Origin of the sequence: Curtobacterium ammoniigenes NBRC 101786 (assembly GCF_001571045.1) — a bacterium.
In the GTDB taxonomy this organism is placed as follows: domain Bacteria; phylum Actinomycetota; class Actinomycetes; order Actinomycetales; family Microbacteriaceae; genus Curtobacterium; species Curtobacterium ammoniigenes.
Genome location: NZ_BCSV01000006.1, coordinates 1 through 115343, shown reverse-complemented (window position 1 = coordinate 115343; position 115343 = coordinate 1). Strand labels below are relative to the sequence as shown.

103 protein-coding genes, 2 tRNA genes and 2 pseudogenes (1 of these 107 running past the window's edge) are annotated in these 115343 nt (G+C 67.9%); 41 read left to right on the top strand and 66 right to left on the bottom strand.

The genetic code is table 11. The features are described 5' to 3' along the window. The 9 genes and pseudogenes from CAM01S_RS13040 to CAM01S_RS13000 all read right to left on the bottom strand — a co-directional run. Positions 1–1208, bottom strand: the 5' portion of a protein-coding gene (locus CAM01S_RS13040) for a transglutaminase TgpA family protein (protein ID WP_066522585.1). It extends 1132 nt beyond the left edge of the window; 1208 of the gene's 2340 nt are visible here — the first part of the coding sequence; it begins with the start codon at positions 1206–1208; its stop codon lies beyond the left edge, outside the window. Next, a complete protein-coding gene (locus tag CAM01S_RS13035) occupies positions 1205–2485 on the bottom strand; it encodes a DUF58 domain-containing protein (RefSeq protein WP_066522582.1) in 1281 nt (426 codons plus the stop codon). Before CAM01S_RS13035 ends, CAM01S_RS13040 begins: the two co-directional genes overlap by 4 nt. Positions 2486–2495: 10 nt before the next feature. Further along, entirely contained in the window at positions 2496–3560 is a 1065-nt protein-coding gene (locus CAM01S_RS13030; protein WP_373277711.1) for an AAA family ATPase, read from the bottom strand. 822 nt (positions 3561–4382) lie between these two features. Further along, positions 4383–5126, bottom strand: coding sequence for a hypothetical protein (locus tag CAM01S_RS13025; RefSeq protein WP_066522581.1), 744 nt, complete (start codon positions 5124–5126; stop codon positions 4383–4385). A gap of 310 nt (positions 5127–5436) precedes the next feature. Continuing rightward, positions 5437–5913: pseudogene (locus tag CAM01S_RS13020) on the bottom strand (transposase family protein); the annotation flags it as partial. 381 nt (positions 5914–6294) lie between these two features. Then, a tRNA-Ser gene (locus CAM01S_RS13015) sits at positions 6295–6383 on the bottom strand. Between the two features lie 121 nt (positions 6384–6504). Further along, entirely contained in the window at positions 6505–7371 is an 867-nt protein-coding gene (locus tag CAM01S_RS13010; protein ID WP_066522580.1) for a LysR substrate-binding domain-containing protein, read from the bottom strand. A gap of 48 nt (positions 7372–7419) precedes the next feature. Then, positions 7420–8112, bottom strand: a complete 693-nt coding sequence (locus CAM01S_RS13005; RefSeq protein WP_157071572.1) for a GntR family transcriptional regulator — start codon at positions 8110–8112, stop codon at positions 7420–7422. Positions 8113–8383: 271 nt separating this feature from the next. Beyond that, positions 8384–9850 (bottom strand): MFS transporter, encoded by a 1467-nt coding sequence (locus CAM01S_RS13000; protein WP_066522577.1) that lies wholly within the window; start codon positions 9848–9850, stop codon positions 8384–8386. A 194-nt stretch (positions 9851–10044) separates the two neighbouring features. Between CAM01S_RS13000 and CAM01S_RS12995 the strand changes: the two genes are divergently transcribed. Both CAM01S_RS12995 and CAM01S_RS12990 read left to right on the top strand, forming a co-directional pair. Continuing rightward, entirely contained in the window at positions 10045–11430 is a 1386-nt protein-coding gene (locus CAM01S_RS12995) for a magnesium chelatase ATPase subunit I (protein ID WP_245631645.1), read from the top strand. Between the two features lie 23 nt (positions 11431–11453). Further along, entirely contained in the window at positions 11454–13505 is a 2052-nt protein-coding gene (locus CAM01S_RS12990; RefSeq protein ID WP_066522659.1) for a vWA domain-containing protein, read from the top strand. Positions 13506–13583: 78 nt separating this feature from the next. On the opposite strand, the gene CAM01S_RS12985 is transcribed toward CAM01S_RS12990, so the two are convergent. The 3 genes from CAM01S_RS12985 to CAM01S_RS12975 are packed head-to-tail and all read right to left on the bottom strand — an operon-like array spanning position 13584 to position 15698. After that, positions 13584–14354, bottom strand: a complete 771-nt coding sequence (locus tag CAM01S_RS12985; protein WP_066522575.1) for an SCO1664 family protein — start codon at positions 14352–14354, stop codon at positions 13584–13586. After that, entirely contained in the window at positions 14351–14917 is a 567-nt protein-coding gene (locus CAM01S_RS12980; RefSeq protein WP_066522573.1) for a DUF3090 domain-containing protein, read from the bottom strand. The genes CAM01S_RS12985 and CAM01S_RS12980 overlap by 4 nt, the downstream gene beginning before the upstream one ends. A 10-nt stretch (positions 14918–14927) precedes the next feature. Then, on the bottom strand, positions 14928–15698 hold the full coding sequence (locus tag CAM01S_RS12975) for an MSMEG_4193 family putative phosphomutase (RefSeq protein WP_066522571.1): 771 nt from the start codon (positions 15696–15698) through the stop codon (positions 14928–14930). A gap of 140 nt (positions 15699–15838) precedes the next feature. Here CAM01S_RS12975 and CAM01S_RS12970 point away from each other — a divergent pair, with 140 nt between their 5' ends. From CAM01S_RS12970 to CAM01S_RS12955, 4 genes are all read left to right on the top strand, one after another. After that, complete coding sequence (locus CAM01S_RS12970) at positions 15839–16300, top strand: hypothetical protein (protein WP_157071571.1); 462 nt, start codon at positions 15839–15841, stop codon at positions 16298–16300. Between the two features lie 133 nt (positions 16301–16433). Then, positions 16434–17114, top strand: a complete 681-nt coding sequence (locus CAM01S_RS14875; protein ID WP_066522564.1) for an efflux RND transporter periplasmic adaptor subunit — start codon at positions 16434–16436, stop codon at positions 17112–17114. Continuing rightward, complete coding sequence (locus CAM01S_RS14870; protein WP_066522561.1) at positions 17107–17772, top strand: ABC transporter ATP-binding protein; 666 nt, start codon at positions 17107–17109, stop codon at positions 17770–17772. The genes CAM01S_RS14875 and CAM01S_RS14870 overlap by 8 nt, the downstream gene beginning before the upstream one ends. Before the next feature lie 62 nt (positions 17773–17834). Next, positions 17835–18956, top strand: coding sequence for an ABC transporter permease (locus CAM01S_RS12955; RefSeq protein ID WP_169795877.1), 1122 nt, complete (start codon positions 17835–17837; stop codon positions 18954–18956). Positions 18957–19325: 369 nt separating this feature from the next. Here the strand turns inward: CAM01S_RS12955 and CAM01S_RS12950 are convergent. The 4 genes and pseudogenes from CAM01S_RS12950 to CAM01S_RS12935 all read right to left on the bottom strand — a co-directional run bounded on the left by CAM01S_RS12950 (position 19326) and on the right by CAM01S_RS12935 (position 26238). Then, positions 19326–20176, bottom strand: a pseudogene (locus tag CAM01S_RS12950) (integrase core domain-containing protein). A gap of 417 nt (positions 20177–20593) precedes the next feature. Further along, the gene (locus CAM01S_RS12945) at positions 20594–21337 is read right to left on the bottom strand and encodes an RHS repeat-associated core domain-containing protein (protein ID WP_066522555.1); all 744 of its coding nucleotides are present in this window, start codon (positions 21335–21337) and stop codon (positions 20594–20596) included. 480 nt (positions 21338–21817) lie between these two features. Next, positions 21818–22015 carry a hypothetical protein gene (locus CAM01S_RS12940; protein ID WP_066522554.1) on the bottom strand — a complete coding sequence of 66 codons (198 nt, stop codon included), beginning with the start codon at positions 22013–22015 and terminating at the stop codon, positions 21818–21820. 23 nt (positions 22016–22038) lie between these two features. Next, positions 22039–26238 (bottom strand): beta strand repeat-containing protein, encoded by a 4200-nt coding sequence (locus tag CAM01S_RS12935; RefSeq protein ID WP_157071570.1) that lies wholly within the window; start codon positions 26236–26238, stop codon positions 22039–22041. A 483-nt stretch (positions 26239–26721) separates the two neighbouring features. Here CAM01S_RS12935 and CAM01S_RS12930 point away from each other — a divergent pair, with 483 nt between their 5' ends. Next, positions 26722–27426 (top strand): tyrosine-type recombinase/integrase, encoded by a 705-nt coding sequence (locus CAM01S_RS12930; RefSeq protein ID WP_066522542.1) that lies wholly within the window; start codon positions 26722–26724, stop codon positions 27424–27426. 47 nt (positions 27427–27473) lie between these two features. Here CAM01S_RS12930 and CAM01S_RS12925 read toward each other — a convergent pair. From CAM01S_RS12925 to serS, 3 genes are all read right to left on the bottom strand, one after another. Continuing rightward, positions 27474–27558 (bottom strand) — tRNA-Ser (locus CAM01S_RS12925). A 46-nt stretch (positions 27559–27604) separates the two neighbouring features. Beyond that, on the bottom strand, positions 27605–28543 hold the full coding sequence (locus CAM01S_RS12920; RefSeq protein WP_083528040.1) for an HAD family hydrolase: 939 nt from the start codon (positions 28541–28543) through the stop codon (positions 27605–27607). Beyond that, a complete protein-coding gene (gene serS, locus CAM01S_RS12915) occupies positions 28540–29805 on the bottom strand; it encodes a serine--tRNA ligase (protein ID WP_066522537.1) in 1266 nt (421 codons plus the stop codon). Before serS ends, CAM01S_RS12920 begins: the two co-directional genes overlap by 4 nt. A gap of 57 nt (positions 29806–29862) precedes the next feature. Between serS and CAM01S_RS12910 the strand changes: the two genes are divergently transcribed. Next, positions 29863–30867 carry a diacylglycerol/lipid kinase family protein gene (locus CAM01S_RS12910; RefSeq protein ID WP_066522536.1) on the top strand — a complete coding sequence of 335 codons (1005 nt, stop codon included), beginning with the start codon at positions 29863–29865 and terminating at the stop codon, positions 30865–30867. A 42-nt stretch (positions 30868–30909) separates the two neighbouring features. Here CAM01S_RS12910 and pheA read toward each other — a convergent pair whose 3' ends face one another. After that, entirely contained in the window at positions 30910–31878 is a 969-nt protein-coding gene (pheA, locus tag CAM01S_RS12905) for a prephenate dehydratase (RefSeq protein WP_066522535.1), read from the bottom strand. A gap of 10 nt (positions 31879–31888) precedes the next feature. Then, positions 31889–32428: a MarR family winged helix-turn-helix transcriptional regulator gene (locus CAM01S_RS12900; protein WP_066522531.1), complete on the bottom strand. Its 540-nt coding sequence runs from the start codon at positions 32426–32428 to the stop codon at positions 31889–31891. A gap of 98 nt (positions 32429–32526) precedes the next feature. On the opposite strand from CAM01S_RS12900, the gene pgm reads away from it, so the two are divergent. The 3 genes from pgm (at position 32527) to lplAB (ending at position 37866) form a co-directional block, all read left to right on the top strand. Then, positions 32527–34146, top strand: a complete 1620-nt coding sequence (gene pgm / locus CAM01S_RS12895) for a phosphoglucomutase (alpha-D-glucose-1,6-bisphosphate-dependent) (protein WP_066522529.1) — start codon at positions 32527–32529, stop codon at positions 34144–34146. A gap of 186 nt (positions 34147–34332) precedes the next feature. Continuing rightward, a complete protein-coding gene (locus CAM01S_RS12890; protein WP_066522525.1) occupies positions 34333–36807 on the top strand; it encodes an MDR family MFS transporter in 2475 nt (824 codons plus the stop codon). Positions 36808–36816: 9 nt separating this feature from the next. Beyond that, positions 36817–37866 carry a lipoate-protein ligase LplAB gene (gene lplAB / locus CAM01S_RS12885; RefSeq protein WP_066522520.1) on the top strand — a complete coding sequence of 350 codons (1050 nt, stop codon included), beginning with the start codon at positions 36817–36819 and terminating at the stop codon, positions 37864–37866. A gap of 72 nt (positions 37867–37938) precedes the next feature. Here lplAB and CAM01S_RS12880 read toward each other — a convergent pair whose 3' ends face one another. Continuing rightward, the gene (locus CAM01S_RS12880; RefSeq protein WP_066522519.1) at positions 37939–38223 is read right to left on the bottom strand and encodes a GNAT family N-acetyltransferase; all 285 of its coding nucleotides are present in this window, start codon (positions 38221–38223) and stop codon (positions 37939–37941) included. Positions 38224–38270: 47 nt separating this feature from the next. Continuing rightward, positions 38271–39137, bottom strand: coding sequence for an alpha/beta fold hydrolase (locus CAM01S_RS12875; RefSeq protein WP_245631643.1), 867 nt, complete (start codon positions 39135–39137; stop codon positions 38271–38273). 97 nt (positions 39138–39234) lie between these two features. Between CAM01S_RS12875 and CAM01S_RS12870 the strand changes: the two genes are divergently transcribed. From CAM01S_RS12870 to CAM01S_RS12855, 4 genes are all read left to right on the top strand, one after another. After that, the gene (locus CAM01S_RS12870; RefSeq protein ID WP_066522649.1) at positions 39235–39687 is read left to right on the top strand and encodes a MarR family winged helix-turn-helix transcriptional regulator; all 453 of its coding nucleotides are present in this window, start codon (positions 39235–39237) and stop codon (positions 39685–39687) included. Beyond that, positions 39684–41027, top strand: coding sequence for an MFS transporter (locus tag CAM01S_RS12865; RefSeq protein ID WP_066522515.1), 1344 nt, complete (start codon positions 39684–39686; stop codon positions 41025–41027). The genes CAM01S_RS12870 and CAM01S_RS12865 overlap by 4 nt, the downstream gene beginning before the upstream one ends. A 106-nt stretch (positions 41028–41133) precedes the next feature. Then, the gene (locus CAM01S_RS12860) at positions 41134–41727 is read left to right on the top strand and encodes a MarR family winged helix-turn-helix transcriptional regulator (RefSeq protein ID WP_066522513.1); all 594 of its coding nucleotides are present in this window, start codon (positions 41134–41136) and stop codon (positions 41725–41727) included. A gap of 173 nt (positions 41728–41900) precedes the next feature. Beyond that, positions 41901–42143, top strand: a complete 243-nt coding sequence (locus tag CAM01S_RS12855) for a hypothetical protein (RefSeq protein WP_066522509.1) — start codon at positions 41901–41903, stop codon at positions 42141–42143. A gap of 98 nt (positions 42144–42241) precedes the next feature. Here CAM01S_RS12855 and CAM01S_RS12850 read toward each other — a convergent pair whose 3' ends face one another. The 3 genes from CAM01S_RS12850 to CAM01S_RS12840 form a co-directional block, all read right to left on the bottom strand. Then, positions 42242–43108, bottom strand: coding sequence for an NAD(P)-dependent oxidoreductase (locus tag CAM01S_RS12850; protein ID WP_083528039.1), 867 nt, complete (start codon positions 43106–43108; stop codon positions 42242–42244). 115 nt (positions 43109–43223) lie between these two features. Then, on the bottom strand, positions 43224–45179 hold the full coding sequence (recQ, locus tag CAM01S_RS12845; protein WP_157071569.1) for a DNA helicase RecQ: 1956 nt from the start codon (positions 45177–45179) through the stop codon (positions 43224–43226). Continuing rightward, a complete protein-coding gene (locus CAM01S_RS12840) occupies positions 45115–46221 on the bottom strand; it encodes a CPBP family intramembrane glutamic endopeptidase (RefSeq protein WP_066522502.1) in 1107 nt (368 codons plus the stop codon). Before CAM01S_RS12840 ends, recQ begins: the two co-directional genes overlap by 65 nt. Before the next feature lie 66 nt (positions 46222–46287). Between CAM01S_RS12840 and CAM01S_RS12835 the strand changes: the two genes are divergently transcribed. After that, positions 46288–47196 carry a DMT family transporter gene (locus CAM01S_RS12835; RefSeq protein WP_066522500.1) on the top strand — a complete coding sequence of 303 codons (909 nt, stop codon included), beginning with the start codon at positions 46288–46290 and terminating at the stop codon, positions 47194–47196. A 24-nt stretch (positions 47197–47220) separates the two neighbouring features. On the opposite strand, the gene CAM01S_RS12830 is transcribed toward CAM01S_RS12835, so the two are convergent. Further along, a complete protein-coding gene (locus CAM01S_RS12830) occupies positions 47221–50289 on the bottom strand; it encodes an AAA family ATPase (protein WP_066522497.1) in 3069 nt (1022 codons plus the stop codon). Beyond that, a complete protein-coding gene (locus CAM01S_RS12825) occupies positions 50289–51440 on the bottom strand; it encodes a metallophosphoesterase family protein (protein WP_066522642.1) in 1152 nt (383 codons plus the stop codon). Before CAM01S_RS12825 ends, CAM01S_RS12830 begins: the two co-directional genes overlap by 1 nt. Positions 51441–51531: 91 nt before the next feature. On the opposite strand from CAM01S_RS12825, the gene CAM01S_RS12820 reads away from it, so the two are divergent. After that, entirely contained in the window at positions 51532–52038 is a 507-nt protein-coding gene (locus tag CAM01S_RS12820) for a mycothiol transferase (RefSeq protein ID WP_066522490.1), read from the top strand. 82 nt (positions 52039–52120) lie between these two features. On the opposite strand, the gene CAM01S_RS15350 is transcribed toward CAM01S_RS12820, so the two are convergent. After that, positions 52121–54229, bottom strand: coding sequence for a DEAD/DEAH box helicase (locus CAM01S_RS15350; RefSeq protein WP_066522639.1), 2109 nt, complete (start codon positions 54227–54229; stop codon positions 52121–52123). A 248-nt stretch (positions 54230–54477) separates the two neighbouring features. Between CAM01S_RS15350 and CAM01S_RS14740 the strand changes: the two genes are divergently transcribed. After that, the gene (locus CAM01S_RS14740) at positions 54478–54738 is read left to right on the top strand and encodes a hypothetical protein (protein WP_157071568.1); all 261 of its coding nucleotides are present in this window, start codon (positions 54478–54480) and stop codon (positions 54736–54738) included. Here the strand turns inward: CAM01S_RS14740 and CAM01S_RS12805 are convergent. Continuing rightward, entirely contained in the window at positions 54680–57844 is a 3165-nt protein-coding gene (locus CAM01S_RS12805; protein ID WP_066522481.1) for an efflux RND transporter permease subunit, read from the bottom strand. The genes CAM01S_RS14740 and CAM01S_RS12805 overlap by 59 nt on opposite strands. A gap of 129 nt (positions 57845–57973) precedes the next feature. Here CAM01S_RS12805 and CAM01S_RS12800 point away from each other — a divergent pair, with 129 nt between their 5' ends. The 3 genes from CAM01S_RS12800 (at position 57974) to CAM01S_RS12790 (ending at position 60286) form a co-directional block, all read left to right on the top strand. Continuing rightward, a complete protein-coding gene (locus CAM01S_RS12800) occupies positions 57974–58792 on the top strand; it encodes a DUF4097 family beta strand repeat-containing protein (RefSeq protein ID WP_066522480.1) in 819 nt (272 codons plus the stop codon). Further along, positions 58789–59379 (top strand): PadR family transcriptional regulator, encoded by a 591-nt coding sequence (locus CAM01S_RS12795; protein ID WP_066522472.1) that lies wholly within the window; start codon positions 58789–58791, stop codon positions 59377–59379. The genes CAM01S_RS12800 and CAM01S_RS12795 overlap by 4 nt, the downstream gene beginning before the upstream one ends. A gap of 118 nt (positions 59380–59497) precedes the next feature. Further along, positions 59498–60286, top strand: a complete 789-nt coding sequence (locus CAM01S_RS12790; protein WP_066522469.1) for a hypothetical protein — start codon at positions 59498–59500, stop codon at positions 60284–60286. A gap of 55 nt (positions 60287–60341) precedes the next feature. Here the strand turns inward: CAM01S_RS12790 and CAM01S_RS12785 are convergent, their stop codons facing one another. Beyond that, complete coding sequence (locus tag CAM01S_RS12785) at positions 60342–61598, bottom strand: FAD-dependent oxidoreductase (RefSeq protein WP_066522465.1); 1257 nt, start codon at positions 61596–61598, stop codon at positions 60342–60344. A 161-nt stretch (positions 61599–61759) separates the two neighbouring features. On the opposite strand from CAM01S_RS12785, the gene CAM01S_RS12780 reads away from it, so the two are divergent. Continuing rightward, on the top strand, positions 61760–61969 hold the full coding sequence (locus CAM01S_RS12780) for a DUF3073 domain-containing protein (RefSeq protein WP_066522463.1): 210 nt from the start codon (positions 61760–61762) through the stop codon (positions 61967–61969). Positions 61970–62208: 239 nt separating this feature from the next. On the opposite strand, the gene purM is transcribed toward CAM01S_RS12780, so the two are convergent. Further along, entirely contained in the window at positions 62209–63306 is a 1098-nt protein-coding gene (purM, locus tag CAM01S_RS12770; RefSeq protein ID WP_066522457.1) for a phosphoribosylformylglycinamidine cyclo-ligase, read from the bottom strand. 71 nt (positions 63307–63377) lie between these two features. Here purM and purF point away from each other — a divergent pair, with 71 nt between their 5' ends. Then, positions 63378–64838: an amidophosphoribosyltransferase gene (gene purF / locus CAM01S_RS12765; RefSeq protein WP_066522456.1), complete on the top strand. Its 1461-nt coding sequence runs from the start codon at positions 63378–63380 to the stop codon at positions 64836–64838. A gap of 27 nt (positions 64839–64865) precedes the next feature. Here the strand turns inward: purF and CAM01S_RS12760 are convergent, their stop codons facing one another. Further along, positions 64866–65258 (bottom strand): hypothetical protein, encoded by a 393-nt coding sequence (locus CAM01S_RS12760; protein ID WP_157071567.1) that lies wholly within the window; start codon positions 65256–65258, stop codon positions 64866–64868. Positions 65259–65394: 136 nt separating this feature from the next. Between CAM01S_RS12760 and CAM01S_RS12755 the strand changes: the two genes are divergently transcribed. Further along, the gene (locus CAM01S_RS12755) at positions 65395–67968 is read left to right on the top strand and encodes a helix-turn-helix transcriptional regulator (protein ID WP_169795876.1); all 2574 of its coding nucleotides are present in this window, start codon (positions 65395–65397) and stop codon (positions 67966–67968) included. 159 nt (positions 67969–68127) lie between these two features. Here CAM01S_RS12755 and CAM01S_RS12750 read toward each other — a convergent pair whose 3' ends face one another. Further along, the gene (locus tag CAM01S_RS12750) at positions 68128–68490 is read right to left on the bottom strand and encodes a sterol carrier family protein (protein WP_066522448.1); all 363 of its coding nucleotides are present in this window, start codon (positions 68488–68490) and stop codon (positions 68128–68130) included. 37 nt (positions 68491–68527) lie between these two features. Here CAM01S_RS12750 and purD point away from each other — a divergent pair, with 37 nt between their 5' ends. Next, positions 68528–69796, top strand: a complete 1269-nt coding sequence (gene purD / locus CAM01S_RS12745) for a phosphoribosylamine--glycine ligase (RefSeq protein WP_066522446.1) — start codon at positions 68528–68530, stop codon at positions 69794–69796. After that, a complete protein-coding gene (locus CAM01S_RS12740) occupies positions 69793–70683 on the top strand; it encodes a phosphoribosylaminoimidazolesuccinocarboxamide synthase (protein ID WP_066522443.1) in 891 nt (296 codons plus the stop codon). Before purD ends, CAM01S_RS12740 begins: the two co-directional genes overlap by 4 nt. Here CAM01S_RS12740 and CAM01S_RS12735 read toward each other — a convergent pair. The 3 genes from CAM01S_RS12735 to CAM01S_RS12725 all read right to left on the bottom strand — a co-directional run bounded on the left by CAM01S_RS12735 (position 70661) and on the right by CAM01S_RS12725 (position 73188). Further along, the gene (locus CAM01S_RS12735) at positions 70661–71341 is read right to left on the bottom strand and encodes a PIG-L deacetylase family protein (protein ID WP_066522440.1); all 681 of its coding nucleotides are present in this window, start codon (positions 71339–71341) and stop codon (positions 70661–70663) included. The genes CAM01S_RS12740 and CAM01S_RS12735 overlap by 23 nt on opposite strands. Beyond that, positions 71338–72561: a PP2C family protein-serine/threonine phosphatase gene (locus CAM01S_RS12730; protein ID WP_083528036.1), complete on the bottom strand. Its 1224-nt coding sequence runs from the start codon at positions 72559–72561 to the stop codon at positions 71338–71340. Before CAM01S_RS12730 ends, CAM01S_RS12735 begins: the two co-directional genes overlap by 4 nt. Before the next feature lie 129 nt (positions 72562–72690). Continuing rightward, on the bottom strand, positions 72691–73188 hold the full coding sequence (locus CAM01S_RS12725) for a GtrA family protein (protein WP_083528035.1): 498 nt from the start codon (positions 73186–73188) through the stop codon (positions 72691–72693). 123 nt (positions 73189–73311) lie between these two features. On the opposite strand from CAM01S_RS12725, the gene CAM01S_RS12720 reads away from it, so the two are divergent. Then, positions 73312–74337, top strand: coding sequence for a glycosyltransferase (locus tag CAM01S_RS12720; RefSeq protein WP_245631642.1), 1026 nt, complete (start codon positions 73312–73314; stop codon positions 74335–74337). Here the strand turns inward: CAM01S_RS12720 and lepB are convergent, their stop codons facing one another. Then, complete coding sequence (gene lepB / locus CAM01S_RS12715) at positions 74338–74955, bottom strand: signal peptidase I (RefSeq protein ID WP_066522431.1); 618 nt, start codon at positions 74953–74955, stop codon at positions 74338–74340. Positions 74956–75023: 68 nt separating this feature from the next. Between lepB and CAM01S_RS12710 the strand changes: the two genes are divergently transcribed. Further along, the gene (locus CAM01S_RS12710) at positions 75024–75608 is read left to right on the top strand and encodes a GNAT family N-acetyltransferase (RefSeq protein WP_169795875.1); all 585 of its coding nucleotides are present in this window, start codon (positions 75024–75026) and stop codon (positions 75606–75608) included. Positions 75609–75645: 37 nt separating this feature from the next. Here the strand turns inward: CAM01S_RS12710 and CAM01S_RS12705 are convergent, their stop codons facing one another. Together CAM01S_RS12705 and CAM01S_RS12700 are read right to left on the bottom strand one after the other, a co-directional pair. Continuing rightward, on the bottom strand, positions 75646–76374 hold the full coding sequence (locus CAM01S_RS12705) for a DsbA family protein (RefSeq protein WP_169795874.1): 729 nt from the start codon (positions 76372–76374) through the stop codon (positions 75646–75648). A gap of 235 nt (positions 76375–76609) precedes the next feature. Then, complete coding sequence (locus CAM01S_RS12700) at positions 76610–78136, bottom strand: catalase (protein ID WP_066522426.1); 1527 nt, start codon at positions 78134–78136, stop codon at positions 76610–76612. Between the two features lie 246 nt (positions 78137–78382). Here CAM01S_RS12700 and CAM01S_RS12695 point away from each other — a divergent pair, with 246 nt between their 5' ends. After that, entirely contained in the window at positions 78383–79207 is an 825-nt protein-coding gene (locus CAM01S_RS12695; protein ID WP_066522424.1) for a cytochrome c oxidase assembly protein, read from the top strand. 122 nt (positions 79208–79329) lie between these two features. On the opposite strand, the gene CAM01S_RS12690 is transcribed toward CAM01S_RS12695, so the two are convergent. Then, entirely contained in the window at positions 79330–81036 is a 1707-nt protein-coding gene (locus tag CAM01S_RS12690) for a DHA2 family efflux MFS transporter permease subunit (protein ID WP_083528032.1), read from the bottom strand. A 115-nt stretch (positions 81037–81151) separates the two neighbouring features. Between CAM01S_RS12690 and CAM01S_RS12685 the strand changes: the two genes are divergently transcribed. The 4 genes from CAM01S_RS12685 to CAM01S_RS12670 are packed head-to-tail and all read left to right on the top strand — an operon-like array spanning position 81152 to position 85477. Further along, positions 81152–81403, top strand: a complete 252-nt coding sequence (locus tag CAM01S_RS12685; protein ID WP_066522423.1) for a phosphoribosylformylglycinamidine synthase subunit PurS — start codon at positions 81152–81154, stop codon at positions 81401–81403. A 5-nt stretch (positions 81404–81408) separates the two neighbouring features. Next, a complete protein-coding gene (gene purQ, locus CAM01S_RS12680) occupies positions 81409–82104 on the top strand; it encodes a phosphoribosylformylglycinamidine synthase subunit PurQ (protein WP_066522636.1) in 696 nt (231 codons plus the stop codon). Then, the gene (gene purL / locus CAM01S_RS12675; RefSeq protein ID WP_083528031.1) at positions 82101–84533 is read left to right on the top strand and encodes a phosphoribosylformylglycinamidine synthase subunit PurL; all 2433 of its coding nucleotides are present in this window, start codon (positions 82101–82103) and stop codon (positions 84531–84533) included. The genes purQ and purL overlap by 4 nt, the downstream gene beginning before the upstream one ends. Continuing rightward, the gene (locus tag CAM01S_RS12670) at positions 84533–85477 is read left to right on the top strand and encodes a 2-hydroxyacid dehydrogenase (protein ID WP_066522420.1); all 945 of its coding nucleotides are present in this window, start codon (positions 84533–84535) and stop codon (positions 85475–85477) included. Before purL ends, CAM01S_RS12670 begins: the two co-directional genes overlap by 1 nt. Here the strand turns inward: CAM01S_RS12670 and CAM01S_RS12665 are convergent. The 3 genes from CAM01S_RS12665 to CAM01S_RS12655 form a co-directional block, all read right to left on the bottom strand. Beyond that, positions 85460–86584 carry a lactonase family protein gene (locus CAM01S_RS12665; RefSeq protein WP_083528030.1) on the bottom strand — a complete coding sequence of 375 codons (1125 nt, stop codon included), beginning with the start codon at positions 86582–86584 and terminating at the stop codon, positions 85460–85462. The two genes, CAM01S_RS12670 and CAM01S_RS12665, sit on opposite strands and share 18 nt — an antisense overlap. Then, on the bottom strand, positions 86581–86949 hold the full coding sequence (locus tag CAM01S_RS12660) for a chorismate mutase (protein ID WP_083528029.1): 369 nt from the start codon (positions 86947–86949) through the stop codon (positions 86581–86583). Before CAM01S_RS12660 ends, CAM01S_RS12665 begins: the two co-directional genes overlap by 4 nt. A gap of 75 nt (positions 86950–87024) precedes the next feature. Next, positions 87025–88020, bottom strand: coding sequence for an iron-siderophore ABC transporter substrate-binding protein (locus tag CAM01S_RS12655; protein ID WP_066522412.1), 996 nt, complete (start codon positions 88018–88020; stop codon positions 87025–87027). A gap of 86 nt (positions 88021–88106) precedes the next feature. Here CAM01S_RS12655 and CAM01S_RS12650 point away from each other — a divergent pair, with 86 nt between their 5' ends. Together CAM01S_RS12650 and CAM01S_RS12645 are read left to right on the top strand one after the other, a co-directional pair. After that, on the top strand, positions 88107–88994 hold the full coding sequence (locus CAM01S_RS12650) for a shikimate dehydrogenase family protein (protein ID WP_245631641.1): 888 nt from the start codon (positions 88107–88109) through the stop codon (positions 88992–88994). 4 nt (positions 88995–88998) lie between these two features. After that, positions 88999–89745 carry an SOS response-associated peptidase gene (locus CAM01S_RS12645; protein ID WP_066522409.1) on the top strand — a complete coding sequence of 249 codons (747 nt, stop codon included), beginning with the start codon at positions 88999–89001 and terminating at the stop codon, positions 89743–89745. 45 nt (positions 89746–89790) lie between these two features. On the opposite strand, the gene CAM01S_RS12640 is transcribed toward CAM01S_RS12645, so the two are convergent. The 4 genes from CAM01S_RS12640 to CAM01S_RS12630 all read right to left on the bottom strand — a co-directional run bounded on the left by CAM01S_RS12640 (position 89791) and on the right by CAM01S_RS12630 (position 92549). Further along, complete coding sequence (locus tag CAM01S_RS12640; protein ID WP_066522405.1) at positions 89791–90111, bottom strand: hypothetical protein; 321 nt, start codon at positions 90109–90111, stop codon at positions 89791–89793. A gap of 193 nt (positions 90112–90304) precedes the next feature. Next, positions 90305–91591 (bottom strand): adenylosuccinate synthase, encoded by a 1287-nt coding sequence (locus CAM01S_RS12635; RefSeq protein ID WP_066522398.1) that lies wholly within the window; start codon positions 91589–91591, stop codon positions 90305–90307. Positions 91592–91690: 99 nt separating this feature from the next. Further along, entirely contained in the window at positions 91691–91858 is a 168-nt protein-coding gene (locus tag CAM01S_RS14735; RefSeq protein ID WP_157071566.1) for a hypothetical protein, read from the bottom strand. A gap of 61 nt (positions 91859–91919) precedes the next feature. Beyond that, on the bottom strand, positions 91920–92549 hold the full coding sequence (locus tag CAM01S_RS12630; protein ID WP_066522626.1) for a TrmH family RNA methyltransferase: 630 nt from the start codon (positions 92547–92549) through the stop codon (positions 91920–91922). Positions 92550–92632: 83 nt separating this feature from the next. On the opposite strand from CAM01S_RS12630, the gene CAM01S_RS12625 reads away from it, so the two are divergent. Next, on the top strand, positions 92633–93433 hold the full coding sequence (locus CAM01S_RS12625) for an HAD-IIA family hydrolase (protein ID WP_373277707.1): 801 nt from the start codon (positions 92633–92635) through the stop codon (positions 93431–93433). On the opposite strand, the gene CAM01S_RS12620 is transcribed toward CAM01S_RS12625, so the two are convergent. Together CAM01S_RS12620 and pyrE are read right to left on the bottom strand one after the other, a co-directional pair. Continuing rightward, positions 93355–94797, bottom strand: a complete 1443-nt coding sequence (locus CAM01S_RS12620; protein WP_157071565.1) for a hypothetical protein — start codon at positions 94795–94797, stop codon at positions 93355–93357. The genes CAM01S_RS12625 and CAM01S_RS12620 overlap by 79 nt on opposite strands. A 290-nt stretch (positions 94798–95087) precedes the next feature. Further along, positions 95088–95639, bottom strand: a complete 552-nt coding sequence (gene pyrE / locus CAM01S_RS12615; RefSeq protein WP_066522392.1) for an orotate phosphoribosyltransferase — start codon at positions 95637–95639, stop codon at positions 95088–95090. A 72-nt stretch (positions 95640–95711) separates the two neighbouring features. Between pyrE and CAM01S_RS12610 the strand changes: the two genes are divergently transcribed. Both CAM01S_RS12610 and CAM01S_RS12605 read left to right on the top strand, forming a co-directional pair. Further along, the gene (locus tag CAM01S_RS12610; protein WP_157071564.1) at positions 95712–97388 is read left to right on the top strand and encodes a hypothetical protein; all 1677 of its coding nucleotides are present in this window, start codon (positions 95712–95714) and stop codon (positions 97386–97388) included. A 71-nt stretch (positions 97389–97459) separates the two neighbouring features. Then, a complete protein-coding gene (locus tag CAM01S_RS12605; RefSeq protein ID WP_157071563.1) occupies positions 97460–98785 on the top strand; it encodes a M23 family metallopeptidase in 1326 nt (441 codons plus the stop codon). Between the two features lie 58 nt (positions 98786–98843). On the opposite strand, the gene CAM01S_RS12600 is transcribed toward CAM01S_RS12605, so the two are convergent. The 5 genes from CAM01S_RS12600 to CAM01S_RS12580 are packed head-to-tail and all read right to left on the bottom strand — an operon-like array spanning position 98844 to position 101185. Beyond that, positions 98844–99455 carry an Asp23/Gls24 family envelope stress response protein gene (locus CAM01S_RS12600; RefSeq protein WP_066522378.1) on the bottom strand — a complete coding sequence of 204 codons (612 nt, stop codon included), beginning with the start codon at positions 99453–99455 and terminating at the stop codon, positions 98844–98846. Further along, a complete protein-coding gene (locus tag CAM01S_RS12595; RefSeq protein ID WP_066522376.1) occupies positions 99452–100117 on the bottom strand; it encodes a hypothetical protein in 666 nt (221 codons plus the stop codon). Before CAM01S_RS12595 ends, CAM01S_RS12600 begins: the two co-directional genes overlap by 4 nt. Next, positions 100114–100533 carry a hypothetical protein gene (locus tag CAM01S_RS12590; protein ID WP_066522369.1) on the bottom strand — a complete coding sequence of 140 codons (420 nt, stop codon included), beginning with the start codon at positions 100531–100533 and terminating at the stop codon, positions 100114–100116. The genes CAM01S_RS12595 and CAM01S_RS12590 overlap by 4 nt, the downstream gene beginning before the upstream one ends. Beyond that, entirely contained in the window at positions 100530–100721 is a 192-nt protein-coding gene (locus CAM01S_RS12585) for a DUF2273 domain-containing protein (RefSeq protein ID WP_066522367.1), read from the bottom strand. The genes CAM01S_RS12590 and CAM01S_RS12585 overlap by 4 nt, the downstream gene beginning before the upstream one ends. Next, positions 100718–101185: an Asp23/Gls24 family envelope stress response protein gene (locus CAM01S_RS12580; protein ID WP_083528028.1), complete on the bottom strand. Its 468-nt coding sequence runs from the start codon at positions 101183–101185 to the stop codon at positions 100718–100720. The genes CAM01S_RS12585 and CAM01S_RS12580 overlap by 4 nt, the downstream gene beginning before the upstream one ends. Before the next feature lie 193 nt (positions 101186–101378). On the opposite strand from CAM01S_RS12580, the gene CAM01S_RS12575 reads away from it, so the two are divergent. The 3 genes from CAM01S_RS12575 to CAM01S_RS12565 all read left to right on the top strand — a co-directional run bounded on the left by CAM01S_RS12575 (position 101379) and on the right by CAM01S_RS12565 (position 103700). Continuing rightward, entirely contained in the window at positions 101379–102215 is an 837-nt protein-coding gene (locus CAM01S_RS12575; RefSeq protein ID WP_066522365.1) for an exodeoxyribonuclease III, read from the top strand. A gap of 62 nt (positions 102216–102277) precedes the next feature. Further along, a complete protein-coding gene (locus tag CAM01S_RS12570; protein WP_066522364.1) occupies positions 102278–102865 on the top strand; it encodes a nitroreductase family protein in 588 nt (195 codons plus the stop codon). A 52-nt stretch (positions 102866–102917) separates the two neighbouring features. Next, positions 102918–103700, top strand: coding sequence for an HAD-IIB family hydrolase (locus tag CAM01S_RS12565; RefSeq protein ID WP_066522362.1), 783 nt, complete (start codon positions 102918–102920; stop codon positions 103698–103700). Here the strand turns inward: CAM01S_RS12565 and CAM01S_RS12560 are convergent. The 11 genes from CAM01S_RS12560 to CAM01S_RS12510 all read right to left on the bottom strand — a co-directional run bounded on the left by CAM01S_RS12560 (position 103669) and on the right by CAM01S_RS12510 (position 115118). Beyond that, positions 103669–104295: a phosphoribosylanthranilate isomerase gene (locus CAM01S_RS12560; protein WP_066522360.1), complete on the bottom strand. Its 627-nt coding sequence runs from the start codon at positions 104293–104295 to the stop codon at positions 103669–103671. The two genes, CAM01S_RS12565 and CAM01S_RS12560, sit on opposite strands and share 32 nt — an antisense overlap. Before the next feature lie 68 nt (positions 104296–104363). Next, on the bottom strand, positions 104364–105425 hold the full coding sequence (locus tag CAM01S_RS12555; RefSeq protein ID WP_066522358.1) for a serine/threonine-protein kinase: 1062 nt from the start codon (positions 105423–105425) through the stop codon (positions 104364–104366). A gap of 327 nt (positions 105426–105752) precedes the next feature. Continuing rightward, positions 105753–107891, bottom strand: a complete 2139-nt coding sequence (locus CAM01S_RS12550; protein ID WP_066522353.1) for a PTS fructose transporter subunit IIABC — start codon at positions 107889–107891, stop codon at positions 105753–105755. Between the two features lie 111 nt (positions 107892–108002). Beyond that, positions 108003–108986 (bottom strand): 1-phosphofructokinase family hexose kinase, encoded by a 984-nt coding sequence (locus CAM01S_RS12545; RefSeq protein ID WP_066522350.1) that lies wholly within the window; start codon positions 108984–108986, stop codon positions 108003–108005. Further along, positions 108983–109771 carry a DeoR/GlpR family DNA-binding transcription regulator gene (locus tag CAM01S_RS12540; protein ID WP_066522344.1) on the bottom strand — a complete coding sequence of 263 codons (789 nt, stop codon included), beginning with the start codon at positions 109769–109771 and terminating at the stop codon, positions 108983–108985. Before CAM01S_RS12540 ends, CAM01S_RS12545 begins: the two co-directional genes overlap by 4 nt. Before the next feature lie 87 nt (positions 109772–109858). Then, a complete protein-coding gene (locus CAM01S_RS12535) occupies positions 109859–111040 on the bottom strand; it encodes an ABC transporter permease (RefSeq protein ID WP_066522343.1) in 1182 nt (393 codons plus the stop codon). Continuing rightward, positions 111037–111747: an ABC transporter ATP-binding protein gene (locus CAM01S_RS12530; RefSeq protein ID WP_066522341.1), complete on the bottom strand. Its 711-nt coding sequence runs from the start codon at positions 111745–111747 to the stop codon at positions 111037–111039. The genes CAM01S_RS12535 and CAM01S_RS12530 overlap by 4 nt, the downstream gene beginning before the upstream one ends. Beyond that, on the bottom strand, positions 111744–112781 hold the full coding sequence (locus CAM01S_RS12525) for a peptidoglycan-binding protein (protein WP_066522339.1): 1038 nt from the start codon (positions 112779–112781) through the stop codon (positions 111744–111746). Before CAM01S_RS12525 ends, CAM01S_RS12530 begins: the two co-directional genes overlap by 4 nt. After that, positions 112781–113242 (bottom strand): hypothetical protein, encoded by a 462-nt coding sequence (locus tag CAM01S_RS12520; RefSeq protein WP_157071562.1) that lies wholly within the window; start codon positions 113240–113242, stop codon positions 112781–112783. The genes CAM01S_RS12525 and CAM01S_RS12520 overlap by 1 nt, the downstream gene beginning before the upstream one ends. Positions 113243–113289: 47 nt before the next feature. Further along, positions 113290–114456, bottom strand: coding sequence for a HAMP domain-containing sensor histidine kinase (locus tag CAM01S_RS12515; RefSeq protein ID WP_066522334.1), 1167 nt, complete (start codon positions 114454–114456; stop codon positions 113290–113292). Continuing rightward, on the bottom strand, positions 114453–115118 hold the full coding sequence (locus CAM01S_RS12510) for a response regulator transcription factor (RefSeq protein WP_066522330.1): 666 nt from the start codon (positions 115116–115118) through the stop codon (positions 114453–114455). Before CAM01S_RS12510 ends, CAM01S_RS12515 begins: the two co-directional genes overlap by 4 nt. Between the last annotated feature and the right edge of the window lie 225 nt (positions 115119–115343).

The window sequence follows — 115343 nt, the reverse complement described above, 5'->3', positions numbered from 1 at the left end:
TCGAGCGAATCGAGATACGGGCCCGCAAAGACCGATGACCCGCTGACCGCGTAGACATCACCGGGACGCGTGACCGGCCCGGTCGAGCGAATGGTGTTCGACCCGGCGAGCCACCGCCAGTTCTGCAGGTCGAGCGAGGTGCTCCGCGAGAGGATGCTCGACGCGCCCGCCGGCACGGGGAGGTACTGGCTCGACAGACCGGTGATGCGGATAACAGCGTCGCCCGTGGTGCCGAACGCCGGGTTCACACCGACGGGCACCTGATCGCTGTTCGCGGTCGGCGCTTGGCTCGCGTCCTGCACGCTCGGCGACCATTCGCCGTTGCTGAAATCATCGAGGTTCGCGAGCTTGAGGTACTCCGGCGAGCCGGATGTCGTGTGGTATTCGAAGACTTCGAGCGGCGACGGCTCCCGGAGATCCTGACCCAGTCGGATGAGGGTCCCGGGCCGACCTGGCTGCACCGGAGAGGGCACCGCTCCGGTGACGCCGGAGAGGAACGGGGAGTTCAGCGGGATGACGGTCGGCAGGACGACCGCAACTGTCAGGGCGAGGGCGCCGACAATCGCCGCCGGCACGGCGTTGCGAGTGGGCCTGGCGGACAGCCAGAGCAACGCCAGGAAGGCGATGCCGACCGTGACCATGATGATTGGACTCGGATTCGAGCCGATCACGAATGCGGGAACCGCGAGGAGGACGAGCGCCGGCGCAGCGGCGAGTGCCGGTGTCCCCGCGATTGCCGCGACGAACAGGGCCGCCCCACTCACCCAGACGATGCTGAGCGCCACGATGAGGCGAACGTCGGTCGTCTCGAGGAGCGGGGCCGGGTTCAAGTTGATCGCTTCGATCGCTCGACCGAGCGCGCCGGTCCGATCGAGCCAGGTGAATGGCTGCATGCCGCTGGCGAGCGACGTCGCGCACGAGACGGCGACGAGGGCGACGACGAGAACAACGAACCGGAGTCCCCGTCCGCTGCGACGCGCGGCGACCATGAGCCCCGTGGTGGCAGCTGTCGCGACGACGGCGATCCACCACCACGCGATCCCCTGCACCAGCGGTCGGAGGGCAAGCGCGGCGATGAGCACGGGGAGCACCGACGCGACCACAACCCAGGCCGACGGTGTGTCGGACTCCCGCCGCTCCTCCCAGTCATCGGCGCCCCGGAACGGCGGCCGGCGCGTATGCGATGGATTCGTGAGCGTGCCGGTCATGATGCACTCCGACGGTGTCCGCGATGACCGTGGGCGCCGGCAGGCACCGGCACGGTGATCACCCGCCACCCGGCGCGCTCGAAGATCCCGCGCACGACGCCGGATGGCGGAACGATCGAGACGAACAGGCCGCGTGCTCCTCGCTGTCCTTGGCCGACGAGCGCGAGCGCCTCGTGCTCGCTGCAATGGCCGGTGATCACTGCTGTCATTCCGCTGAGGCCCCGCGCGGCGGCCGCGGCGAGCATCGTCTCAGGCGGGCTGGAAGCTGTGTGCGGCTGGACGGTCGCCAACTCGACGAGCGCCTCCTGAAGTCCCGACCCGCCGCGCGGCCGCTCCGGACCTGCCGCAGCGTCGTCGGCCACGAGCGTGACGTGCGAGGCGCGGGCCGCGAGCTGCCGCGCCACACCGGCGGCGACGACGACCGCGTGCTCGAACGCCACGAGTCCGTCGATGTCCGCGAGCTCTGAGAGATCATCCCGGCCGAGGTCCTGGTAGACCGACGGCCGGAGATCCAGGGCCACCACGGCCTCCGGAGGCTGTGCTTGCGTGGTCTGGCGGACGTGCAGTTCGCCCCGGCGCGCGCTCTGCGCCCAGTGCACCCGACGGATCGGGTCGCCTGGGCGGTACGGACGGAGCTCGCTGTCATCCGCGGAACCACCCTGACCGACGCGCCCCTGATCCGCGGACACCGCGCCGGCGAGGGCGCCGGTGTCGATGGTGCCAACGTTCGCCCCGCGCGGAACGACGACAACCTCGGTCGGGCGGAGTGCGGAGCGGTCGACGCGCACGAGGCCGAAGGGATCGACTACGCGAACGCGCAACGGCCCCACGGATGCGATGCCGCGCTGCACAGCGAGCGCTTCGAATTCGAGTCGTGCGGGCGGCCGGTTCGGGCCGATCGTCACGGTCGCGGCAGCCTCAGCGAGTCCGGTCAGCTGCGGACTCATGCTTTCGTGGACGTGCACCGAGACGGTCGGTGCGAGGCGTGCGCGGAGGCCGACGAGCTCGATGCGCTCGCGGTGAATGTCGCCGACTTCGACAACCGCGCGGCTGATGCGCCGATCCGCTCGGAGCGGGGCGGCGACACTCAAGGCGACGACCACTCCTGCGACATCGAGGAACACGAGAAGCAGGCCCGCGGTGATGACGACACCCATCGTGACGATGAGTCCAGCCGCGACTAGGCCGACGCCGACACCGAGCAGCGCCCACCCGCGCGCGGTCGGACGCGGGACAGGGATGTCTCGCGTCCGACGTGATCCGGTGGGTCTGGACACGGTGAGTCGATCAGGACGCGGCTGCAGCCGGGGTGAACGGGACCGGAGTTTCCGCGACGATGCGAAGCACGATCTCACGGACCGCGTCGTCGGCGCTCGCGCCGAGCCCGTGCGAAATCGGAACCAGTCGGTGGGCGAGCACAACGGCGGCGAGCGCAGCCACATCGTCAGGGATCACGAAGTTGCGGCCCTCGAGCGCCGCGCGCGCCCGCGCTGCCGCGGCGATGTGGAGTGTGGCACGGGGACTCGCGCCGAGCAGGAGATCGGGATGATTGCGAGTGGCACGAACGAGTTCGACGATGTAGGCCTCGACGTCGGGCGCCAGGTGCACGGTTCGCACGGTTCTGATCATCGCGGTCAGCGTTGCGAGGTCGACGACCGGGCGCACCGCTTCGAGCGGATCGCCCCCGCCTCGACTGCGGAGCATCTCGCGCTCGGCATCCACGCTCGGATATCCCATCGCGATGCGCGCCATGAATCGGTCGCGCTGCGCCTCCGGCAGCGGATAGGTGCCTTCCATGTCGATCGGATTCTGGGTTGCGACGATCATGAACGGTGTCGGCAGCTCGCGCGTCACCCCGTCGACCGTTACCTGCGATTCCGCCATCGCCTCGAGCAGCGCGGACTGCGTCTTCGGGCTCGTGCGATTGATCTCGTCGCCGATGACCACGTTCGCGAACACCGGCCCCGGCGCGAATCGGAATGTCCCAGAGGACTGGTCGTACACGTTCACGCCGGTGACATCGGCGGGCAGCATGTCCGACGTGAATTGAACGCGATTCACGGTTCCGCCGACCGCAGCCGAGAGCGCCTTAGCGAGCACGGTCTTGCCAACGCCAGGCACATCTTCGACGAGGAGATGCCCTTCGGCGAGCATCACTGTAAGCGCCGTGCGAATCGCGTCCGGCTTGCCATCGATGACCCTGCCGACCACCGTGATGATCTCGCTGCCAAGGGCGCGAACGCGATCGAACGGCAACGCGCCGCGACCGGATCGTCCAGACTCGACGCTCGCCTCCGCCGGATCGCGATCGCGCAGCGAACGCTCGGTTGACGATCGAGCAGTGTCGGTCACGCCGGGACCTCCTCAACGCGGATGGACGTGTTCGCGCATGCTACCTCCGCCAGGTGACAGCGCTCCGGCGGGCGGCCGGGCTGATGGCGGCGACGGGCGGCTAGCGCGAGACCGACACCGCCGCGAAGCCGGCGTTAGCATTCAGCCCGTTCGAGCTGTACCGGTAGTTCCCGGGCCCGTGGATGAGTGGCCGCCCGAGCAAGATAAAAGCGCGGCGAACGCTTACCGCTTTTCGGCCGCCGCAATGGACTCGGCCGTCAAGGAACGCACCGGCTGGCGGGCCTCATCGGCGAGTAAGGACTCTCGACCCCTGCCGCTTATCGCTCCCGTGACCTCACTGTGAGCGCGCTTGCTTCGCAGACTCCCCCTGCAAACATGAACAGTGCGAAGAAGTAATGAGTGGGTGGAATCAGGACCGACAAGACGATCCCAGTGCACATGATCCCGAGACCGGTGAACCCGAGGATCCAACGCACGCGATTCTGTTTCATGGTCTCGACTTATCCATAGATCCGACAACGACCGGGCCCCCAGTGGCACCCGATATGCCTCGCGTGGGGGTTCCCGATACGCTAATACACGAATCCGCGAACTCCGGCCGTGCGGTGGGACGAGTCATGGCCCCTTCACCTCGGACCACATTACGGAGCCCCTTACTATTCCGCGGCGACCGTAAGGATGACCGTCCGGACTATGGCAGTCTGCCGCTACGGACGGCGAGCCGCAGCTCGTCGGCGCGGCCCGGCACGCGGGTGTGCTAGCGGTTGTAGCTCGCCGTCAGGCTCGTGGCCCCCCGATCGAGCGCTCTACCTCGAGCAGCTCCTAGACCCAGAGGATCCCAGCGATGTCCTCGATGTGGGCCTTCGCCTTCGCGACGGTTGGCCAGTACTTGTTGGGGTGACCGCACTGGTTCCGCAGATCGAGCGCCTGCCCAAGGACGATCTTCTGCGCCTTGTCGATCACGCCCAGATCCTGGGCGACATTGAGAATGTCAGACTCCTGGAACTTGAGCAGGTCATCGTACGTCCTCAACTGCGCCTTCGGGTTGTATTTTTGGAAGGCAGTTGTCGCGTAGGCAGCACCATGCTGCCAAATCCGTTCCTTTATGTCCGCGATAGCGCCGACCCATACGAACACTATCGCGGCTCGGAGAGCATCGACGCTCAAGCATTGGATCGCTTCCTGGATGAACTTCTTGGCGTCAAGGTTCGCAATCTTGGTGGCGACCTTCTCGAGTTCTCCAACTCCGTGCTCGAGCTCCGGCTCTGCCTCAGGCAGGTCGTGCGCGAGACGAACCGCCGCGCGGCCTGTCGCGGTCAGTTCCCAGCGCCTTGCCCCACCCGGCGTGTTGCCGGTGACATTGACATTGGCGCCCGCCTTAGCGAGGACGTCGGGGACGTTGGCTTTCGACGCTCCAGCCACCCTCGCCTGGACGAGGGCTGATTTGACCTTCGCTGCGGTCATACTCGGCTTCGAGCCGTACCGCTCATGCCAGTACAGAACTGAAAGCGCGAGCGTTTCGCGCTTTTGTCCTTTGACGACGCCGAGGAACTCGACCAGCGTCATACTCATGTGATTACTTGGCCGGGAGGTCGTTCAGAACCCGAGCAGACCCCATGGACGTCAGTTTGATGTCCTGCAGATCTTTCGAATCCAGATAGCCAGCGCGACTCGCCTGGGAGGTCTGGTTGCGAGGGTCGCTGGGAAGTGTCCACCTCGCCGCGATGAATAGGGTAACGATCTGGTTCACCGTCGCCTTCGGCAGTTCCGCCACGTCCAGAAGCCAGTGGACGCACACTGCGTACTTGTCGTTCATGTTCACGGGCTTCTTTTCCGCGACGAAGTCGGCCCAGGAGGTTTTCCCGGGCGGCGAGATGTCGAACCGGGCCGGCTGGTCGATCAGCATCCGGCGACCCTCGGCAAGGACCGCGGTGTTCGCGGTATGCCACGACACCCCGAGTCCGGCAGCGATCCGGGACACCGTGAGGTGATCGATCACGATCGACGCCAGCGCCCACCGCAGCCCGCCACGGGAGAGCTTCGCCCGGTCCGACGCGGCCCGCCGGGCGGCTTCTCGCCAGGTATGTCCGCAGTGATCGCACCGGTATCGCCGGAGCCGGACCAGCAGCGTCGTCGGGCGATGCCCGAACGGTTCGTGGGCCAGACGACGAGCAAGCGTTCCCCGCGACCTCGCTTGCGCACCGCAGCGATGACACCACGGATCCGGGTCCGTCAGCCGGCACTCGATCACCGCCCGGTCGGGCTCGAGTCGTTGCCCGACCACGGTCAGGCCGAGTTCGTCGAGACGGCAGAACGTCGTCAGGTCAGCAGGCGCGAAGGTAGCGTGGGACACGTCGAGGTCTTCCGGACGGTGAGTGTGAGAACTTCCATCCTGGAAGACCTCGACCCCGTTCACCCGGACCGACCCGCCCCACTCACACCACCACCGCTACCCCCTCAACTGCGAAGAGCCGCTAGAGGTTGCCCGCCGGGGTCACTTGCGGTGAGCCGCTCCCACCCCCTCGCTGCCCCAACGATGGAACAGCGGATCGGGCGCGCGCTCACGTCATCGCATCTAACGGCCGTGCCGCCACATCACGCAGCCCAAAAACTATCCCAGCCACGCCGCATAATCCGGCCATCGCCGCCAACCGCGCGGGCAGCAGATATCCCCAGACGGAGACCGCAATCGCCAGCGCGAGACTGAAAGGCAAGAGGACCGAACCCCTATGTGCGGAGACGGAGGGATTTGAACCCTCGGTCCCCGAAAGGGGACTCCACCTTAGCAGGGTGGTGCACTCGGCCTGACTATGCGACGTCTCCATGCGAACCCGCGTGCGGGCGCGCGTGGACCACTATACGGGAGGCGCGCGCCGGACTCGACCCGTGCCTCCAGACCGGCTCGCCCAGCTGTCCTGCACAGGGTCGGTGTGGCGGCTCCGCCTCAGACCCGACCGATGGATCGCCCGGCGATGATCCGCCCGGCGCCGACTCGAATCGCTCTCGTGAGTTCGGTCATCGCAACGCTCTCCGGCCCAGAGCGCGCGACGAGGGTGAACTCCGTGGGCCCGGGGTCCGGCAGTCCGGTCAGCGGCGCCAGGCCTTGCGGCAGGATCGAACCGGCGTGGACGGTCACGCCCAGCCCGGCGTAGACCGCGGCGCGAATGCCCTGCTGGCTCGCGGACACGCAGGTGATCCGATACCGGATGCCGGCCTGTTCGAGCGCGGCGATCGCGGCATCCCGCGTCACGCTGGTGCGCGGGTAGGTCACAAGATGGACCTCTTCGCGTGGGTCCACCTGTTCGCCTGCTCGGCCTGCCCACACGAGGTCGTCGCGGAAGATGAGCTCGCCGACATCCTCGGTCGGCCGACGTTTGACGAGCGCGAGATCGAGCCGATTACCGCGGACGTCCTCGCGTAGTTCCGTGGTGAGCCCGACGCGTAGGTCGAGATCGACGGCTGGATACGCGTTCCGGAAATCGAGCAGGATGTCCGGGAGGCCCGTGGCGACGATGTCTTCAGACGCCCCGAACCGCAGATTGCCCGTCAGCGCGGAGTCGGAGAAGTACGCCTCCGCCTGGCCTTGCGCCGCGAGGATCTCTCGGGCGAAACGAACCATCGCAATGCCGTCGGTCGTCAGTTCGGTGCTGGTCGCACCGCGGCGGAGCAGCTGACGGCCGGCCTGCTGCTCGAGCCGGGCGATATGGCCGCTGATGGTGGACTGCCCGAGCCCAAGGTCGGCAGCGGCCGCCGTGAAGCTGCCGCAGCGCTCCACAGCAAGGAAGCTCTCGAGGAGCGGGGTCTCGAACATCGGGCCTCCGGTGTGTCGCGAACACCGTACCGGCTGGGCCTGACCTGCTCAGGTCGACGTGCGGACCCGCGCGCGTTCTCGCGCAGGACCGAACGTGTCTTGGAGCGCCACGAGCTCGCCCGCGAAGTCGAGGAGATGACGGTGGGCGGCGAGAACCCCGCCCTCCTGCGCGGCGGTCACGGCATCCGTCAACCGTGCGTTTCGGCCGGCCCAGCCGACCGTCGTGTCGAGTCCGTGCGCGAGCGCGATGTCGGGACGGTAGAACACGTCGAGCACAACACGTTCAGACGCGACCCACTCGGCGCTGATGGAGCGGCCGTGCGCCTGCAGCACCCATTCGGCGAGGATTGCGAAGGCGCCGCCCTCTGATTCCGTCACTTCGATCAGCGTTGGGTCGAATGCCGATGCGCCCCGTGCGAGCGTGGTTCCCGCGGCGTCGCGAAGGAGCGCCGAGACAATCTCAATCCGCTCGGTCATGTCGAGCATCGACCACGGCGCAATGACGACCCCGAGGTACGGATGCACATGCACCATGCGGTGGCCCTCGAGTGCAACGAGCGCCTCGCGCACCGGTGTCCGCGAGACCTGCAGCTCAGCGGCGATGGTTTCGAGCCGCAGCCGCTGCCCCACCCGATATTCACCGCGGAGGATCGCAGTGAGGAGCCGGGTGAAGACGACGTCGCGCAGCAGGTTCCGCGGGATGAGTTCTGCGCGCGGAAGCTGGCGGTCGGGACGAGGCATCGCCATACCGTGCATCACGCGACGGCACCCATTCGCGAGACCGACGATGACCAGGCCCCAGGAATCTGATCGGTTGACTTGTGGAGGGCGCGAACGCGACGAGGACCGCCGGCCTCAGGCCCTTCGAGCTGGTGCAACAGGTCTCCCCTCGATCGCCCGCAGCCTGCTCTGCGGGTGAGGTCGAGAGAAGCACTCGTCCTGGCGAATCGCCAACGATATCCAATTCAACATTCAACCCTGAGAGGTCGCCGGGCCGGCCACCCGGTTCGCGTCACCGGCGTCGCGACTCGTCGCCACTGACGACCGAGAGCGGTTGGGTCACCGACTCGAGCCCCTTCCGGGCGGCATCCACGCCCCAGATCAGCGCGATGACGCCTCCGAGGATCATGACCGCCGCGCCGAGCAGATACCCCCAGAAGAGTGGATCGCGGCTGGAGCCGTTCCCGATCAGGACGCCGTAGATGAGCGGAGCGACCGCGCCGAAGATCTGCGCGAGAGCGAAGAAGTACGAGATCGCCTGGGACCGCAATTCGAGCGGGAATATCTCGCTGACGGTCAGATAGGCGCTCGAAGCCCCCGCGCTGGCGAAGAAGAACGACACGCACCAGAACAGCGTCTGCACCGTCGCCGACATCATGTCGGCCTTGAACAGGAACGCCGAGACGGCCAGCACGATCCCGGAGACCAGATATGTGAGGAAGATCATTTGCCGTCGACCCCACGTGTCGAAGAACCGACCGAGCAGGATCGGCCCGAGGAGATTCCCGATGGCGAACGGGAAGAAGTAGATCGAGGTCTGTGCGGTCTTCAGCCCGTAGAAGTTCGTCAGAACGAGCGCATAGCTGAAGAAGATCGCGTTGTAGAGGAAGGACTGCGTGATCATCATCGCCGCACCGACGAGTGTCCGCGTCGGGTACTGGCGGAACAGCACGCGCACGATCGTGCCGAATCGCACGCGGTCGACGGGGGTGACTTTCATGCCCTTCGACGCATCGACCGGTTCTAGCGCCTGCCCGCTCTGCTCCTCGACCCGACGTTCGATGCGCGAAACGGTGTCTTCGGCCTCCTGTTCGCGACCGTGCGTCATGAGCCAGCGCGGACTTTCCGGTATGTGCCGCCGCAGGAAGATGATGACGATACCGAGCAACGGTCCGAGGAAGAATCCGAGGCGCCATCCGAGCGTCACCGGGAAGATGTGCGGGTCGAGGAAGTAGATGTTGGCGAATGCGCCGAGCGCCGCGCCGCCCCAGTACGTGCCGTTGATGGCGATATCGACGTGTCCGCGGTACTTCGAGGGGATGAGCTCGTCGATCGCCGAGTTGATCGCCGCGTACTCGCCGCCGATGCCGAGCCCGGCGACGAACCGGAATGTCGCGAGGAACCAATACGCGGGAGCGAGACCGGCCACGCCCGATCCGACCAGATAGATGAGCAGCGTCAGCATGAAGAGCTTGCGGCGCCCGAGGCGGTCCGACAGACGACCGAAGACGAGCGCTCCGACCACCTCGCCGATCAGGTAGATCGTGCCGAGCCAGGAGACCTCGATATTCGACGGGTGCAGATCCGGCGTGAACCCCGCATTCGAGACGATCTGAATCTCGAGACCGTCGAGCACCCAGGAGATTCCGAGCCCCACCACGACGGACCAATGGAATCGCGTCCACGGGAGCCGGTCCATCCGCGCGGGGACGAGGCTCACCATCGGGCCTCGGCGCTGACCGACGTCGGTCGTGCTCATCGTTCCGCCTTCCCGCGCCAGTGCACGGGCGGCGCGGCGCACTTTCGGACCGTACGCCGTGACACACCATCACGTTCTCACAGGAGGCCCGTCGTGCGTCCGGCGTCCACACCCGACCCAGCCCGCCTCGTTCTCCACCAGCGGACATGGGTCGCTCGGAGATGTCGCTCCTGCGGCGTACCGTGGCGGAGGTGATGCGGCCAGAGATCAACACGGTCGGAGCGCTTCGCGCCTCCGGTCACGTGCAGAAGAGCATTCGATCCGAACTGCGCGACAACCTGGTCGCGGCGCTCCGCGCGGGCCGCGACCCATGGCCGGGAATGCACGGGTTCGCCACGACCGTGATCCCGCAGGTGGAGCGCGCCATCCTCGCCGGCCACGACATCGTGTTGCTCGGCGAGCGGGGCCAGGGCAAGACTCGTCTTCTGCGCACACTGCCCTCGCTGCTCGACGAGTGGAGCCCGGTCATCGCCGGGTCCGAGATCGGCGAGCATCCCTTCGAGCCGATCAGCGCCGAGAGCATTCGACGGGCCGCGGAGCTCGGGGACGACCTTCCCGTCGAGTGGCGGCACCGCGACGAGCGCTACGTCGAGAAGCTCGCAACGCCGGACACGAGCGTCGCCGACCTGATCGGCGATGTCGACCCGATGCGGGTCGCGGAAGGCCGGAGCCTCGGCGACCCGGAGACCATCCACTTCGGGCTAATCCCGCGGAGCCACCGGGGCATCGTCGCGATCAACGAACTCCCCGACCTGGCCGAGCGAATCCAGGTCGCGATGCTCAACGTGATGGAGGAGCGCGACATCCAGATCCGCGGATACGTGCTGCGCCTTCCGCTCGACGTGCTCGTCGTCGCCAGTGCGAATCCGGAGGACTACACCAATCGCGGCCGCATCATCACGCCGCTGAAAGACCGCTTCGGCGCCGAGATTCGCACCCACTACCCGACCGAGCTCGCGGACGAGATCGCGATCGTGCGGCAGGAGACCGACCTCGTCGCTGAGGTGCCCGACTCCCTCATCGAGATCCTGGCGCGATTTACCAGAGCACTGCGGGACTCGAGCTCGGTCGATCAACGAAGCGGCGTGAGCGCTCGATTCACCATCGCCGGCGCCGAAACCATTGCCGCCGCGGCGCTCCACCGCGCAACACGACAGGGCGAACCCGAGGCCGTCGCCCGCCCGATCGATCTCGAGACGGCGGTCGATGTTCTCGGCGGAAAGATCGAGTTCGAGTCCGGCGAGGACGACCGCGCCGAAGAGATCCTCACGCATCTACTCCGCACCGCGACGGCCGAGACGGTTCGAGCGCGGCTGCGCGGCATCGATTTCAGCGTCCTCGTCGACGCACTCGAGAACGGCGCCATGGTGACCACCGGTGAGCAGGTGACGGCGCGGGAATTCTTGGCGGGCCTCCCATCGCTCGGCGAGTCCGAGCTCTACGACGAGGTCTGCGCGCGGCTCGGTGCCGAGAACGACGGCGAGCGGGCAGGTGCGATCGAGCTCGCGCTCGAAGGGCTCTACCTTGCCCGACGGGTCAGCAAAGAAAGCGGCGGAGGTGAAGCCGCCTATGGCATGTGAGCGCGCTCGGAACGGATTCCACCGTGGCTAGAACAAATCGCCGTCTCGCTCGAGACTCTCGCTACCGGGCGTACAGCGGCGGCCCCGATCCGCTTGCGCCGCCCGTCGACTTGTCGGACGCGATCGATGCGATCGGCGAGCAGGTCATGGCCGGGACTTCTCCCGAGCGTGCGATGCGCGAGTACTTGCGTCGCGGCGGAGCCGATCGGCGCGGCCTCGACGATCTCGCGCGGCGCGTGGCTGAGCGTCGGCGGGACCTGACCCGCAAACACAACCTCGACGGAACCCTGCAGCAGATCAAGGAGCTCCTCGACCGCGCCGTGACGCAGGAGCGCGGACAGTTGGCCCGTGACGTCGACATCGACGATGCCGATCGCGCACTCGCGCAGATGCAACTCGACAGCCTCTCCCCATCGCCGGCTGCCGCGGTCAGCGAACTCAGCGACTACCAGTGGCAGAGCCGGCAGGCTGCGCAGACATACGAACAGATCAAAGACCTGCTGGGTCGCGAGATGCTCGACCAGCGATTCGCCGGAATGAAGCAGGCGCTCGAGAACGCCTCCGACAGCGATCGGGCCGCTGTCAAGCAGATGCTCGACGACCTGAACGCGCTGCTCGCAGCGCACGCTCGCGGCGAGGACACCTCGGTGCAATTCGACGACTTCATGGCGAAGCATGGGGAGTTCTTTCCGGACCGCCCAGAGAACGTCGATCAGCTGCTCGACTCGCTCGCCGCCCGGGCTGCCGCCGCGCAACGACTGCGCAATTCGATGACGCCTGAACAGCGGGCGGAACTCGATGCCCTCGCTCAACAGGCGTTCGGCTCACCTGACCTGATGGAGTCGCTCGCCGCGCTCGATGCGAACCTGCAGACCCTCCGTCCTGGAGAGGACTGGGGCGGGGCGGAGCGCATGGACGGCGAGCAGGGGCTTGGCCTCGGCGACGGGACCGGCGTCTTCCAGGACCTCGCCGACCTCGACGCGTTGGCTGAGCAGCTGGCGCAGTCGCAGGACGGCTCGCGACTCGACGACCTGGACCTCGACGCCCTCACCCGTCAGCTCGGTTCGGAGGCCGCCGTTGACGCGCGGACGCTCCAACGGCTTGAGCAGGCGCTGCGCGATTCCGGCGCGCTGCGGCGTGGCGCCGACGGGCAGTTGCGCCTCACCCCGAAGGCGATGCGCCAGCTCGGGCAGAGTCTGCTCCGCGATGTCGCCGAGAAGATGTCCGGCCGCGGTGGAGCTCGCGACCTCCGGCGCGCGGGGGCTGCTGGCGACCTCTCTGGCGCGACCCGTGCGTGGGAGTTCGGCGACACCGAGCCCTGGGACGTCACGCGGACGATCACGAACGCAATGACTCGCATGGCCGCCGACGGTGATCGTGGTCAGGTGCGGCTCCACATGGACGACGTCGAGGTGCAGGAGACCGAGGCGCGCACCCAGGCGTGCGTCGCGCTGCTCGTCGACACCTCGTTCTCGATGGCGATCGAAGACCGCTGGGTCCCGATGAAGCGCACCGCGTTGGCACTGCACACACTCATCTCGAGTCGGTTCCGTGGAGACGATCTGCAACTGATCGCCTTCGGCCGCCACGCCGAAGTGATGGACATCGAGCAGCTCGTCGGCCTCGACGCAATGTGGGACAAGGGCACGAACCTGCACCACGCGCTGTTGCTCGCCAACCGGCACTTCCGGAAGCATCCGACCGCACAGCCCGTGTTGCTCATCGTGACCGACGGCGAGCCGACCTCGCACCTCGAGCCCAACGGTGGCATAGCCTTCAGCTATCCGCCCGATGCGATCACGATCGCCACGACGATCCGCGAACTCGACAATGCCGGTCGACTGGGTGCGCACACGAGCTTCTTCCGACTCGGCGACGATCCAGGGCTCGCGCGGTTCATCGACGCGATGGCGAAGCGCGTCGACGGGACCGTTGTCGCCCCGGAGTCCGACGATCTCGGAGCCGCGGTTGTCGGCTCCTACCTGGGTTCCCGCCGCTGGGGAAGCGCCTTCGGCGGCGCGGGCGCCTGGGGAGATTTCGGCGATGGGCTCTTCGGTCGCGGCTGGGAAGGGTAGCGGCTGGGGAGGGTAGCGGCTGGGGAGGGTAGCCCCCAGGAAGGGCAGCGGTCGGGCCCTCCACGTCGAGAACAGCGTCTAGAACAGCGGCCAGGGAACGGCCGGCATCGATCCACGCGGCGCCGGGAACGACCCGCGGTCCAGGAGTCGCGCGCACCGCTGCTCGACGCGGCTCACCTCCGAAGCGGTCAACAGGTCCGCAAGCTGCGCGCCGAGCGAACCCCGGAGCGCAGCGGCGAGACGCTCGACGCCGGCGATCTCATCGGCGAGGAGCGCGTCGCCGACCCATCCCCAGAGCACGGTGCGCAACTTGTGTTCGACATGGAACGTGAGTCCGTGGTCGACCCCGAATCGGTGTCCGTCGGACATGGCGAGCACGTGTCCGCCCTTCCGGTCCGCGTTGTTCACCAGGACGTCAAAGACGGCCATGCGCCGAAGCTGCGGCGAATCCTCGTGGACCAGCGCAACCGGACGATCCGTCTCGTCAGTGGCGTGCAGGACCTCGAGCCAGCCATGCTCAGGAATGGACTCGATCGGCACCAGGTCCACAGCCTCCTGATCCGGGTCGATGTCCTGCCACCGCTGAAACATGCCGGAGCCGAACGGCCCGTCCGCGAGCCAGGTCGGCGGAACAATGCGCCATCCGAGCGCTTCGGACACGAGGAACGCGGCGTACTCACGGCTCGACAGATTGCCGTCGGGGAAATCCCACAGCGGTCGCTCCCCCGCGGTTGGCTTGTACACGACCTCGACATCGCCGATCCGCGCGAGAAATGTCGCGTTCGACGCGGTCTCGATCCGGCCGAGCAGCTCGACCTCACCGTGCACCGCCCCGTCGACAGCGGTCATATGTCGTCGCCGGGCATGATGCAGATGTGCCCCACCGGCTCGAGCGGTCGGCCGCAGAGCGGACAGCGAGGGCGACCCGCTCCGACGACGCTGAGGGTCCGCTTCGCGAACGCGCGAGCGGTCCCGACCGGGATTCGGACCTGCAGCATCTCCGACGGCTCATGCTCAGCGTCACCGAAGAGCTCCACGCTCTCGGGCTCGTCGTTGGCGTCATCGAGCGGGTACGCCTCGATCACCACCTGCGCGGTCGAGGGATCCCATCCGAGGCTCATCGTCCCTGCGCGGAATTCCGGCTCGACCGGCTGATCGAGTGGATCATCGTCGATGAGCTCACGGGGCGATTGCGCGGGCACGCTGTGCCGATTGCCTTCGACCTGCATCAACTCGTCGAGGAGCTCGTCGAGCTTCTCTGCGAGAACCTCGGACTGCTCTTTCTCGAGCGCGACGCTCGTCACACGGTTCCCAGCGCGCGCCTGCATGTAGAACGCCCGGGCGCCCGGTTCGCCGATCGTGCCGACGACAAACCGATCGGGCCAGTCGAAACCGTAGACGATCGTTGGCATACGTCGAATTCTAGGAGCCGCCCTGATCGCTCGCCCGGAAGTATCCGTCCGCAGGCTGCGGATCTGCATCGGGTCGGGCGGGCGTGGCCGGCCCACTGTGACCGGCGCCGCCGCCCACCTGGGTCTCCTGCGTCACCTCGGCCTGCTTCGCCAACCATCCGAGATCACCCGTCTCGGTGTTCATCGCGAGGACGTCGGGCTGCGTAGCCCCGTAGTGCACGATCGACGCGGAGGCTGGGCCCACCATGATCCGCTGAAACAGATCGAGGTGCATACCGAGCGCATCGGCGAGGATCGACTTGATGATGTCTCCGTGGCTCACCGCGACCCACACCGCGTGCGGACCAGCCTTGGCCTCGAACGCGGCATCGAGTCGCCGGATCGCGGAGACGGCCCGCAGTTGCATCGATGCCATGGACTCGCCGCCCGGAAAGGTCACCGCCGACGGCTGACGCTGAATGGTCGGCCAGAGCGGCTCCGAGGTGAGCTCGCGAAGCGGGCGACCCTGCCACGAGCCGTAGTCGCATTCAGTGAGCGCCCGATCGATGCTGACCGCCGCGGGCTCCCGTTGACTTCGTGCGATGCGGCGCGCGGTATCCCTGCAGCGTCCGAGCGGACTCGACACGATGCCCGCGAGCGGGATCGCCGCGATCCGCTCCGCAACACGGTCGGCCTGCTGAACGCCGACCTCATCCAGACGGACGCCTCCGGCCCGCCCGGCGAGGATGCCGCTGGCATTGGCGGAGGTGCGCCCGTGGCGGACGAGGATCACAGTTCCCATGCAGCCAGCCTAGGCAGGTCGGTTCGGGGGCAATGGCCGGAGGCACGAGCGTGCCGCTCACACCCTGTAGTGTGAAATATATGCTGCTCAGTTGCCGTCGGCTGGTCCTCGCACTTCTGCTGAGTGGCACCACTCTGTCGGTGACCGCTTGCGCCACGTCTCCGACCGACGACCGCTCCGCCTCCGTCGGTGATCCTGTTCTCACGGCGGATCAGTTGCGCGACGTCTACCGGAACGAAGCCGAGCACTTCGCTGAGCCACTCCCAGACGGGGTGACGCTTCCCCGTGACGCTCCGTCATCGCTCCGATCGGCCGGCCAGCGGGGCACTGCGCTCGGAGCGATCTACTTCTACTGGCTCTGCGCGTGGGAACGCGACTACCTGGAAGGAATCGATGCAGGTGACGAGCCAACGGCCGAACGCGCGCTCACAGAGCTCGCCCGTTGGCCGACCCTCCCGTTTACGCGGCAGTACGTGGACGACCCTGAACAGGGTTGGGAGCGCGATGTGCTCGCGCCGACGCGGCTCGGTGACCCGTCTGGTGTTCGTTCCGACTTCGCGGGGAGCTGTCCCTCGGTGCTCGGGAGCAACGGTGCGCCATAATCTGGCCCCGCTCGTGGCAAGCGCCATCGTGGTTGGGCTCTGCAGTGCCTGCATGTCGCCTCCGGCTCGGGATTTCTCGTCTCCGTCGGAGCGTGCACGCGCATCCGGAGATCGAGCGGAACGAGAAGCGGTCGTGAAGCGCGCCACGATCACTCCGGTGATCACCGTTGGAGCAATGGTGACCAGCAACACCTCGTACACCGTCACAGCCCCGCTGGCCGGAACACTGATCCGTCACGGCGACGGACGAGCACACATCACCTCGCCTGAGGGGTCCACCGTCTCGATCGAAACGCAGCCTGACGCGGCCATCAGCGAATGGGCGGTCCCATCGGGCACCACGGTGCCGCGGGGCCTTCCGATCGCGACGGCCGAATACGTCGGGTTCACGCTCCATGCGGCGCTGAGTCCGCAGCAGACACTCGCGGTGCGCGGCGGAGTCGATCATGCCCGCGCGGAGATCGATGGCGCGGGCAGCCCGTTCGAGTGCAGTCTGCTCGACCCGCGTCCGACGGTCGAGGACGGGGGCACTGCAGCCTTGTACTGCACGGTTCCGGCCGAGACCGAACCGATCAACGGCTTGGAAGGCCTCGTCGCATTGCACCTACCCCCAGCTCGCAACGTGCTCTCACTCCCTGTCGAGGCGGTCGCTGGCAGCGTTCGCAACGGCTCCGTCTTCCGAATGGGGAGCGGCTCCGCAACCGAGACTCCCGTCGAACTCGGCGTCTCCGACGGAGTCCGCGTCGAGATACGGTCGGAGCTTCGCGATGGCGACCGCGTGCGAATCCCAAGTCCGTCCCTCCGCCATGGCTGACGGCACCGCCATCCGCGTTCGCCGGGGTTCGAAGCAACTCGCTGGCCGGACGATACTTCGCGACGTCTCCTTCGATGTGGACCGAGGAAGCAGCTGCGCGATTCTCGGCCGCTCCGGATCCGGAAAGAGCACATTGCTGGCGATCCTCGGGCTGTTAGACCGGTTTGACAGCGGCGACCTCCAGATCGCCGACCACAATGTCGGCGAGCTTTCGCCAGCAGGACGGGACGAATACCGACGGCGCCACATCGGGTTCGTGTTCCAACGTGCTGCGTTAATCCGCCACCTGAACGTGTTCGAGAACGTGGCCGTCCCTCTTCGATACGCGAGCACGGTGGGTAGGCGGGAGCTGCGATTGCGAGTCGGATCGGCACTTGCTTCGGTCGCCCTCGAGGGGTTCGAGTCGCAACGGCCGACGGAGCTCTCGGGCGGTGAGCAGCAGCGGGTTGCCGTTGCTCGAGCGCTGGTGACACGGCCAACGGTGCTCCTCGCGGACGAACCCACGGGCGCGCTCGATGCGGCGACCGCTGATCACGTGATCAGTACGATGCTCTCGGCTTCGGAGCGCGACGGGACAAGCGTGGTCGTGGTCACCCACGACTCGGTCATCGCACGCCGGATGGAGCGATCGATCACCCTTGTCGACGGGCAGGCGTGATCAAGCGGTGGGAGGCGCTCAGGCGCAGGACGACATCGATCTTCCAAGACGCTTGGCAGGGAGTGCGTGGCTTCCCCGTGCGGAATGGTCTCACCGCTGCAAGCCTCGTGGTGGGCCTCGTCGGGCTCGTTTCCGTATCCGCCGCATCAACGACCGTGCAGGCCACGTCCGAACTTCGCGCGGTTCTCACGGGCGGCGCTGCCTCAACCTTCGTCGGAACCGGGCCGACCGGCTTCGTCGGCCAGCGGACGGCGGAGTTCGCTCGGCAAGCGCTCCTCCGATTCCCGGGCTACGACGCTGCTGCCGTCCGGATCGACGTCCCCGACTCGAGCATCCGTGTTAACGGCGCAGACGGGATCGCAACCGACCTGCACTTCGTGTCCAGCGACCTCATCGCCATTCGACGCTTTCCCGTCCTCGATGGCACATGGCTCTCCGACGACGTCAGCGAGACCGTCGCCGTCAACGCTGCCCTCGCAACAACCGCCAGCGCGAGCCTGGGCAGGTCGGTGGAGGCGCGTATTGCGGGGGAACCCGTTACATTTCGCGTCGGCGGTGTGATCGAGGACGGCAGCACCGCACCCGCGCTCTACGTATCGCTCCACCGCTCCGATCTCCTCGCCCAGTCACAAGCGGCATCGGTCTCGCTCGAGCTCACCGGTCCTGCACTCGACGCTCCCACGGTCAGGGGCGATCTCGCTCGGCTCAGCGCACTGGACGGGAGCGGCGCCCAATGGAACGTGGCGCGGCAAGACACCGTCGATACGGTCGCGGATGCCCTTCGCGTTACCCGCGTGAGCTTCACGGCGGTCGGGGTGCTGGGACTCCTCAGCGCCGTGATCGGCATCGTGAACGTCGGAGCGAGCGCCGTCAGGGAACGTGCGTCCGAGATGGCGCTCCGGCGCTCACTGGGGGCTCGACCGCGGTATCTTGCGCTGGCACTCGTCATCGAGTCGCAACTCATCGCAATCACCGCCAGCATGATCGCCGTGCCGATGTCGGTCGTTGGTCATCGGTTCATCGCCGCTGCTCTCGGCGCTCCGCCCGGAGTAACACCACCGCACTACCCCTGGAACAGCGCTTGGATCGCACTCGGCGTGAGTTGCTCCGCCGCGCTTATTGGGAGCGTGGTCCCCGCCGTGCGTGCGTCTCGAGTGAGCATGACCACGGTCATGCGTGAGTAGCGACAGGATCATCACTCGGCCGAGTGAGCTGCCGCCCCCAGAGGCTGACAGAGCGCGATCTATGCGGGTCATGCGCAGCGACGCCGATCACGTCGAGCACGAGGCGCCCACACTGGATCGAATGCGAAGAAATTCGCAAATCAGCCCAACTTCGTCGTGGACGACCCGTCCACCGTCCCGAGATCGACATGAGACCGGTGCCGTGGTAGCCGGTCGAGTCCACCTTCGGAGCACTGGGGAGCGGTGACTTGGACGCTTCCCGCTCGGATCTGCGCCCCTTTCCACTTTCGCCGATGGGGCCCGAGAGGGAATTACGGCGGAGGACTAAACCTGTTTCAGGTGTTCACGAGACGCCGGGAGCAGGGGCACCTAATTGTATGAGGCCATGACGTTGGTGACGCCGGTGCGGAGTTTGCTCGCGGGTGGCTGGTTGCCGGTGGCGGTGTGTGGCCGATGGTAGTTGTAGTGCACGTTCCAGACCTGCAGAGCGTCGGCGCGATGCTGTTCCGAGGTGAAGGTTCGGGCGTAGAGGAACTCCTCGGCGAGGATCCGGTTGTAGCGCTCGACCTTGCCGTTGTGGCGGGGCGTGTATGGCCTGGTCCGCTGATGCCGGGCCGCGTGCGCGAGGATCACGGCGTGGAACGCGTCGGCGCGGTAGTTGGAGCCGTTGTCGGTCACGACCCGGGTCAGCCGGACGATGCCGTGCGCTGTGAAGAACGCTCGTGCTCGGTGGAAGAACCCGATCGTGGTCGACCGTCGGGGATCCGGCCGACCTTCTTCACGTCCAGATGCACCATGTGCCCTGGATACCGGGCCACGATCTTCCGCGGAGCACGGTTCGAGTCGCCGTCGGGATCGATGTGACGACGGCGGTTCAACCCGAGCCGGTCCAACACGCGCGTGACCGTCCGCACCGAGATCGTGATCTCGCCCGCGGCGAGCTCGAGCACGATGCGGCGCGCGGATTGCTTGCCGTCACGGCGCAGCTGCTCGATCCGGTCCACGAGCGTTGGCGGTGTCGCGGCCGGCGAGGATCCCGGTGCGCTGGAACGATCCTCCAGGCCGAGGTCGCCGTGGGCTCGCCACCGGTTCACCCACTTCGACGCGCACGCCCGGCTGATGCCCATCTCCTGGGCGACATGGCTGATGGGGCGGGTGCGGCAGCGGTCAATCAGGCGTCGGCGGCCCTCGACGGACAGCGGAGCGTTACGGTGGGTCACGAAGCGGGTCCTTGCGGTCGGGATGGGTGGGTAGCACTCCCAATCCAACCGGCAACGGGCCCGCTTCCTCACACCCCGCCAGCGTCAACAACGTCATGACCCACAACAACGAGTTCCCACGTCGCTTCGACCTCGACATGCTCATCGACCGCGAACACTGCTCCGAGACATGCCTACTGCCGTCGGGGACTACGCCGCGCCCGTGTGCAACATCCGGCGCGGCGTGCACCAATGCAACGCACATAATCACAGCCGAGTGACTAATTACGACTCTTGCGCAAATATAGTATTCCTAAAAAACAACCGCATACGATAAGTCCGGCGCCGGCAATTTTTCCCCCAGGCGGCGAGATGATGAGCAGTATCAAGCCGATGAGTGCGAGTAGAAACCCAGCCGCGCTTCGCAATGCGCTCAACTCAGTCCCCTATCCCGTAGCAGTCGGCAAGCACCGCATAAGAAGCAAAGCCGTAAGCAATCAGGCTGGCTCCGAATCCTATCGGTCCTGCTGCAACTGCTCCGATCAGGAGTCCGGTTGTAAGAAGCAACCCCAAATAAGCGACGGTGCAGTTTAAAAATGATGCCAATCCTCGGGGGTCCGTGGCGTTGACCGGGTCCCCACCGGCGTATGCGTAACGGTCGGCGTTCGAGGGGTCGAGGGGTGCGTCGAGGGTGTCTTGCTGCGTCCAGTTTCCTGTTGCGGTGTTGTACCAGCGTTGTCCGAACTTCACCAACCCGCCCTGGCTGGTGCTGGTGCGGTCGCCGGCGCAGAAGCCGTACGGGTTCTGCGTCCAGAAACTGCTCGACCCGCCGCTGCTGACCCCGCCGGTCCCGTACGGGTCATAGGCGGCCTGGAAGGCGACGGTGCCGGTGTCGGTGAGCGCAGCGACCTGGTTGTTGGTGCCGTCGACCACGAACGCCGCCGTGTCCCCAGCCGAGTTCGTCAACCCGAGCACCTGCCCGTTCGCCGCGTCCGAGAGCACCCGCGAGGTTGCGCCAGCGCTGGTTTCCGTGTCGATCTCCGGCACCCCCTGACCGCTGTTCCGTCCGTAGGTGAAGGTGTACGCGGCGCCGCCGCTGATGCTCTCAGTGAGCAGCTGATCCTGCGACGCCCCCGCGTACGCATACGCGGTGGTCGTGCCGTTGACCGTGGAAGACACCATCTGCTCCGCACCGTTATACGCGTACGTCGCTCCCGGGCTCGCGGTCGGTACTATCCGCCAGTTCCGCGGGACTGCCTCTCGCGCCAGTTCTGAGCCCCCGCCGCCAAAGCATCGAGGACAGCTCTGCCGGTGTCAGCGAGAACATCAGGTGGCTTGGCGTGGCCCACGATTCCCCCGGTTGTCGAGACTACGGTCACAACTGTCGACTCGGGCCCGGACGAGCGGAAGCTGAATCGATTTGTTTCAGTACGCATCACAAAATTAGTCCTGCGACCAATCAGTGCGCCATATTCAGTCACCTCGATAAGCGTCGCTGAAGATACTGACGATACGGCCTCGTGTACCAGAGCGGGAAGTGCAGATCTGGGGACCGGCAAAGTGATAGCAGTCATATGCGTACTGCCGATCGAGTTCGCCCCTGTACACGCTTTGCCGATTTTTTAACAAATATAGTCGGTCGACCAAATCGGTTTCTTGCCATCAGCTTCTACTCCGGGTCAGCCGGTATATGACGCGGTAGATGTTCGCGAGGAGAGCGATCCCGGCTACGATGACCAGAAATATTCCGAAGCCGCGATCACCCCCGCCGCTATTAACTATCATCGTCACTCCGATGAAAATAGCCAGGACTTCGAATCCCAGCATGATCCAGGAAAGAGTCACTTGGAAAGCTTTCATCTGATTTTTCTCATCTCCCCGGGCTATCCGCACGTGCTCGCCGCATTCCCCAGGAACCCAACGCCAAGAGCAATAATCGCCGCCGACTCTGTCGCGAGAGCTGGCGCAAGAACTAGGTCAAAACCGTCTGAGAGCGGAATACCCACGATGAAGCTGGTAATCTCACCTATACCTCCGAGTACACCGATGAGACCTAGCGCAATTTTCTGACCACAGGTTAGCAACCCTGTCATGTCGAGTAGATTCATCGGGTCTCCACCGGCATAGGCGTAACGGTTGGCGTTCGAGGGGTCGAGGGGTGCGTCGAGGGTGTCTTGCTGCGTCCAGTTTCCGGTCGCGGTGTTGTACCAGCGTTGTCCGAACTTCACCAACCCGCCCTGGCTGGTGCTGGTGCGGTCGCCGGCGCAGAAGCCGTACGGGTTTTGCGTCCAGAACCTGCTCGACCCACCACTGGTGACCCCGCCGGTCCCGTACGGGTCATAGGCGGCCTGGAAGGCGACGGTGCCGGTGTCGGTGAGCGCAGCGACCTGGTTGTTGGTGCCGTCGACCACGAACGCCGCCGTGTCCCCAGCCGAGTTCGTCAACCCGAGCACCTGCCCGTTCGCCGCGTCCGAGAGCACCCGCGAGGTTGCGCCAGCGCTGGTTTCCGTGTCGATCTCCGGCACCCCCTGACCGCTGTTGCGTCCGTAGGTGAAGGTGTACGCGGCGCCGCCGCTGATGGTCTCAGTGAGCAGCTGATCCTGCGACGCCCCCGCGTACGCATACGCGGTCGTCGTGCTGTTGACCGTGGAAGACACCATCTGCTCCGCACCGTTATACGTGTACGTCGCTCCCGGGCTCGCGGTGAGGTTCCCCGCAGCGTCATAGCTGTACCCGGTCGTGGTGATCTGGTTTCCCGCGTTGTAGCTCAGCGACTGGGTCGAGGTCGCCGCACCGGACTCGTTCGCGGTCAGCCGGTTCCCGTCCGCGTCGTAGCTGTACGACCAGGTCACATCCGCGGTGCCGCCGGACTGCGCTGCTTGGGTGAGCCGGCCGGAGGTGTCGTAGCGGTAGGCGGTTGTCTTCCCGGTGAGGGTGTCGGTGGCGGACCAGATCTGGTTGGTCTGCGCGGACAGGGTGGGGCTGAGGTAGCTGTAGGTGGTGTCGAACACCTTCGTTGCGTCCTGCCCCGTGTACGCGGCGACGGCGGTGACGTGACTGGCCGTGTCGTAGCTGACCGCGATGTGCCCGGTATACGTGGCGGGTTTGCTGGTGGTGACAGCGTTCCCGGTGCCGGCGGGCCACGCGCCGGCGTTGAGGTAGCTGTCGGTGCGGCGGCCGTGGTCATCCACGGCGTACCGGTCGGTTTCCGTCCCAGAGCCGTGCGGATACGTCATCGACCAGAGAATATTCGCCGGGTCGTAGCCGTAGGTCACCGTGCCCGCAGCGTCCGTGCTGGTGGTTTCGTTGCCCGCCGCGTCGTAGCCGTAGCGGATGAGGCCCCCGCCGGCGCTGTTCCCGGTGCTGAGCAGCCGGTTGTCCTGGTCGAACGTGTTCGTGATGGTGCCGGTCGCGGACTGGCTGGTCAGTTCGTTGCCGTTGCCGTCGAACGTGTTCGACACCTGATGGGTGCCATCCGAGAACGATTCGGTCAGCTGCCGGTCGTCGTTGTCGTAGGTGAACGAGGTGGTGTGCCCGTTCCCGTCGGTTTCCGACGCGACCCGGCCGAACGCGTCATACGTGTACGTCTTCACCCCGAGCGTGGTCCCGGCGGGCGCGGTCACGGTGGAGAGCTGGTTATTGCCGTCGTACGCGTACGTCGTCTTCGCACCCGACGACGCGTTCAACGGAGCAGTCGCGGTCGCGACGGTGCCGTTGCCGTTGTACGTCAACGATGCCGGCACGGCGCCGGACGAGCCCTGGCTGGAGGTGGAGAGCTGATTCCCGGAGCCGTCGTAGCCGTAGGTCAGCGTGTTCCCGTTCCCGTCCGTCGTGGACGCCGGCTGGTACTCGGAGGAGGAGGTGTACGTCGCGGACGCGGACGGCCCGTTCGTCGTCGACGCGCCCGTGACGGACTGGCCACCGTTCGCGCCGTAGGTGTAGCTCGTGCTCGACGGGGTCGCCGAGCCGACACTCTCCTGCGTTGCTTCGGTGTTGTTCGCCGAGTTCGCGTACGTGGTGGAGCGGGTGATGTTATCCGGGTCCACCGCCTGCGTCACCAGGTAGGTGCTGTTGATCGTGTACGTCGTGTGCGGCACAGACGTAACCGCCTGACCGGGGTCAGTGTCCGGCCCAGCGACAGCAGTCTGCGTCGACGACACGTAATCGAACCGGGTCGTTACGGTGCCGGTGCCCGTCGAGGCTGGTTGCGTCACCGTGAGGACGCGAGCCGAGCTGTCATAGGTGAATGACGTCACCGCGCCATCGGGAGAGGTGATCGCGGTGAGAAGGCCTCCGGAGTATGTAAAGGAGGTCTTCTTCCCGTCGCCGTCCATATACGCGGTGATGTTCCCAGAGGTGTCTTTGGAGTACGAGATCGATCGCGTCGCGGTTCCCGCCTGGTTCGCCTCGGTCAACGTCGTCGTGCCGTTCGCATAGGTGACGCCGACAGCGCTGTGCGAGGACAGGGAGCTGGCCGGCCCGGCGTTCGACAGGACGCCGGACAGGAGGTAGCCGGAATAGCGGAACGCCACCCCGTTGCCGTTCTTGTCCACGACGCCGGTGGGCTGTCCGGACTGATTGAAGGTCGTGACGGTGCGAGTCGCCAGCATTGTCAGCACATATCCGGAGGATGTTGGCGTCAAAGCCGCGTTGAACCCCGACGGTGCCGCGAAGGTGTTCGCCGCGGTTTGGGTGAACTGATCAGTTGAACCATCAGCAGCGGTGAACACGACACCCTTCGCGTTCGCCGACAGGCTGCCTGCCGCGTCGAAGTTGTACGCCCACTTGTTCGCGTCGATGTTCGCTGAGTTCTCTGCTTCCCACCCTCGAGAGTTGTACGACGCGCCAAAGCTCGCGGACCCGGTGACTGTCGGGAGCGTCAGAGCGCGGTTGGAGACTTCGAGATTGCCCGTCCCGACATCAACCGATGCAGTCGTCTGATCGTCGATCGGGAACGGCAGTGTTGTTGCCGACGGTCGCGAGCCCGTCACATTCGTCGACGACGGGCCCGTCGGCAGCGAGTTGTACCAACCTTCCAGAACGATCTGGTAGTCCGTCTTCGAGGTAGTGAACAGGTCGATCTTTCCGTCGGACCCGACAGCGACGATCACTGAGTTCGAGCGGATATCGTCACCGTTGAAACTCAGCGACGTGGTTCCTGGCTGGGCCACACCATCGGCCCACAACTCAGCGTTACCGATGTTGTTGGGACCATTGATCGCCGTGAGCTGCACGGCCACCGCGGAGACGCCGGACCCTACGTTCGGCACCCCCGCCACACCGTCGACGGTGATCGGCGTCGTCGATTGCGCAGCCGGCGTCGTGTTCGGCGACGTACGAGAATCCCAGACGATACCGCCGGCATCCGGGGTGAACGAGCCGCCCGAGTTCACGGCAGTGAAATATCCCTGCACGTCAATAACCAAATTGATGGTGCCACCCGTGTTCGTGACGGTGAACTGTCCGGCCGCGCTCAACGCCACCTGCGCGGTATTCGACGTGGGCACGGTTCCGCCGACGTAATGCAGGGACTCCGCCGGAGGAGTGCTGCCCGTGGGATACGGCGTGACCCAACCGACCCACGGTGACGCGTTGACAACGAGGATGTTCGCCGAGACCGCGGATGCTCCTGCCGGAACCCCCGCATTGCCGGCGACCTGCACGGTCAACGAACCACCGGAAGGAATAGTCGCCTGCGCCGTACCAGTGCCGTTTCGGGTGTCGATAATGCGGGTCCCCGGGACCGGCACAAAGCCGCCGGGCGCCACACCTGCACCGCCGCCGGTCGTCGTGTAATAGCCCTGCACATCCAGATACAACGACGCGGACGTATCCGCCTCCACCTGGATCGTCCCCGCAGAGCTGATCGCGATCGTCGATGTGCCCGAGGAAGCCCCGAGCCCCGACCCGTCGTACGTCGTCACAAGCGCTGACGGGCTCGACGAGTCAGTCCGACTATTGAGCTGACCAAGCCCAGGCATGTTCACAACAGTCGCGTTGACCACCACTGCGCCCGCTGAACCGTCTGAAGGGATACCCGCCTGGCCGGCGACCTGCACCGTCATCCACGTGTGCGCACTCATGGACACCCCGTTGACGATCCCCGCTAGCCGATACGAACTGACCGCCCGTGCCCGGCGCTGCCGCCGCCCGCGCGGGCGGTGACACAAACACCAACCCCGCCATCACCAGCGCCACCGCTGCGATTACCGCAACGAAGACATGACGAATACCGTGCACGCTCGACCATCCGAACACCGGACGTCCCCTCTTCGCGCCCGCACCCCTGCGAGCGATGAACACGCCCGCGAACACGAGAATGCTTCGAACCCCTAACAAATCCGGACGCTACGCCCAAACGTGGACCGAACCGAAAACCCCCATTCGAGGGTCAGTCGACTTATCCGCGGAAACCCGCGAAGTTGACCGGACCCCGCTTCGCCGCATGGATAAGCGCGCGCGAACCGGCTACGGAGCTTCGTCCGACGAACCGGCGCCTCGCGGGGTCATCGAAGCCTGACACGGGACGAGTTCGAAACGTCGAAGCGGAACTCTTAGGTCCGGCGATGTCGACTGTGCTCGGATGCGAGATCGCGGAGTACGGCGTCGAGTCGGCGCCCCGCTCCCTGGACCAAACGCGGCGGTTCCTCGAATCCCTCGAGGACGAACGGCTCGGCGTCCTGTTCGAGTTCGCGATCTACACCGGCATGCGTCGCGGCGACATCGTCGGCCTCCGATGGGTCGACGTCGACCTCATCGCATCGCAAGCCACAGTCCGACAGCAGCGCGTCCTCGTCGGGAAGCGCGTCGAGACCGGCAGCATCAAGACCGCTGCAGGTCAGGACCGTCGCGTGCACCTCGGCGCGAACCTCGTCGGCTCACTCATGGCATGGCAGATCCGGCAGGCCGAGGAAGCCGCCACGCTCGGCAGCAGCTACAACCCGGAAGGGCTCGTCTTCACGAACCCGATCGGAGATCCGCTCCGCCCCGATTACGTGAGCAAGCGGCTCGCCACCCTCGTCGAACGCGCCGGCCTTCCACCGCTGCGACTCCACGGCCTCCGACACTTGCACGCGTCCCTCAGGCTCGCCTCCGGCGTCGACCTCGGCACAGTGTCGAAGCGGCTCGGACACTCGACCCTCGCCACCACCTCGGACTTCTACGGTCACCTGCTCGACGAGACAAACCGTCGCGCAGCGGAGGCGATGGACGACTTCATGCGCACGCCGAAAGGAGCAACTGCACACATCGCACACACAAAGCGACCCTGACGGGTCAGACTAGGCCGGGCAACCGCCCCGATCCCTTGATTTATAAGCGGAGGGTGTGGGATTCGAACCCACGGTGACTCTCGCCACACTTGTTTTCAAGACAAGCTCCATCGGCCGCTCGGACAACCCTCCCGAACCGGGTCGCTCGCGCGACCGGCGCAGTCGAGTCTAGTGGCCCCTACTGAGGCAGCGTGTGGAGCGCGGCGACGAGGCCGTCGTCGTCGACGGTCGCGGTGCGCTCGTTACCGGCCTCGACGACATCCTCGGGCGCCTGGCCCATGACCATTCCGCGACCGGACGTGGAGGCCCACTGCAGCATCCCGATGTCGTTGCGTCCGTCTCCGGCCACGAACACCCGGGAGCGCGGGATGTCCAGGTGTTCCCGAACCCGCTCCATCGCCGTCGCCTTCGTCACCCCGTCGGGCGCGATGTCGAGCCATGCCGTCCACCCCACCGTGTACGACACCTTGTGCAGCCCCATCCGGTCGACAACGCTCAGGAAGTCGTCCAGGTCATGGCCGGGTGAGATCACCACGACGCGGCATGCGACGGATCCGAGCAGATCCTCGAAGGAGACCCGCTCCGCGGGTGCGCTGATCGCACCGTCCGGGAACGGGCCCGCAATGCGGTACTTGCCGGTCTCATCCTCGACGCCGAACGCAGCACCGTCGAGCGCCCCGTGCACCGTCTGCAGCACGTCCGTCGGGTCGAAGGTCTCCACGTGCGCTCGGCGATAGCCCGTCGGCTCGGTGTCGTCGCGCTCGAGGGTGATTGCGCCGTTCGCGCACACCAGGAACCGCGGTCGGATGCCGAGGCGCTCCGCGACAGGAAGCGTTGACGCGGCGCTCCGGCCGGTGGCGAGCATGACTTCGTGGCCGGCGGTGGCGACACGGTTGACGGCGGCGACCACGGCCTCCGTGATGGTTCCGTCTTCGCGCATGACAGTGCCGTCGATGTCGAGCGCGACCAGCCACCGTTTCGTTCGCGTGCTCGCATGCTCGGAGCCGACGGCGCCGTGCGAGGGCGGCGCGGCGGAGTCTCCCCGGAGCGCGTTCTCGGCGCGAGCGACCGCTGCATCGGAGATGTCGCGGCCGGCGCGCGCGTCGAGCTCATTCATCGGGGCTCGATCACCTCGACACCGCCGAGATACGGCCGGAGAACCGGCGGAATCACGACCGAGCCATCCGCCTGCTGGTTCGTCTCGAGGATCGCGACGAGCCAGCGCGTCGTCGCAAGCGTGCCGTTGAGGGTCGCGACCGGAGCGGTCTTGCCGGACTCGGTCCGGTACCGGATGTCGAGGCGGCGCGCCTGGAACGTCGTGCAGTTCGACGTGGACGTCAGCTCGCGGTAGGTGCCCTGCGTCGGGACCCAAGCCTCGATGTCGAACTTGCGCGCAGCGCTCTGTCCGAGATCGCCCGCGGCGACATCGATGACGCGATAGTGCAGGCCGAGATCGGTCAGCATCGACTCCTGATAGCCGACGAGCTTCTCGTGCTCCGCTTCCGCGAGGTCGGGATGCACGTACGAGAACATTTCCAGCTTGTTGAACTGGTGCACCCGAAGGATGCCGCGGTTGTCCTTGCCCGCAGCGCCGGCCTCCCGGCGGTAGCAGGTCGACCAACCCGCGTAGCGGATCGCCCCGTCGTCGGGCAGGCTCAGGATCTCGTCCGAGTGGTACGCGGCGAGCGCGACCTCGCTCGTTCCGGTGAGATAGAGATCGTCCGCCGGCAGGTGGTAGATCTCGTCCGCATGCTTGCCGAGGAAACCGGTTCCGGCCATCGCCTCCGGTCGGACGAGGGTAGGCGTGATGAGGGGCTCGAACCCGTGGGCTACCGCTCGGTCGAGGCCGAGCGTCATGAGCGCGATCTCGAGGCGGGCACCCCACCCGCGGAGGAAGTAGAAGCGCGACCCCGAGACCTTCGTGCCACGCGGGATGTCGATGATGCCGAGCATCTCGCCGAGATCGGCGTGGTCGCGCGGCTCGAAGTCGAAGGTCGGTTTCGTGCCGACGGTCCGGAGGGTGACGAAGTTGTCCTCGCCGCCGGCGGGAACGCCATCGATGATCGGGTTCGAGATGGACCGCAGGGTGTGCTGGAAGGCCTCGTCGGCCTCCGTCGCGATTTGTTGAGCAGCCTTGACGCGGGCGGCGAGCGCCTGCGCCTGCGCCACCAGACCGGGCTTGTCTGCCTTCGGCGCCGCGGCGACGGTCTTACTGAAGGCGTTCTGCTCGGCGCGAAGCGCCTCGAACGCCGTGATCGCGCTGCGTCGAGCAGTGTCGGCCGCCACGGCGTCGTCGACGAGATCGACGGAGTCGCCGCGTGCCGCCTGCGAGGCCTTGATGGTGTCCGGGTGGTCGCGCAGCAGCTGGGGATCGATCACGCGTCGATCCTAACCGCGGGGCGCACACCGTCAGCGGTGCGTCAGTAGCGTTGGGGCATGCCCGAACAGACGGCCGCGGTTGTGTACAACCCCACGAAGGTCGACCTCCCTACCCTGCAGCGCACCGTGCGCCGATTCGAGCAGGAGGCGGGCTGGGCGGAGACCCGGTGGTACGAGACCTCCGTCGAGGACACCGGCAAGGGCGTTGCCACGCGCGCGATCGAGGAAGGCGCCACCGTCGTCGCAGCGGCCGGTGGCGACGGAACGGTGCGAGCCGTTGCCGAGGCGGTGCATGGCTCCGATGCCGCGCTGGCGCTGCTGCCGAGCGGAACCGGCAACCTGCTCGCGCGCAACATGCATCTGCCGCTCGACTCGCTCGACACGAGCGCACAGACGATCTTCTCCGGCGACGATCTCACCATCGACTTCGGCACCCTGCAGGTCGAACGCGAATCCGGGGAGCGCGAACCGTTCGGCTTCCTCGTCATGGCGGGCCTCGGGCTCGATGCCCGAATGCTCGCCAACACGAACGACGACCTCAAGCGTAAAGTCGGCTGGCTCGCATACGTCGACTCGTTGATCCGCAGTCTTCGCGACTCCAACGGCATCGAGTTCCGATTCCGGCTGGATGACGGACCCACCCGCGCGCTCCGAGCGCACACCGTGATCGTGGGCAACTGCGGCACGCTCCAAGCGAACGCGATGCTGCTGCCGGACGCGGTGATCGACGACGGCGTCTTCGACATCGTGGTGCTTCGGCCCCGGACCATTCTCGGCTGGCTCCGTATCGTGGCGCGGGTGTTCTGGGAGAACGCGATCCTCCGTTGGGTGAACCGGTCGCGTCTCGGGTCGAGCGCTGCGGGCCGCCGCATCGTGAACGGCGCGAAGAAGGAGCGCACGCTGCGCTACCTCCGTGGCACGAGCATGACCCTGCGCCTCGAACACGCGGACGAGTTCGAGATCGACGGCGACTCGATCGGGAAGGTCGCCGCGTTCCGCGCGGAGATCGATCCTGCGTCCCTCCGGGTTCGGGTTCCGAAAGGACATCGGATCCCGCACTGACGGCGTGCGGCCGCAGCGATCGCTGACGCAGCGGACGAAGCGCTATCGCGACTCGTCCACCGGCTCGCCGGCGCGGATGCGGTCGAGCCAGCCACGGGCCTCCTGGAATGCGGCGTCGGAGTATCGGTCCGCGATCTCGGTGCGCTTGCCGTCGGCACGCGGGTACGACCCGAGGAATGTGACGCGCGGACTGAACCGGCGGAGACCCAGCAGCGCGTCCGCGACGCGCTCGTCGTCGACATGACCATCAAGGTCGATGACGAAGCGGTAGCGACCGAACTCGTCCCCGATCGGACGCGATGACAGCAGCCCCATGTTGATGCCACGGGTGGCGAACTGTTCGAGCATGTCGACGAGCGCGCCCGGGTGGTCGTCCGGCAGCTCGACGATGACGCTCGTCTTGTCCGAGCCGGTGCGCGCGGGGATCGCGCGACTCCGGCTGACGAGCACGAACCGCGTCAACGCTCCTGGGTTGTCGCCGATCGACTCGGCGAGGACCTCGAGCGGGTAGTGGTCGGTGATTCCCGGAGGCGCGACCGCGGCATCCGCGCTCGGCCCACCCGCCTGCAAGAGCGACGCGGCAGCCGCGACATTCGACGAGGACGGGATGTGTCCGTGCCCGGGAACGTTCCGCTCGAGCCAGAGATGCGTCTGCGCGTAGGCGACGGGATGCGCGTTGATTGTGCGAACGCCTTCGAGCCGCGTCCCGGGGCGGGCGACGAGCACGAAGTCCACGGGCACGAGGTACTCCCCCGTGATCCGCACCCCGGGGATTCGGGCCAGCGCGTCTTGCGTGGCACTGACGCCGCCGTCGACGGAGTTCTCGATGGCGATGACGGCACCGACGCTGCGGCCGGAGACGACATCGTTCAGCGCCTCACCGACGTTGTTCACGCTCCGCCAGTGTTGTCCGGCCGCCGCCTGCACCTGCTTCAACGCGGCCTCGGTAAACGTTCCGGCAGGCCCGAGATAGCTGTAGGTGTCCGCGGCGGGGCGAGCAGGGTCGGTCATGCCGGGAAGCCTATCGGGAGGCTCCACTCGCCTCCGTCGCAGCGCCCTGCGGGTTCGAGAGCGCGGCGAGCCGGCAGTCCGGGTCGAGGCGTTGCAGCATGGCCCGCGCGATCGCGTCGAGCTGGGCGACTTGTTCGGCGCTCAACGCATCGATGACGTACTCCCGAGCCGCTGCGACGTGGCCCGGCGCCGCAGCGACGAGCAGGTCGAACCCTTCGTCGCTCAACTGCACCTCGGTTGCGCGACGATCGGACGAGCATTGGCTCCGGACGATCAGCCCGCGTCGCTCGAGGCGCGTGGCCACATGCGACAGACGCGGCAGCGAGCTGTTCGTCGCCGCAGCGAGCGCGGTCATCCGCATACGACGCCCCGCAGCGTCGGAGAGCATCGCGAGCACCATGTAGTCGAAGTGGGTGAGTTCCGAGTCGCGCTGCAGCTGGGAGTCGAGCGCCGCAGGCAGCAGTTCGATAACCGCCACGAGCTTCATCCAGGCGCGGAGTTCGTCGGGTCGGAGCCAGCGGACGGCGTCGTCGGGTGGCGTATCCGTCATGCAGAGCAGATTATCAATCAGTTGTCGCTGCAACCAGTGTTATCCACAGGGCATCGCCCGCTCGCGCATCGTTCTCTCGCCGGTGCCAGGATGGAGCGATGAACGACCGAGCAGGAACCCCAGCCACCGCTGAAGACCTCGTCGATCTGCAGGAGCTGACCGCGGCCTACTACGACCGCGTACCGGACGTCTCCGTGCCGGAGCAGCGGGTCGTCTTCGGAACCTCCGGTCACCGCGGGTCGTCGCTCGACACGGCCTTCAACGATGCGCACATTGCCGCCATCACGCAGGCGATCGTCGAATACCGAGCGTCGCAGGGCACGACCGGCCCCCTCTTCATTGGCCGTGACACCCACGCGCTTTCCGGTCCGGCCGAACGCACCGCACTCGAGGTGCTCGCTGCGAACGGTGTAACCGTCCTCGCAGACAGCGACAACGGCTATGTGCCGACCCCCGCGCTGTCCCACGCGATCATCACGTACAACCGCGCAGGGCACGACGACACCGCCGACGGCATCGTCATCACCCCGAGCCATAACCCCCCGCGCGACGGCGGCTTCAAGTACAACCCACCGCATGGCGGACCAGCGGATAGCGACGCGACGTCGTGGATCGCAAACCGCGCGAACGACTTGCTGGCGGGCGGGAATGCCGACGTTCGGCGGCAGGAACAGGCGACGCCGGGTCGATACGACTTCCTCCGCACCTACGTCCATGACCTGGAGAACGTCGTCGACATCGCCGCCATCAAACGGGCGGGCGTCCGCATCGGCGCTGACCCGCTCGGCGGCGCGAGCCTCCCGTATTGGAACCTCATCCGGGATCACTACGGGCTCGACATCACCGTGGTCAACCCCGACGTCGACCCGACATGGTCCTTCATGACGCTCGACTGGGACGGAAAGATCCGCATGGACCCGTCGAGCCCGTCGGCGATGGCGTCCGTCGTCGCCCACAAGGATGAGTACCAGGTCCTGACCGGAAACGACGCCGACGCGGACCGCCACGGCATCGTCACCCCCGACGGCGGCCTGATGAACCCGAACCACTACCTCGCGGTCGCGATCGAGTACCTCTACGCGCACCGTCCGAATTGGCGAGATGACGCCGCGATCGGGAAGACGCTCGTCTCATCGAGCGTGATCGACCGTGTCGCCGAATCGCTCGGGCGCCGACTTTGGGAGGTCCCGGTCGGCTTCAAATGGTTCGTGCCCGGCCTCATCGACGGGTCGGTCGCGTTCGGCGGAGAGGAATCCGCCGGCGCCTCATTCCTTCGCATGGACGGCACTGCGTGGACCACCGACAAGGACGGCATCATCCTCGCGCTGCTCGCCTCGGAGATCATCGCCGTCACGGGGAAGACACCGTCCCAGCTCTACGTCGAGCTCACCGAGCGCTTCGGCGACCCCGTGTACGAACGCGTCGACGCGGCAGCGTCGAAGTCCGAGAAGGCCGCGCTCGCGAAGCTCGACGGCGACGCGATCAGCGCGACGACGCTCGCCGGGGACCAGATCACGGCAAAACTGTCGAAGGCGCCGGGGAACGGCGCGGCAATCGGGGGCGTCAAGGTGGTCACCGACCGGGCATGGTTCGCCGCACGCCCTTCGGGTACCGAGGACGTCTACAAGATCTACGCCGAGTCGTTCGTGTCACGCGAGCATCTGCAGCAGGTCCAGCACGAAGCAAAGGACATCGTGGACGCAGCATTGCGCCCCTGACGTCGACGCCGCACGCACGACGCCGACAACGCGACAGCGTTCGCGGACAGCGAGCGGCGCAACCGGAGCATCCGAGATCGGATTCGAACCCGAAGGAATACCCTGGCCGTCTGTCGGCGCTGTCGTTCGTGCGCGCGCCGGATTGGCCTCACGTCGATCTCCCAGGACGAAACGAGAACAACCGCCATGACGCAGACCGCCACCGCTCCCGCCCCGGCGCCGACGACGGCATCCAGCGCGGTGATGTCCCACCGCCAGATCCTTCTCGTCATCTACGGGCTCATGGCCGGGATGTTCCTCGGCGCACTCGACCAGACGGTAGTCGGCACCGCGATCCGAACCATCGGCGACGACCTGCACGGACTGAACCAGCAGGCGTGGGTCACGACCGGTTACCTCATCGCGTCGACGATCATGACGCCCATCTACGGGAAGCTCTCGGACATCTTCGGTCGCCGACCGCTCTTCCTCACCGCAATCGGCATCTTCATCGTCGGGTCATTCGCGTCGTCGTTCTCGCAGACCATGCTGATGCTGGCGGCGTTCCGTGCCATTCAGGGCATCGGCGCCGGAGGTCTGATGTCGCTGCCGCTCGCAATCATGGGCGACATGCTCGCTCCCCGTGAGCGCGCGAAGTACCAGGGCTACTTCCTCGCCGTCTTCGGCATCTCGAGCGTGATCGGCCCCCTGGTCGGCGGAGTGTTCGCCGGCGCCAGTCAGATCTTTTTCATCAGCGGCTGGCGGTGGGTGTTCCTCATCAACGTGCCGATCGGGATCGTCGCGCTCTTCATGGTCCTCACCTTCTTGCACCTGCCGAAGGTTGGCGAACGGAGAGCGCCGCGAATCGACTGGTGGGGTGCCGCGCTCGTCATCGTCACCCTGGTCCCGTTGCTGCTGGTTGCGGAGCAAGGACGGACCTGGGGCTGGACAAGCCCCGGCTCATGGGCCTGCTATGTGACCGGCGCCGTCGGCTTCGTGCTCTTCGTCATCGTCGAACGCTTCATGGGCGACGACGCGATCATCCCCCTGAAGCTGTTCGGGTCCCATGTCTTCTCAATGGCGACGATCCTCAGCGTGCTCGTCGGATTCGGGATGTTCGGCGCGATGCTGACGATCCCGCTCTACCTGCAGATCGTCAAGGGCGTGACTCCGACGCAGTCCGGTTTCTCGATGCTTCCGATGGTCCTGGGCCTCATGATCGCGTCGATCGGCTCGGGCCAGATCGTCTCGCGCACTGGCCACTACCGGATCTTCCCGGTCACCGGAACAGCCAGCACGGCGATCGGCTTCGTGCTCCTCACGCGCATCACGGCGGACACGCCCCTCTGGTTCCTGATGCTCGGCATGTTCGGGATCGGCCTCGGACTCGGACAGCTCATGCAGACGTTGACGCTCGCTGCCCAGAACTCCGTCGCTCCGCGCGATATCGGTGTGGCGACGAGCGCCGCGACCTTCTTCCGACAGATCGGTGGAACGCTTGGGACCGCCGTGCTGCTCTCCGTTCTGTTCTCGCTGATGCCGACGAACATCACGAACGCCCTGTCGAACAAAGCGGACCTGACCAACGCCTTGGACGCCGCGCTGAACCCGGCGGTCGCCGGAGCTCCACGAAACCAAGGCGTCATGCATCAGATCTGGGACCCGATCGTGACGCCGCTGAAGAAGGGCATCGACGGATCGCTCAGCGCGGGTGAGGCGAAAGCGAAGGCCGCAGCAGACGCAGCAGTGACGCAGCAGGTGACGAAGGCGGTTCAGGGGCAGGTCGCCGCCGGAGCGGTTCCAGCATCGGCAGAGCAATCCGTCATCGACCAGCAGGTCGCCGCGGCGAAACCGAAAGCCGAGGCGAACGCGCTTGCAGCCGTTGCGAAGCAGGCGCACGCATCCGTGCAGAACGGCGCCCTCGTCGTCGACTGGTCGAACAGCGCGGATCGTCGGTACTACGTCGACAAGTCCGTGCCGACCATCCTCTCGAAGCTCCGCTCCGGCACGGGCGGTGGGAGCGCCTCCGACACGACCGACACGTCGTTCCTGAACGGTGCCGACCGTGCCCTCACCCGCCCGTTCCTCGTTGGGTTCAGCGACTCGGCCGTCACCGTCTACACCGTCGGTCTCGGCGTCATCCTCCTCGCGTTCGTCCTGACGTGGTTCTTCCGCGTCCCACCGTTGCGGAAGGTGTCCGGGCTCCAGGAACAGGCCGACGCGGCCCGAGCGTCAGCGGGCGCGAACCCAAGCGACTCGGACGACGGCGTGAATGCCGTGTCGCGCACCGCGACGAACGCCGACCAGGTGCCCGTGGAGGCGCAGGCCGCAGCAAATGCCGGCGTCGCGCTCGTCGCCCCGAACAGCGATGGCAGTGACTCCATCCCCGTGTCGCCCGACGTCTCCCCCGCGCCCGTTCGTGCCGACGCGGCCGCGCAGCGCGACACGCGTGCCCCGCTTCCCGACGCCCCTACCCACGGGGCGCACTCCGCGACGGGGTCCGTCGACGCGGAGCCGGCGCACACGAGCTCTCGTGGAACTCCCCGGCACGCAGCCGTCCTCGAAGCCGACCCCGTCGATGAGGGATCGAGCCGCGCGGACTCCGCCGTTGAATCCGACCCTGCGGTCAGTTCGAGCGAGCATGCCCACGGCCGCCACACGGGAGACTCGCCCGCGTCATAGGCTGATTGCGTGCACGGAGAATACAAAGTCCCGGGCGGCAAGCTCGTCGTCGTCGACCTCGATGTGGTCGACGGTCGGATACAGAACTTCCAGCTCGCCGGCGACTTCTTCCTCGAGCCGGACGACGCCCTCGGTGACATCAATGCCGCGGTGAACGGACTGCGAGCGGATTCCGACACGGCAGCGATTGCCGCTGCGGTGCGGGAGGCGCTTCCTTCGGGCGCCGTGCTGCTCGGATTCTCGCCGGAAGCGGTTGCGGTCGCGGTGCGGCGATCGATGGCCCGCGCAACGAGCTGGCGCGACTACGACTGGGAGATCATCCACGAAGGGCCGATCGCCCCGAATGAGCACCTCGCGCTCGACCAGGTGCTCACCGAAGAAGTGGGGGCCGGTCGTCGCGGTCCGACCCTGCGGATCTGGGAGTGGGACGAGTCCGCCGTCGTCATCGGGAGCTTCCAATCCCTCCGCAACGAGGTCGACCCCGACGGCGCTGCACGGCACGGTGTGCAGGTCGTCCGTCGCATCTCGGGTGGCGGCGCGATGCTCATGGAGGCCGGCGCAATCATCAGCTACTCGCTCTACGCGCCGACCGACCTCGTGCAAGGAATGAGCTTCGCCGACTCGTACGCGTATCTCGACGAGTGGGTGATCGAGGCGCTCCGCGGCATGGGGATCGACGCGTTCTACCAGCCGCTCAACGACATCAGTTCCGCCAAGGGCAAGATCGGGGGCGCGGCCCAGAAGCGGCTCGGGACCGGCGCACTCCTCCATCACGCGACCATGAGCTACGACATGGACGGCGAGAAGATGGTGCAGATCCTCCGCATCGGACGCGAGAAGATGAGCGACAAAGGGACCACGAGTGCGGCGAAGCGGGTGGATCCGCTCCGATCCCAGACGGGCCTCTCCCGCGCCGAGATCATCGACCGCCTCATCGCCGGATTCACGGCGCGCTTCAACGCGCACCCCGGTGCCGTGACGGACGATGAGCGAGCCCGGGCACAGCAGCTCGTCGACACGAAATTCGCGACCGACGCATGGCTTCGTCGCGTCCCCTGACGCGAGCTTGCTCAAACGGCGACGGCCTCCTCGAGGGGTCTTCGAACGACGCCGCCCCCTCGAGGAGCCGCGTCAGTCTTCCGCGACCAGCTCCTGGTAGTCCGGGTGACGGTCGATCCAGGCACGGACGTAGCTGCACTGCGGCACCACAGTCCGTCCACCGCTTGACCGGACGTCATCGAGCGCCTGCTCGACGAGCATGGAGGCATGTCCCCCGCCCCGATACTGCGGGTCCACCTCGGTGTGGACGAAGCGGATCACATCGTCGTCCAGCTCGTACGCCGCGAATCCGATGACCTCACCGTCCTCCACAAGCGAATACTGGTGTCGGTCCTCGTCGTTGTGAACGCGTGCCATCGCTCGACCCTACGCGCCGCAACTCGGCCGCGTCGGCGGCTGGCGCGTCAGGACACGATCCGGTTCAGCCAGGCGACGAGGTCCGCGATGACCTCGTCGCGATTGAGCTCGTTGTAGATCTCGTGCCGCGCGTCCTGATAGACCCGCACTGCAACGTCGGACAGCCCGGCACGCTCCCGATATGCGCGCGCAAGCCGCTCGATCGAGCGCGGGCCGCCCAGCGGGTCGTCGGATCCGACCTGCAGCAGCATCGGGACGTCGTGCTGCACGCCCCGACGCGGCACACCGAGAAGTCGAAGCGTGTCCGCGATCCCGAACAGTTCGACGACCTTCGCCTCGACCGCGAGCGGATCCACGGCCATTGCGTCGATGATCGAGCGGTCTCGTGTGAGCCATTCGAATCGCGTCGGTCCTAAGGCTGCGTGGCGCTTGTTGAGATCGCCGCTGTTCATCCACCCTGGCAGCCGATACGCCGATCCCGACAGCACGATTCCTGCATAGGCCCCGCTGTCCTCGTTCACGATCTTCTGCGCCATGAGCGAGCCCCACGAGTGGCCGAGGAGCACCACAGGGAGGCCCGGCTCCTCCTCCTGGGCGACGCGCGTCATCTGTCGGACCGCCGCGATCGCCGCTCGAAGACCGCCGGGCCCGAGACGACCGAGCTTCGATCGATCGCCATCCCACTGCGCCATGCCCGTGCGACCGTGACCCCGATGATCGTTCACGTAGACGGTGAAGCCCGCCTGAACGAGGTCCTGGGCGAGGGGCTCGTACCGGAGGCCGTGCTCACCAACGCCGTGCGCGATCTGAACCAGCCCGCGCGGCTTTCCGGCTCGCCAGGTCGAGTACATGATCTCGACCCCGAACGCATCGCGGAACGACGCATCACCCCGGGCGGCTGAGAACGTTGGCACAGCGCCATCTTGGCAGACGGATGCGCCAATCGGACACGATCCTGTGCGCGCATTGATTCGTTCACCGAACTAATTTGCTACGATCGCTGACGTGACCATGAGCCCGCCGATACCCTCGCCCCCGCGAGCCGCACCCCATGCGTCCCTCAGCACCGACCTCCGCGTGTCTGTCAACCGTCTCTCTCGACGACTGCGCAATGAGAAGGCCGACGCCTCGCTCCCGGACTCGCTCTTCTCAGCCCTCGCCCGCCTTGATCGCGAGGGCGCCAAGACGCTCGGAGAGCTGAGCCGTGTCGAAGGGGTGACCCCGCCCTCCATGACGAAGACTGTCGCTGCGCTCCTCGACCGTGGACTGATCTCCAAGTCGGTGGACGACGCGGACCGTCGACGCGTGCTTCTCGAGCCGACAGCGTCCGGCACCGCGCTCGTCGCCGAGACCCGGCGGCGCCGTGATGCGTGGCTGAGCCCCCGGCTCGCTCGACTCTCGCCCGACGAGCGGAAGACACTTGCCGCCGCGACCCTGATTCTGAGGAGGCTCGCGCAGCAGTGAGCTCCATGTTCCGATCGCTCAGCGGGCGAAACTACCGCATCTGGTTCTCGGGCGCCCTCGTGTCGAACGTCGGCACCTGGATGCAGCGCACCGCCCAAGACTGGATTGTGCTCACGCACCTGACGCACAACAGCGCCGTAGCTGTCGGTGTCACGATGGCCTGCCAGTTCGGCCCCCAGTTGCTCTTCATGCCGATCTCCGGTCTCATTGCGGATCGATTCGACCGGCGACGCACTTTGATGCTGACGCAGCTGCTGATGGGCGCACTCGGACTCGCGCTCGGCATCATGGTGCTGACGAACACCGCGACGCTCCTCAGCGTCTATGGGTTCGCGCTGGCCCTCGGCGTCGTCGCTGCCTTCGACGCCCCCGTTCGACAGGCATTCGTCTCTGACGTCGTACGCGGAGAGCATGTGCCGAACGCGGTCGCGCTGAACTCCGCGTCATTCAATGGCGCGCGACTGATCGGACCGGCCGTGGCCGGCCTCCTGATCACCGCGATCGGCTCTGGCTGGGTCTTCATCCTGAACGCGGCATCGTTCCTGGCGGTCCTCGGCGCACTGCGCTTCATCGACCCCGCACAGCTGACGAAGCGCTCGAAAGCGGGCCGTGGGCCGGGCCAGATCAAAGCGGGATTCGCATACGTCCGGACTCGACCGGACATCATGATCGTGCTGGCGATGGTGTTCGTCGTCGGCACATTCGGAGTCAACTTCCCGATCTTCACCTCGACGATGTCCGAGATCGTGTTCCACCGAGGCGCGGGAGAGTTCGGGCTCCTCAACTCGATCATGGCGATCGGGTCGGTGGGCGGCGCGCTTCTCGCCGCGCGCCGCGACCGCCCACGGATTCGGCTGCTCGTCGGGGCGGCCGCTGGGTTCGGTGTCGCCTGCGGGGTCGCGGCCCTGATGCCGACCTACTGGACGTTCGGCGCAGTGCTCGCGCTGCTCGGCCTGGTGTCGATGACATTCATGAACACGGCGAACTCGCTCGTGCAGACGACCACGGAGGCCGCTATGCGGGGCCGCGTTATGGCGCTTTACATGGCGATCTTCGCTGGTGGCACACCTCTCGGAGCCCCGGTCGTCGGCTGGGTCGCGGACGCCTTCGGACCACGATGGTCGCTCGGCGTCGGAGCGGCTTCCGGATTCGTCGCATTCGCGATCGCTGCGGTCTGGCTCACCCGATCACAGAACTTGCGCCTTCGATTCGACTCCCGCGCGCCGCTGCGCTTCGCCGTCGTGACGGCATCCGCGGCCACGGCGTCAGGAGCGGACGGACGACTGCGCCGCGCGTTGGAGCGGGACGAAGTCGTCGCAGACCGCTCGAGCGGGGTGTGACCGACAGGATCACGCTCTGACGACGAGCACGGTGGGACCCTGTCAAATAGCGCGGCAAAGCCCCCCGCTGCTAGACAAACTAGTTAGAGCGTCTAGCATTGATCACATGTCCTCCCAGCACCTTCCTGGTGCCTCGGGATTCTGGTATGGAGCAAGTCCCGAGGCATCGGCTATCGATGTCCTCAACGCCCTCCGCCGCTATCGCACCGCTGAAGCCGCGGCCGGGCGGCGCGCCCGAGAAGCGCTCGGCGTCGGCGAGAACGGACTCGCCGCGCTGCGGATCTTGATCAACGCCGAGCACGAGGGCCGGAAGGTCAACGCGAAGCTCTTGGCTGAACGCCTCGGCATCACAGCAGCATCGACATCAGCGCTGGTCGATCGGCTGGTCCGGTCGGGCTACGTCGAGCGGGAGGCCGATCCCGACGACCGCCGCGGCATCATCCTCACAGCGACTGGTAGCGCGATGCGTGAAGCGCTCGCAATCATTGAAGCGATGGACAACCGCACCGTTGCTGCGGCCAGCGACCTCCCCGCAGCTGCGACCGATGTCATCGTTCGATTCCTCAACACCATGACGAGCGCCGTCGACGTTCAGGACCAGACCGAGTCTCACGACGATTCACAATCGATCGACTCCCCGGGGGCAGACGCTCGAGGAGCGGCGATGCGGACACGCGATAGTGAGCCCGCTGATCGCTAGACCTTCTAGCGATATTGGTGCACAATGAATGGGTCGGCGCAGGTCGGGTACCTTGCCGGCCTCCCGTCGAGGTGCTCGCGGGAGCAGGCGGCAGCCCGGCGACCTGATCCGCCGGGCTGCTGTTCTTTTCCCACTGACTCGCACTCGGCCTCGGTGCGGCGCAGGATGATTCAGTGAGCGATCGAACTGTTCGAGGAGACCCGAAAGCCTCCCACGGGGAGGCGCACCCCAGTGCGCCGGAGGAGTCGATGCCGCTGCGCGAACTCGATTCGTACGCTCGAGCCGAGGTCGCACTCCACCGCATCCGGCGCGGCAGCGACCCGGCACTGGAGGCGTTCGACCTCGCGAACACGCTCAACGACGAGTGGACCCGTCGGGTCGCGGCGCGCATCCGGCGCTGGTTCCGGCGACGCTGACTGCGCGCGTCAGGGAGGCACGGCCAGCGCTCCGGGCGTCGGTATCCGGTTCGCCGCTGGCCTGGACGGCACTCACATCAGAACGGTAGCCGCTGGTCTCAGTTCGAGCGCTCCGGCCGGAACGCCGTCACCACGGCGGCGATGTCGTCCGCACCGTGACCGTCCCGACTCGCGGCCGCGTATGTGTCCCGGAGCGCTTCGAGCAGGGTCGTTCCGACGCCCGCCGGTGTCGCCGCGTCGAGCATGAGCCCGATGTCTTTCCGGAGCCCATCCAATGCGAATTGCGGCGCGAACTGGTCGTCGATCATGGCCGTTCCCTTGGCGTGCGCATAGGGAGAGTCGGATGCCGTGCCCTCGATGGCGGCGAGAAAGAGTCCCGGGTCGAGCCCGAGCGCACGCGTCAGCGTGAGCGACTGTGCGGTCGCGGCGGTGATCGACGCGATCCAGGCGTTCGCGGCGAGCTTCAGCGCAGAGCCGTTGCCAACGGTATGGCCCGCAACAACGGTCTTCGACCCCATCGCATCGAGGACCGGTCGTACTCGATCGATGAGGTGCTCGGGCCCGGCTGCAAGCATCGTCAGCTTGCCCTGCTCAGCCGGCGCCTTGGTGCCGAGCATCATCGCCTCGATCAGGGTGATGCCGTACTTGTCGGCGAGCGCGACGACGGTCTCCGTGCCTTCCAGCCCGATCGTGGAACTCTGCACCCAGATCGCGTCTGCCGGTGCATCGCCCGCCGCAGCGTCGAGCACGTCGACGACGGCGTCCGTGTCGAACAGGGTGAGCACCACGATTTCGGCGTTCGCGACAGCGTCTGCGGCGGACGACGCCACGTGCGCGCCGTCGTCGGCAAGGGGACGCGCGCGGTCCTCTGTTCGGTTCCAGACGGTCACGTCGTGGTGCTCTCGAATGAGTGAACGGGCGACGCCCGCTCCCATGGCACCGGTTCCTAGCACGGCGACGCGCATAGTCGATCCTCCTGTCGAAGACGATGAGCGGCCCTCCCCGGCCGCTCGACCGACGCTACGCCGCCGTGTGCGTGCGCTCTCAGCGCACCTACGCGTCGCCGGCGGGCGCGCGCCCTCAGCGCACCTGCGCGTCACTCTCGCGCGCGACGACTGCGAGGACAGCCTCGCCATAGGCGTCACGCTTCGCGGCGCCGATGCCGCTGATCTCCTGGAGCGCTTCGATCGACGTGGGTCGTGTCGCGGCGATTCCTCGAAGAGTCGCATCGCTGAACACGACATACGCCGGGACGCTCTGCGCCCGAGCCGTTTCCGCACGCCACGCACGGAGCGCTTCGAAGAGATCCAGCGCCTCCGCCGGGATGTCCGGCGGAGCAGTTCGACGAGTCCGAGCGCCCTTCGGCGCCCGGACAGGATCTCTGCGCAGCCGGACGGTCGTCGTACCCGACAGGACAGCGGCGCTTCCCGCCGCGAGCGTCAGAGTCCCGTAGCCATCGCCAGAAACGCCGACGAGCCCTTGGGCGAGCAACTGCCGCACGATCGCTCGCCAGTCCTGCTCGGCGATGTCCGAGCCGATCCCGAAGGTGGTGAGCGATTCGTGACCGAGTTCGGCGACGCGCGGCGAGCGTTTCCCGACGAGGATGTCGATGAGGTGCACTGCGCCAAACCGCTGATGCCGCTCCCGATCGAGTCGCACGATCGTAGAGAGCAGTTTCTGCGCCGGGATGGTGCCGTCCCATGCCTCCGGTGGGGCGATGCACGTGTCGCAGTTGCCGCATGGTTCGGACTGCTGCCCGAAGTACGCAAGCAGCTGGACGCGACGGCATTCGATGGTCTCGCAGAGCGCGAGCATCGCGTCGAGATGGGCGCTCAGCTGGCGACGACGCGCCGGGCCACCCTCGGACTGGTCGATCATCCGGCGCTGCTGGACCACATCGTTCAGTCCGTACGCGAGCCACGCGGTCGACGGGAGACCATCGCGGCCAGCGCGACCGGTCTCCTGGTAATAGCCCTCGATCGATTTCGGGAGATCCAGGTGGGCCACGAACCGGACGTCGGGCTTGTCGATGCCCATGCCGAAGGCGATGGTCGCGACCATGACGATTCCGTCTTCCCGAAGAAAGCGCGCCTGGTTTCGCGCTCGAACGTCCGCGTCGAGACCGGCGTGGTAGGGCAACGCTTCAATGCCGTGTTCGCGGAGCTGCGCAGCGGTGCGTTCGACAGAGTTCCGCGACAGGCAGTAGACGATCCCGGCGTCGCCGTCATGCTCGGTGCGGATGAACTTGAGCACCTGCTGCAACGGCGCGGTCTTCGGTTCGATCCGATATTGGATATTGGGCCGGTCGAAGTCGGAGACGAAGTGCGCCGCATCGACCAGGCCGAGGCGCTCGGCGATCTCTCGGTGCGTCTGCGGGGTCGCGGTGGCGGTGAGCGCAATGCGCGGCACGGTCGGCCAGCGCTCGTGCAGCACGCTCAGCTCGAGATAGTCGGGGCGGAAGTCGTGCCCCCACTGCGCAACGCAATGCGCTTCATCGATCGCGAAAAGCCCGATGGTGGCGCGGTCGAGGAGCGCGCGCGTCTGCTCTGACCGCAGACGCTCCGGCGCGAGGTAGAGCAGGTCGAGCTCACCGCTGAGCAGGTCTCGCTCGACAGCAGCCCGGTCAGCCGGCGACTGCGTCGAGTTCAGGAATGCGGCGCGCACGCCATGCGCCGCAAGTGCGTCCACCTGATCCTGCATCAGCGCAATCAGCGGCGAGACCACGACGCCCACGCCGTTACGGAGGAGCGTCGGCACCTGATAGCAGATCGATTTCCCGCCACCGGTCGGCATGAGCACCAGGGCGTCGCCGCCCGACACGACGCGGTCGACGATGTCCGCCTGCTCGCCCCGGAATGCGGGATACCCCCAGACACGCTGCAGTGTCTCGAGCGCGAGCTGACGCGATTCCGACGCGGCGCGCTGGGTCGGCGGCGCAGTGACTCCGGAGCTCACGGTCATGCGTGTCAGCCTAGAGAGCCCCGCCGACACCGCTCTGCTCGACCATGGAGCCTGTGGACAGCGGTCCGCCGGCATCGTTCTGCTGGATCTGTCCCCAATCGGCTGGATCGGCGCCGGCTGCGACCCACGAGGGTGCCCGATGCCGGAGGCGCGGCGCCTCACGTCCGGGTCGACGCCGGATCAGCCCGGCGCGGCGAGCGCTGATCTCGACGAGGAACGCGTAGACGAACAGGGTGACGACCGTGATCCCCAGTTGCAGCACCGACTCGTGACCATCATTCGGGTTGATCTTCGACCAGCCAGGCGCCTGTAGGACGAAGATGCCGACGTTGTTCAAGGCGTGGGCGAGGATTCCAGCCTCCAATCCCCCGGTCCTCCAGGTCAGGAGGGCCGCGACGAATCCGAACGAGGCGACGTCGAGAATTGCGATCGGGTCGTAGCCGTTGGGCACGTGCGCCGCGCCGAAGCAGACCGTCGACGCGACGAACGCGACGATCGGGTTCCGCACCCACGACCCCACGGTCTGCTGCACGAAGCCGCGGAACATGTACTCCTCGGCTGCCGCTTGGAGGGGAACGAGCACGATGACCATGACGATCGCGACGATCGTCGTCGTCGCGGACACGGTCGGGTGGCCGATCTCCGCCATGTTCGGAACGAACGCTCCATGGCGAACGACGAAGTATCCGGACATGACGCCCGGAATGCCGACCGCTTGCACCCCCACGGTGAGCACCGCGAGCGCTGCAAGCGGAAGGAGACAGCGGGCAAGCCACCGCCATCGGATCCGGAACGCGACGCTCGACAACTGCCCGATCGGGCCAAGACCCGCGAGGCGCACCGCGACCATCATCGCTGGCAGCAGAACGGCGAGTGAGACGAGCGTCAGAGCGAGCACCGCGGGATGCGACGGATCGAGCGGGTCCTTCGCGAGCCGCGTCGTGAAGGATCGCGCCGCATCCGCGCCGCCGATGCTGAACTCGATGAGGAGCAGCACCACCGCGATGACGATCTGTGTTGCCAACCAGAACCCGAGCATGATCGCAAGTGCGACAAGCGGGCGCCACCAGCGGTAGCGCGGGTGGACGCGAAACAGCCGGTGGTAGGCGACGCTCACGAGGGGAAGGGTATCGGCCGGAGTCATGCGCTCGCCGTGACCGAGCCGAGCGGGCAGGATTGACCGGTGATCACTGTCGTTCTCGGTCTCTGCGGCGCGATCATCTACGGCTTCGCCGATTTCCTCGGGGGTGTTGCTTCTCGTCAGCTTCGCCCCGTGGCTGTGACCGCCATGACGGCGACGATCGGGATCCTTCCGCTGATCGTCGGTCTGGCCCTGTTCGGCGGCCGATTCTCACCCGCGACCGTCGTGTTCGGCCTCATCGGCGGCGTATCGGGCGGCATTGGGATCCTGCTGCTGTACGCGGCGCTCGCGGTCGGTCCGATGAGCGTTCTCTCGCCGATCACCGCGGTCTTCTCGGCACTCGTCCCGGCCGTCGTCGGACTGGCACGCGGCAGCGCGCTGCCCCCGCTGTCGATCGGAGCACTCATCGCCGGGATCATCTCCGTCGTCCTCGTCGCCGCGGTTCCGGACCGGAGTGGCGCGCGTCTCACGGTCCGTGGGATCCTCGCCGCGGTGATCGCCGGGTGCGGCTTCGGCGGCCTGGTCTTGGCGTACGACGCAACCCCCGCGGATGCCGGTGTCGCTCCCCTCGTCGTCGCGCGCATCCTGGAGGCGGTGCTGCTGTCACTCGCGGCCGTCGCCTCCCTCAGTCGCACGGGTCGGCGCCAGCGACGTCGGCAACGGGCACCCTTCGTTGCGAGTGCAGCGCTCCGGTCGCGTCTCGGATGGCGGTTCTGGCTGGTGGTCGTCGCCTGCGGCGTGTGCGATGCCAGCGCGAACGTGTTCATCCAGTCGGCGCTCCACTCCAGCGGGGATCCGTCGACGCTGCCGGTCGTGAGCGTGCTCAATGCGCTCTATCCGATCGGCACGATCGCCCTGGCGTGCGTAGCGCTCCGGGAACGGCTGACGACGATCCAGGCTTCCGGCATTGCGCTCGCAGTGGCCTCGAGCGCGGTCTTGGCGCTGCACTGAGCGCCAACGGTCGCGCCACGCCATTCAGACCGTCGTCGTGACCGTCGAGCCTCCGGTCGCCGACCGCCTGACGGAGATGCGCTCCGGAATTCGCTGTTTCAGCTCCTCGACGTGACTGACGATGCCGACCTGGCGTCCGTCTGCGGTGAGTTGCGCGAGCTGCCCGAGGACATCGTCGAGCGTCTCCGGATCCAGTGTCCCGAATCCCTCGTCGACGAACAACGTTCCGAGTCGGGTGCCGCCGGCCTCTGCCTGCACGACATCGGCGAGACCGAGCGCGAGGCACAGCGAGACGGTGAACGTCTCGCCCCCGGACAGGCTTCGTGGGTCGCGGGTGCGGTCGGTGTGGTGGTCCCGGACGGCGAGCGCGAGTCCGGTACGTCGCGCTTTGCTGCCGCGTTCCCGTTCATCCGACGGCTCGAGTGCGAACCGGCCGCCGAAGAGGGTGACGAGCCGAGCGTTCGCCGCCGCGATCACGTCTGCAAAGCGGCGCATCAGCACGAAGGTGCCGAGTGTGATCCCGCTCGGATTGACACCTGGCTGACCGCTGACGAGATCCGCAAGGCGGACCACCGCGCGGGTCCGCACCGCGATCGCGTCACGTGCCTGGACCGCATCGGCGAGCGCGATCGCACATGCGGCGCTTTGTGTGCTTCGTTCCGCCGCGGTCGCCGCCTGCGCTGCGAGAGTCGCAACGAGTTGCTCGAGGTCGTTCGCGTTTGCGCGCACGATCTTGAGCTCGGCGTCGTCGATTGCATCGTGGGCCGCAGCGTCGATCGCCGGCTCGGCGAGCCCCGCGGCCACGATCGTCGCTTCACGTTCATGCGCTGCGACCGTGGCGCGAAGTGCGCTCGCTGCGGGCGGGTCGAGGGCACTCTGGCGCGCTGCCGCCGCGTCCAAGAAGTCCTCCGTGTCGAGTGCCCGAGCGACTTCGACGCCGCGCTCATCGAGATCGGTGCGTGCGCTGCGGAGTTGCGCCGCGCTCTGCACGAGCTGCTGCAGCGCCTCCGCGTCGGCGGCCAGCACGTCGCGCGCCGCATCGAGCTCCGCCTCCGGGTCGGCGCCGAGTGCGTGCAGCGTCTCGGCTGCGGAGGCCTGCAGCGATCGGTCTTCGTCGATCGCCGCATCGAGCGACTGCAGCCGCTCCACTGCCGCGGCGATCGCGCTGGCGCTGACCGAACGTCGGTCGGTGAGCTCTGCGGATTCCGCGTCGAAGACGTCGAGCGCGAACTGCGCGTCCCGGAGGCGCTGGGCAGCGTCGAGCGCCTGCGCGCGGCGGCGTTCGAGGTCGCGCGCCATGGTGTCGAGGACGTCGCGAGGTCGCGCAGCAAGCTGCTCGTGCAGCGCGTCGCGGCGCTCCCGGCACGCCGCGTGGGTGCCGACGACGTCACGGAGCGACATCTCTGCGTCGGCGCGAGCGGCCGCGGCTCGGTCGATGTCGTCGGGCGTCGGATGGTCGTCCGCCGGTCGTGCGAGGTTCGGGTGCTCGATCGACCCGCACACCGGGCAGGCCGTTCCGGCCACGAGCTCCGCCCCGAGCTCACCGGCGAGTCCGGCGATACGCCGCTCGCGCAGTTCCGCCTCATGGTGAACGGCCGCTTGCGCCGCGCTCGTCGCCGAGGACACGTCGATGGCAAGCGCCGCAAGCTCGCGCTCAGTCGCCGCAAGCGTCTCGTGCGCCGTGCGCTCGGCCTCGAGGATCTCGTGCTCGCGTCGAAGGTCATCCAGTTCGGCGGCGCCGATCGATGCTTCGCCAATCGCCTCGATCAACGCGGCGCGTTCGGCCGGCCGCGCCGCAATGCGGGCGTCGAGTGCCGCGAGCGATTCTCGTTCGGTCTGGAGGGCCGTGGCGGTCCGCGTCCGTTGCAGCCGTCGGTCAGTGAACACCGCCGCTCGACCGATCACCGTCGCCGCTTCCGCGACGGCCGTGCGGAGCGCGCGGATTCGGTCCTCAAGGAGCTCGACGTCGTCCGGAAGGCCAGCGGCGAACACCGCATCGTCGGAGCCGACGTCATCGCCGCGACGCCCCGGGGCCGCGGATACCTGGACGAACGAAGCGCGCTGCAGGGCTGCCGCTGCCGCCTCCAATGCCCGATCATGGTCGCGCTCACGAGAGCTGAACCGTTCTCGTGCGGCCTCGAGCCCGCCGATGACTCCGAGCACGCGCGAGGCCCGCTCGGCAGCGAGCAGCCGAGCGCGCGAGCTCGCGACGTCGGCAGCAGCGTTGTCGAGCGTCGCGGACCGCGCCAGCAACTCGGCGCGACGATGCACGGCGGCGAGCCGCTGTTCCGCCGCGTGTTCGACGCGGCGCCCTTCGGCGAGGCGGTCGCGCTCCGCCGCGAGGTGGCGAGCGGTGTTTGCGGCTGCTGCTGCGAGTTCGTCGACCACTCTGGGAACGGTGTCGATGTCCGCGTCTGCGACGCCGCTTGCCTGCTGAAAGCGGCTCAGTGCGTCAGTGACCGCGGCGTCCGCGGTCTGCACAGCTCCGGCGGCATCCCGTCGGCGCTGCACGAGTACCTCTGTCGTTGCCTCGTAGATGTCGGTCGCAAACAGGGACTGCAGCAGCCGGCGACGGTCTTCACCGGATGATCGGAGGAACCGCGCGAACTCGCCCTGCGGCAGGATCACGGTCTGCACGAACTGCGCGCGGTCCAATCCGATGATCCGAGGGATCTCGACGCCGATTTCCTGGGCACGGTCGGAGATGGGCTCCCCGACCTGATCGTCCGGGGCTGCCAGCCGCCACAGCTGCGCAGACTGGTGCTGGCGAACAGTTCCGCCTCCGCGCTTCGGGCGCGCGTATGCGGGGGTGCGCCGAACACGATGCACCCCTGCAGCGGTCTCGAAGACGAGGTCGACGAACGGCTCGACGCCCGGATCCGCATGCTGACTGTGCAGCCGGTCCACGCTCGATGATTCGCCGGCCAACGACCCGTAGAGCGCGAATGCGATGGCGTCGATGATCGTCGATTTCCCGGCGCCGGTCGGGCCGTCCAGGAGAAACACTCCAGATGCCCCCAGCGCGGCGAAGTCGATGTGCACGGTGCCGGGGAACGGGCCGATCGCGCGGAGATCCAGCGTGTGCAGATACATCAGCGCGCCACCTCCATGGCCCGTGCGGCCTCGTATGCCTCGCGGAGGAGGCCCCGCTCGTCGGTCGTCGCAGCAGCGCCGGTCGTGAATCGGACGAAGTCGGCGGCAACGTCGACCGGATCCGCACCCGGATGCACCACGACGGGTGTTTCCTTTCGGCGCACGGCTGGCTGGTGGACGACGGCGAGCGCGTGCGGGAGCCGCTCCCGCACGCGGGCCACCATCCGATCCGGATGAGCTGGATCGGTCACGAACACACGCGCCCATGCGTCCGCATGGCCGCCGTGCTCGCCGGATTCAAGCTCCGCCATCGTCGTCGTGATGTCCACGAGACGCCGCGGCACAGGTGCGGCGATCCGTTCGACCGTGACCGAGCCGGCCTGTCCGAGATCGACCAGTGCCACCGATTTCCGCTGGTGCCGCTCGCCGAAGGAGAAGGCCAGCGGCGAGCCGGCGTACTGGATCCGGCCGCTCTCGCCGACCTGCTGCGGACCGTGGAGGTGGCCGAGTGCCACGTACGAGAAGTCAGCGAACGTGGCGGCCGCGACGCGGTCCACGCCACCGACCCGGATGTCCTGCTCGCTCTCGCTGGGCGCGCCGCCAGCGACGAACGCATGCGCAATCACCACCGATCGGGCAACCCCGCGGGTGGCGAGATCGGATCGAATGCGGTCGACCGCAGCCCCGACGACCGCCTGGTGCGAGCGCGCGAGCGGGGTATCAGGGGTCGGTGCGAGCGTCTGCCGCACCATGTCCGGCGCGAGAAACGGGATCCCGTACACGGCGACGGGGCCGTGTTCGTCCGCGAGGAGGATCGGCTCGTGGAGCCGGTCGACCGAGGCAAGGATCCGGACGCGACCGGTCATCAGGTCCGCCCCGAAGCCGAGTCGCACCGCCGAGTCGTGGTTGCCCGGGACAACAACGACCTGGGCGCGGCGGGACAGCTCATGCAGCGCATGAGAGAGGAGACGTACCGCGGGCACTGGCGGGATGGCACGGTCGTAGACATCGCCGGCGACCACCACAAGATCGACGGCGCGCTCGTCGACGACATCGGTGAGGAACCGGAGGAACGCCGCCTGGTGCTCGAGCAGGTCCGTACCGAGGAGCGTGCGGCCGAGGTGCCAATCGCCAGTGTGCAGGATTCGCACCGCTTGTCCTTTCCGACCGAGCTCCGGCGGGGCCCGATCGGCAGCAACGCTAGCGGCGACCTCGGACACCGCCAGGCGTACCGTCGACCGTATGACGCCATCGGACCTGCTCGTTGAAGCATTCTCCCGTGTCCCGGAAACCGTCGAACGCGCCGTGCGCGGACTTTCCGAGGACCAGCTCGCATCTCGACCCGCCGCGGGAGCGAATACGCTTGCGTGGCTCGCCTGGCACATCGCGCGGGGCCAGGACGCCCAGATCGCGGCATTGCAGGGGTCGGAGCAGTTGTGGACTGCGGACGGCTGGTACGAGCGATTCGACCTTCCCTTCCCGGCGGATGCGCTCGGGTATGGGATGTCGTCGGACGAGGTGGGGCGGGTCCGTGCCTCGGCGGACCTCCTGCTCGACTACCTGCGCGCAGTGACCGCACGGACGGTCGAATACGTGCGTGGGCTGGAGCCCGACGAGTTCGACGAGGTCGTCGACGACTCCTGGGACCCGCCCGTCACGCGCGGCGTGCGCATCATCAGCATCCTCGATGACGACGTACAGCACGCCGGTCAAGCGGGCTACGTCCGCGGGTTGCTGTTCTTCGCGTAGCCCGGAACGCACGGACGACGATGGGCGCCTCCCGAAGGAGACGCCCATCGTCAGCGCAGTGCAGAGTCAGCGCAGTGCCGAATCAGCGCGCGGCGAGCTCGCCGATCAGATCCTCGCCGGGAGCAGCCGGCACCAGGTCCGCGTCGATCTCCGCGCGGTCGAGGATGCCTTCGATCTTCCGCCGACGGTTTCGGGGGACGATCGTGACGACAGTGCCTTCCTTGCCCGCACGCCCGGTGCGGCCAGAACGGTGCATGTACGTCTTGTAGTCGTCCGGCGCGTCCGCCTGCACGACGAGCGAAACGTCGTCGACGTGGATGCCGCGAGCCGCCACGTCCGTCGCAACCAGGACGTTCACCCGTCCGCTGGTGAGCAGCGAGAGGTTCCGGGTCCGCCGCGACTGGTTCAGGTCGCCGTGGAGCGACGTGGCGCGGATACCGGCGTCTTCGAACTGGTCGGCGAGCCGCTCGGCGTAGGCGCGAGTCCGCGCGAACACGACCGTCTTGCCCGGTCCTGCGACGAGCTCCTCGAGAATCTGATCCTTCTCGCGCTGGTCGACGACGAGCACGCGGTGGTCGATGGTCGAGGATGACTGGTCCTCACCGAGGACCTCGTGCACCGCCGGCTCGACGAGGAACTCGTCCACGAGCGCAGCAACCTGCGTGTCGAGCGTGGCACTGAAGAGCAGCTTCTGCGCACGCGCACCGGTCGGCGTCACCTCGGCCGTGGCCTTGAGGATGCGCTGCACGGGCTCGAGGAAGCCCAGGTCGCACATGTGGTCGGCCTCGTCGAGGACCGTCACGACGACCTCGCTCAGGTCGAGCCGACCCTGCTCCATGAGGTCCTCGATGCGACCGGGAGTCCCCACGACGATGTCGACGCCGCGCTGCAGCGCCCCGACCTGCCGGCCCTGCGGCACGCCACCGTAGATCTGGGTGGTGAAGAGACCGACGGCGCGAGCGATCGGCTGGACGGTGCGGTCGATCTGCAGCGCGAGTTCACGCGTCGGAGCGAGGATCAGCGCGCGGGGGTTGCGGCCCATGCGCCGGTTCTTGCCGCCGCTGTTCTCCATGAGCTTCTCGACGAGCGGTGCACCGAACGCGATCGTCTTCCCGGATCCGGTGCGGCCTCGACCGAGCACGTCCTTGCCGGCAAGGACGTCGGGGATTGTCGCGGCTTGGATCGGGAACGGGCTCGAGGCGCCCATTTCAGCGAGAACGCGGCTGATGTTCGCACCGATTCCGAGGTCCGCGAAGGTCACACCCTCGACGTCTTCGGCGACGATCGCTTCAGCCTGCAGCTTCTCGAGCTTGACGTCCTCCTGCGGCACGAACGGCGTGCGGTCCGCGTCGCCCGCGCTCTGCTCCCACTGGCGGGAGGCGCGTGGTGCGTCCGCGTCGCGACGCTGCGGACGGTCATTGCGGTCGCGTTGATATCCGCGGCCCCGGTCGTCGCGATCGCGCTGTCCGAAGCGGTCCCCGCGGGGAGCGCGGTCGTCTCCGTCAAAGCGACGCTGCGGACGGTCATCACGGTCGAAGCGGCGCTGCGGACGGTCATCACGATCGAAGCGTCCGCCCCGGGGCGCGTCGTCACGATCAAACCGACGCTGCGGACGGTCATCACGGTCGAAGCGGCGCTGCGGCCGCTCGTCACGATCGAAGCGACCGCCACGCGAAGCATCATCGCGATCGAACCGACGCTGCGGCCGGTCATCACGATCGAAACGACGCTGCGGCCGGTCATCACGGTCAAAACGACCACCGCGCGAAGCGTCATCGCGATCAAACCGACGCTGCGGCCGGTCATCACGGTCAAAACGACCGCCGCGCGAAGCGTCATCGCGATCAAACCGACGCTGCGGACGCTCGTCACGGCCGAAGCGATCGTTGCGGGAAGCGTCGCGCTCGCCGTTACGCCCGCCGCGGTCAGCGCGGCGATCGTCGCGCTCGAAGCGGCCGCGTCCACGGTTCGCGTCGGGGTCGCGTGGTTCCCAGTTGGGGCGCGCGGAGCGCTCGCCGTTCGACGTCCGGTTCCGGCGATCCTCAGCGTCCCAGCGCTGCTTCCGGCGCGGGGATGCCGGGTCTTCTGCGCGGTAGCCGCGGTGCTTCGGGCTCCGGGAGGCCGGCGTTCCGTTGGCGTGTCGGGTCCTGTTGTCGGCGCGCGACGACGCGCCCTTCTCGAAATGGGGCATTTGCTTCTTCCAGGGTGCGAACAGGCCGCATTCACCCGGCAGCGACATCGGCGGGGGCAGGTTGCGGAGGGGGTTCATCCCGTCGCGATTCGACGTGATTCCAGCCCTCGAAACACACACACCCAAACCGCAGCATCACGCTGCAGCGTCGAAGGCCGACCGACCTACCCTACGCGACCGCGCGCAAAAGCGCGAGCCCTGCGGCGCGCCGCCCCCGAGCGCATCGGACGTGCCATCAGACTGCGGTCGTGTTGTTCGAGGAGCCGGGTCGCGCTTCCAGACCGTCGATGGCGCGCACGATGACGGTGATCCGCACCGCATGCGAGGTGCTCTTCGCCCTGTCGATCCTCGGAACCGTCGCGCTCGGCGGCGTCGGGGCCCTGCGACGACACGAGCTCCCCGCCGAGGTCGCGCTGGTGGTGTGCTGCTGCGCCGCCGCCGGCGTCATCGTCAACCTGCTGGCCGAGCCGCCTGATCCGGTCGAACAGCGCCGTCGCGGCTGGCACTGAGCGACACCGCGTCGAACGGGTCACGGTCGAGCGTCCGCCCGAGCCGGGCCGCGCGGCGCTCCCGTGGGCGCTCCACGACCGCGTACAGCGCCGGGAGGACGACGAGCGTCAGCAGCGTCGACGAGACGAGGCCGCCGATCACGACCAGCGCCAACGGCTGCGAGATGAATCCGTTCTTCCCGGTGAGGCCCGCGGCCATCGGGATCAGGGCGAAGATCGTCGCGAGCGCGGTCATGAGGATCGGGCGGAGGCGACGGGTCGCTCCCTCGATGAGCGCTTCCGTGACCGCGAGGCCTCGACGCCGGTACTGGTTGACGAGGTCGATGAGCACGATCGCGTTCGTGACGACGATGCCCACGAGCATCAGCACCCCGATGAGCGAGGCGACGCCGATCGGAATTCCCGTGATGATCTGCAGGGCGATCGCACCCGTCGCCGCGAACGGGATCGCGACCAGCAGCAGCAGCGGCTGCAGGAGGCTTCGGAAGGTGGCGACCATCACCACGTAGACGATGAGCACCGCGATGAGTGCGGCGAGAAGCAGCTCGGAGAACGCGGTCGACTGGCTCGCCGCGACGCCGCCGATCGATGCGGAAGCGCCGTGCGGCAGGTGCAGCGCCTTCACGGCCGCGGTGACCGATTGGGTCGCAGCGCCCAGATTCGTCGCCGACGGAGTGACCGTGATCGTTGCCGTGCGTACCGCGTTGAGCGTCGTGACGCTCGTCGGCCCGTTCGATCGCGCCACGGTTGCGATGCTCGAGAGCGGGACGGTCCCTCGGCCGGCCGGGATCGCCAGGTTCTTCAACGCGTCGACCGTGGTTGGCGGGTTCGGGTTCTGCAGATAGATGTCGAGCGTCGTCCCGTCGAGCTGCACGGTGCCCTTCTGCTGCGGCGACACCGATGCAGCGACGAGACCGCCGACCTGACCCTCGGTGAGTCCGATCGCGGCCGCCTTGCTGCGGTCGACCTGCACCGCGAGGTACGGCTGCGCCGCGGCGAGGTTGCTCGTCGCGCCCGTCGTGTTCGGGACGTGCTGCATTCGTGCGAGGACCGTCTTCGCGGCACTCGTGAGGCCGCTCTGGGTGGGAGCGGTGACATCGACCTCGATGTTCGTATCCGACCCGAAGCTCGACGCCGACGACACCGAGAGCGTCCCCTCGTGCTGCAGCGCGTTCAGGCGCTTCCGGACAGCCGCTTGGATTTGGGTCTGGTCGCCGTTCTGCGCGGTGGTGACCGAATAGGTGATGGAGCCCGAGCCTCCGCCCCCGAATGCAGCCTGGAGCGCATTGCCGCTGGTGCCGATCGTGGTCTGCACGACCTGCACGCCAGGCACGCTCTTCACGGCGCGTTCGACCGGCGCCGCGTCGGTCGCCTGCTTGTCGAGGCTCGTCGCCGCAGGCAGCTGCTGCGTCACCGTGAACGTGTTCTGGCCGGAATCGCCGAGGTAGTTCGTCGTGATGAGCGGGAGCGCCGCGGCCGTGCCTCCGAGCACCACCGCCGCGGCGACAAGGACGATCGCCGGGAACCGGAGCGCCCACCGCAGCACCGGCAGATAGCCGCGACGGAGGCGCGCGGGTGCGGCCGCATCCCCCACGGCGACGCCGGCGCGCGGCGTGCGGTCGGGCAGCATCGATCCGGCCGGCGCCCGAAGGAACCAATAGGCGAGCACCGGCACGATCGTCAACGCGACGAGGAGCGATGCGGCGAGCGCCATCGTCACGGTCAGCGCAAACGGCCGGAACAGCTCGCCGACGAGCTCCTGCACGAACGCAACCGGGAGGAACACCACCACCGTGGTGATCGTCGACGCGGTCACCGCGCCCGCAACCTCGCGCACACCGTCGATGACGGCGCGTTCGCGCGAGACACCCGACCCGAGATGTCGTTTGATGTTCTCGATCACGACGATGGAATCGTCGACGACACGCCCGATCGCGATGGTCAGGCCTGCCAGCGTGATGATGTTCAGGGTGTAGCCGGCGGCCTGCATGCCGATGGCTGCGAGGAGCACGCTCGTCGGGATCGAGATGGCCGTCACGATCGTCGATCGAACCGACAGCAGGAAGATCAGGATCACGATCACCGCGAACCCGAGGCCGAGCAGTCCCTCCTCGGCGAGCGACCGGATTGACTGCTGAATGTACGGCGCCTGGTCGAACACGACCGTGAAGTGCGGCGACCCCTGGACCTTCGCCTCGATGCCGGGGAGCGCAGCACGCACCGTGTTGGAGACGTCGACGGTGTTCGCCGACTGCGTCTTCGTGATGGCGATGGTGAGCGCCGGCTTGCCGTTCACTCGGCTGATCGACGTCGCGGGTGATTCCGTGAGACGGACCGAGGCGACCTGACCGATCGTGGTGGGGGATGAGCCTCCGGCAAGCGGGATCGCCGCGATGTCCGACGTGCCGGTGATCTGCTTGCCCGTCTGGATCGACAGGGTCGAGCCGTTCTGCGTGATCGTGCCACCGGGTATCAGCGTTCCGTTGTTGTCGAGCGCCGTGCTGATCGCCGATTCCGAGAGTCCGCGCGCCGCCAGCTTCTGCTGGTCCGGTTCGATGACGATGCGACGACCCGGGTTCCCATAGACGCTGGCGGATCGTACGCCGGTGAGCTTCTGCAGGTCGGGGACAGCGGTCGCGGTGAGGCGGTCGGCGAGCACCTCGGTGTTCACGCCAGGATCCGAGACGGCCACCTGGAGGACCGGGATATCGCTGAAGGAGCCGGTCACGATCTGCGTCTGAACCGAGCTCGGCAGGGAAAGCGCATTGATGACGGTCTGGATCTTGTCCTCGGCGCTGGCGAGATTCGTGCCGTAGTTGAACTGCGCGGACACCACGCTCTGGCTTGTCGAGGAGGTGGCGGTGGTCTGCTTGAGATCCGGGACCGCCTGGATGCCCTGCTCGATCTTGGTCGACACGTCGTTCGACACCACCTGGGGCGTCGCCCCCGGATAGACGCTGACGATCGCGACCTGCGGGAAGTCGACGTTCGGGATGAGCTCCTGCTTGAGGTTGGTGAGTGCTACCACGCCGAACACGGCAACGACCACGGTGATGAGCGCGATGAGCGCGCGATTCCGGAGGCTGAACAGGGACAGCAGGTGCACGCTGCGACCGTACGCGAGGGCAGTGGAGGCTTCCTGCGGGTTTGCCGGTATCCGGTTGCAGCCCTCCGATTCGCGATATACCGTGTGTCTCGAAGTCGCGATATAGCGCGAAACATGAGGAGGCGCACCATGGCTCAGGAGAAATGGCTCGTCGACGAGCCGAAGGTCATCGACACCGGCATCGTCCGACGGCTACGGGTCGGACTCGTCGCCGGCCAGGTCGACGTCATCGCGCACGACGAACCGACGGCTCGCATCGAGATCCACAGCGTGAGCGGCAAACCGCTGAAGGTCGAGATCGATGGCGACACCCTGACCGTCGACCACCCGCAGGTCCGCTGGGACGACCCCATCGGCTTTCTCCGCTCGTTCCGCGGCAAGGCCGTCGCGGACGTCAGCATCCTCGTCCCGCGTGACGCCTCCGTCACGGTCGGCGTCGTCTCGGCCGGTGCGCTCGTGAGCGGCGTCAACCACGGGGCAACCCTGCACACGGTCTCGGGCGATGTCGTCGCGCAAGGGATCGGCGGCGACCTGCAGGTCAATGCTGTCTCCGGCGAGGTCGCGGTCCGCGAGCACGACGGGCAGGTCACTGTGCGCACCGTCTCCGGCGCTGTCGCGGCAACCGGGGCGATCTCCCGCTTCACCTGCGACGGTGTCTCCGGCGACGTCCTCCTCGACATCCACGGGGTGCCCGACATCGCCCGGATCAACACCGTCTCCGGGGACATCCGGCTGCGGCTGCAGCACGGCGTCCCGTTCGCGTGCTCGGTCGCGACCGCCTCCGGCACGCTGCAGTTCGATGGCGAAGAAATCCGCGGCATCCACGGCTCCTACACGAAGCGGAGTGGCGACCTGTCCGGGCAATGGCTCGACATGCGCGTGAACACGGTGTCGGGCAATGTCGCGGTCCTGCATGCGGCGCCCGCCTCCGAGGAGGTGCCGGCATGAGCCCCGTGTTCGCACATGGCCACCTCCGCCTCTACCTGCTCGTGCTGCTCTCCGAGCGCCCGATGCACGGATACGAACTGATCCAAGCGCTCGGGGAACGCTTCGGCGGCACCTACGTTCCGAGCGCCGGCACCGTCTATCCCCGCCTCGCGAAGCTCGAGACCGAAGGGTTGGTCACCTCCTCGAGCGACGGCCGGAAGACGGTCTATGCGATCACCGAGGACGGTCGCGCGGAGCTCGCGGCTCGCGAGGACGAGGTCGCCGATGTGGAGGCCGGAGTCGCCGACACGGTGCGGAGTTTGGCGGACGGGGTGCGCGCCTCCGTGTCGGAGGCGATGAAGTCGCTTCGCGCCGAACTCGCCGCGTCCGCGCAACATGCGAAGACCGGGCGGCCGGCCACCGAGACCACAACCATCCCGGAGTCCGCGCGCGCACTGCGCGAAGCCGAGATGCTCCTCACGACGTTCCGACAGGACATTCACGGCGCGCTGCGCAGGAAGGCCACCCGCGGGACCCTGGACAGCGCCACAGTGCAGCGCCTCCACGCCGCACTGGACGACGTGCGCCGCATCGTCGAGCAGGAGTAGCGCGCGGCGCTCTCGCCGCGGCGAGCCGGCGCACGCGCCGCGCGGGCGCGAGCGTCGTGAGCCGGAGCAAGGCGGCCGCGGGTTGCGATGTCGGCGCTGCCGAGTAAGTTAGCGCGACATGACGAACGAGCCGACGGACGCGCGAATGTCAGCGGTGGCCGCGGACCTTCGCGTATTCGCGACGCTCGACACGCATGGTGGCAAGGTCTCGCAACGGGTCGAGGTCCTCGTCGACGCTCCTGACCCGCGGGCCGGGCTCGTTGCGGTCCGCGGACGACATCCGCTCGATGCCGCCGACGAGCATCCGGACGACCCGTCCGATGCTCTCGAGCGCGGTGTGCCGGCGGTCGGTTGGGTTGCGCCCGAGTCGCTTCGCGACTGGTACCGACCTGACCGGCTGGTGGTGTCCGAGGCTGACGCGGTCGCAGCGGGGCTCGACCCGGGCCTCTACGCAGACACCCGCACGCGCGGCAGAGTTCGCGTCGCAGATCCGGAGGGCCACCTCGGTCCCGACGGGCGACCAGCATTTCGAGCGCTGACCGGTCCAGTCGAGACCCCGACGCTCGACACGCCGCTCCCGCGCGAGGAAGCCGTTCGCCTGGTCTCCGTCGAACTGGCGGACGACGGCGATGGGATGGTCGCGCTCGTGAGCCGACCCGTCCTCCATGTGCTGTCACCGGGCGTCTACCCGGATCATGCGGGAGACCTCCCGGGGACCTCCGCCCGGCCCGCATCGCGATCCGTCCGTATTCGCGCCTTCGTCATCGTCGACGGCACGCGACACGAGGTCGATCGCGTGGATGAACAGGCCCACACGATGTGGGTGCATCGTGACGGTCGCGCCGTGCCGTTCGCGGTCTCGGCGTTCGGCCCCGATCTGGTCCGCTATTCCGCGGAGCCGGCCTGACTCGATCCGACGCCGTGCTCGCCGAGCAGGAGTCCGGCTCGGATCCACGCCTGGCTCACGCCGGCGCGCTCACGCGGTCATCGATCGCCCGGAGCGCATCGACGACGGCCCGGGCGATCCGACGACCCGCGCGGTTCGCGCCGATCGTCGATGCGCTCGGACCGTATCCGGCGAAGAAGACCCGCGGGTCGCGGGCCGACTGCCCGTCCAGAACCCGCACCCCGCCTCCGGGCTCACGGAGATGCAGCGGCGCGAGATGCGCGATGTCCGGACGGAACCCCGTCGCCCAGATCACGGCGTCCGCGTGTCGGTGCGAGCCGTCGGCGAGGACGATGCCATCAGCGTCCAGTCGAACGAACATCGGGTTCGGCGCGAGAACGCCCCGATCGATGCCGCCCTGAATCCGGCGGCTCTTCGGGATCCCGGTGCCGCTGACGATCGACGGAAGGCGAGCGCCATCCCGCGCGGCCGCGTCCTGCACTGCGACGGCTGCCTGCGCTGACTCGACGTCGAGTTCGGTCGTGTCGCGCCAATCGACGGGATGGCGCGCACACCAGTACGTCGACCATGCGATTCCCTCGAGTTCGAGGAGGAACCCGACAGCGGACGTTCCCCCACCGACCACGACGACATCGGCGCCCAGGAAGTCGGTTGCCGATCGATAGCTCGCAGTGGAGACCTGTCGCCCGCGGAACAGGTCGCGACCCGGGTACCACGGCACGAACGGCGTGCCCCAGGTTCCCGTCGCGTTGACGAGCAGGTCAGCCACGATGGTCTCGGTCCGTGCATCCGCGCCTGCACTGGCACGCGAACCGGCACGTGAACTCGCACTCGCACTCGCACTCGCACTCGCACTCGCACTCGCACTCGCACTCGCACTCGCACTCGAGCCTGAGGCGCCCCCGCCGTCCGCGCGACGCGTGCGGATCGCGAGCCGCTCCCCCGCATCCTCGACGGACAGCACCTCGAGCGGCCGATGCACGCGAATCCCGTAGTGCGCCTCATACCGCCCGTAATAGGCGGTGACGACATCGCGTGCGGGCCGCGACTGGTCGGCATCTTCGAAACGGAGGCCCATCTCGGGCATGCCCGGCAGGTCGTTGACGCGGTGCGCCACGCCGAGCCGCAGGGCTTCCCAGCGGAATTGCCACGCGCCTCCCGGGCTGGGCGCGCGATCGACGATGCGGAGGCGATCGTCGCTCTGGACGCCCATGCGCTGCAGGAAGTACGCCACGGAGAGGCCCGCCTGACCGGCACCGACGATCACGACAGAAGCACTGTCGGCGGTGCCGACGCGAGCGAGCGAATCCATTGCACCGATTGTGGCGCGCGTACCTCTGCATCCACCAGGTTCGAATCGGGGTACATGGTAAAGTGGCCGGAGATTTCCAACCAGTACCGTCCGGTGGTCTCACCCGATTTCTCCAGCGAGACATCCCCCCGGGCGCCGAGCCGAATATGAGGGGGTCACGCATGGGGCGCGGCCGTCAAAAGGCAAAGCACACCAAGGTAGCCCGGGAGCTGAAGTACTTCAGCCCGGAGACCAACTACGGTGCACTTGAGCGTGAGCTGTCTGCAGCGCAACACTCCGACGAGAACGACTACGTCGACCGTTGGGCGGATGAGTACGCCGACGACGACGAGTTCGAACCGCAGGAGCAGGACCAGAACAAGACCGCCTGATTCGGCAGTCCCGTGCCGCGCGCCCCTGACCGGGTGCGCGGCATTTTCGTGCGATTCCGGCTGCCATACCGGTTCACCAGGGATGCGCAGCCGCGCGCCTCGTCGGACGGATGCGTGTCGGAGCGCGGTGATCCGCCGACGTGGGGGGTCGGACGATGCAGCACGCGGCAACGGCGGCGGTACCGGCTCCGGCTCCGGCTCCGGCTCCGGCTCCGGCTCCGGCTCCGGCTCCGCGAGGATCAGCGGTAGTCGCCGATCAGCCGCACGGCGCCCCCGTTGACGCCCTTCGCACCCTGCTCGAAGCCTTCGAGCGAGCGGACCTCGCGTGAGACGGTCCCGGCCGTCCACGCGGGCAGTCCGGCACTGCTGAGACGCCGAAGCACTGTCGGCACAGATCCGGCCGCGACGACGGCGAACATGCCGACGCCGAGGTTCCAGGTGCTCTCGGTCTCAGTGAGGTCGAGCCCACCGAGGTCGGCGAGGACGCGGAAAATATCGTTCGGGCTCCAGGTCGCACGGTCCACCTCGACCCAGGATCCGGTCGGCAGCACGCGTGCCAGGTTCGCGGCGATGCCGCCGCCGGTGACATGCGAAAGCGCGTGCACCGCCCCGTCGAGATCCGGATCGTCGAGCACGTCGAGCAGCGGCGCCGTGTAGAGACGGGTCGGTTCGAGCAGCGCCTCGCCGATCGGATCGGGGAGGCCGTCAACACGCTCCGAGAGGCCGATGCCGCGTTCGGCGAGAATGTGCCGCACCAGCGAGAACCCGTTGGAGTGGAGACCAGACGAGGCGATCGCTACGACCGCGTCCCCCTCGACGACACGATGGGGGCCGAGCTGGCGCTCGAACTCGACAACGCCGACCGCGGCGCCGGCGACGTCGTAGTCATCCGGTCCGAGCAGCCCCGGGTGCTCGGCTGTCTCCCCGCCGACGAGCGCCGTACCGGTTGCGGCGCACGCGCGAGCGATGCCTTCGACGATGGCGGCGATCCGAGCCGGAACGACCCGGCCGCACGCGATGTAGTCCGTCATGAACAGCGGGCGTGCCCCGACGACGACGATGTCGTCGACGACCATGCCGACGAGGTCCTGTCCGATGGTGTCGTGCTTGTCGAGCGCCTGGGCGATCGCGACCTTCGTACCGACACCATCTGTCGACGTCGCGAGCAGCGGACGGTCATACGACTTCAGCGCGGTCGCGTCGACGAGCCCGGCGAATCCGCCGACACCGCCGAGCACCCCCGCATGATGCGTCGCGGAGACCGCCGCCTTCATGAGTTCGACCGCGCGATCACCGGCCGCCGTGTCCACACCTGCCGCGGCGTAGGGATTCGCCATTCGTTCATCCTCCGCACACATGGCAGACTTATTCGGTACCACCCGATTCTACGGTCTGGAGAGTGCTGCGCATGTGCGGCATCGTCGGTCTTGTCTCGCACGGACCTGTCAATCAATCCGTGTACGACGCGCTCCTGCTCCTGCAGCATCGGGGTCAGGACTCGACCGGCATCGCCACGTGCGAGGGCCACGTGTTCCACCAGCACAAGACGAAGGGCCACGTCCGGGAGGCGTTCCGCACCCGGGACATGCGCTCCCTCCTCGGCACGATGGGACTCGGACACGTCCGCTACGCCACCAAAGGCGCGGCGAGCAACGAAGAAGAGGCGCAACCGTTCTATGTGAACGCCCCGTACGGGATCGTCCTGGTCCACAACGGCAACCTCACGAACACCCGGGAGCTGACGCGCGAGCTCTTCGACGTCGATCGGCGGCACTTGAACACGAGCTCCGACACGGAGCTCCTCGTCAACGTGCTTGCGCATGAGCTGCAGGCGCAGGTGCGCGGCGGCACCGAGCTCGACCCCGGTCAGATCTTCGACGCCGTAGCGCGGGTTCACGAGCGTGTGGAAGGGTCCTACGCAACGATCGCCATGATCGCCGGGCACGGCCTCCTGGCGTTCCGGGACCCGTTCGGCATCCGGCCGCTCATCCTCGGCCACCGCTTCGACGACGCCGGCCGAAGCGAGTGGGTCGTCGCCAGCGAGTCACTCGTTCTCGAGTCCGGCGGTTACGACATCGTCCGCGACGTCGCCCCCGGCGAAGCCGTGTTCATCGACATGGGCGGACAGATGTCCGCGCGCCAATGCGCGGCCGACCCTCGCCTCGTCCCGTGCTCGTTCGAATACGTGTACTTGGCACGTCCCGACTCGATCATGAACGGCATCTCCGTGTACGACGCACGGCTCCGACTCGGCAACCGACTCGCAGACACGATCGCCCGACACGCCCCCGCCGGCGACATCGACGTCGTGATGCCGATCCCGGACTCCTCGCGACCAGCTGCGATGCAGGTCGCGCAGAAGCTCGGGATCGAGTATCGCGAGGGGTTCTACAAGAACCGGTACGTCGGACGCACGTTCATCATGCCGGGCCAGGCGGAACGCAAGCGCTCTGTTCGGCAGAAGCTCAACGCGATGTCGTCCGAATTCAAGGGCAAGAACATTCTGATCGTCGACGACTCCATCGTGCGCGGCACGACCAGCAAGGAGATCGTCGAGATGGCGAGGGCCGCCGGGGCGAACGAGGTGACGTTCACCTCAGCCGCGCCTCCCGTTCGGTACCCGCACGTCTACGGGATCAACATGCCGACACGGCTCGAGCTGATCGCGCACGACCGGAAGATTCCCGAGATCAATGCCGTACTGGGCAGCGACCACCTCATCTACCAGGAGGTCGACGACATGCGCGATGCGATCATCGAGGGCTCCCACGTCACCGACCTGGAGATGAGCTGCTTCACCGGCGACTACGTGACAGGGACCGTGACTGGCGAGTATCTCAGCTGGGTCGAGGCGAACCAGCTCAGCTGACGCCGCAATCGTCCGCTCGACAGCGGGCTACGACCGGTCCGCGTCGGCGTCGGCGTCGAGCTCACCCTCAACGGTCTCCGGCTCCGGTTCCACGACGCGCCGCTGTGCGACGAGCCGCGCTGACCGGCGACGCAGAACGGCATCGAGCAGCACCGCAACCACCGCACCGATGATGAGTCCCGCGGTGATGCCCCAGAGCGAAAAATAGCCTACCTGCCCCCAGAAGCCGACGGCCGAGGCTGAGGTTCCCGTCGTGTCGACGACGTTCGCGCCCTGCCCGAGATTCTGGGTGAGAGCGACGACGATGAACGACACCACGAAGCCGGCGATCGCTCCGCCGACGATGAAGACGCCGAACTTCGGCGCACGACGGATAGTGACGTCCGCCTCGCGGTAGCTGTCTGGTGGGGTGGTGCTCACAGCACCATTCTCCCCCAGTCCGCCGACACCCTTGATCCGGCCCGCATCGTTCATCTGCCCCCCGGGTTGGGACGTCCGAACCACCGGGCACAGTTGTCAGGATTGGTGCGCGATGCAGCACCGATGGGAGGCGCACATGTCCAGGAGCGCCAACACCGGCGGCGCCCGCGAGTCGTCGATCCGTCGCCCCTGGCCGGTCCTCTCCCGCCCCGAGGAGCTGACCATCGCCCGACTCGTCATCGACGACAGGCGCAGCGTCGCCATCGTGGGCGGCCCGGGGATCGGCAAGACGGTGCTCGCCCGTGCCGTCATCGACCGGGCCGCGACGACCAGCGCGGTCCGAGTCGTCCCGATCGAGCCCGGTCCGCACGAGTCGTCCAAGCCGTTCGCCGCGGGTGCCGACGCACTCGCCGACCTCCCCGCGGGCGCCAACAGTCACCCGTTGGACGCGGATCGAGCGATTCGGGACGCCGCGGCGATCACGGACGCCGACGTGATCTTCCACCTCGACGGCGGCGATCGAATCGACGGCCTCACGGCGCGATACCTCGCGTGGCTGGTTCGCGAGCGGGGTGCGCGAATCGTCCTGACCTGTCGTGACTTCGCGCGGGTCCCCGAGCCGTTGCAGGGACTCTGGAACGACGATCTGCTGCACCGGGTAGCGCTTCAGCCACTCTCCCTCGACAGCGTCGATCGGCTCTTGGCCGACGTGCTCGGACAGCCGCTCGACGCCGCATCCGTCAACCGTCTCCACCGAGCGACCGAGGGGAACCCCCTGTACCTTCGCGAGGTCGTTCGCGACGGTCTCGCGTCCGGAGCGCTCGAACGAACCGCGTCCGGGTGGTTCTGGCGCGGGCGCATCACGGCCGCGTCGAGTCTCATCGACATGTACCGGACCACGTTGCGCGGTCTCCCGGATCCGATCCGCGAGACCGTGGACATCGTCGCGCTCGCAGATCCGCTGCCCCTCGCACACCTCCGCGAACTCGTGAACGACTCCGACCTGGACCAGTCGGTCGCGACGGGTCTCATCCGACTCGAGAGTCGCGGCGCCCCGGACGGCACGCCGGTCGCTCGCCCCGCGAACCCGCTGCTCGGCGAGGCCGTCCGCGACCTCGTGCCGGTCGCCCGCCGAACAGCGCTGTTCGCGCGATCGAACGCGTTTCGCGCCGATACCTCGGCCGCAGCGACACCGGCCGGACGCCTGCGCGCGTGCCTCTGGTCGCTCGAGTGCGGGATCGTCCCTCCAGCGGACGACCTCCTCGACGCGGCGGAGGCTGCCATCAGCCTCCAGGAGTACGAGAGCGCGATCGAGTTGACCACCGCGGTGCTCGGCACACCACCCGCAGAGCCCGCTGCGACCGTCGCCGCGCGCGTGCTCAGAGCCACCGCCACAACGTTCCTCCGTGGCCGCGAAGCGGCCCGATGTGACGCCAGCACCGCGTGGGAGGAAGCGCGCGAACATGCGCACGCGCTCCCACCGGCACTGCTGATCGAAGCCGCCGAGACGATGGCGAACCTCGTGCAGTTCCACGACGACGACGTCGACGGCGCGCTCGCGATCGTCGACGCCGCGGAACCCCTGCTCGACGAGCAGGGCAGGGCGCGGCTCCGCATCCTGCGTCTCGCCCACGAAGGGTGGGGCGGCCGCTTTCAAGGGGTGCTCGTCGAGACCGATCGTTCGGGGATGCTCGACGGTTCGGTGCCGGTCGCCGCGCTGGCACTCGTGCCGTGCTCGATCGTCGCGCTCGCCGTGGCAGGACGCGTGCCCGATGCGCTCCGCCTCGCCGCATTCGCGCTCGCGACTGCGTCTGCGAACGTCGAGGTCGCCCCCTGGAGTGTCGGCGAAATCATGAGCGTGACCCATCAGGTCCACATGTGGGCGGGACTGATCGACGACATCCCGACGCACGTGTCGCCGTTCCGGCCCAACCCGTTCTTCAAATACGACTTCACCCTCGAGCTGCTCGCCGAGGGCAACGTGGCGATCGCCCAGCGGCGTTGGGAGGATGCGCGCGCCGCGTTCTCGGCGGCCGCCGATCGATTCGCGATCAGCGACCACGGCGGCTTCAGCGCGTATGCCTGGTCGCGGCTCGCCCTCGCGCTCGCAATGCTCGGCGATACCACTCAGGCTTCGGCCGCCCTCGACCGCGCACAGGCCACCCCACTTCGCGGAATGCGGATCACAGCGGAAGAGGTGCCGAGCACCAACGCGTTCACCCAGATGGTGCTCGGGCGCCCCGCCGCGCTTCCACACGCCGTCGAGATCACCGAGCGGTCGATCGCCACCGAATCGTGGCTGCCGGCCCTCTTCGGCGTGCTGCTCCAAATGCGCATCACTGAAGAGCTCGGTCAGAACGTGACACGAATCACCAAGCGCGCCCGCGACCTCGCGACACGCGTTCAAACTCCGGTCGCAGAAGCCGTCATCGCCATGCTCGACGCCGAAGCCACCGACGACCTCCCGGCGATGCGAGCCGCGCGCGCAGCGCTCGCTCGGGCCGGGTTCCCGAGAAGCATCTCGACGGCGATTCGCCCGCCGCTCACCAAACGCGAGCACGAGGTCGCAACCCTGGCGGCCAAGGGAGCGAGCAATCGCGAGATCGCAGCACGTCTCAGTGTCTCGGTGCGGACGATCGATGCACATCTGGCCCGGGTCTTCGCGAAATGGGGACTGCACACGCGATCCGAATTGCGCGAGCTGCTCTGACGCGCGGCACGAGACTGCGCGGCGCATTCGCCGCGCGCGAGATGTTCCCGTACATTGGGGTCGTCGTCGGGTTCGGGCCCGTTCGGGTCGGGCCCGAATCCCGGCGGCACCTCATTACCGTACTGATCGCACCCTTGATGCGGCATCGGTAATGGATACCTAAATCGGCATCCGCACCGGCAGGAACGCCGTCAGGTCGGCGCGCGACCCGGATGCGTGCACCGACCCCGACCGGACCGCATCTCCCCACGACGTGTCGCCCGTCGCGACCGCCAGCCACGTTCCGGCGTCCATCTCGACGACGTTCGGCGGCGTGCCCCGCGTATGACGTGGACCCGGAACGGCCTGCACCGCCCCGAACGGCGGGACGCGAACTTCAACGCTGTTGCCGGGCACGGCGTCAGCCAGGAGCTGCAGCAACCACCGCACGGCCGTCGCGGTCTGCGGCCGCTGCGCGGTGCCGGTTCGGACAGCGGCGAGCGCAGAGGCGCCAGCCTCGTTCTCGATCCGCTTGACTGCCACCGCCTCACGCTACCGCGGCGCTCGATAGGGTTGTCGCGTGCGAATCCTCGTTCTCGGATCCGGAGCGCGCGAACACGCGATCGTCACCGCGCTGCTCGCCGAAGATGCCGGCCATGCGATCACGGTGGCGCCCGGCAACGCCGGAATCGCCGCAGACGTCCCGGTCGTCTCGATCGATCCCACGAACGGCGCGCTCGTCGCGGAGTACGCGCTCGAGAACGCCATCGATCTTGTCGTCGTCGGCCCCGAGGCGCCGCTGATCGAGGGCGTCGCAGACCCCGTGCGCACGCGCGGCATCCCGGTGTTCGGACCGAGCAAAGCGGCCGCGCAGCTCGAAGGATCGAAATCCTTCGCGAAGCGGATCATGCACGAGGCCGGAGTCCCGACCGGCCGACCGGTCTTCGCGGCCACCCTCGCCGACGCGACGCGCGCGCTCGACGACCTCGGCGCGCCCCACGTCGTGAAAGCGGATGGCCTCGCAGCGGGCAAGGGTGTTCTCGTCACCGACGATCGGCAAGCAGCACTCGATCACGCCGCCTATTGGCTGCAGTACGGCGGCGTCGTCGTCGAGGAATACCTCGACGGCGAGGAGGTCTCCCTGTTCTTCGTCAGCGACGGGCATGACGTCCGTGCGCTCAGCCCTGCGCAGGACGCGAAGCGGCTCCTCGATGGCGATGCCGGGCCGAACACCGGGGGCATGGGCGCCTACTCACCGCTGCCGTGGCTCGACGAGCGCTGGGGCTCCGAGGCGGCATTCGTCCGCGAGGTCGAAGAGCTCGTCGCTCTGCCCACGGTCCGACAGCTCGAACACGAGGGCACGCCGTTCGTCGGCCTGCTTTACTGCGGTCTGATCGTCACCGAGCAGGGCGTCCGGGTCATCGAGTTCAACGCGAGATTCGGCGACCCCGAGACGCAGGTCGTCCTCCCCAGGCTCGAGACTCCGTTGAGCGAGGTCATGCTTGCTGCTGCGACCGGACGTCTGGCCGAAGCGCCGGCGCTCACGTTCCGCGCGGAGGCCGCTGTCACCGTGGTGCTCGCGAGCGAGGGGTACCCGGAGAACCCACACACCGGCCGCGTCCTCCACGGCGTCGATGACGCCGCATCGCTCGACGGGGTCAGCGTGCTGCACGCCGCGACCGGCATCCTCGACGGCGAGCTCGTCGCAACCGGAGGCCGCGTCCTCAGCGTCGTCGGCGTCGGCCCCGACCTGCGGACGGCGCGAGCGCGTGCATACGACGGCATCGCGCGCATCTCGCTGCACGGCGGCCAGCATCGAACCGATATCGCGAAGAAGGTGTCCGCATGAGTGAGACGACCGACACGGCCGCGCCGAGCCTCCCCGGCTGGACGCATCGATATTCCGGCAAGGTGCGAGACCTCTACGTACCGTCCGACACGCCGGACGCCCGCGCGCGACCCGTGCTGCTCGTCGCCTCAGATCGCGTGAGCGCATTCGACCACATGCTCGAACCGGCGATCCCTGAGAAGGGTGCGCTCCTGACTCGCCTGTCACGGTTCTGGTTCGCGCAGCTCGCCGACATCCCGAACCACCTCCTGTCCGCGGACACGGACGCGCCCACGGTGCCCGCGAGTATCGCGGACCGCTCGATGCTCGTGCTCGAACTCGAGATGTTCCCCATCGAATGCGTCGTTCGGGGATATCTGGCCGGCAGCGGCTGGATCGAGTACCAGGAGACCGGGAGCGTCTGCGGCGTCCCGCTGCCCGCTGGTTTGGAGGCCGGCGATCCGCTTCCGGAGCCGATCTACACCCCCGCATTCAAGGCGCCGCAGGGCGAGCACGACGAGAACATCACCTTCGACCGCACCGTTGAGCTCGTTGGCGCGGATGCCGCCACCGTGCTTCGCGACGTCGCACTCGACGCCTATCGAACCGCTGCCGACCTCGCGCGCCAGCACGATGTGATCATCGCCGACACCAAGTTCGAGTTCGGTCGTGACGACGCCGGCGTGATCCGTCTCGCAGACGAGGTCCTGACGAGCGACTCCAGCCGATACTGGGACGCCGCTGCCGAGGGCGGCTCACGCAGCATGGTCTCGTTCGACAAGCAGATCGTCCGGAACTGGTTGCGGGACAACTGGGACAGCCGCGGCGTACCGCCGCGCCTGCCCGACGAGATCGTCGAGCGCACCGCGGAGCGCTACCGCGAACTCATCGAGCGACTCGGGGCCTGACCACCGGGGTTCGAACCGGCGACCACGTGCGCTCCTCCGTCCCGAGCAGGAGACGCGCATCGGTCCGCACCACGCGATAGGCCTCGGCGTTGTCGTGGCCCACTGCGTACCCGTGCACTCGCGCACGGGACAGGCGGTACTCCACGTCGAAGTAGGAGGCGCCGCTCTGCGACACGTGCTCCCGGGCGGATGCGGTCCAGCGCTCGACATGGCCAGCGTCGATCGGCAGGTAGGCGGTCGGCGCCCATTCCGCGAGCGTCGATGGCGTCTCGTACTCGAGCAGGGTCGTCGCACTGCGCCGCACGGCACTCCGGAGGGCCTGTGCCGTCGCGCGGTGGTCCTGGTGCGAATCGAGCTGCGGCGGACCGGCGACGATGTCGTAGCCGGGCAGGAGTGCGTCGAGCGAACGGATCAGGTCCTGCGTCGGCTGCAGTGATCCGTCCTGATACCTGAGGATCCGGAGGGCACCCCGGGACAGCGATTGCGCCGCGTTCTTCGCCTCGGCGACGCGTTCAGGGCTACTCCCGCACAGGACGAGGATGTCGGCCTCGGTCGCTTCGATGAGCGCCGGACAGCCCAGTTCGGCGTCGTCCGGATGCGGTGCGACGACGAGCGCACGCAGTGACGGCGCGGCTGCTGCCGGCGTCGGCTGGGTCATGAACCCGCTCGGGCGATCGCGAGCACGGTGACGTCGTCGCCGGCATCCTGGCTGCGCGCGCGGGCGCGAACCGCATCGAAGAACGCGGCGATCGAGCCGGCCTCCCGGTAGATCGCACCGAGCGTGCGAAGCGAGTCGAGTGTCGAATCCCAGAGCTCGAGGACGCCGTCCGACACGACGAGGAGGGCGTCACCCCTCCCGAGGAGCAGAGAGCTCGACGCACGGGGAGCTCCCGTCGGGTGCAGACCGATCGGCAGGTCCAGCGATCGAAGGATGCTTGCTCGACCGTTCGCTGCGAGATGCAGGACGAGCCCGTGCCCGGCATCGACGAAGTCGAGCCGCCCCGTCTCCGCGAACAACTGCCCATGGAACAGGGTGGCGAACGCCTCGGATCGGGCGAGCTCCGGCGCCATCTGCGCCTCCAGCGCGCCGACCGCGTCGTCGGGCGCGAGCTCCGCCCGAGCGCGCAAGGCGCCGCGGAGGCTCGACGCGAGCAAGCCTGCCGCCATGCCCTTGCCCATCACGTCCGCGAGGGTGACGACGGCGCCGTCGGTGGTGCGCCTCCAGTCGTAGTAGTCGCCCGACACGACCCCATGGGGAATCGACAGTGCGGCGATCTCGTAGCCGGACACCTGCTCGCCGGACGGGGCCATGCCGTCGACGACCGCTCGGAGGCGGTCGTGATCGGCGCCGCTCTCCAGCTCTCGCTGCGCCCATCGCGCGAGATCCTCGAGCAACTCCACCTCGTCCTCACGGAGCGTCCGCGGCTGCGGGTCGATCAGGCAGAGTGTGCCCACTTTCTCACCGGCATCCCCAAGACGGAGCGGCGCGCCGGCATAGAACCGGATCTGGAGGTCACCGGTCACGAATCCGAGATCGGCATACCGCTCGTCCGCGCGCGCGTCCGGGATGATCACGGGCGCGTCCTGGTCGAGCGTGCGGCCGCAGAACGTGTCAGCGAGCCGCCACTCCCGCTCCAGGGGCTCGTCGATCTGCTGCGACTTGATGGTGAGCGTGTCTGTCCCCGCGAGGTTCAGGAATGAGCCGCTGACGCCGAATACCTCCCGCGCGATGCGCGTGATGCGCTCGAAGCGTTCCTCAGGGCCGACGTCGACCACATCGAGCGCCTCGAGGAGGGCTGCGCGACGTGCCCCGGCACTCGATTCGGTGCCCGATCCAGCCGACGGGGAATCCACTGTGCTCGACGCGTCCAAGCTCATACCAACAACGGTAATCGCTGCAGCGTGCCGCTTCTCACCCCAGAACGAGCGCTGCCTCCTCGGGTGCCTCGCTCACGCGTCAGGGCACCAATGCCGCACGTGTGGTCGGCCCCGCATGTCGGCGTGCATTCACGGCTCGCGCCGAACCGGCTCGCCCCCGCCGAGCAGCGCCGCGTTCCGCGCCTCTGACTGCGCCGGAAACACCCAGCGCCCGTACGCGTAGTAGCGGAACAGGGTCGCGACCGCTTGCCCGATGAGCGTTCCCGAGACGTTGTCCGAGAGCGGCGAGTGCAGGTGGAGCACGTATCTCGAGAAGCCGAGGCACCCGAGCTGCAGCGCGATAGCGACCAGATTGAGCAGCGCGAACAGTGAGAACCGCGCAAGGGACGGCTCCGCGTTCCGATCCCGATACGTCCACAGGCGGCTCCCGATATACGTCACCACGCTGGCCGCGGCGATCGAGATGACCTTCGCGACGAGCGGGAGGGACGAGAGCACGCCATGCCCGCCCCAGAAGACGAGGACGTTGTAGATCGCGGCGTCGACGACGAACCCGACCCCGCCGACGACGAGAAACGACCCGCCGCGCCTGAGGTGCCCGACGATCCAGGTGCTCGCTCGCGTCATCTCCCCCGCTCCCCGTAGGATTCCCCACGGCAACGGGACAGCAGCGAATCGTCGCTGCCGGTGTCCGAGGCCGCGTCTCCGCTGCCCCGCTTCGTTGCGCCGCGCATGAAAAGGACCCTACCCGTGACTGCTCCCGACCTCGTTATCGCCGCGATCGTCCCGTGCTACAACGAGGCGCCGGCGATCGCGAAGGTGGTCCGCGACCTGCAGCGGGCGGTCCCCGGAATCGACGTCTACGTGTACGACAACAACAGCACGGACGGCACCGCGGAGGTCGCGCGTGCGGCCGGCGCGGAGGTGCGCTACGAGCGCATGAAGGGCAAGGGGAACGTGCTCCGTCGCGCGTTCGGCGACATCGATGCGGACGTGTACGTCCTGATTGACGGTGACGACACGTATGACGCGTCCGCGGCGCCGCGAATGATCCAGACCCTGCTCGACGGCCCCTACGACCACGTGCTCGGGACGCGCGTGGACGACCCGAATGCCAGTGCGTACCGACCCGGTCATGCCACCGGCAACAAGATCTTCAATCGGATCGTCGGCCGACTGTTCGGCCTCCCTGTGACGGACATGCTCAGCGGGTACCGCGTGATGTCACGGCGCTTCGTGAAGTCGTTCCCGGCCCTCTCGCGCGAGTTCGAGACGGAGACCGAGATCACCGTTCACTCGATGAACCTGCGGGTTCCGCAGATCGAGATCCCGACGGCGTTCAAAGATCGTGCTGAGGGCACGGAGTCGAAGCTGAACACGGTGAGCGACGGTCTGAAGATCCTGTCGCTCATCGGCCACCTCATCCGCTTCGAGCGCCCGGTCCTCTTTCACGGCCTCATCGGAGCGATCTTCGCGCTCATCGCCATCGTCTTGGCGATCCCGCTGTTCGTCGAGTACGCGCACACCGGGCTGGTCCCCCGGTTCCCGACCGCAGTGCTCGCAGCATCGCTCATGGTGATCGCGATCCTCACCTGGGTGCTCGGGTTCGTCCTCGAGGGGATCACGCGTTTGCGGCGCGAGACGAGCCGACTGAACTACCTCACATACTCGGCACCGGGCCAACCGATCAAGCGGCTGCCACTCGAGCATCCCGCTCCGGCGGGAACCGCAGACCCAGCCCCCGCATCGCCCGCACCGGCGCAGCACGCCAACTGATCACGGCTTCGGCACGGCGTCCCAGGACGCGGGATACCGGGACAGCAGGTTCCACCGGCTGACCGGCCAGGTGATCACGAACGCTCGGCCGACCACGTCGGACACCGGCACGAACCCGTGCATGCGGGAGTCCGCGGAATCGTATCGGTTGTCGCCCATCACCCAGAGCTTGCCCTGGGGCACCGTCACCTGGAAGTTCGTGGACGACACACGGTTCGTGCCGGCCGGCACGACGACGTAGGGCTCCGGCACCGTGTGGCCGTTCACCGACAGCTGCCCTGTGGTTCCGCAGCATGACACGTGGTCGCCAGGGAGGCCGATCACCCGTTTGATGAGATCGTTGCCTTCTCCGGCGCTCAGCCAGCCGCCGGGGTCCTTGAACACGATCACGTCGCCGCGCTGCAGGGGCACAACGCCGGGCACGAGTTCGTTCACGACGACACGGTCGCCGATCAACAGCGTGTTCTCCATCGAAGCTGACGGGATGTAGAACGACCGGACCAGGTATGACCGCACCAGGAACGAGGCGATCAGCGCCGCCACGATGATGATCGCGATGTCGCGCAGCAGTCGAAGGCTGCCACCGCGGCGCCGAGCGGTCTGACCGGAAGATGCCATGCACCTATCCTGGCGGGAATCGCTCGTCCGAACGCTGGATGCCCGCGTTCGGAGCGTTGAATGGAGCGATGCCGACCACCGACGATGACAGCGATCGCGCCCTCCGCTGGCGCGTCGCGGCCGAGTCAGACCTGTCACTCGATGAGCACGAAGCGATTGCGGCGATGCTCGCACGCTCCTTCGATGATTGGTCGTTTTGGTTCGTCGGCGGCCGGAGCTGGGCCGGGATCGAACCGGAGGCGCGCGTGCTGGCGACCACGGCCTCCAGAGCGATCGTTGCGCACGCCGGATTTCGTCGGATGTTCGTGCGTGCGCCGGACGGTCCGCTGCTCGTCGCCGCCGTCGGGCTGATCGCGGTCAGCCCGGAGGCGCGCGAAGCGGGCGTGGGCAGCGCACTCATGCGACGACTCGAGACGACGCTGCGTACACTCGACGTTCCGCTCGCGGTCGTGCAGGCGGGTGAAGAGTCAGCGGCCTTCTTCGGCGCGTGCGGCTGGGCCGCGGCCGACGAGGCGACCGTCACGTACGTCGACTACTCCGTCAACGGCGCCGGTGTGACGGTCACCGACGACAGCGGATGGCGCGTCCTGCCGCTCGGCGACACCGCGGAGCGATTTCGTGGAGCGATCTCGTGGGATGGTCAGCTCGTCTGATCGCATCACCTGGTCGCGCTCCGCGCACGCGCTCCGGTCAGCGGCTGCCGCGCCGGTCGCGCGCCGACTCGACGAAGCGCTGGAACGCGGCAGAGTCGGAGATCGAGCCGTCGAAGCGCTCACCGTCGACGAGCACCGTCGGTGTCCCGGTGATGCGCTCGCCACCGGTTCCGGGAGCGGGCGTGTTCGTTCGGATGGTCGTCACCGCGCCGACCCAGTCGGTGAACGCACCGGACCGCACGCAGGAGGCCGTGGTCGGGTCATCGGCGCCAGCCTCGGACAGGACGTCCGCGATCTGGCGATTCGAGAGTCCGCGGCTCCCTTCAGACGGCTGTCGAGCGAACAGGGCGACGTTGGCCGGGAGGAACGCGTCCGGCTGTCGATCCGCGACGCACGCGAGCGCCGACGCCGCGCGCGTCGAATAGCGTGACCCGGCGGACATCCTGTCGAGGATCGCGATCGGATGGATCTCGAGTTCAGCCTCACCGTCAGCGACCAGTCGCTGCAGATACGGCAGGTTGACCTCCTCGAACACGCGGCACGCTGGGCAGAGCAGATCTTCGTAGATGACCACTCCGACCGCGCCATCCGGGGCGGACACGGGCTGGATCATCTCGTGGGTCGCAGCTGCGCGCGCCCGCACGGGAACAGCGGCCCCTTCCGATCCGATGAGGCGGAGACCGCCAGAGGGCATGTTGCGGGGACCGGCGACGGGAGGGGCGGGCGCCTGCGTCAGGATCAGGACGAGCACGACGGATGCGGCCATGCCCCCGAGCAGCGCACCGGACCACCCGAGCAATCGCCGTCGATGGGCCCGTCGACGTATCGCCTCGCGGCGTGCTCGTGCGGCGTTCCGCGCCTGGATTCGTCGTTCGCTACGGCTCGCGCGGGGCTGTGATACGTACATGAGCATGCAGAATATCGGACGCAGGATCCGACCTCATGACGAAGCGCCCCGGGCGAGCGCTCATGCTCGTCCGGGGCGCTGTCGTTGCGCTGATTCAGGCGCCGGGAACACCGACGCCAACGGCTTCGGGCTGCTCCTGTGCTCCGGGAGCCTCAGGCTGCACGCCCTCGCGGACCCGACGACCAAGCTCCGCGTCGACCTTCGACCAGTACTCGAAGATCCGCTCGAACAGGTCCTGACGAGTGACCTTCGATACGTGCCCGACGATGTTCGCGACCAGCCGATCGCGCTGCTCGTCGTCCATCACGTCGCGAACGAGCGATCCCGCTTGACCGAAGTCGTCATCCTCGGCGTGGAGCGTCGCAGCGGTTCGCACGAGCTCGCCGTCGGACTCCCACCCGGAGACCTCGCCGGCCGCGGCCGGGTTCGCCACCGGACCGCCGACTGAATCGGGTCGATACACCGGAACGTCCTGCGGCTGGAAGTCGTATCGCATCGCTCCGTCGCGCGCCGACGAATGCACGGGCACGCGTGCGGCGTTGACCGGAAGCTGCGCGTAGTTGGTGCCGACACGGTAGCGGTGCGCGTCCGCATAGCTGAAGATTCGCGTGAGCAGCATCTTGTCCGGACTCGCAGCAATCCCCGGCACGAAGTTCGACGGCTCGAAGGTTGCCTGCTCGATCTGCGCGAAGTAGTTCTCCGGGTTCCGGTTCAGTTCCATCGTGCCGACCTCGGTCAGCGGATAGTCGCTGTGCGGCCACACCTTGGTGAGGTCGAACGGGTTGAACCGGTACTGCTTTGCGTCGTCGAAGGGCATGACCTGCACCTTGAGCGTCCACCGCGGGTAGTCGCCGCGGTCGATCGCCGCGCCGAGGTCGCGGAGGTGGAAGTCGGCGTCCTCGCCGGCGATGCGGTCGGCGTCTTCCTGCTTGAGGATGTCGATGCCTTGCTGCGAGATGAAGTGGTACTTGATCCAGAACCGCTCACCGTCGGCGTTGATCCACTGGTAGGTGTGCGACCCGTAGCCGTTCATGTGGCGCCAGCTGGCGGGGAGACCGCGGTCGCCCATGAGCCAGGTGACCTGGTGCGCTGACTCAGGAGAGAGCGTCCAGAAGTCCCACTGCATGTTGTGGTCGCGGAGGTGCGAGCCCGGCAGGCGCTTCTGCGACCGGATGAAGTCGGGGAACTTGATCCCGTCCCGAATGAAGAACACGGGGGTGTTGTTGCCGACGAGGTCGTAGTTGCCCTCAGACGTGTAGAACTTCAGCGCGAAGCCGCGCGGGTCGCGCCAGGTGTCGGGCGATCCCTGCTCACCGGCCACCGTCGAGAACCGCGCGAGCATCTCGGTCTTCTGACCAGGCTGCAGGAATGCAGCCCGGGTGTACGCGGATACGTCGCCGGTGACGGTGAAGGTGCCGAACGCGCCGCCGCCCTTCGCATGCACGATGCGCTCGGGGATCCGTTCGCGGTTGAACTGCGCGAGCTTCTCGAGGAGGTAGTGGTCGTGGAGGGCGATGGCACCGTCAGCTCCGACCGAGAGCGAGTGCTCGTCGCTGGCGATGGGTGCACCGTTGTTCGCGGTCGCGATCGGACGATCGTCTTGGAAGCTTTCTTCGGTCACGAATCGTTCCCTTCGGTTGTGTGTCGAGCGCGTTCGTGGCGCTCCGAGCCAATGCGCGCCGGATGACGCGGGCCCCCTTGGCTGGAGTCAACCACGCTCGGCTTGACGAATATCGACGGTGCGGAGAACGGTCAGGAACCCTTGCGGAAAGGCGGACAATAGAGGACGACATCGACCGAGGAGGCCGCCACGCCCACTCCCCCCGTCTTCTGGAGCATCTGGCACTTCGACCCGCTGGCCGCGGTGATGATCGTGCTCGCGGCCGCCGCGTATGGCGTCTGGGTCGTGAGTGCCGGGCGCCGAGGTGCGCGTTGGCCCTGGTACCGTTCGCTCGCGTTCCTGGCTGCGCTCGTGCTCTTCGGACTGCTGCAATTCGGCATCGTCGGGCTCTACAGCCGGGAGCTGCGCTGGGCGTTCACGCTGCGGCTCGCGCTGCTGTTCTTCGCCGTGCCAACGTTCGCGGCGCTCGGTGCGCCGATTGCGCTCCTCCGGTTGGGAGGCCCGCCCCGCGTCTCCGAGATCGCCGAGCGTGCGCTGCACTCCCGCGCTGTCCGCATCCTGGGGAACGCGATCGTTTCGCCGATCATCGGCCTGGTGCTCTTCAGCCTCCTCCTGACGCCACTGTCCGCCGGGCTGCGCACGTCGGTCGTCGCGGCGGTGGCAATCACCGTGCTGGTTCCACTCCTGGGGTTCCTGCTGCTTGCGCCGATTGCGGAGCCCGACGTCCTGCGATCGTCGACGTTCGTGACGGCGGAGTTCCTGCTCGCGTTCGTCGAACTCATGATCGACGCGATCCCGGGCATTGTGTTGCGGATCAGCGGCAGCGTGCTCGACGGCGCGACCACGGCGGCGATCGGCCCGAGCTGGTTCCCGACGCCCCTGCGGGATCAGCAGCTTGCCGGAGATGTCCTCTGGTTCATCGCGGAGATCGCCGATATTCCCGTGCTCATCGCGCTGTTCATTCGCTGGCAGCGGACCGATCGCCGCGAGGCGCAGTCGATCGATGACCTCTCCGACGAGGAGGTCGAGGCGCTTTCGCGGGCGCACTTGGAGCGCTTCCGCGAGCGGTGACCGCTCCCGGACAGCCCTCGAGCTGGCGCAGTCGACAGCTGTCGGTTCAGTCGACCGCTGTCGGCGCCGTCCACCGGTGTCGGCGCGCTCGACAGCTGTCGGTTCTGTCGACTGCTTTCGGCTCAGTCGACCGCTGTCGGTGTCGGAACGGGATCAGACTGCTCCAGATGACGGTGATCGCGTGACTGCTCGCCGGGAGCCCCCTCGTCAGCCAGCGGACGGTCGATGGCGACGGGTGCCGCGTGTCGTCCGTGTGTCGTCCGAACACCGTTCGGGTCCTGCGGTGCGCTCGGCTGCTTCCCCTCCTGCGTCGGAGTCGAACTCGTCTGCGTCCACGCAACGGTCTGATTCGGCTTGGCCAGGAACAACGCGGCGACCACGGCGATGACGACGACGGCCGCCGGAAGGACGAGTGATTGCCCCATCGCTGCCGAGAACGGCAGCTTGAGAAACTCGGGCAGAATCCCGCTCTGCGCGGACGCTCCCGTAGCGCCACCCGCGCTTCCGGCGTGCGACGGAAAGTTCGCCGTGATGCGCGCCTCGATCAGCGCCGCGATACCCGCGGAGCCGAGCACAGCACCGATCTGGCGGGTCGTGTTGTAGACACCCGACCCCGCCCCGGCCATCCGCGGCGGAAGGTTTCGCGTTGCCGAGACCGAGAGCGGCCCCCACATGCACGCGTTGGCAAGGCCGAGCATCGCGCTTGGAAGGAGAATGAGCTGCCAATCGCTGTTGCCGGCGACGAGCTTGCCGAACCAGAACAGCCCCGCGGAGAAACACGCGAGACCGAATGCGGCAATCCACCGGGGATTGATTCGGTGCATGTTCCGACCGACGACCGGCGCGAGCCCTGCGGAGAGGACAGCCATGGGGATGAGCAGCAGCGCGGCCTGCGTCGGCGAGAACGCCTTGACGTCTTGCGCCCACAGCATGAGCGGGAGCGCGAAGGACGCGATGGCGACACCGACGGCCGTGATCGCGAGATTGGCGAGGGTGAAGTTGCGGTCACGGAAGAGACCCAGTGGCAAGAGCGGTTCGCCGCGCTTCTGCACCCCTTGCCAGACCACGAACGCCGCGAGCACGACGAGCCCGGTGACGATCAGCGACCACACCGTGATCGGGCCCGCGATCGTGCCCCAGCTGTACGTCTCGCCTTCCTGAATGCCGAAGACGAGCAGGAACATGCCAACCGAGGACAGCAGAATGCCGAGCACATCGAAGCGGTGCGGGTGCGTTTCGAAGCGAGGCACGAGACGCTGGGCGAGCACGAAGCCGACGACGCCGACGGGGACGTTGACGAAGAAGATCCACTGCCAGCCGAGCCCGTCGACGAGCAGACCGCCGGCGATCGGCCCGACGAGCGATGCAACCCCGGCCGTCGCCCCCCACAGTCCCATCGCGGAGCCACGCTGGTGCGGCGGGAACATGCGTGTGATGACCGACATCGTCTGCGGAGTCATCAGCGCAGCCCCGAGGCCTTGCACGACCCTGGCGACGATCAGCATGGAGATCGAGGTCGAGAGTCCGCACCAGAGACTCGAGAGCGTGAAGACGACGAGACCGATCTGGTACAGCACTTTGGGTCCGAAGCGGTCGCCGAGCCGGCCCGTGATGAGCAGTGGAACCGCATAGGACAAGAGGTATGCGCTCGTCACCCAGATCACCGCGTTGATATCGGCGTGCAGCTTCTCGGCGATGGTCGGCGTGGCGACGGACACGATCGTCGAGTCGACCAGAATCATGAAGAAGCCCACGACAAGCGCCCAGAGCGCGGGCCACGGCCGACGCTCCTGGTGGCTGGCCTGCGCAGGCGCAATCGTTGTTGACATCGTTCAGTTCCTCCGGGATCGTGCGCTCAGCATGGCATGAGCGAGCGACATCCGGAGCCCGGGACGCCCCTAGACTGGAGCCGTCCCGACCCGTCCACCGTGCTGGAGTGAACACGTGCCAACGATCGTCGTCGAGGTCATGCCGAAGGCTGAGATCCTCGACCCCCAGGGCAAGGCAGTCGGCGGGGCGCTCGTCCGGCTCGGCAATGCCGACCTCGCGAACGTCCGCATCGGTAAGCGGTTCGAGATCAGCGTCGATGGAGCGGTCGACGAGGCCCGCCTCGACGCGGTGCGCGCGATCGCCGCGGATGTCTTCTCGAACGCCGTGATCGAGGACGTGGTCTCGGTCACCGTCGAAGGGCAGTGACCGCGGTGCGGATCGGCGTCATCACCTTTCCGGGGTCGCTGGACGACCGGGACGCTGCGCGCGCGGTGCGCCTCGCCGGCGCGGAAGCCGTCGCGCTCTGGCATGGTGACCACGACCTCCAGGGCGTCGATGCCGTCATCCTGCCGGGCGGGTTCTCGTACGGCGACTACCTCCGTGCCGGAGCGATCGCGGCGAAGGCGCCGATCATGGCGGAGGTCATCGACGCGGCGGCCAAGGGCGTGCCCGTGCTTGGCATCTGCAATGGGTTCCAGATGCTCGCGGAGGCGCACCTCGTGCCTGGCGCGCTCACCCGCAACGCCCACCAGCAGTTCATCCGGCGTGACCAGCGCCTCCGCGTCGAGAACGCCGCCTCCGACTGGACGACAGGATTCGCTCCCGAGCAGGAGATCGTGATCCCGCTCAAGAACGCGGACGGCCGATTCGTCGCCGGCGCGGACACGATCAAGCGGATCGAAGACAACGGGCAGGTGGCCTTCCGGTACGTCGGCGTGAACCCGAACGGGTCCATCGATGACATCGCCGGGGTGATCAACGAGCGCGGAAACGTGCTCGGCCTCATGCCCCACCCGGAGCATGCGACAGAGCCCGGCTTCGGGCCGGACACCGACGCTGCGATGGCGTCGGGAACAGACGGCCTCACCTTCTTCACATCCGTCGTCGAGCACGCGCTCGCCCGATGACGGCCACCGACCACGGGAGCACTCCGCACGTGACGCCAGCGCAGAACACCACAGCGCAGCCCGACTCGCCGCACGATCAAGCGACCGGCTCCGTCCCCCACCCGGACACCGTCCAGGACGCCGCCGCGACGCCCGACAAGGAGCAGCCGTACGAGGCCCTCGGGCTCAAGCCCGACGAGTACGCCCGCATCAAGGCGATCCTCGGCCGCCGCCCCACCTCGGGCGAGCTGGCGATGTATTCCGTCATGTGGTCGGAGCACTGCTCGTACAAGTCGAGCAAGAACTATCTCCGGAGTTTCGGCAGGAAAGTCACCCCGGAGATGACGAAGAACCTGCTGGTCGGCATGGGTGAGAACGCCGGCGTCGTGGACGTCGGCGACGGCTGGGCGGTCACGTTCAAGGTCGAGTCGCATAACCATCCCTCGTTCGTCGAGCCATATCAGGGTGCTGCAACCGGTGTCGGCGGCATCGTTCGCGACATCATCTCGATGGGCGCACGGCCGGTGGCGGTGATGGATCAGCTCCGGTTCGGCGCGATCGATCACGAGGACACGGCGCGCGTCGTCCACGGCGTCGTCGGCGGGATCTCGTTCTACGGCAACTGTCTCGGACTGCCGAACATCGGCGGCGAGACCTACTTCGACCCGGTGTACCAGGGCAATCCGCTCGTCAACGCGCTCGCTGTCGGCGTCCTCCGCCATGAGGACCTGCACACGGCGAATGCGTCCGGCGCCGGCAACAAGATCGTGCTGTTCGGCGCGCGGACCGGCGGCGACGGCATCGGAGGCGCCTCGATCCTCGCGTCCGACACGTTCACGGCGGGCGGCCCGACGAAGCGGCCCGCGGTGCAGGTCGGCGACCCGTTTGCCGAGAAGGTGCTCATCGAGTGCTGCCTCGAGCTCTTCCACCAGAACCTCGTGGAAGGCATCCAGGACCTCGGCGCCGCAGGGATCTCCTGCGCGACGAGCGAACTCGCGTCCAACGGCGATGGCGGCATGCACATCTCGCTCGACAACGTGCTCCTGCGCGACCCGACCCTGACCGCCGAAGAGATCCTGATGTCGGAGAGCCAGGAGCGCATGATGGCGGTCGTGGAGCCCGGGAAACTCGACGCGTTCCTCGCCGTCACCGGCAAGTGGGACGTCGAGACCAGCGTGCTCGGCGAGGTCACGGAGGACGGACGCCTCGTGATCGACTGGCACGGGCAGGAGATCGTCAACGTCGACCCGCGAACCGTCGCGATCGACGGCCCCGTGTACGACCGCCCGGTGCGGTACCCGGACTGGCTCGACGCTGTGCAGTCCGATTCCGCCGCGGCGCTCGATCGCCCCGATGACGGCGCCGGTCTGCGCGCCCAGTTGCTCCAGTTGCTCGGGTCGCCGAACCTCGCCGACAAGCGTTGGGTCACGAATCAGTACGACACGTATGTCCTCGGGAACACTGCGCTCTCCTTCCCGGACGACGGCGGCATGATCCGCGTCGACGAGACCACAGGCCTCGGGGTCGCGATCGCGACCGATGCGAACGGGCGGTACTGCTACCTCGACCCGCGCGCCGGCGCACGCCTCGCCCTGGCGGAGGCATACCGGAACGTGGCGGTGACGGGTGCCGTTCCCGCGGCCGTCACGGACTGCCTCAACTTCGGTTCCCCCGAAGACCCAGAGGTGATGTGGCAGTTCGCCGAGGCGGTCGACGGTCTCGGCGACGCCTGCATGGAACTGGGTGTGCCCGTCACCGGCGGCAACGTCTCCTTCTACAATCAGACCGGATCCACACCGATCCATCCGACTCCGGTCGTCGGCGTGCTCGGCATCATCGACGATGTCGCCAAGCGCATCCCGTCGGGGTGGCAGGACGACGGCCAGAACATCTACCTACTTGGCACGACCTCGCTCGAACTCGATGGCTCTGCGTGGGCCGGTACGGTGCACGGGCATCTCGGCGGCCGGCCGCCGGCGCTCGATCTCGGCCGAGAGCGCGCCCTCGCGGACCTGCTGCACGGCGCTGCCGATGAGCAGTTGCTCACGTCGGCGCACGACCTCGCGGATGGCGGCCTCGGCCAAGCGCTCGCAGAGGGCGTCCTCCGCTTCGGAGTGGGGGCACGCATCGTCCTCGACGGCGTCGAGGAGCGCGACGGCATCGACGCCGCGACCGCTCTGTTCTCGGAGTCGACGGGTCGGGTCATCGTGACGGTGCGCCGTGAAGACGATGTCCGATTCCAGGGCATGTGCGAGGCGCGCGGCTATCCGGTCCTCCGCATCGGTGTCACCGACCGGACATCCGGGTCCCTCGCCGTGCAGGACCAGTTCGAGGTGTCCGTCGACGAGTTGCGCCAGGTCTGGGGCGCCACACTCCCAGAGCACTTCGGGCACATCGTCGAGGAGACGATGACCGAGGGCGTTCTCGGCGGTGGGCTGCTGGCCGACTGATGCCGATCGTCACCCTGCCGTTCCAAGAGCTCGTCGATCGCTTCGGTCCGGTCCCGGATGGAATCGAACTCGCCGTCTGGGACCTCGAAGCACCGTTCCCTGAGCCCGAGGCGCCGGCCGTGGTGCTCACCCCGTTCTACTTCGCGGGCGGCCACCGGTGGGCCTACCTGGAGTCGCTGCCGAACCTGCGCCTGCTGCAGCTTCCGAGCGCCGGGTACGAGTATGCGCTCGGGCGCGCCCCGGCACATGCCGCACTCGCGAACGGCCGAGGGATCCACGACGACGAGACCGCCGAGTTGGCCGTCGGACTCACCCTGACCGCTCTGCGCGACATCGACGGCTTCCAGCGGGATCGCACCGCTGGGCGTTGGGCCCCCCGGCAGACACGCGCCCTCGCGGATCGGCGCGTGCTCATCGTGGGATACGGGGCGATCGGGACAGCGATCGCGACCCGGTTCGAGGCCTTCCGCACGGCTGTCACGGTGGTCGCCCGCTCCGCTCGTGTGCAGGACGGACGGCAGGTGCACGGCTTCGACGAGCTGCACGACCTCGCCCGGGCCGCCGACGTCATGGTTCTCATCACGCCGCTGACACCGGAGACCGATCGGCTCGTCGATGCTGGCCTGCTCGCCGCGTTGCCAGACGGCGCCCTTGTCGTGAACGTCGCTCGCGGTCGCGTCATCGACACGGAGGCACTGGTCGCGGAACTCACGTCGGGCCGGATCGGCGCGGCCCTCGACGTCACCGACCCGGAGCCGCTCCCGGCCGGCCACCCGCTCTGGAGCACACCGAACACCGTGCTGACCCCGCATGTCGGCGGCTTCACCGATCTCACGGTTCCGCGCACCCTCGACCTCATGCGCGCACAGGTGCGAGCGCTTGCGCAGGGCGAGCCCTTCGAGAACGTCGTCGTCGAGCCGACGGTTTCAGCGTCCGACCGGTAGGACGCAGGTCGGGCTGCCGACGGGGATCCTCGCGATCGGCTGGCCTGGAATCCCGTCAGCGTCGAGCGGGAGCACCGTGATCGCATCGGATCGCTCATTCGCAACCAGGAGGAATCCGTCGACGCGTGCGAAATGACGCGGCCACGCGCCTCCAGTCGGCACGGACGCGAGCCTGCGCAGGCCGCCGTTCGCGGTGTCGAAGACGGCGATGGTGTCGGGACCCCGGACCGCGGCGTACAGGCGCCCGGACTCGTCCACGTCGATGTGGCTGAGGAGCGCCTCCGCGCTCGGACCCTCGACCGCAGATGCGGAGCGCCGCTCGACGAGACGCCCATGCTCGTCGCGCTCGAGCCGATGCACGCGGCCGTCGAGCTCGCCCGTCACGAAGAGCGAACCGTCGTGCCAGACCATGTGGCGCGGCCCCGTTCCTGGCGCGAGCGGATGCACGTGCAGTGGGGCGATCGACCCATCGGACTCGATGCGCAACTCGTGCAGCGCATCGCCCCCAAGATCGGCGACGAGGACGGTTCCGCGGTCGGTCTCGAGCGTCTGATGCGCGTGCGGCCCCTCCTGCCGATCGCTCACCGGACCGGTCGCCGGTGGCAATGGATGCAGACGGATCAGATCGGCCTGGAGGCGCGTCACCGTCTCCGCCCCGTGCGGCTCGTCTGCCGCAGCGGTCAGGAGAGCCGCGCGAACGCGGTCACCGTCCGAGATCGCGCCGGCCGCCGAGAGCAGCGCCACCGACCCGCTGACGTAGTTCGCGACGAGGACGGATCCGTCGCTGCGCACAGCGAGGTGGCACGGGGAGTCCCCGCCGCTCGTGATGTCCCAGAGATGTTCGAGGTGGGCGCCATCGAATCGGAACGCGTGCACGCTGCCGGCGGACGCTTCGGACACGGCGTAGAGCCGGTCGCCGTCGAGGGCGAGGAACGATGGGTCATCGATCACGGCAGCCGTGGTGACCGTGTATGCATCTTCGCCGTGCCCAGCGTCCGCGTCGGCATCGTGCGGCACGCTCCGCACGAGCGAGATGCCCGCGGCGTGCCCCCCGCTGCTCGCCGTGTAGGAGCCGACGAGCATGGTGAGCGGCGCCGCAGACATCATTCGTCTCCGGTCGCGATCCGCTCGTGGTGGTGGATGACCTCGGCGATGATGAAGTTCAGGAACTTCTCCGCGAACGCTGGGTCAAGGTGCGATTCCGCCGCCAACGATCGGAGTCGCGCGACCTGGATGTGCTCGCGGTCGGGGTCGGCGGGCGGCATCCCCGCGGCTGCTTTGAGGTAGCCCACCCGCTGCGTGTACTTGAACCGCTCGGCGAGCATGTGCACGACGGCCGCGTCGATGTTGTCGATGCTCTGGCGAATGCTCGCAAGTTCTGCCAGGGCGGAGGCATCGTACGGCGGATGCGCGGTCGTGCCGGCGCTGGAATCTGGGGCGCCGTCCGGCGGCAGCGGCTGGTCGGCGGTCATGCGGGAAGCCTAGCGAGCCTCCATCCGAGGGGCGTGCGTGTTACTCCCCGACGCCCCTCGGACAGGTGCCGGCGATCAGAGTGCGTTCGCGAACTGGCTCGGAAGTCGGTCCAGGGCCCAGATCGTCGCCGCGGGCGTTCCGATCGAGAAGGCGTCGGCGAGCCGCGCGTCGTCGACGACGAGCGCATGCCCCTCCGCCACGGACGGCACTCGCTGGAACAACGGATCCGCCTCAGCCTTCGCTGCCGATGTGAAGATCGGCAGGATAACAGTGAGATCCGCGCTCAGCAGGCCCAGATTCTCCTCGGACAGCGCCACGGAGAACCCGTTCCCCGCGGCCTGGTCGACGGCCCGTGGCTGTGTGAACCCGAGGCGCTTCATAAACGACACCCGTGCGTCGCCGGTGGCATACGCACCGAACCCTTGCGAGCTGTAGGAGCCGATGACCGCCGAAGTATCGGCGAACTCCGGGTGGGCGGCGCGGGCGGCGTCGAAGGCTGAGGACACCGAGGCGAGCAGTGCCGCTCCGCGTTGCTCGCGTCCGAGGGCCTTCGCGATCATCGTGACCTGCTGCTCGCTCGTCGTCCGGTAGTTCGCCCCCTTCGGCGGGATCGCAACCGTCGGCGCGATGGCGGAGAGCTTCTGGTATCGGCCGGCGTCACCTGAGGACCGGACGTCGAGGATCACATCGGGCCGGAGTCGCACGATCTGCTCGTAGTTCGGCTCAAGCGTGCCGACAATCGTCGGGCGGGTTCGATATGCGTCCTTCAGCCACGGTCCTACCCCGTCACCGCCGAAGCCGAGCCAGTCGCTCGCTCCAATGGGCTGGACGCCGAGTTCGAGCGCGACCTCCGCATCGCCCCACCCGAGCGCGACCACGCGTTCTGGTTTGGACGGGATCGTGGTCGTCCCGAATGCGGTCGTGATCGATGTCGGGAAGCCGGCCGAGGGCGCAGCGTCGGTGGTTCTGTTCGCTGATGAGGAGGACGGTGCGCAGCCCGCGAGGGCCACGGCGGCGGCGAGCGCGACGCTGACCCCTGCCAAGAGACGACGAAGAGGGAATCGGATCATGTAGGTAAGGCTAACCTAACTCTGAACGCACGGCGCCCCGATGGCGCGTCCCTCTGGCTGTCGCTGCCCGCGGATAGGGTCGGTGTGTGCCGAACACGATCGCTCCCGCTCGCACGCGCCTCGCGGTGCTCGGATCCCCCATCGCACACTCGCTGTCCCCGACGATGCATCGCGCCGCGTACGAGGTTCTCGGCCTCCCGTTCGTCTACGAGCGTCACGAAATCACCGAGCGCACGCTTCCCGAGTTCCTCGAACACCTCGGCCCGGATTGGCGTGGACTCAGCCTCACGATGCCGCTGAAGCGAGCGGTCATCCCCCTCCTCGACCGGTCCACCTCGCTCGTCGACGAGCTCGGCGTGGCGAACACGCTCGTCTTCGTCGACGACGCCGCGGGGCCCGTGCGGTACGGCGTGAACACCGATGTCGACGGCCTCGTCCGTCCGGTCGAGGCGCTTGGGCACGTGCCGGGTGCGGCGACGATCATCGGAGGGGGTGCGACCGCAACGAGCGCGCTCGTCGCGAGTCACCGCCTCGGCGCCGAGCTTGTGCGCGTCTACCTTCGTGACCCGCGTCGCGCGTCCGAGCTCATCGAGCTCGCCGTTCGGCTCGGTGTGTCCCTCGACGTGCAGTCCCTGTCGGCCCTCGACGATGCCGGTCCGCTCGGCTTTGTGATCTCGACCCTGCCGGGAGGAGCGGCGGACGGCCTGCCGCTGCATCCATCCGGGCCCGACGCGGTCCTGTTCGACGTTGCCTACGACCCCTGGCCCACCGCGATCGCACGCTCGTGGGGACAGGCAGGTGGTCGGGTCCTCAACGGACTCGACATGCTCACGGAGCAGGCGATCGGGCAGATTCGGGTGTTCGTCGGCGGCGACGTCGAGAGCCCACTCCCCGACGAATCCGCAGTCCGCCGCGCGATGCGGGTGAGCGTGGGACTTCCCGAGCGCATCGGCGCACCCGAGACGGCAGACTGAACGCATGTGCGGTCGCTTCGTTGTGTCGGATCGAACCGCCGACCTGCTCCCGGAGTTGGTCGGCGAGCTCGCGGATCGTACGGAGCACGTCGATGCGGACACGGGCGAGATCGTCACGGGTCTCGTCCCGAACTACAACGTCGCGCCGTCCACGCCGATCCAGACGGTGCGTGAATTCCGGGGCGAGCGTGCGCTGACCGACATCCAGTGGGGGTTTGTCCCCTCCTGGGCGAAGGACTTCCGGCGGCAGCGGCCGCAGCCGATCAACGCACGGATGGAGACGGTCGCCACGTCGGGCATGTTCCGCAGAGCCTTCCAGAGCAACCGATGCATCGTGCCGGCGCAGGGCTACTACGAGTGGGTGGTCCGCGAGGACGGCAAGGAGCCGCACTACATCTTCCGCCCGAGCGGCGCGATCGCCATGGCCGCGGTCGTCAGCGCGTGGCCCGATCCGACGAAGGACCGGGCGGATCCTGAGCGGTGGCGCCTGTCGCTCGCGATCGTGACCCGCGACGCGCACGTGGCACCGGGCGAGGTGCACGATCGGATGCCTGCGTTCCTGACGCCGGCTTCGTACGATGCGTGGCTCGATTGTTCGGAGGCCGGCCCATCCTCCGATGAGCTCCTCGCCATGCTGGACAGCGAGTCGCGCTCCGTGGCGGGCGAACTGGACCAGTACGAGGTCTCGCGCGCCGTCAACAATGCCAAAAGCACCGGCCCGATGTTGATCGAGCCGGTGCAGGAGGGCTAGCGAGGCGAGCGGGCGACGCCGGGAGCGGCGACCCGAACGCGACGCTCAGTCGATGGGGTGAATGACGTTCGGCAGCATCACGTGCAAGCGCGACGCCAACTGTGCCTGCGCCTCCTCCAGGGAGGCGAAGTCGCCGACGTAGGACCCGAAGGTATCGGACACGAAGTAGTGCCGGCCCTGCTTGTCCACGGTGCCGCCGAAGTAGCCGCCGTAGTTCGCTGCCCACAGGCCCTCGTCGGTCTCGGTCCAACTGATCACGGCGCGCGTCGGGGGAACGGTGACCGACACCTCGGCCTCGATCGCTGCGATCGTCTCGATGGTCTCCGTGTCGAGGGTGACCTCGGGGCGGGGTGCAATGGTGCTCATGGCTGCGCTCCTTCTCCGTTCGGGGTACGACGTTGTGTACCTCTTACGGTACGGAGGCGCGACGCCCGTTGCTAGAGGATCCGCGCGTTCTCAAGGTTCTTCAAGCGCTATCCATTGATTTCTTGGCGGATTCTCGCCGGTCGACGGCGGCGCCTCCGGGGTACAGGGGTACAAGCCGGGCTTCGCTTGGCGGCTATCCGAGGAGGTCGTGACGCACGACCGCTGCATCGCGGCCGGGTCCGACGCCGATCACCGAGATCCGCGAGCCGGACATCGCCTCGAGCGCGAGGACATAGTCCTGCGCGTTCTTCGGCAGGTCCTCGAACCGGCGAACGCCCGTGATGTCCTCGCTCCACCCAGGGAACCGCTCGTAGATCGGCTTCGCGTGGTGGAAGTCGGTCTGCGACACCGGGACCTCGTCGACGCGAACGCCGTCGACCTCGTAGGCGACGCACACCGGAATCTCGTCGAGCCCGGTGAGCACGTCGAGCTTCGTGAGGACGAAGTCGGTGACGCCGTTGATGCGCGCCGAGTATCGCGCGATCGGCGCGTCGTACCAGCCGCACCGGCGCGGGCGCCCCGTGGTCGTGCCGAACTCGAAGCCGTTCGCACGCAGGAAGTCCCCAGAGGCATCGAACAGCTCGGTCGGGAACGGCCCGGCCCCCACACGAGTCGTGTACGCCTTCACGATGCCGATGACGCGGTCGATGCGGCCCGGACCGATCCCGGAGCCGGTGGACGCGCCTCCGGCAGTGGCATTCGAGGACGTGACGAACGGATACGTGCCGTGATCGACGTCGAGCATCGTCGCCTGGCCGCCTTCGAACAAGACCGTCTTGCCGCCTTCGAGGGCATGGTGGATCTCGAGCGCGGTGTCGGCGACCATGGGACGGAGCCGGTCGGCGTAGGCAAGCAGGGAGTCGACGATCTCGTCCACGGAGATCGCACGTCGGTTGTAGATCTTGACGAGCAGGTGGTTCTTCTGGTCGAGCGCGGCCTCGACCTTCTGCCGCAGGATGTTCTCGTCGAAGATGTCCTGGATCCGGATGCCGACGCGATTGATCTTGTCCGCGTAGGTCGGACCGATGCCGCGACCGGTCGTCCCGATCTGCCGCTTGCCGAGGAATCGTTCAGTGACCCGGTCGATGGTCCGGTGGTAGTGCGTGATGACGTGCGCGTTGGCGGACACGCGCAAGCGGGAGACGTCGACGCCGCGGGCGCTCAGCGCCTCCAGCTCCTGGAACAGCACCTCGATGTCGACGACGACGCCGTTGCCGATGATCGGCGTGACGCCCGGCGTCAGGATGCCGGACGGGAGCAGGTGGAGCGCGTACTTCTCATCGCCGACCACCACGGTGTGTCCGGCGTTGTTGCCCCCGTTGAACTTCACGACGAAGTCGATCCGGCTGCCGAGCAGGTCGGTGGCCTTGCCCTTTCCTTCGTCGCCCCACTGGGCTCCGACGATGACGACTGCGGGCATGGTGGTTCTCCTCACCTTGGCGGAGGACCGCACACGACCGGGCCGGCCGGTGGTCCACCCGAGTCTATCGACTCGCCAAGGAGGGGCGGTGTCGGGAGGTCAGGCGGCGAAGAAGTCCGCGTAGCTCGGTTCGGTGCTCGGGGCCGGGTCGTAGCTGCGCACGCGCGCCTCGACCATCGCCTGCAGGGCAGCGGGTGGCGTGAGGCCGTGGCGGCGCCATTCCATCGGGTTCTGACGGAGGAGAGCGAGATTCTTCCGATCGTGCATGACCTCATGATCGCACGATCGCTAGTTTGGCTAAATACTTATCCTTCTAGCGCAACCAAGATTATTCGGGCAACGACGCATGCTCCCGGACCCAGGCGTGCATGACGATCGCTGCGGCGGCTGAGGCGTTGATGCTCCGCGTCGAACCGAACTGCGCGATCGCCAGATGCGTATCGGCGGCCGCGAGGGCAGCGTCGGACAGACCGGGCCCCTCCTGACCGAAGAGAAACACGCAGCGTTCCGGTACCGTCACGCGCTCAACGAATTGCGCACCGGGCAGGTTGTCGATCGCAATGATCGGACGCGCGTCCTCGCGCATGGCAGCGACGAATGTGTCGATGTCCGCGTGGTACCGCACGTGTTGATAGCGATCGGTCACCATGGCGCCCCGCTTGTTCCACCGGCGTCGACCGACGATGTGCACGGTTCCCGCCAGGAACGCGTTCGCGGTCCGAACGATCGATCCGATGTTCAGGTCATGCTGCCAGTTCTCGATCGCCACGTCGAAGCGGTGCCGACGCGTATCCAGGTCCGCCACGATGGCCTCCATCGTCCAGTACCGGTAGGCGTCGACAACGTTCCGGCTGTCGCCATGCTCGAGGAGATCGGGGTCCCACTGCGGACCGACGGGCCACGGCCGCGGATGCGGTCCGACGCCGTGGGTCGTCTGCTCTGGGGACGGCGGCGGCATGGTTGCGACTCGCTGCGGGTCGGACGGGAGGCGGTCGGTCACCCTCCGAGCGTACGGCGACGCCCGGCCGATATGGTGAGCGCATGGTGGCACGACGGGACGAGGTCGAATGCTGGCTCACGGACATGGACGGGGTTCTCGTCCATGAGAACACCGCGCTCAAAGGAGCGCCAGAGCTCATTCGACAGTGGCTCGACACCGGAACCCCGTTCCTGGTGCTGACCAACAACTCGATCTTCACGCCGAGAGATCTCAGCGCGCGACTGCGGTATTCGGGGCTCGACGTCCCGGAGGACCGCATCTGGACCTCCGCGCTCGCCACCGCCGACTTCTGCGCATCGCAGATGCCAGGTGGTTCCGCGTTCGTCATCGGTGAGGCCGGCATGACGACTGCGCTCCACGAGGCCGGGTTCATCATGACGGAGACCGACCCGGACTACGTCGTGGTCGGCGAGACCAGGAATTACTCGTTCGAAGCAATCACAAAGGCGATCCGTCTGATCCGTGACGGCGCGCGGTTCATTGTGACGAACCCGGACGCGACCGGACCGAGCACAGAAGGCATTCTGCCCGCCACCGGAGCCATCGCGGCGCTGATCGAGAAAGCGACCGGCAAACAACCCTACGTGGTCGGGAAACCGAATCCGATGATGTTCCGATCGGCCATGAACCGCATCGGGGCGCACTCGGAGAACACCGGCATGATCGGGGACCGAATGGACACCGACGTCCAGGCCGGAATCGAGGCGGGCCTGCACACGGTGCTCGTCATGACCGGCATCAGCGACATGACCGAGGTCGAACGCTATCCGTTCCGTCCGAGCGAGATCATCGAGGGTGTCCACGAGCTCGTCGCGAGCGGCCCGGTCGAGTCCGAGCTCTGATTCCAGACCCCGGCCGCCTTCGGGGTCGCTGATTGCGACGACGACGACGGCGACGGCGACGGCGACTGGTGGTTGCTGATGTCGCCGCCGATGATCCACCGCGTGAGGAGGAACACCGCGACGATCATGACGACGATGATGACGATCGCACCCCACACGAGCAGCTGCTTCCCGCGGCGGCCTTCGGACTGCAGGCGCGCGAACCCGTCGTTCATGAACTGCACCGGTCTCGGTGCGGCCTCGGGCGGGAGCGAGCCGGGGGCCCGGTCGACCACGGGCATCATTCGCGTCTGATTGTCGAACGGGTCCCGTTCCGGCGCGTCGACCGTGTGTAGAGCGCCGGTGCCGAACACTGCGCGGATGGCGCTCGTGTCGCTCGTCTCACGGCCATCCCACTCGGACTGGTCGATGTCGGCCGCGGAGGCTGTGTCGGAGTCCCCAGGGGCGGCCCACGACTGTGAAGCGCCCGGACGCGCTGACGGGGGGACGAACGGCGACGGCGCGGGAGTATCCAGTGGCGCGGTCCGCGACGGACGGCTCGCCGGTGGGATCGGCGCGGGCGGGTTGGGCGCGGGCGGAGCGCTGAGGCCGAGTATCTCGTCGATGCTCGGCGCGGATTCCTCTGGGCGAGGAGGAGCAGACGTCGACGGCGGGAGCGTGAACGCCTGGGTTCGTACGTCCTCCGGCGCCTCGCCGAACGTCGGAGCGCGCTCTGGGACAGCCGGCGATGCCTCGGGAGGCACTGGCGCGGCCTCGGCGACCACCGGCACTTCCTCGGAAGGCACTCGCGCGGCCTTCGCGGCCACCGACGCTTCCTCGGCAGGGAGGTGGGCCTCCGCCTCGGGCGCGGGAGCGCCAAGCGGCGGGAGCTGTGGCGGGACCCGATGTCGCACGGGCGGCGGAACGGGTTGTCGGAGGAGATCGGTGAAGCTCGGCGGTTCGTCGACCGCGGATCGGTCGGCGATCGTCGGCGGCACCGGCAGCATCGGACCGGTCACGACCGGAATGTCATCGGTCGGCGCGTCGTGTATCGCCGCGTGCGCCCCATCGGGAGGGCTCGGCTGTGCTGCCGGCGGAAGCACCTCCGGAGCAGCTGGCGTCTGCTCCGCGTCGGCGCGAGCTCGACCGAGCCAGTCGACGTCCGTGCGCCCGTCGCCGTTCGGATCCGCCGCCCGTCGGACAGCGTCCACCTGCTGCGAGAGCGAACGCCGCTCGTCGCGATGCGCTCTCGCAGTGGGCAGCTCGATCGCCAGCGGATGCGCGCTCCGCGGCTCGGGCGGCGTCGCAGCGGGTTCAGGAATGACGAGCGGAGGGCGTGAAGCAGACGAGACAGGTGGCACCGGCGCAGCAGGTGGAGCGGGCACCGAGGGAGGCTCAGGCGCAACAGGCGGCCCGGGCGCAACAGGCGGCTCGGGCGCTGCGGGCGGCGTCGGCTCCTCCCTCGGAACGCCATCTGCATTCCGGAAGCGCTCGGCCGCGCGCCGCTCCCGGCGGGTGGCCCACTGTTCCCTGGTCGGTGCCTCGCCGAAGATGGACGAGGCGGACGGCAGCACCGGGAACGCGGCGGTCCGGTCGTCGTCAGGAGCCCCGTCTCGTTCGCCGCCGGTCCCGCGATGCTCGTCCGAGCCCTGGCCAGCGCGCTCGTCTGGTCCCGTCACGGGGCCAGCCCCAGGTCAGCGAGTCCGATCGCGGCGAAGTACGGGTATCCGGCTGCTTCGATCGTCTCCCGCGCGCCCGTCGCGCGGTCGACGACAACGGCGACCGCTGCGATGATCGCGCCCTCACGCTCGAGTGCGGCTGCCGCTTTCAGCGGTGAGCCCCCCGTCGTCGACGTGTCCTCGAGCACGACAACGCGCCGACCCGCGACATCCGGTCCTTCGACCTGCCGTCCGCGACCGTGGTCTTTGGGCTCTTTCCGAACGACGAAGGCGTCGTACGTGAGCCCACGCGCCGCGGCTTGATGCAGCACGGCCGTGGCGATCGGATCGGCACCCATGGTCAATCCGCCGACGGCGGCGACGTCGGGGATCGGCGCGATCAGATCGGTCATCACCTGACCGATGAGCGGCGCCACACGGTGATCCAGGCTGACCTTGCGAAGATCGATGTAGTACGACGCCTTCTTGCCGCTGGTGAGCGTGAAGTCGCCGTGGAACACCGCTTCAGCGGTGATGTGGTCGATCAGCTTCGCGCGTGCGTCATTCACAACGACCCAGGGTATCGCGGCGTCCCTGCGCACGACAGTCAGCCCGGAACCGGGACAGGTACGCTCCCCTCCATGAGTGATCTCCGGCGGATGGATCCTGCCGGACCACGGCAGGCCGATGACCGTCGCCGCGGAGCGCTCGCCGCCGAGGTGCTCGGTGCTGCGACGGCTGTCGCGCTCACCATCGCGGCCCTCTGGCACGTTCTCGTCACTCCTCGTGTTGCACTGCTCTGGTACAACGCGGACTCGGTGCTCCTCCCGCTCATCCGACGAGCGATGCAAGCAGGTCTGCCGATCGAGTGGGCCATGTCGCCGACGCTCTTCGTGATCCCGGAGATCCCGGTCTACCTCGCCTGCGCGGCGGTGACGGCGACCCCGCAGCAAGCATTGGCATTGAACGGCTTCCTCATTCTGCTGGCCGTGTATCCGCTCCTTCGTGCGGTCGCCGCGCAGCTCATGCCCGCGGCACGACAGCGCGACCGGATCGCCGTCGCCGCCGCCGCGCTGGCTCTGCTGACGCTCCTGGTGTTCCTCGAGTCCGACAGCTCGCCGACGAATCTGGAGTTGGCCTCCCTGCTGTTGACGACGACGTATTACTACGGCGCGCTGCTCGCCACGCTGGGCAGCGTCGCGCTCGTCCTGAGGATCCTGCGCTCGACCCTCCTCGTGCCGGAGCGCGTCCCGCTCCTGCCGATGATCGTCCTCGCGGTCGTTGCCGCGGCAGTCACGCTGTCCAATCCGCTGTACGTGCCATGGTCCGCAGGCCCTGCGATCGTCACTATGTGGCTGCTGGTGGTTCTTCGCCGCGTTCCGATCCGTGCCGGCGTCCTGGTGACGGCCTCGGTCGGCATCGGCGCGTCGCTCGGCTATCTCGGGCGGATCCCGTTCGCCCGATTCGTCACCCTCACCCCCGGCTCGTACGTCAAGCCGGAGCGGGCCGCCGCGACGGTCGAGTTCTTCGCGCAAGTCACGGACAGCATGACCGGAACCCCCGCGAGCGCTGCTGAGCTGGTGCTCCTCTTCGCGGGCGTCCTCCTCGGCGTCGGCGGAATGGTCTGGTCGTGGCGCGTTCGCACCGCACTCCCGGTGCTCGTCGCGTCGAGCCTCTCCGTCGTCACCGTCGCCGCACTCTCGGTCGGTGTGATCGTCTCGGGCTCGAACACGCCTCGTTACCTGGAGCCGATCGTCGTGATGCTGCTCGTCGGCTTCATTGCCGTCGCCGAGCTCGTCCGGACGACGGTTCGCCCGACGCGGGTGGCGCGACGCTTCCGGCTCGGCCGAGTACTCACCACGGTCGGCGCGGTGATCGCCCTCGCGCTCGGGGCGACGCTCGCGCCGCCGGCCGTGGCCACGGTCCGCGCGGCCGCCTACGACCCGGCGCAGTGCCTCGACCGATGGGTGGGGTCGCGATCGGTGCAGGGGGTCGGGCAGTACTGGACGGTCAGGCCGCTCGCCGCGTACGGGGATCCGAGCGTCGACCTCCTGCAGGTTCGCTCGAACTTCCACGTCTACCCGTGGTTGAACGATCTCGGCGCCTATCGGTGGGCGCATCCGACGTACGTCGTCGTCGGTGCGGGCGATGTCTGGTCGGTGCCGGTCGAGGACCGCCTCGGGAAGCCGGCACGCGTGACGCACTGCACCGGGTACGACATCTGGGACTACGCCGGAACAGCCGGCGCGCACACGCTCGCCTCGGCGGTGCGCTCGTCCGGGATCGCCGAACTCAGGAGGCGCGGCTTTCCCCAGTGACATCCTGTCACGTTGGGCAGATATGCCGCATTCTGTAATATTTCCGGACACCCTGACTGAAGGACTGTCTCGTGCCCTCCTACCGCGTCCGCCTTGCACGCATCGGCTCCTCCGATCTCCCGCGCGGAGCGCGACATGCGCACCGGCAAAGCCGAGTGCTCCGAGCAGCCGCGCTGGTCGCCGCCGTGGTCGCCGCCATCGCCGCGCCCGAACCCGCGGTCGCCGCCGACCGGGCGTTCCCCTCGTGGGCCGACGTGCTTGCCGCGCGCGGCAACGAAGCTTCCACGCGTTCGACGATCGATCGCCTCCGCACGTCGCTTGCCGAACTGGAAGGCGCGGCGGCGGACGCACAGCGCGTCGCGCGCAGCGAGGGTGACGCCTATTTCGCAGCGCAGCGCGCCGCGGACCTCGCCGCGGACGAGGAGGCCCGTCTCCACCATGCCGCCGACGAGCAGAAGCTCCGCGCTGAAGCGCACGCGGCACTCGCCGGAGCACTCGCAGCACGGAGTGCCCAATCCGGCGCACGCGACCTCGCTGCCGCCGCGATCAGCACACCGACCGACACTGAGGGTCTGCTGTTCCAGCTCGGCACTGCCGCACAACTCGGCCGCCGGGCCGCTGATATCGAATCCGCTGCACGCTCGGCCGCTCGGTCCGCTGGTGCGCTGCAACGGCAGGCCGCACGGGCAACGCAGGCGCTCGCCGCGCAGCGCGCCGAGGCGCAGCGGCGAATGGAGCAAGCACAGGCTGCTTCCGACCGAGCGGCGAAGGCGCTCGCCGAGCAAGAGCAGCAGCAAGCGACACTGCAGGCCCAGCTCGCCACCTTGACATCGGGTCGCATCCGGACAGAAGCCGAATTCCGTGCGGGGGAAGCCGCGCGGGCGGCCGCAGCCGCTGCGGCGGCTGCAGCGAATCGTCCGAATCCAGGCGCGGGCGGCGGCGCTGGAAGCGGGGGTGACCCGGGCAGCGGCGCCGGAGGCGGCACCCCGTCCGGATGGGTCCGCCCGGCCGGCGGGAGCATCACCAGCCCCTACGGGTGGCGCGTCCACCCGATCACCGGCGTCGCGACGAAGCACGACGGGATCGACCTCGGGAGCGCCTGCCGCTCGGACATCGTCGCCGCCACCGGCGGGACCGTCGGGTACACGGGGTGGTTCGGCGGATACGGCAACTTCGTGCGCATTGACCATGCCGACGGAACCGCCACCGCCTACGGACACATCGTCGACGGGGGCATCCGCGTCCGCGTCGGCCAGCACGTCAATGCCGGTCAGGTCGTCGCGCTGGTCGGCTCGACAGGGAACTCGACCGGGTGCCACCTGCACTTCGAGACGCGTCGGGGCAGCACGACGGTGGATCCGGTCCCGTTCATGGCATCACACGGCGTGCACTTCTGAGGCCGCCCCAGCACTTTCGCACCGATCGGACGGCTGCGGTCACCGGCCGCCTCGCAGCTCAGCGAACGCGGGGTGCCCGATCGTTGCCGCTGCTCCGCGCGACATGCAGCAGCACCGGGAGGTGGGTCCCAAGCAGATCATCGAGCCCCTCGACGATCGTCGTGACGTCGTCAATGAGTCGTCGAGGCGCGACGCCTCGATGCGGCCGCACCCGGACCCGGATCGTCGGGACTCTCCGCACCGCGTAGACGTCGACGGCGAGCGACTGCACCTCGGGAAGCGCATCGATCGCAGTGGACAGCGCCCGCTGAACCGCGGGGGTGGACACGCGGACCACCCCCGGGATCCGGCCAGATCGGTCTTCGTCGACGATCACCTCGTCGGTTCGCCCACCACCACGCGTCGCGAGGACGACGATTGCGAGGATCGCCACCGCCGTCGACACGCCGATCACGACCCACCAGGCCGAAACGGGGCCAGCCGCGGCGCCGCCGCTCGGCCCGCGGGTTGCCGACGCGAGCGCCCGCGCGGCCCCTGCCGTTGCCGTCCGCCACATCTGGCGCGCTGACGGCGTGAGGGCCAGGAGCAGCGCCTCCACGCCGGCGATGATGAGCGCCAACCCGGCAACGATCAGCGCTCCGCGGCCGAGGGCTCGATTGCCGCGGTTCATCCGCCCACCCGCCCCGTGGGCAGGACGCGAAGGCGCGCGGTGATCGGCGGTTCAGCACCGATCGAGGTCAGCTCGTCCTCGACGGCACCGGTCGCGGCGACGGCGGGGACATCCAGCCCGGCCGGTGGACGGAGCACGACGTCCGCGGTGGATCGACCGACGGAGGCGACCGACGCCTCCGGACCGAGCCGGGTCCGCGATCGTGCCGCTCGTGCCAGCGCCGAGGCGATCACCTCGTCGTCGATGATCACAGCCAGTCGCTCCGCCCGGGCAACGTGCCGTGGGCGACGCTTCGGCAGCACGCCGAGCGCGAGCACGAACACCCCGACGACCATGGCGGCGACGCCGATCACGGCGAGCACCCACGGCATGGTCTGCTGTGGCAGCACAGGGACGGCGGCTGCTGCCGCTCGCGGATCGAACACACCGATCCGCTCACCCAGGAGCCCTGCGACGCCCGCCGCGAGGACGCCGAGCGCGACGAGGAGCGCGATCACCGCGACCACGGCCGCCGCACCCGATCGCGACACCGAACCCTCCCGACGCAGGACGCGCCGTTCCACCGCTGCCCGGGCGGCCCGATCATCGCGGTCGCCACCATCGCGCACGTCCCCCGGAGACACCCGGTCCTTCGCGAGACGCTCCGTCGGGCCCGCACTCATCGAACCCGCCGGCCCGCGTCGATGACGGCAGCCGTGAAGTCGATATCCACGCGGTGCACGCGGCGCCCGGTGATGCGTTGCACACGCTCCGCGATCTCGGACCGGGACCGGTGGGCGCGAACGATGGCCGAGGAATCGCCCGCTCCACCCCGATCAGGCCCCGCGAGCGCCCTCGTCGAGAAGGCACGTCCTCCGGACCACGATGCGGACGGCGCGCCGAGCATCGGTGCGATCAGCGGAGCGTCGATCACGATCGCGAGGGCTCCACGCCCGTCGTCGATCACGCGAGCGCTCACTGCGTCACTCGGCACAGACATCGCTTCCGCCGCCACGGCCTGCGCGGTGCGGATCAGTGCGGGAGCGTCGATCCGCTCCCACCCGCTTACCGACGCCCGTTGGCCCGAGCCCCCGCTCACGATGAGCTCCGACGCCCGCGGAGCACGTCGACCAGTCGGCCGAGGTCGATCGCGCCGGTGACGACGCGGCCGACCAGCGCACCGATCGCCATCAACGCGGCGACGAGCACCATCGGCCAGAAGCCGAACGCCACCGCCACGATGCCCAGCAGTGCTCCGATCGCGGCGCCGATGAGGGTGCCGTTCACAGCCGTCGTCCTTCGAGCGCATCGTTCTGGTGGGGAATGTTCACGTCATGGATGGCGACATTCACCTCGGTCACCTCGAGCCCGACGAGCTCCGTGACGGCCCGCGCAACGGCCTCACGAACCGCCGACGCGACTTCGAGCATCGGAACGGGGTAGTCCACGACGATCGTCAGGTCGACCGCTGCCTGCGTCTCCCCGACCTCGACACGGACACCCTGACCGAAGTCGCTCGATCCGATGGCGTCGCGGAGCGCTCCGAACGCGCGCGCGGCGTTACCGCCGAGCGCGAAGACGCCCGGAACCTCTCGAGCCGCGATACCGGCAACCTTCGCGACGACGGCGTCCTCGACGATCGTCCGACCGCGCGTCATCGCCGGAGCCGCTGATCGCGGCTGCGCTCCGGACCCCTCCGGAAACGCCGTCGCAGTGGTCGAATTGCGATTGCTGTTCGTCGCGCCTGCCATCGCCGATACCTTTCCTCATCCCGCTGGCGCGCTTCCGGCGCCGATACAGACACAGTGCACCTTTCAGCCGTGCATCGCTCGTACGGACGCGCGCCTCGCCGGCGAGGCCTGGCCTCCACTGGTCGTCGGCGCAGCGTCCATCCCGGCCCGGCATCCGCCGCGTGGAACCGCCCCGGTTCGATAAGTTCGACGCATGCGTGTCGCCACCTGGAATGTGAACTCGGTCCGGTCCCGCGCCTCCAGAATCGTGGATTGGCTGGTTCGCACCGACGTCGACGTGCTCGCAATGCAGGAGATCAAGTGTCGACCGGATCAGTTCCCAACCGACCTGTTCGAGGAGGCCGGGTACCAGGTCGAGGCGCACGGACACAACCAATGGAACGGGGTCGCGTTCGCGAGTCGGCTGCCGATGCAGGACGTGGAGCGGGATTTCCCCGGCCAGCCGGGCTTCCTCAAGGGGCACGAGGGCGACGACCTGCCGGTGGAGGCGCGGGCGATCGGGGTCACCGTTGAGGGCGTCCGGTTGTGGAGCCTGTATGTGCCGAACGGCCGCGAGGTCGGCGACCCGCACTACACATACAAGCTCGACTGGCTCCGCCGCCTTGCCGACCACACGAGCGAGTGGCTCGACGCCGACCCGACGCTGCCGCTCGCGCTCATGGGCGACTGGAACGTCGCGCCACGCGACGACGACGTGTGGGACGTATCGGTCTTCGCCGGCCACACGCACGTGACGCCGCCGGAGCGCGCCGCGTTCCACGCGTTCGAGGAGCGCGGCCTCCGGGATGTCGTCCGACCCCTCGTCCCCACGGGCTACACGTACTGGGACTACAAGCAACTCCGGTTCCCACGCAACGAAGGCATGCGGATCGACTTCATCATGGCGTCGAGCGCCTTCGCCGACACGGTGACCGACGCCGCGATCCACCGCAATGAGCGCAAGGGCGACGGCCCGAGCGACCACGTGCCGGTCTCGGTCGACCTCGACGTCGACACGGCGCTCGACGACGACCGCCCGATGATCTTCTGACCGCGACAGAAATACTTGCAACGACAAGGAATAGCGTGCCGTCACGGCATGTTCGCGCAACCATGAGCACAGCCACACTGACCCGGAACACCGACTCCAGCCAGCCGCTCGTCGACTTGCTCGAGGAACGCTGGAGTCCCCGCGCCTTCGACCCGGAGGCCACCATCGACGACGACGCGCTGGACGCGCTGCTCGAGGCGGCTCGCTGGGCCCCATCGGCCGCGAACCTGCAGCCGCGTCGGTTTATCGTCGGCCGTCGCGGCACCGAGACGTTCCGCGCCATCGAGTCGCACCTCGTCGGGTTCAACCGTGCGTGGGCGTTCCGCGCGAGCGCCCTGATCGTCGCGATCGCCGAGGTCGCGACAGCAGACGGCGACGCGCGTCGCTGGGCCGAGTACGACCTCGGACAGTCGATCGCCGCGCTCGCGGTCCAGGCGCACGCCGAAGGGCTGCACGTCCACCAGATGGGCGGCTTCGAGGTCGACGGCCTGCGCGACGCATTCGGACTGCCCGACCGGTTCGTGCCCGTCACCGTGAGCGCAATCGGGACGGTTGCCGACCCGTCCGTGCTCGACGAGCAGGCCGCCGCTCGGGAGACCGCACCGCGCACCCGCCTGCCGCTCGACGAAATCGTCCTCGTCAAGGAGTAGCCGCGACGGCCGCTGCCAGGGTCGGGTCCCGCGACCCTGGCAGACTGTCGCCATGACTACGCCCCGCCTCGTCGCGTTCGATCTCGACGACACGCTCGCTCCGTCGAAGTCGCCCCTCGATCCCCGCATGGTGGACACCCTCGCGGCGCTGCTCGCCGAGGTCCCGGTCGCGGTGATCTCCGGCGGCCAGTTCCAGCAGTTCGACGAGCAGCTCGTTCGCGCCCTCCGCGCTCGCGACGACGTCGCGGTCGACGACCTGCATCTGCTCCCGACCTGCGGAACCCGCTACTACCGGTGGTCGGGCTCCGACTGGTCGCTGCTCTACGCAGAGGACCTCACGGACGACGAGAAGGCGCGCGCGCTTGCCGCAGTCGAGACACAGGCGAAAGCTGCTGGGCTCTGGGAGACCGAGACCTGGGGGCCGATCCTCGAGGACCGTGGGTCGCAGATCACGTTCTCCGCCCTCGGGCAGGCCGCGCCCGTCGACCGGAAGAAGGCGTGGGACCCGACCGGTGCGAAGAAGGACCGGCTCCGCGCAATCGTCCAGAGCGAGCTCCCCGATCTCGAGGTGCGCTCCGGCGGGTCGACGAGCGTCGACATCACGCGGAAGGGTATCGACAAGGCGTACGGCATGCAGAAGCTGTCCGAGCACACGGGCATCGCGCTCGCCGACATGCTCTTCGTCGGCGACCGCCTCGATCCGGACGGCAACGACTACCCGGTGAAGGCTCTGGGCGTTCCGTGCCACGCGGTCCGCGGCTGGGAGGACACCGACGAGTTCCTCCGCGCCCTCATCCCGACACTCAGGCCGGAGCGCTCCGCACCGCTTCGATGAACGCGCGGATCTTGCCCACGTCCTTCACGCCACGCTCGGACTCGACGCCGCTCGAAACATCGACACCATCCGGCTCGAGCCGCTGAATCATCTCGACGACGTTGGCGGGGGTCAGTCCGCCGGCGAGGATCCACGCTTCGTCGACCGCGTCCGTGAGTACCGCTGGATCGATGGTCATGCCGCTTCCGGGCTCCGCGGCGTCCAGCAGGAGCAGATCGTGGTCGAACTGCGCCCGCTGATCCACGGATTCTCGGATATACGTGCTCGCCGACAGCGCTCGGATCGTGAAGAACCCGGCGTCCCGCGCTCGCGAGAAGTCCGCCGCTCTTTCGCGGTCGTGCAGTTGGAGCGTGGTCAACCCGACCATGGAGGCGATGCCGATGATCTCGTCGATCTCCTGCCCGCGGAACACACCGACAGCATCGATGTCATCAGGTACCCCGGCGACAAGCTCCTTCGCCCGCTCGGGCTCGATCGTGCGCGGGCTGCCCTCCGCGAAGACGAAGCCGACGGCATCCGCCCCAGCATCGATAGCGGCCTCCACCGTTTCCTCGGTGGAGAGACCGCAGATCTTGATCCACCGCTGGTCGCTCATGCGTCCATCCTGTCCGGCAAGGCGGGTCGTGTCACACTCGCGCGAGAAATCCGCGCGCTGCGGTGCGGTCAGTGCGCCTGCAGCACACCGAGCAGATAGCTGCCCCAGCACAGCGCGCCGACAGCGACGCTCCCCACCGAACCCAGGATGACGTTCCGGCGCCGCCAGCGTCGAACCGCGGAGAACGTCCCGCGCTTCGCGTGGCGATGCGCGCGCCGGTGCAGACGGTGGTCGCGCCGGTGCTCCTCGCGTTCCGGGCCGAGCGGAATCGGGCCGGTGATCGTGCTGGAGCCGCCGCGGAGGACGCGGGACACCGATATCGCGCTCGGCCGCTTCGCCGGCTCGCGGTCCGTCATCGCACTGAGGAGCTCCCGCCACTCGGGGGCGACGGTGTCGGGAATCACCGGGTCGCGCTGCAGGCGGGCGAGCGCAGCCTCCACCAGCGTGCCGTTGAACTCTTGAACGCCGGTCAGCGCCTCCAGCAGGACCAGACCGAGCGAATACACGTCCGTTGCGAACGTGATGGGCTCGCCGGCGACCTGCTCCGGGCTCAGATAGGCGGCCGTGCCGATGATGGTGCCATCGCCGGTGAGCCGCGTGCCGTCGACGAAGTGCGCGACGCCGAAGTCGGTCAGCTTGACCGTCCGGCTGAAGCCGGCGGATCCCTGATCGCTGATCAGGATGTTCGCGGGCTTCACATCGCGGTGCACGATGCCACGCGAATGGACGTACGCGAGCCCATCCGCGAGCTGCGCACCCAGCGAGGCGACCTCATAGCTGTGCAGCGGTCCGTCGGCGAGTCGCCGGAGCAGGGTCGGATCCGAGATGAGCTCCATGACGATGAACCGATGCGGTCCATCCGGGAGCTGATGCGTTCCGGCATCGTAGAGCGGAATGAGCCCAGGGTGCGACAGCATGCTGAGCAGTCGGATCTCCCGCTCCTGCCGGACCCGGTCAGCATGCGTCATCGCCTGCGGGGCCGCGAACAGCTTGACGGCGACGTTGCGGTAGGTGTGCTCGTCCTTCGCCGCGTACACCGACCCCATGCCGCCCGTCCCGATGAGTTCCATCAGGCGGTAGCGCCCAGCGAGGACCGTATCGGTCTGCGCAGTGGTGGAGACCAGGCTCATGGGCACGTCGATTCTGAGGGGTTCGGAGCGCGAGACGGGGGTTCTCGTCGCGCACGGCTCACGGTACCCGGGGGTCGGTCTGCAGGCGTGCGCGTTACCCATTCGTGACGCCGGTCCGGCTTGGATTGGCCTGATCAGAGCCGGATTGTCCGGACAGCGCGGTGTCCGCGGCAGGGCGCATCCAGCGGCCGTGAAACGAACACGCGCCTGCCGTACGGCTCCCCCTCAGGAGCGGTACGGCAGGCGCGGTCGAGCGGAGCCGCAACGGCCCGAAACGGAGCGGCCACAAGCGTGGCCACGAGAGCGGCTCCGAGCGCAGCACCGGCCTCAGGCGGCGACGAGCGCGCCCTGGTCGGCAGATGCTTCGGCGACGATCTCCTCAGCCGGAGTGCGGCGCACGAACCGCTTGAGCCCGACGAGGACGAGCGCCGCGACCACGGTGCCCGCGAGCAGCGCGACGATGAACATCCCGAGGTTGCCGATCGCGAAGAAGACGAAGATGCCGCCGTGCGGGGCACGGGAGGTGACACCTGCCGCCATCGAGATCGCCCCGGTCACGGCCGCACCGACCATGGAGGCGGGGATCACGCGAAGCGGATCGGCTGCGGCGAACGGGATGGCTCCTTCTGAGATGAACGACGCGCCGAGCAGCCACGCGGCCTTGCCGTTCTCGCGCTCCGGCTTCGTGAATCCGCCCCGGTAGAGCACGGTGGAGGCGAGCGCCATCGCGAGCGGCGGCACCATTCCGGCCGCCATGACCGCCGCCATGATCTCGTATGGAGCAAGGTGGGTCGGCGACCCCGCGGACAGACCCGCGACCGCGAACGCGTAGGCGACCTTGTTCACGGGGCCACCGAGGTCGAACGCCATCATGAGCCCGAGGATGATCCCGAGCACGATCGCGGAGGCGCCCGTCAGCGAGTTCAGCCACTTCGACAGTTCGCTCATCACCCACGCGATAGGACCGCCGAGGACGAGCAGCATCAGACCCGACGCGATGATCGATGCCAGCAGCGGGATGATCACGACCGGCATCAGGCCGCGCAGCCACCGCCACGTCGGGATGCGCCCGATCCAGTAGGCCGCTCCGCCGGCAAGCAGACCGCCGACGAGACCACCCAGGAAGCCGGCGTTCATGAACACGGCGATGGCACCGGCGACGAAGCCGGGCGCGATCCCGGGACGATCGGCGATCGCGTAGGCGATGTATCCGGCGAGTGCCGCGACCAGGAAGCCCAGCGACGTGCCTCCGATTTCGAACGCGGCCGCACCGAGGTAGTAGCCGAGCCCCTGCGGGGGCAGGTGCACGAGGGTGTAGTTCTGCAGCGCGAACACCGCATTGTTCACGGTGTGACCGGCGGGCGTGAGCGCGATGCCGTACCCGGCGAGGAGGAACCCGAGCGCGATCAGCAGGCCACCGCCGGCGACGAACGGGATCATGTAGCTCACTCCGGTGAGGAGCCATCGCTTCAGGTGGTGCCCGAGGTGCTGTCCGCCGCCGGCCATCACCGGGCCGGACGCGACCGACGCTCCCCCGACGACGCGCGCACCGGTCGGGTTCTCCGCAGCACGGAGTGCCTCCGCGATCATGGCGTCCGGTTCGTCGACGCCGCGCTTGACCGGACCTTCGACGACCGGCTTGCCAGCGAATCGGCCACGGTCGCGCACGTCGACGTCCACCGCGAACACGACCGCGTCGGCCCGAGCGATGAGCGCCGGGTCGAGCGGCTCCACCGACGACGACCCCTGGGTCTCGACGTGCATCTCCGCGCCGGCGCGCTTCGCAGCGGCGACGAGGGCGTCCGCGGCCATGTAGGTGTGCGCGATCCCGGTGGGGCACGCGGTGACGCCGACGAGCACCCGACGCTTGCCGCTGTCGCCCTGCCCGCCGTCGGCCGGCGTGGCGGCGGCAGGATCCGCCGCCTGCCCCGTCGTGCCTCCCGGGTGGGAGGCGCGGCTCACCGACCCGACACCGGCGTCGGCGACCGCTCCGCTCACCTCGCGATCCACGAGCGCGACGATCTCGTCGGGGGTGCGCGCCGCCCGCAGTGCCGCGGTGAAGTCCTCCCGGATCAGCGCGCGGGCGAGCGTGGAGAGCACGGTCAGGTGGTCTTTGTCGGCACCTTCCGGGACGGCGATCATGAAGACGAGGTCGGCGTCACCGTCGGGCGCCCCGAACGGGACCTTCCGGGCGAGCCGCGTCATTGCGAGTGTCGGCTCAGTCACCGACTGCGAACGGGCGTGCGGGATCGCAATTCCACCCGGCACGCCGGTGCCCACCGATGCTTCGCGCTTGATCGCGTCCTCGGCGAGTGTCGCGCCGGACGCGGCACGGCCGGTGGCGGCGACGCGGTCGGCAAGAACGCGGATGACGTCTGACGACGTCGCACCGAGATCCTCGTCGAGGCCGACGAGGTCAGTGCTGATGAGGCGTGGGCCGGTGCCCACGCTGTGCACGGCGGACATGATTGCTCCTTTGCAAACGCGCGAGGTGCGCGGAACTGAGGTGGGGGAAGGACGCTGAGGCGTCGGATATGCGGGGGGTCGGCGACTGGGGAATCGTCGGTGGGGGAACGGTCAGGGGATCGGATGGGGAACGGAGGCGACGGACGGCGCGAGCCGGACGACGGCGATCGCGTCCGGAGCCGTCTGGTCGAGTGCGGGCACCAGGCTCCCCGGCAGCGCTGCGGCTGCCGAGCCGGACGCGACCGCCTGGGCAAGACATCGCTCCGGACCGGCAGCGGACGATTCGGCGAGGAGATACCCGGCGAGCGCCGAGTCACCGGCGCCGACGGTCGAGCGCGCCACGATCCGCGGCGCAGCAGCCATCCAGGCACCGTCGGCGGTGACGAGAACCGCACCGGCGCCTCCCAGGGTGAGCAGTACCGCACCGACACCGTCGGCGACGAGGCGGCTGGCAGCGGCCGCCGCGAGCGTCGGGTCTTCCTCGTACGCGTCCGCGTCGCCGCCGACAACTTCGGCGAGCTCCTCCGCGTTCGGTTTGATCAGGTCGATCGGGAGGCCCGCCCGCAGCACGGCGAGGAACGGCTCGCCCGACGAATCCACCGCGATGCGCGGCGGGTTCGGCTGCGCACGGAGGGCCGCGACAATGAGCGCGAGCGTGCTGTCATCAAGACCGGGCGGGAGCGACCCCGCCAGCACAACCCAGCGCGCGCCAGCGGCGGCACGCACGATGAGGTCGACGAACGCATCCTGACGGCCGGCGAGCGACGGACCCGGCTCGTTGAGTTTCGTCGTGGTGCCGGACGGCTCGGTGATGGTGACGTTCGATCGGAGCGGCGCTCCGATGGGCAGGGTGGCCGTGGGGATTCCGCGGTCGGCGAGCGCGGCGATCACGGGATCGGCGGGGTCGCCGGGCAGGACGGCGAGCGTGTCGCCGCCTGATCGGGCGATGGCACGGGAGACGTTGACACCTTTGCCGCCGGGCTCTGCGGTTGTCGCGACGGCGCGCTGCACCGCGCCGCGTTGCAGTTCGCCGGCGAGGTCGATGGTCCGGTCGAACGACGGGTTCGGTGTCACCGTCACGATGCGGGCGCTCATGCGACGACCACCTCGACGTCGGCGTCGTCGAGCGCGCCCGCCAGGTCGGCGGGAGGTATGCGGTCGGTGACCAGCGTGTCGATCTCGTCCAGCCTGGCGAACCGCATCAGCGCCTCCAGGCCGTGCTTCGTGTGATCGGCGAGGACCACGGCACGACGCGCGGCGAGCACGTAGGCGGCTTTCACCGCCGACTCGTATTCGTCGGGCGTGGACAGGCCGAACCCGGCGGAGATGCCGTTCGTGCCGATGAACGCGATATCGGGCCGCAGCGCGCCGATCTGCTCGACGGTGGCCGTGCCGACCGCTGCGCTCGTGACCCCACGGACACGACCGCCGAGCAAGTGCAGTTCGATGTGATCGCTGCTCTGCAGGATCGCGGCGATGGGAACGGAGTTCGTGATGACGGTGATCGTGTCGCCCGGACTCGACGGCGTCCAGAGCGCGAGCTGCTCCGCGACCGCCGCGCTCGTGGTGCCCGCGTCGAGGGCGATCGAGCCCGTGAACGTGGCGGGCAGGAGGCGCATCGCCGCGTGGGCGATGGCGAGCTTCGCCTCGCCGTGCTGGGTTTGGCGCTCGGCGACGCTGAGCTCCGCAACGCTCGTTCGCGCCGCCGGGACCGCGCCGCCATGCACGCGGCGGAGGACGCCGACAGCTTCCAGCGCGTCGAGATCGCGGCGGACGGTCTCGGTGGTGACGTCGAAGTACTCGGCGAGCCCAGCCACCGAGACACGGCCGGTCTCGAGCAGTTGCGCTGCGATCGCGTCGTGACGCTCCGTTGCGTACATCCGGCAGGCTCCTTCGTCGTGTTCGAAGAAGTGTAAATGCATTGCAACATGAACACAAGCAAAAACCTCACACAGTCAAAGATTGGCTCAAACGGCTGCCAACGCACTCGTTGGGGGGATCCGTGCCGCCCGTGTCGAGGGATACAGTCCGGACACCCCGCCGATCACGACGGTTGCGACAACCGCCCCGCCGACCACCCAGAAGGGAACCGCGATCGGAGCGCTTTGCGCGACCGCGAACGCCGCGGTGACCGCAATCCCGATCGCCACACCTGCAATGCCTCCAATGGATGACAGCAGGAGCGACTCGACGAGGAACTGGTCAAGAATGTGCCGACGTCGAGCCCCCAGTGCGCGACGAACACCGATCTCGGCGCGACGCTCCAACACGGTGATGACCATGGTGTTGGCAACCCCGATGCCACCCACGAGCAGGGCGACTGCGCCGACGCCAACCAACAGGCCGGCAAAGGAGTCATCACTCGCGTTCTTCGCCGCGAGCGCGTCCGTCGGCTTCGACACGGCGAGATTCTGCGAATCGAGCGGGCTCACTCCACGCGCGAGACGCGCCCCGACCGATGCGACGCGGTTCGGGTCGGCCCGCACGTGCACGCGCTCCGGGTTCCCCGAGAACCCCATCGTTCGCGCGAGCGATCGTGGAACGAACGCCGCATAGTCGAGTTCGGGGTCAAGCTCCACCGGAGGGAGCACGCCGACGACTTGCACCCACTGGCCGCCCGCCCAGACACGGGTATTCGCGTTCACCGCGCCGATTCCGAGGGCGCGTGCGGCGGCCGAGCCGAGCACCATCTGCGGAAGCGCCTCAGCGCCGTCGGGGAGCCATCGACCGGACGTCGGCGTGACGCCGAGCACGCCCGGGACGTCTCCCCACGACCCCATGACATTGATGCCGCTCGACTGATACTCAGGGACGAGCGGCGACCGGTACACCCGACCTGTGCCGGCGGTCGCGACGGCCGCGGCATCGAGCACACCGTCTTGGCGGAGAACCGATTGCACCGCGGTATCGGGTATCGGCAATTCTGCGCGCTGGGATGCTCTGATCGTGAGCACGTTCGTGCCGAGCAGATCGAGCACCTGGTCGAGTTTCGCCTTGCTCGACGATGAGATCCCAACAACCGCGACCATCGCTGCGATCCCGATCGCGATGCCCAGCGCCGACAGAACGACGCGCGTCGGCCGGGTACGGAGCCCGAACAGTCCGAGCCGCAGCAGATCGAATGCTCCGATCGACGATCGCCCGCTCATCGCGCCTCCCCGATCGCCGCTCCGAGCTCCGCCCGCGAGGCAGAAGCGTCGGCGCAGATCCGGCCGTCACGCATCCGAACTTGCCGCGGGAGTGACGCTGCGAGGTCCAGGTCGTGCGTGATCACGATCACAGTGGTTCCCGCAGCGTTGAGCGCTCGAAGAAGATCGACGGTCGCGGCGCCGGATGCGGCGTCGAGCGCGCCGGTCGGTTCGTCGGCAAGCACGAGCGACGGCGTACCGACGATGGCACGGGCAATCGCGACCCGCTGCTTCTCACCGCCAGACAGTTGACCCGGCCGATGGCCAACACGGTGGGGCAATCCCACGCGGTTGAGCGCTTCCTCGGCCCGTCGCAACCGCTCTGCTCGGCCCACCCCCGCGTAGAGCAGTCCGTCGGCGACGTTCTCGGCGGCCGTCGCCCCGCTGTGCAGGTGGAAGTGCTGGAACACGAACCCGATCTGCTGCGCACGCAAGAACGAGAGTTCGTCGTCCGACATCCGCTCGACGCTGAGCCCGGAGATCTCCACCGTTCCGGAACTGGCACGGTCGAGCGTGCCGATGATGTTCAGCATCGTCGACTTGCCTGATCCCGAAGGCCCGACCACTGCGACGAGTTCACCGGCCGTGATTTCGAGCGATGCACCATCCAGTGCGCGCACGCCTCCATACGTCTTGCTGACCTGGCGCAGCCGAACTGCCGCGGTCATGACGGAACCACCACGGTGTCGCCCTCAGCGAGATCTCCCTCCACCGCGGCCCGGCCGTCTGCAACGAAGGTCACGTGAACCGCGACGCGATGCGTGCCTCCGGTCGGTTCGCGACGTTCCACGGCGAAATCGTCCTGACGCGAACCGGCGACGATCGCAGCGAGCGGCACCGTCAGGACATTGGATTTCGTGACACCGCGGACCTCGAGGCGCGCACCTCCCGAAGGCGGCAACTCCGACTCCCCCGGGTCGAAGGCGACCACGATCACAACTTCTTCGGCGCCTGCGGCTCCCTCACGCGGCGCCGTGTCGACGACAGTTCCCTCGAACTCGCCGACACCGAGAATGTCGAGCGCCACGCTCGTCCCGATGCCGAGCCGGTCGGCGTCGGCGGCCGAGACGTTCGCAGTGACGACGCGCCCCGTTCCCGTCACGCGAAGCATCTCACCACCAGACGCTCCTCCGAGCTTCGCGCTGACAGATGCAACGCGCACGTCGCCCGGGAGGAACACGATACTGTCGGCACCGAGCCGACCGGTTTGGTCGAGCCCACGCTCGTGCTGCCATTGGCGCACCGCTCGTCCTGTTCGCGGGCCGTAGACGCTGTCGACGGCCACGTCGTAGCCGAGCGCCGAGAGATTTTCGTTGAGCTGGCGGACGTCGGCCCCACGCATGCCCGGGGCGATCGTGCGCCACACCGGCACCGCGCCGTGCATCGAACGCACGGGCTGCTCATCGATCGCAAACGCGGGCTGATCGCGCTGGAGAACGGTTCCCGGCTTCGGAAGCCACGTGACCGTACCGGGCGTTCCGCTCGTGACTGCGACGGGCTGCTCGTACCCAAGCGATCCGACGAGCCGTTTGATCTCGCTGAGGTCTGCCCGCTCGACCTTGGCCGTGGTACTGGCGCGCGGAGCGGTTGCGGAGGGCGCGGTACGCGTTGCCGGGTCACCGACGAGGCCGATCGCGCCTGCTCCTCCTCCGATCGCCACAAGAGCCGCGATCGCCGCGATCCCGATCGTTCGGCGTCGCATCAGTAGACCTCTTTGATGCACTCGGTGAGCGTCTGGCGCAGGTCCGGGTGCGATCGGTTGAACGCGACCTGTTCATCGGCGTTGTCCGGGAATTCGTCGACACCGTTCGCTCGCATGCAGCGCGCCATCGCTGCGGCTTGCCCCGGATCGGCGTTGTCGGCTGTCGATCCCACGTCGATCCCGTTGCCGTCGGAACAGGCTCGAATGTCGTCAAGCCACTGCTGCTCGTGGACACCCTCCGGCCGTTGCAGCGTCGAGACACCGCCGTCCTGCCCGCTCGGCAGGGAGTACCCCCGCTCTGTCAAGCACGACTGCAGCAGGCCGCTGCGCGGCGGCGAGGATGTCGACGAGGACGCCCGATCAGCGGTGGCGGGCGAACAGGCGGCCAATCCGAACGGCAGCAGAACCGACGCCACAACGACGACGAGGCCGCGCACCACGGTGGTAGCAAAATCATTCATGGCCCCAGACCACCAGAGGTCGAGTTTCGGCAAGCGGCTACGGGCGGTTACGACGACGAAACACAGACGGTCACGCTCAGGCCACCGGCCGGTCGCGGCACCATTCGGAGAGTCCATCCGTGGGCTCTGACGATCGCCGCAACGATCGCGAGCCCAAGCCCGCTATGCCGTCCTGCGCCATCCGGGGACTCACCCCGGAAGAACGGCTCGACAAGTCGTGTGACGTGCTCCGCGTGCAGGTGGCTGCCGTCGTTCTGCACCACGAGGCCGTCCGCCCCAACCCGCACCTCGACGCTGCCGCCCGGCTTGTTGTACTCGATCGCGTTGGCGACGAGGTTGGCGACGAGTTGTGCAACGAGGCGAGGCTCCGCCTTGATCATCGAGGTCGTGGGAGCGTCAATCAACACTGTTCGTTCAGCTGTCGTTGCGTCCGCGCGGCGCTCTGCGACCACCTGACGAACGACATCGGCCAGATCGACCCACTCAATGCGCCCGTCGAGGTCACGCTCTGCGTCCGCGAGCGCCAGGAGACTCTCGATAAGCCGCTCCGTGCGCCGATTCTGCTCGAGGAGCTGGTTCCGGATCGCAGCGATCTCGGTGATTTCGACACCATCTGCGAGCCCCACCTGTACAGCGGCGCGCTGGACCGCGAGCGGTGTGCGCAGTTCGTGTGCCGCCATTCCGACGAACCGCCGTTGACGTTCAAACGCTGTCCCGAGGCGGTCGAGGAGCGCGTTGAAGCTGGTTGCCAACCGCCGCAACTCGTCGTTCGGGCCGCAGACCGCTATGCGCTCGTGCAGGTTCGACTCGGAGATCCGGGAGGCTGTGGTGCTGACTCGGTCGATCGGTGCCAGAACTCGCCGGGCGACAAGCCAGCCCAACACCGCCGCGATGATGCCTGCACCGACGATGCCGACGAGCGCCCACTGCCACTGCTGGGCGGCGACTTCGCGGACGATCACGATGCTGGACGCGCCCTCGGGAATGTGATCGGCGCGGGTTGCTGTGGCCGGTCCAGTCGCCACGGTCGGTAGGGCTTCCGCGCTCGCCCTCGGTGTGTGCGAAACAGCGGATGTGGCCGTGGTCGGTCCCAGCTGGCGTCGAAGGCCCGCTTGCGATGCGAGGTTCGTGAAGACGACGACGAGCGTGGTCAATGCCATTGCCGCGGTGGCGAACACGACGGCGGATTGGGTTCGGATACTCCACCGGCTCACAGTGAATACCCGTGCCCGGGGTGGGTCGTGATGACATCGTCCGCTCGGCCGGTCGCGCGCAGTTTGGCACGAAGCTTCGACATCGTCACGCGCACTGCTGCGGTGAACGGGTCGATATTGGCGTCCCAGACACGCTCCAGCAGTTCTTCCGCCGAAACGACCCTGCCACCTGCGCTGAGGAGCGCCTCGAGCACGCCCAGCTCCTTCGCGGTCAGGTCGAGTGGCATTCCGTCGCTCGTCGCGATCCGGCGGCCCGTGTCGAGGTGGATCCCGCGCCGCTCGAGAATCGGAGGAATGGCGGGGCTGGCACGTCGTCCGAGTGCTCGAACCCTGGCGACCAGCTCTGGGAATTCAAAGGGCTTCGTCATGTAGTCGTCTGCCCCGAGTTCGAGACCCGTCACGCGGTCAGTGAGGGTGATCGCTGCCGTCAGCATGAGTATCCGAGTCGGCGTGCCGAGCTCGTGCACACGACGCGCGACATCGTCCCCGTGCATTCCGGGGAGGTCGCGGTCGAGGATGACCACGTCATAGGGGGTCACCGTGAGCAGTTCTTCGGCGTCATCGCCCCGAAAAACAGTGTCGACCGCCATACCCTGGCGCCGGAGCCCCCGCGCGACGAGCTCCGCGAGCGGCGCCTCATCGTCAGCTACGAGAACACGCATCCATCAGATGTATCAGATACATACGACGATTTGGCTTGGCGCTGGCCGAGCGTACGTGTGACCCCGGGCGGACACGCCGCTCACGTTCGGCGCGCAGCCAGAAACCTGCGCATCGGACGCGGGTCGAAGCAAGTTCTCGCGTTCCCGCGACCGGAGCCGGGCGTGTCGCGGACGGATGCCGCGAGCAAGCCGCGAGGCGGCTCCCCGCGCCTCCGCCCCGGCGCG

Bases quoted from the DNA above. Each gene is read 5' to 3' on its own strand.
- CAM01S_RS13025 (WP_066522581.1), bottom strand. From the start codon at position 5,126: ATGACGCTGGTCGAGTTCCTCGGCGTCGTCAAAGGACAAAAGCGCGAA.
- CAM01S_RS13010 (WP_066522580.1), bottom strand. From the start codon at position 7,371: ATGTTCGAGACCCCGCTCCTCGAGAGCTTCCTTGCTGTGGAGCGCTGC.
- CAM01S_RS13005 (WP_157071572.1), bottom strand. From the start codon at position 8,112: ATGCCTCGTCCCGACCGCCAGCTTCCGCGCGCAGAACTCATCCCGCGG.
- CAM01S_RS13000 (WP_066522577.1), bottom strand. From the start codon at position 9,850: ATGAGCACGACCGACGTCGGTCAGCGCCGAGGCCCGATGGTGAGCCTC.
- CAM01S_RS12995 (WP_245631645.1), top strand. From the start codon at position 10,045: ATGCGGCCAGAGATCAACACGGTCGGAGCGCTTCGCGCCTCCGGTCAC.
- CAM01S_RS12985 (WP_066522575.1), bottom strand. From the start codon at position 14,354: ATGACCGCTGTCGACGGGGCGGTGCACGGTGAGGTCGAGCTGCTCGGC.
- CAM01S_RS12980 (WP_066522573.1), bottom strand. From the start codon at position 14,917: ATGCCAACGATCGTCTACGGTTTCGACTGGCCCGATCGGTTTGTCGTC.
- CAM01S_RS12975 (WP_066522571.1), bottom strand. From the start codon at position 15,698: ATGGGAACTGTGATCCTCGTCCGCCACGGGCGCACCTCCGCCAATGCC.
- CAM01S_RS14870 (WP_066522561.1), top strand. From the start codon at position 17,107: ATGGCTGACGGCACCGCCATCCGCGTTCGCCGGGGTTCGAAGCAACTC.
- CAM01S_RS12945 (WP_066522555.1), bottom strand. From the start codon at position 21,337: ATGGTGTCTTCCACGGTCAACGGCACGACCACCGCGTATGCGTACGCG.
- CAM01S_RS12940 (WP_066522554.1), bottom strand. From the start codon at position 22,015: ATGAAAGCTTTCCAAGTGACTCTTTCCTGGATCATGCTGGGATTCGAA.
- CAM01S_RS12935 (WP_157071570.1), bottom strand. From the start codon at position 26,238: ATGAGTGCGCACACGTGGATGACGGTGCAGGTCGCCGGCCAGGCGGGT.
- CAM01S_RS12930 (WP_066522542.1), top strand. From the start codon at position 26,722: ATGTCGACTGTGCTCGGATGCGAGATCGCGGAGTACGGCGTCGAGTCG.
- CAM01S_RS12920 (WP_083528040.1), bottom strand. From the start codon at position 28,543: ATGAATGAGCTCGACGCGCGCGCCGGCCGCGACATCTCCGATGCAGCG.
- CAM01S_RS12910 (WP_066522536.1), top strand. From the start codon at position 29,863: ATGCCCGAACAGACGGCCGCGGTTGTGTACAACCCCACGAAGGTCGAC.
- pheA (WP_066522535.1), bottom strand. From the start codon at position 31,878: ATGACCGACCCTGCTCGCCCCGCCGCGGACACCTACAGCTATCTCGGG.
- CAM01S_RS12900 (WP_066522531.1), bottom strand. From the start codon at position 32,428: ATGACGGATACGCCACCCGACGACGCCGTCCGCTGGCTCCGACCCGAC.
- pgm (WP_066522529.1), top strand. From the start codon at position 32,527: ATGAACGACCGAGCAGGAACCCCAGCCACCGCTGAAGACCTCGTCGAT.
- CAM01S_RS12890 (WP_066522525.1), top strand. From the start codon at position 34,333: ATGACGCAGACCGCCACCGCTCCCGCCCCGGCGCCGACGACGGCATCC.
- CAM01S_RS12880 (WP_066522519.1), bottom strand. From the start codon at position 38,223: ATGGCACGCGTTCACAACGACGAGGACCGACACCAGTATTCGCTTGTG.
- CAM01S_RS12870 (WP_066522649.1), top strand. From the start codon at position 39,235: ATGAGCCCGCCGATACCCTCGCCCCCGCGAGCCGCACCCCATGCGTCC.
- CAM01S_RS12860 (WP_066522513.1), top strand. From the start codon at position 41,134: ATGTCCTCCCAGCACCTTCCTGGTGCCTCGGGATTCTGGTATGGAGCA.
- CAM01S_RS12850 (WP_083528039.1), bottom strand. From the start codon at position 43,108: ATGCGCGTCGCCGTGCTAGGAACCGGTGCCATGGGAGCGGGCGTCGCC.
- recQ (WP_157071569.1), bottom strand. From the start codon at position 45,179: ATGCCGGCGGACCGCTGTCCACAGGCTCCATGGTCGAGCAGAGCGGTG.
- CAM01S_RS12830 (WP_066522497.1), bottom strand. From the start codon at position 50,289: ATGTATCTGCACACGCTGGATCTCCGCGCGATCGGCCCGTTCCCCGGC.
- CAM01S_RS12820 (WP_066522490.1), top strand. From the start codon at position 51,532: ATGACGCCATCGGACCTGCTCGTTGAAGCATTCTCCCGTGTCCCGGAA.
- CAM01S_RS15350 (WP_066522639.1), bottom strand. From the start codon at position 54,229: ATGCCCCATTTCGAGAAGGGCGCGTCGTCGCGCGCCGACAACAGGACC.
- CAM01S_RS12800 (WP_066522480.1), top strand. From the start codon at position 57,974: ATGGCTCAGGAGAAATGGCTCGTCGACGAGCCGAAGGTCATCGACACC.
- CAM01S_RS12795 (WP_066522472.1), top strand. From the start codon at position 58,789: ATGAGCCCCGTGTTCGCACATGGCCACCTCCGCCTCTACCTGCTCGTG.
- CAM01S_RS12790 (WP_066522469.1), top strand. From the start codon at position 59,498: ATGACGAACGAGCCGACGGACGCGCGAATGTCAGCGGTGGCCGCGGAC.
- CAM01S_RS12785 (WP_066522465.1), bottom strand. From the start codon at position 61,598: ATGGATTCGCTCGCTCGCGTCGGCACCGCCGACAGTGCTTCTGTCGTG.
- CAM01S_RS12780 (WP_066522463.1), top strand. From the start codon at position 61,760: ATGGGGCGCGGCCGTCAAAAGGCAAAGCACACCAAGGTAGCCCGGGAG.
- purM (WP_066522457.1), bottom strand. From the start codon at position 63,306: ATGGCGAATCCCTACGCCGCGGCAGGTGTGGACACGGCGGCCGGTGAT.
- purF (WP_066522456.1), top strand. From the start codon at position 63,378: ATGTGCGGCATCGTCGGTCTTGTCTCGCACGGACCTGTCAATCAATCC.
- CAM01S_RS12755 (WP_169795876.1), top strand. From the start codon at position 65,395: ATGTCCAGGAGCGCCAACACCGGCGGCGCCCGCGAGTCGTCGATCCGT.
- CAM01S_RS12740 (WP_066522443.1), top strand. From the start codon at position 69,793: ATGAGTGAGACGACCGACACGGCCGCGCCGAGCCTCCCCGGCTGGACG.
- CAM01S_RS12735 (WP_066522440.1), bottom strand. From the start codon at position 71,341: ATGACCCAGCCGACGCCGGCAGCAGCCGCGCCGTCACTGCGTGCGCTC.
- CAM01S_RS12730 (WP_083528036.1), bottom strand. From the start codon at position 72,561: ATGAGCTTGGACGCGTCGAGCACAGTGGATTCCCCGTCGGCTGGATCG.
- CAM01S_RS12725 (WP_083528035.1), bottom strand. From the start codon at position 73,188: ATGACGCGAGCGAGCACCTGGATCGTCGGGCACCTCAGGCGCGGCGGG.
- lepB (WP_066522431.1), bottom strand. From the start codon at position 74,955: ATGGCATCTTCCGGTCAGACCGCTCGGCGCCGCGGTGGCAGCCTTCGA.
- CAM01S_RS12710 (WP_169795875.1), top strand. From the start codon at position 75,024: ATGCCGACCACCGACGATGACAGCGATCGCGCCCTCCGCTGGCGCGTC.
- CAM01S_RS12705 (WP_169795874.1), bottom strand. From the start codon at position 76,374: ATGGCCGCATCCGTCGTGCTCGTCCTGATCCTGACGCAGGCGCCCGCC.
- CAM01S_RS12695 (WP_066522424.1), top strand. From the start codon at position 78,383: ATGATCGTGCTCGCGGCCGCCGCGTATGGCGTCTGGGTCGTGAGTGCC.
- CAM01S_RS12690 (WP_083528032.1), bottom strand. From the start codon at position 81,036: ATGTCAACAACGATTGCGCCTGCGCAGGCCAGCCACCAGGAGCGTCGG.
- purL (WP_083528031.1), top strand. From the start codon at position 82,101: ATGACGGCCACCGACCACGGGAGCACTCCGCACGTGACGCCAGCGCAG.
- CAM01S_RS12670 (WP_066522420.1), top strand. From the start codon at position 84,533: ATGCCGATCGTCACCCTGCCGTTCCAAGAGCTCGTCGATCGCTTCGGT.
- CAM01S_RS12665 (WP_083528030.1), bottom strand. From the start codon at position 86,584: ATGATGTCTGCGGCGCCGCTCACCATGCTCGTCGGCTCCTACACGGCG.
- CAM01S_RS12660 (WP_083528029.1), bottom strand. From the start codon at position 86,949: ATGACCGCCGACCAGCCGCTGCCGCCGGACGGCGCCCCAGATTCCAGC.
- CAM01S_RS12655 (WP_066522412.1), bottom strand. From the start codon at position 88,020: ATGATCCGATTCCCTCTTCGTCGTCTCTTGGCAGGGGTCAGCGTCGCG.
- CAM01S_RS12645 (WP_066522409.1), top strand. From the start codon at position 88,999: ATGTGCGGTCGCTTCGTTGTGTCGGATCGAACCGCCGACCTGCTCCCG.
- CAM01S_RS12640 (WP_066522405.1), bottom strand. From the start codon at position 90,111: ATGAGCACCATTGCACCCCGCCCCGAGGTCACCCTCGACACGGAGACC.
- CAM01S_RS12635 (WP_066522398.1), bottom strand. From the start codon at position 91,591: ATGCCCGCAGTCGTCATCGTCGGAGCCCAGTGGGGCGACGAAGGAAAG.
- CAM01S_RS14735 (WP_157071566.1), bottom strand. From the start codon at position 91,858: ATGCACGATCGGAAGAATCTCGCTCTCCTCCGTCAGAACCCGATGGAA.
- CAM01S_RS12630 (WP_066522626.1), bottom strand. From the start codon at position 92,549: ATGCCGCCGCCGTCCCCAGAGCAGACGACCCACGGCGTCGGACCGCAT.
- CAM01S_RS12625 (WP_373277707.1), top strand. From the start codon at position 92,633: ATGGTGGCACGACGGGACGAGGTCGAATGCTGGCTCACGGACATGGAC.
- CAM01S_RS12610 (WP_157071564.1), top strand. From the start codon at position 95,712: ATGAGTGATCTCCGGCGGATGGATCCTGCCGGACCACGGCAGGCCGAT.
- CAM01S_RS12600 (WP_066522378.1), bottom strand. From the start codon at position 99,455: ATGAACCGCGGCAATCGAGCCCTCGGCCGCGGAGCGCTGATCGTTGCC.
- CAM01S_RS12595 (WP_066522376.1), bottom strand. From the start codon at position 100,117: ATGAGTGCGGGCCCGACGGAGCGTCTCGCGAAGGACCGGGTGTCTCCG.
- CAM01S_RS12580 (WP_083528028.1), bottom strand. From the start codon at position 101,185: ATGGCAGGCGCGACGAACAGCAATCGCAATTCGACCACTGCGACGGCG.
- CAM01S_RS12575 (WP_066522365.1), top strand. From the start codon at position 101,379: ATGCGTGTCGCCACCTGGAATGTGAACTCGGTCCGGTCCCGCGCCTCC.
- CAM01S_RS12570 (WP_066522364.1), top strand. From the start codon at position 102,278: ATGAGCACAGCCACACTGACCCGGAACACCGACTCCAGCCAGCCGCTC.
- CAM01S_RS12565 (WP_066522362.1), top strand. From the start codon at position 102,918: ATGACTACGCCCCGCCTCGTCGCGTTCGATCTCGACGACACGCTCGCT.
- CAM01S_RS12560 (WP_066522360.1), bottom strand. From the start codon at position 104,295: ATGAGCGACCAGCGGTGGATCAAGATCTGCGGTCTCTCCACCGAGGAA.
- CAM01S_RS12555 (WP_066522358.1), bottom strand. From the start codon at position 105,425: ATGAGCCTGGTCTCCACCACTGCGCAGACCGATACGGTCCTCGCTGGG.
- CAM01S_RS12550 (WP_066522353.1), bottom strand. From the start codon at position 107,891: ATGTCCGCCGTGCACAGCGTGGGCACCGGCCCACGCCTCATCAGCACT.
- CAM01S_RS12545 (WP_066522350.1), bottom strand. From the start codon at position 108,986: ATGAGCGCCCGCATCGTGACGGTGACACCGAACCCGTCGTTCGACCGG.
- CAM01S_RS12540 (WP_066522344.1), bottom strand. From the start codon at position 109,771: ATGTACGCAACGGAGCGTCACGACGCGATCGCAGCGCAACTGCTCGAG.
- CAM01S_RS12535 (WP_066522343.1), bottom strand. From the start codon at position 111,040: ATGAGCGGGCGATCGTCGATCGGAGCATTCGATCTGCTGCGGCTCGGA.
- CAM01S_RS12530 (WP_066522341.1), bottom strand. From the start codon at position 111,747: ATGACCGCGGCAGTTCGGCTGCGCCAGGTCAGCAAGACGTATGGAGGC.
- CAM01S_RS12525 (WP_066522339.1), bottom strand. From the start codon at position 112,781: ATGCGACGCCGAACGATCGGGATCGCGGCGATCGCGGCTCTTGTGGCG.
- CAM01S_RS12520 (WP_157071562.1), bottom strand. From the start codon at position 113,242: ATGAATGATTTTGCTACCACCGTGGTGCGCGGCCTCGTCGTCGTTGTG.
- CAM01S_RS12510 (WP_066522330.1), bottom strand. From the start codon at position 115,118: ATGCGTGTTCTCGTAGCTGACGATGAGGCGCCGCTCGCGGAGCTCGTC.